Origin of the sequence: Methylobacterium sp. 092160098-2, from assembly GCF_028920805.1 — a bacterium.
GTDB lineage: Bacteria > Pseudomonadota > Alphaproteobacteria > Rhizobiales > Beijerinckiaceae > Methylobacterium > Methylobacterium fujisawaense.
Genome location: NZ_JAQPZJ010000001.1, coordinates 2,515,535 through 2,623,454 on the forward strand (window position 1 = coordinate 2,515,535; position 107,920 = coordinate 2,623,454).

General features: G+C 71.4%; 116 protein-coding genes and 2 tRNA genes (2 of these 118 cut by a window edge). 65 read left to right on the plus strand and 53 right to left on the minus strand.

Features of this window, described 5'->3' with window-relative positions; all coding sequences use genetic code 11:
• Positions 1 to 332 carry the end of an asparaginase gene (locus PQI07_RS11785; RefSeq protein WP_274926671.1) on the plus strand. Its footprint begins 685 nt before the window's first position, so 332 of the gene's 1,017 nt are visible here — the last part of the coding sequence; its start codon lies beyond the left edge, outside the window; its stop codon occupies positions 330 to 332.
• Positions 333 to 432: 100 nt separating this feature from the next.
• Here the strand turns inward: PQI07_RS11785 and PQI07_RS11790 are convergent, their stop codons facing one another.
• A complete protein-coding gene (locus PQI07_RS11790) occupies positions 433 to 687 on the minus strand; it encodes a hypothetical protein (protein WP_043386906.1) in 255 nt (84 codons plus the stop codon).
• 305 nt (positions 688 to 992) lie between these two features.
• Here PQI07_RS11790 and PQI07_RS11795 point away from each other — a divergent pair, with 305 nt between their 5' ends.
• The 8 genes from PQI07_RS11795 to PQI07_RS11830 all read left to right on the plus strand — a co-directional run bounded on the left by PQI07_RS11795 (position 993) and on the right by PQI07_RS11830 (position 11,447).
• The gene (locus PQI07_RS11795) at positions 993 to 1,337 is read left to right on the plus strand and encodes a hypothetical protein (RefSeq protein WP_274926672.1); all 345 of its coding nucleotides are present in this window, start codon (positions 993 to 995) and stop codon (positions 1,335 to 1,337) included.
• 195 nt (positions 1,338 to 1,532) lie between these two features.
• Entirely contained in the window at positions 1,533 to 1,823 is a 291-nt protein-coding gene (locus tag PQI07_RS11800; RefSeq protein ID WP_051044756.1) for a hypothetical protein, read from the plus strand.
• 147 nt (positions 1,824 to 1,970) lie between these two features.
• A complete protein-coding gene (locus PQI07_RS11805) occupies positions 1,971 to 2,867 on the plus strand; it encodes a CBS domain-containing protein (protein WP_274926673.1) in 897 nt (298 codons plus the stop codon).
• Positions 2,864 to 4,183 (plus strand): HlyD family secretion protein, encoded by a 1,320-nt coding sequence (locus tag PQI07_RS11810; protein WP_043386900.1) that lies wholly within the window; start codon positions 2,864 to 2,866, stop codon positions 4,181 to 4,183. The genes PQI07_RS11805 and PQI07_RS11810 overlap by 4 nt, the downstream gene beginning before the upstream one ends.
• 8 nt (positions 4,184 to 4,191) lie before the next feature.
• Positions 4,192 to 6,936 carry a ribosome-associated ATPase/putative transporter RbbA gene (gene rbbA / locus PQI07_RS11815; protein WP_274927709.1) on the plus strand — a complete coding sequence of 915 codons (2,745 nt, stop codon included), beginning with the start codon at positions 4,192 to 4,194 and terminating at the stop codon, positions 6,934 to 6,936.
• A gap of 19 nt (positions 6,937 to 6,955) precedes the next feature.
• Entirely contained in the window at positions 6,956 to 8,077 is a 1,122-nt protein-coding gene (locus tag PQI07_RS11820) for an ABC transporter permease (protein WP_274926674.1), read from the plus strand.
• Positions 8,078 to 8,180: 103 nt separating this feature from the next.
• The gene (locus tag PQI07_RS11825) at positions 8,181 to 10,037 is read left to right on the plus strand and encodes a PHA/PHB synthase family protein (RefSeq protein WP_274926675.1); all 1,857 of its coding nucleotides are present in this window, start codon (positions 8,181 to 8,183) and stop codon (positions 10,035 to 10,037) included.
• A gap of 12 nt (positions 10,038 to 10,049) precedes the next feature.
• The gene (locus PQI07_RS11830) at positions 10,050 to 11,447 is read left to right on the plus strand and encodes a bifunctional enoyl-CoA hydratase/phosphate acetyltransferase (protein ID WP_274926676.1); all 1,398 of its coding nucleotides are present in this window, start codon (positions 10,050 to 10,052) and stop codon (positions 11,445 to 11,447) included.
• Positions 11,448 to 11,734: 287 nt separating this feature from the next.
• Here the strand turns inward: PQI07_RS11830 and PQI07_RS11835 are convergent, their stop codons facing one another.
• Positions 11,735 to 12,103 (minus strand): SPW repeat protein, encoded by a 369-nt coding sequence (locus PQI07_RS11835; protein ID WP_274926677.1) that lies wholly within the window; start codon positions 12,101 to 12,103, stop codon positions 11,735 to 11,737.
• A 77-nt stretch (positions 12,104 to 12,180) separates the two neighbouring features.
• On the opposite strand from PQI07_RS11835, the gene PQI07_RS11840 reads away from it, so the two are divergent.
• A complete protein-coding gene (locus tag PQI07_RS11840; RefSeq protein ID WP_446720949.1) occupies positions 12,181 to 13,062 on the plus strand; it encodes an RMD1 family protein in 882 nt (293 codons plus the stop codon).
• Here PQI07_RS11840 and PQI07_RS11845 read toward each other — a convergent pair.
• Complete coding sequence (locus PQI07_RS11845; RefSeq protein ID WP_075380915.1) at positions 13,052 to 13,618, minus strand: flavodoxin family protein; 567 nt, start codon at positions 13,616 to 13,618, stop codon at positions 13,052 to 13,054. The genes PQI07_RS11840 and PQI07_RS11845 overlap by 11 nt on opposite strands.
• A gap of 191 nt (positions 13,619 to 13,809) precedes the next feature.
• Between PQI07_RS11845 and PQI07_RS11850 the strand changes: the two genes are divergently transcribed.
• The 5 genes from PQI07_RS11850 to PQI07_RS11870 all read left to right on the plus strand — a co-directional run bounded on the left by PQI07_RS11850 (position 13,810) and on the right by PQI07_RS11870 (position 18,904).
• A complete protein-coding gene (locus PQI07_RS11850) occupies positions 13,810 to 14,628 on the plus strand; it encodes a universal stress protein (RefSeq protein ID WP_043386946.1) in 819 nt (272 codons plus the stop codon).
• A gap of 206 nt (positions 14,629 to 14,834) precedes the next feature.
• On the plus strand, positions 14,835 to 15,254 hold the full coding sequence (locus PQI07_RS11855; protein ID WP_043352646.1) for a CBS domain-containing protein: 420 nt from the start codon (positions 14,835 to 14,837) through the stop codon (positions 15,252 to 15,254).
• A gap of 264 nt (positions 15,255 to 15,518) precedes the next feature.
• On the plus strand, positions 15,519 to 16,049 hold the full coding sequence (locus tag PQI07_RS11860; RefSeq protein ID WP_274926678.1) for an Hsp20/alpha crystallin family protein: 531 nt from the start codon (positions 15,519 to 15,521) through the stop codon (positions 16,047 to 16,049).
• A 101-nt stretch (positions 16,050 to 16,150) separates the two neighbouring features.
• Entirely contained in the window at positions 16,151 to 18,169 is a 2,019-nt protein-coding gene (locus PQI07_RS11865; protein WP_274926679.1) for an erythromycin esterase family protein, read from the plus strand.
• 39 nt (positions 18,170 to 18,208) lie between these two features.
• Positions 18,209 to 18,904, plus strand: a complete 696-nt coding sequence (locus tag PQI07_RS11870; protein WP_043387178.1) for a dienelactone hydrolase family protein — start codon at positions 18,209 to 18,211, stop codon at positions 18,902 to 18,904.
• 215 nt (positions 18,905 to 19,119) lie between these two features.
• Here the strand turns inward: PQI07_RS11870 and PQI07_RS11875 are convergent, their stop codons facing one another.
• From PQI07_RS11875 to PQI07_RS11885, 3 genes are all read right to left on the minus strand, one after another.
• Complete coding sequence (locus PQI07_RS11875; RefSeq protein ID WP_043352630.1) at positions 19,120 to 19,473, minus strand: c-type cytochrome; 354 nt, start codon at positions 19,471 to 19,473, stop codon at positions 19,120 to 19,122.
• Positions 19,470 to 19,844, minus strand: a complete 375-nt coding sequence (locus tag PQI07_RS11880; protein WP_274926680.1) for an SPW repeat protein — start codon at positions 19,842 to 19,844, stop codon at positions 19,470 to 19,472. The genes PQI07_RS11875 and PQI07_RS11880 overlap by 4 nt, the downstream gene beginning before the upstream one ends.
• Before the next feature lie 71 nt (positions 19,845 to 19,915).
• The gene (locus PQI07_RS11885; RefSeq protein WP_043352632.1) at positions 19,916 to 20,155 is read right to left on the minus strand and encodes a biotin/lipoyl-containing protein; all 240 of its coding nucleotides are present in this window, start codon (positions 20,153 to 20,155) and stop codon (positions 19,916 to 19,918) included.
• 175 nt (positions 20,156 to 20,330) lie between these two features.
• On the opposite strand from PQI07_RS11885, the gene PQI07_RS11890 reads away from it, so the two are divergent.
• The 7 genes from PQI07_RS11890 (at position 20,331) to PQI07_RS11920 (ending at position 24,059) form a co-directional block, all read left to right on the plus strand.
• Entirely contained in the window at positions 20,331 to 20,849 is a 519-nt protein-coding gene (locus PQI07_RS11890; RefSeq protein WP_043387216.1) for a potassium channel family protein, read from the plus strand.
• 84 nt (positions 20,850 to 20,933) lie between these two features.
• Positions 20,934 to 21,149: a hypothetical protein gene (locus PQI07_RS11895; RefSeq protein WP_043387181.1), complete on the plus strand. Its 216-nt coding sequence runs from the start codon at positions 20,934 to 20,936 to the stop codon at positions 21,147 to 21,149.
• A gap of 12 nt (positions 21,150 to 21,161) precedes the next feature.
• Positions 21,162 to 21,419, plus strand: coding sequence for a hypothetical protein (locus tag PQI07_RS11900; RefSeq protein ID WP_043352639.1), 258 nt, complete (start codon positions 21,162 to 21,164; stop codon positions 21,417 to 21,419).
• Between the two features lie 132 nt (positions 21,420 to 21,551).
• Positions 21,552 to 22,004 (plus strand): response regulator, encoded by a 453-nt coding sequence (locus tag PQI07_RS11905; protein ID WP_043352641.1) that lies wholly within the window; start codon positions 21,552 to 21,554, stop codon positions 22,002 to 22,004.
• A 48-nt stretch (positions 22,005 to 22,052) separates the two neighbouring features.
• Entirely contained in the window at positions 22,053 to 22,700 is a 648-nt protein-coding gene (locus PQI07_RS11910; protein ID WP_043387185.1) for a BON domain-containing protein, read from the plus strand.
• Positions 22,701 to 22,788: 88 nt separating this feature from the next.
• The gene (locus tag PQI07_RS11915) at positions 22,789 to 23,595 is read left to right on the plus strand and encodes a universal stress protein (protein ID WP_043352654.1); all 807 of its coding nucleotides are present in this window, start codon (positions 22,789 to 22,791) and stop codon (positions 23,593 to 23,595) included.
• 17 nt (positions 23,596 to 23,612) lie between these two features.
• Complete coding sequence (locus PQI07_RS11920; RefSeq protein ID WP_043352661.1) at positions 23,613 to 24,059, plus strand: host attachment protein; 447 nt, start codon at positions 23,613 to 23,615, stop codon at positions 24,057 to 24,059.
• 350 nt (positions 24,060 to 24,409) lie between these two features.
• Here PQI07_RS11920 and PQI07_RS11925 read toward each other — a convergent pair whose 3' ends face one another.
• The 3 genes from PQI07_RS11925 to PQI07_RS11935 are packed head-to-tail and all read right to left on the minus strand — an operon-like array spanning position 24,410 to position 26,430.
• A complete protein-coding gene (locus PQI07_RS11925; RefSeq protein ID WP_274926681.1) occupies positions 24,410 to 25,270 on the minus strand; it encodes a universal stress protein in 861 nt (286 codons plus the stop codon).
• A gap of 12 nt (positions 25,271 to 25,282) precedes the next feature.
• On the minus strand, positions 25,283 to 25,615 hold the full coding sequence (locus PQI07_RS11930; protein WP_053610283.1) for a c-type cytochrome: 333 nt from the start codon (positions 25,613 to 25,615) through the stop codon (positions 25,283 to 25,285).
• Entirely contained in the window at positions 25,615 to 26,430 is an 816-nt protein-coding gene (locus tag PQI07_RS11935) for a universal stress protein (protein WP_043387218.1), read from the minus strand. Before PQI07_RS11935 ends, PQI07_RS11930 begins: the two co-directional genes overlap by 1 nt.
• Positions 26,431 to 26,642: 212 nt before the next feature.
• Between PQI07_RS11935 and PQI07_RS11940 the strand changes: the two genes are divergently transcribed.
• Entirely contained in the window at positions 26,643 to 27,638 is a 996-nt protein-coding gene (locus PQI07_RS11940) for an ABC transporter ATP-binding protein (RefSeq protein ID WP_043352660.1), read from the plus strand.
• A 92-nt stretch (positions 27,639 to 27,730) separates the two neighbouring features.
• On the opposite strand, the gene PQI07_RS11945 is transcribed toward PQI07_RS11940, so the two are convergent.
• The 3 genes from PQI07_RS11945 to PQI07_RS11955 are packed head-to-tail and all read right to left on the minus strand — an operon-like array spanning position 27,731 to position 29,595.
• The gene (locus PQI07_RS11945; protein WP_043387193.1) at positions 27,731 to 28,714 is read right to left on the minus strand and encodes a zinc-dependent alcohol dehydrogenase family protein; all 984 of its coding nucleotides are present in this window, start codon (positions 28,712 to 28,714) and stop codon (positions 27,731 to 27,733) included.
• Between the two features lie 10 nt (positions 28,715 to 28,724).
• Complete coding sequence (locus PQI07_RS11950; RefSeq protein WP_043352669.1) at positions 28,725 to 29,369, minus strand: BON domain-containing protein; 645 nt, start codon at positions 29,367 to 29,369, stop codon at positions 28,725 to 28,727.
• Between the two features lie 25 nt (positions 29,370 to 29,394).
• Positions 29,395 to 29,595, minus strand: a complete 201-nt coding sequence (locus PQI07_RS11955) for a hypothetical protein (RefSeq protein WP_043759288.1) — start codon at positions 29,593 to 29,595, stop codon at positions 29,395 to 29,397.
• Positions 29,596 to 29,727: 132 nt separating this feature from the next.
• Between PQI07_RS11955 and PQI07_RS11960 the strand changes: the two genes are divergently transcribed.
• Positions 29,728 to 32,274 (plus strand): phosphoketolase family protein, encoded by a 2,547-nt coding sequence (locus PQI07_RS11960; RefSeq protein WP_274926682.1) that lies wholly within the window; start codon positions 29,728 to 29,730, stop codon positions 32,272 to 32,274.
• A gap of 438 nt (positions 32,275 to 32,712) precedes the next feature.
• Here PQI07_RS11960 and PQI07_RS11965 read toward each other — a convergent pair whose 3' ends face one another.
• The 9 genes from PQI07_RS11965 to PQI07_RS12005 form a co-directional block, all read right to left on the minus strand.
• Complete coding sequence (locus tag PQI07_RS11965) at positions 32,713 to 33,426, minus strand: Crp/Fnr family transcriptional regulator (RefSeq protein ID WP_274926683.1); 714 nt, start codon at positions 33,424 to 33,426, stop codon at positions 32,713 to 32,715.
• A gap of 405 nt (positions 33,427 to 33,831) precedes the next feature.
• Positions 33,832 to 34,086, minus strand: coding sequence for a hypothetical protein (locus PQI07_RS11970; RefSeq protein WP_274926684.1), 255 nt, complete (start codon positions 34,084 to 34,086; stop codon positions 33,832 to 33,834).
• On the minus strand, positions 34,083 to 34,559 hold the full coding sequence (locus tag PQI07_RS11975; RefSeq protein ID WP_081948758.1) for a hypothetical protein: 477 nt from the start codon (positions 34,557 to 34,559) through the stop codon (positions 34,083 to 34,085). The genes PQI07_RS11970 and PQI07_RS11975 overlap by 4 nt, the downstream gene beginning before the upstream one ends.
• 11 nt (positions 34,560 to 34,570) lie before the next feature.
• Positions 34,571 to 35,221: a BON domain-containing protein gene (locus PQI07_RS11980; protein WP_043352676.1), complete on the minus strand. Its 651-nt coding sequence runs from the start codon at positions 35,219 to 35,221 to the stop codon at positions 34,571 to 34,573.
• 80 nt (positions 35,222 to 35,301) lie between these two features.
• Positions 35,302 to 35,649, minus strand: coding sequence for a DUF1476 domain-containing protein (locus tag PQI07_RS11985; protein ID WP_043352687.1), 348 nt, complete (start codon positions 35,647 to 35,649; stop codon positions 35,302 to 35,304).
• A gap of 90 nt (positions 35,650 to 35,739) precedes the next feature.
• Positions 35,740 to 38,343, minus strand: a complete 2,604-nt coding sequence (gene mgtA, locus PQI07_RS11990; protein ID WP_274926685.1) for a magnesium-translocating P-type ATPase — start codon at positions 38,341 to 38,343, stop codon at positions 35,740 to 35,742.
• Between the two features lie 39 nt (positions 38,344 to 38,382).
• Positions 38,383 to 39,744, minus strand: a complete 1,362-nt coding sequence (locus tag PQI07_RS11995; RefSeq protein WP_274926686.1) for a S41 family peptidase — start codon at positions 39,742 to 39,744, stop codon at positions 38,383 to 38,385.
• Positions 39,745 to 39,817: 73 nt separating this feature from the next.
• The gene (locus PQI07_RS12000) at positions 39,818 to 41,476 is read right to left on the minus strand and encodes a bifunctional aminoglycoside phosphotransferase/ATP-binding protein (protein WP_274926687.1); all 1,659 of its coding nucleotides are present in this window, start codon (positions 41,474 to 41,476) and stop codon (positions 39,818 to 39,820) included.
• Positions 41,437 to 41,922, minus strand: a complete 486-nt coding sequence (locus PQI07_RS12005) for an SPW repeat domain-containing protein (RefSeq protein WP_274926688.1) — start codon at positions 41,920 to 41,922, stop codon at positions 41,437 to 41,439. The genes PQI07_RS12000 and PQI07_RS12005 overlap by 40 nt, the downstream gene beginning before the upstream one ends.
• 138 nt (positions 41,923 to 42,060) lie before the next feature.
• Here PQI07_RS12005 and PQI07_RS12010 point away from each other — a divergent pair, with 138 nt between their 5' ends.
• The 4 genes from PQI07_RS12010 to PQI07_RS12025 all read left to right on the plus strand — a co-directional run bounded on the left by PQI07_RS12010 (position 42,061) and on the right by PQI07_RS12025 (position 46,489).
• On the plus strand, positions 42,061 to 42,462 hold the full coding sequence (locus PQI07_RS12010) for a DUF6455 family protein (protein ID WP_043387209.1): 402 nt from the start codon (positions 42,061 to 42,063) through the stop codon (positions 42,460 to 42,462).
• Positions 42,455 to 45,151: a cation-translocating P-type ATPase gene (locus PQI07_RS12015; protein ID WP_274926689.1), complete on the plus strand. Its 2,697-nt coding sequence runs from the start codon at positions 42,455 to 42,457 to the stop codon at positions 45,149 to 45,151. The genes PQI07_RS12010 and PQI07_RS12015 overlap by 8 nt, the downstream gene beginning before the upstream one ends.
• 55 nt (positions 45,152 to 45,206) lie before the next feature.
• On the plus strand, positions 45,207 to 45,521 hold the full coding sequence (locus PQI07_RS12020) for a hypothetical protein (RefSeq protein WP_179697327.1): 315 nt from the start codon (positions 45,207 to 45,209) through the stop codon (positions 45,519 to 45,521).
• A gap of 107 nt (positions 45,522 to 45,628) precedes the next feature.
• Positions 45,629 to 46,489, plus strand: a complete 861-nt coding sequence (locus PQI07_RS12025) for a universal stress protein (RefSeq protein ID WP_043354331.1) — start codon at positions 45,629 to 45,631, stop codon at positions 46,487 to 46,489.
• Between the two features lie 47 nt (positions 46,490 to 46,536).
• On the opposite strand, the gene PQI07_RS12030 is transcribed toward PQI07_RS12025, so the two are convergent.
• From PQI07_RS12030 to PQI07_RS12055, 6 genes are all read right to left on the minus strand, one after another.
• Positions 46,537 to 47,229: a helix-turn-helix domain-containing protein gene (locus PQI07_RS12030; protein ID WP_179697326.1), complete on the minus strand. Its 693-nt coding sequence runs from the start codon at positions 47,227 to 47,229 to the stop codon at positions 46,537 to 46,539.
• A 120-nt stretch (positions 47,230 to 47,349) separates the two neighbouring features.
• Positions 47,350 to 47,574 (minus strand): hypothetical protein, encoded by a 225-nt coding sequence (locus tag PQI07_RS12035; RefSeq protein WP_274926690.1) that lies wholly within the window; start codon positions 47,572 to 47,574, stop codon positions 47,350 to 47,352.
• An 84-nt stretch (positions 47,575 to 47,658) separates the two neighbouring features.
• Positions 47,659 to 48,027, minus strand: a complete 369-nt coding sequence (locus PQI07_RS12040; RefSeq protein ID WP_043387222.1) for an SPW repeat protein — start codon at positions 48,025 to 48,027, stop codon at positions 47,659 to 47,661.
• A 372-nt stretch (positions 48,028 to 48,399) separates the two neighbouring features.
• Positions 48,400 to 48,825, minus strand: a complete 426-nt coding sequence (locus PQI07_RS12045) for a response regulator transcription factor (protein ID WP_274926691.1) — start codon at positions 48,823 to 48,825, stop codon at positions 48,400 to 48,402.
• Positions 48,826 to 48,939: 114 nt separating this feature from the next.
• Positions 48,940 to 49,548 (minus strand): response regulator FixJ, encoded by a 609-nt coding sequence (gene fixJ / locus PQI07_RS12050; RefSeq protein WP_043354340.1) that lies wholly within the window; start codon positions 49,546 to 49,548, stop codon positions 48,940 to 48,942.
• Positions 49,538 to 51,088, minus strand: a complete 1,551-nt coding sequence (locus tag PQI07_RS12055) for a PAS domain-containing sensor histidine kinase (RefSeq protein WP_081948865.1) — start codon at positions 51,086 to 51,088, stop codon at positions 49,538 to 49,540. The genes fixJ and PQI07_RS12055 overlap by 11 nt, the downstream gene beginning before the upstream one ends.
• 268 nt (positions 51,089 to 51,356) lie before the next feature.
• Between PQI07_RS12055 and PQI07_RS12060 the strand changes: the two genes are divergently transcribed.
• Together PQI07_RS12060 and PQI07_RS12065 are read left to right on the plus strand one after the other, a co-directional pair.
• Positions 51,357 to 52,217: a universal stress protein gene (locus PQI07_RS12060; RefSeq protein WP_043388201.1), complete on the plus strand. Its 861-nt coding sequence runs from the start codon at positions 51,357 to 51,359 to the stop codon at positions 52,215 to 52,217.
• A 16-nt stretch (positions 52,218 to 52,233) separates the two neighbouring features.
• A complete protein-coding gene (locus PQI07_RS12065; RefSeq protein WP_274926692.1) occupies positions 52,234 to 52,437 on the plus strand; it encodes a hypothetical protein in 204 nt (67 codons plus the stop codon).
• 43 nt (positions 52,438 to 52,480) lie between these two features.
• On the opposite strand, the gene PQI07_RS12070 is transcribed toward PQI07_RS12065, so the two are convergent.
• The 3 genes from PQI07_RS12070 to PQI07_RS12080 form a co-directional block, all read right to left on the minus strand.
• Entirely contained in the window at positions 52,481 to 52,885 is a 405-nt protein-coding gene (locus PQI07_RS12070) for a BLUF domain-containing protein (RefSeq protein ID WP_075380907.1), read from the minus strand.
• A 175-nt stretch (positions 52,886 to 53,060) separates the two neighbouring features.
• Entirely contained in the window at positions 53,061 to 53,873 is an 813-nt protein-coding gene (locus PQI07_RS12075; RefSeq protein WP_274926693.1) for a universal stress protein, read from the minus strand.
• 100 nt (positions 53,874 to 53,973) lie between these two features.
• Positions 53,974 to 55,893, minus strand: coding sequence for a heavy metal translocating P-type ATPase (locus PQI07_RS12080; RefSeq protein WP_274926694.1), 1,920 nt, complete (start codon positions 55,891 to 55,893; stop codon positions 53,974 to 53,976).
• A gap of 500 nt (positions 55,894 to 56,393) precedes the next feature.
• Between PQI07_RS12080 and PQI07_RS12085 the strand changes: the two genes are divergently transcribed.
• Positions 56,394 to 56,735 (plus strand): phasin family protein, encoded by a 342-nt coding sequence (locus PQI07_RS12085; protein WP_274926695.1) that lies wholly within the window; start codon positions 56,394 to 56,396, stop codon positions 56,733 to 56,735.
• A gap of 204 nt (positions 56,736 to 56,939) precedes the next feature.
• Here PQI07_RS12085 and PQI07_RS12090 read toward each other — a convergent pair whose 3' ends face one another.
• Positions 56,940 to 57,365, minus strand: coding sequence for a response regulator transcription factor (locus PQI07_RS12090; protein ID WP_274926696.1), 426 nt, complete (start codon positions 57,363 to 57,365; stop codon positions 56,940 to 56,942).
• A gap of 316 nt (positions 57,366 to 57,681) precedes the next feature.
• Between PQI07_RS12090 and PQI07_RS12095 the strand changes: the two genes are divergently transcribed.
• The 8 genes from PQI07_RS12095 to PQI07_RS12130 all read left to right on the plus strand — a co-directional run bounded on the left by PQI07_RS12095 (position 57,682) and on the right by PQI07_RS12130 (position 61,716).
• Positions 57,682 to 58,068 carry a hypothetical protein gene (locus tag PQI07_RS12095; RefSeq protein ID WP_274926697.1) on the plus strand — a complete coding sequence of 129 codons (387 nt, stop codon included), beginning with the start codon at positions 57,682 to 57,684 and terminating at the stop codon, positions 58,066 to 58,068.
• A 152-nt stretch (positions 58,069 to 58,220) separates the two neighbouring features.
• Positions 58,221 to 58,787: a hypoxanthine phosphoribosyltransferase gene (gene hpt / locus PQI07_RS12100; protein ID WP_043354359.1), complete on the plus strand. Its 567-nt coding sequence runs from the start codon at positions 58,221 to 58,223 to the stop codon at positions 58,785 to 58,787.
• 165 nt (positions 58,788 to 58,952) lie between these two features.
• Positions 58,953 to 59,318, plus strand: a complete 366-nt coding sequence (locus tag PQI07_RS12105) for a response regulator (protein ID WP_043354361.1) — start codon at positions 58,953 to 58,955, stop codon at positions 59,316 to 59,318.
• A 121-nt stretch (positions 59,319 to 59,439) separates the two neighbouring features.
• Positions 59,440 to 59,772, plus strand: a complete 333-nt coding sequence (locus PQI07_RS12110) for a hypothetical protein (protein WP_043354363.1) — start codon at positions 59,440 to 59,442, stop codon at positions 59,770 to 59,772.
• A gap of 52 nt (positions 59,773 to 59,824) precedes the next feature.
• Positions 59,825 to 60,202: a hypothetical protein gene (locus PQI07_RS12115; protein WP_043354364.1), complete on the plus strand. Its 378-nt coding sequence runs from the start codon at positions 59,825 to 59,827 to the stop codon at positions 60,200 to 60,202.
• Between the two features lie 73 nt (positions 60,203 to 60,275).
• Positions 60,276 to 60,350: transfer RNA gene (locus PQI07_RS12120), tRNA-Thr, on the plus strand.
• A 512-nt stretch (positions 60,351 to 60,862) separates the two neighbouring features.
• Positions 60,863 to 61,123: a NepR family anti-sigma factor gene (locus tag PQI07_RS12125; RefSeq protein ID WP_075380900.1), complete on the plus strand. Its 261-nt coding sequence runs from the start codon at positions 60,863 to 60,865 to the stop codon at positions 61,121 to 61,123.
• Entirely contained in the window at positions 61,120 to 61,716 is a 597-nt protein-coding gene (locus PQI07_RS12130) for a sigma-70 family RNA polymerase sigma factor (protein ID WP_051044938.1), read from the plus strand. Before PQI07_RS12125 ends, PQI07_RS12130 begins: the two co-directional genes overlap by 4 nt.
• A gap of 55 nt (positions 61,717 to 61,771) precedes the next feature.
• Here the strand turns inward: PQI07_RS12130 and PQI07_RS12135 are convergent, their stop codons facing one another.
• A complete protein-coding gene (locus PQI07_RS12135) occupies positions 61,772 to 62,305 on the minus strand; it encodes an isochorismatase family protein (protein WP_274926698.1) in 534 nt (177 codons plus the stop codon).
• 566 nt (positions 62,306 to 62,871) lie between these two features.
• Positions 62,872 to 62,948, minus strand: a tRNA-His gene (locus tag PQI07_RS12140).
• A 221-nt stretch (positions 62,949 to 63,169) separates the two neighbouring features.
• Between PQI07_RS12140 and PQI07_RS12145 the strand changes: the two genes are divergently transcribed.
• Entirely contained in the window at positions 63,170 to 65,098 is a 1,929-nt protein-coding gene (locus tag PQI07_RS12145) for a chloride channel protein (RefSeq protein ID WP_274926699.1), read from the plus strand.
• Positions 65,099 to 65,202: 104 nt separating this feature from the next.
• Positions 65,203 to 66,339 (plus strand): tartrate dehydrogenase, encoded by a 1,137-nt coding sequence (locus PQI07_RS12150; RefSeq protein ID WP_274926700.1) that lies wholly within the window; start codon positions 65,203 to 65,205, stop codon positions 66,337 to 66,339.
• 168 nt (positions 66,340 to 66,507) lie between these two features.
• Here PQI07_RS12150 and dxs read toward each other — a convergent pair whose 3' ends face one another.
• From dxs to PQI07_RS12215, 13 genes are all read right to left on the minus strand, one after another.
• Positions 66,508 to 68,502 (minus strand): 1-deoxy-D-xylulose-5-phosphate synthase, encoded by a 1,995-nt coding sequence (gene dxs, locus PQI07_RS12155; protein ID WP_274926701.1) that lies wholly within the window; start codon positions 68,500 to 68,502, stop codon positions 66,508 to 66,510.
• A gap of 43 nt (positions 68,503 to 68,545) precedes the next feature.
• Positions 68,546 to 68,806 (minus strand): exodeoxyribonuclease VII small subunit, encoded by a 261-nt coding sequence (locus tag PQI07_RS12160; RefSeq protein WP_043348369.1) that lies wholly within the window; start codon positions 68,804 to 68,806, stop codon positions 68,546 to 68,548.
• Between the two features lie 127 nt (positions 68,807 to 68,933).
• The gene (locus tag PQI07_RS12165; protein ID WP_043348372.1) at positions 68,934 to 69,446 is read right to left on the minus strand and encodes a tyrosine phosphatase family protein; all 513 of its coding nucleotides are present in this window, start codon (positions 69,444 to 69,446) and stop codon (positions 68,934 to 68,936) included.
• A 50-nt stretch (positions 69,447 to 69,496) separates the two neighbouring features.
• Entirely contained in the window at positions 69,497 to 70,087 is a 591-nt protein-coding gene (locus PQI07_RS12170; RefSeq protein WP_274926702.1) for an HD domain-containing protein, read from the minus strand.
• Positions 70,084 to 70,698: a DNA-3-methyladenine glycosylase I gene (locus PQI07_RS12175; protein ID WP_075380896.1), complete on the minus strand. Its 615-nt coding sequence runs from the start codon at positions 70,696 to 70,698 to the stop codon at positions 70,084 to 70,086. The genes PQI07_RS12170 and PQI07_RS12175 overlap by 4 nt, the downstream gene beginning before the upstream one ends.
• A 445-nt stretch (positions 70,699 to 71,143) precedes the next feature.
• Complete coding sequence (locus PQI07_RS12180; protein ID WP_274926703.1) at positions 71,144 to 71,557, minus strand: SRPBCC family protein; 414 nt, start codon at positions 71,555 to 71,557, stop codon at positions 71,144 to 71,146.
• A 290-nt stretch (positions 71,558 to 71,847) separates the two neighbouring features.
• Positions 71,848 to 72,258, minus strand: a complete 411-nt coding sequence (locus PQI07_RS12185; RefSeq protein WP_274926704.1) for a DUF6841 family protein — start codon at positions 72,256 to 72,258, stop codon at positions 71,848 to 71,850.
• A 312-nt stretch (positions 72,259 to 72,570) separates the two neighbouring features.
• On the minus strand, positions 72,571 to 73,422 hold the full coding sequence (gene ygfZ / locus PQI07_RS12190) for a CAF17-like 4Fe-4S cluster assembly/insertion protein YgfZ (protein WP_274926705.1): 852 nt from the start codon (positions 73,420 to 73,422) through the stop codon (positions 72,571 to 72,573).
• A gap of 101 nt (positions 73,423 to 73,523) precedes the next feature.
• Entirely contained in the window at positions 73,524 to 73,778 is a 255-nt protein-coding gene (locus tag PQI07_RS12195) for a hypothetical protein (RefSeq protein ID WP_012320917.1), read from the minus strand.
• A gap of 159 nt (positions 73,779 to 73,937) precedes the next feature.
• Positions 73,938 to 74,408 (minus strand): TIGR02301 family protein, encoded by a 471-nt coding sequence (locus tag PQI07_RS12200; protein ID WP_043348384.1) that lies wholly within the window; start codon positions 74,406 to 74,408, stop codon positions 73,938 to 73,940.
• Entirely contained in the window at positions 74,405 to 74,908 is a 504-nt protein-coding gene (locus PQI07_RS12205) for an NUDIX hydrolase (RefSeq protein ID WP_274926706.1), read from the minus strand. Before PQI07_RS12205 ends, PQI07_RS12200 begins: the two co-directional genes overlap by 4 nt.
• Entirely contained in the window at positions 74,905 to 75,093 is a 189-nt protein-coding gene (locus PQI07_RS12210) for a hypothetical protein (protein WP_274926707.1), read from the minus strand. The genes PQI07_RS12205 and PQI07_RS12210 overlap by 4 nt, the downstream gene beginning before the upstream one ends.
• A 993-nt stretch (positions 75,094 to 76,086) precedes the next feature.
• Positions 76,087 to 76,809 (minus strand): SDR family NAD(P)-dependent oxidoreductase, encoded by a 723-nt coding sequence (locus PQI07_RS12215; RefSeq protein WP_043348395.1) that lies wholly within the window; start codon positions 76,807 to 76,809, stop codon positions 76,087 to 76,089.
• Between the two features lie 174 nt (positions 76,810 to 76,983).
• Here PQI07_RS12215 and PQI07_RS12220 point away from each other — a divergent pair, with 174 nt between their 5' ends.
• The 4 genes from PQI07_RS12220 (at position 76,984) to thiL (ending at position 79,843) form a co-directional block, all read left to right on the plus strand.
• Positions 76,984 to 77,646 carry a carboxymuconolactone decarboxylase family protein gene (locus PQI07_RS12220; RefSeq protein WP_274926708.1) on the plus strand — a complete coding sequence of 221 codons (663 nt, stop codon included), beginning with the start codon at positions 76,984 to 76,986 and terminating at the stop codon, positions 77,644 to 77,646.
• A 68-nt stretch (positions 77,647 to 77,714) separates the two neighbouring features.
• A complete protein-coding gene (gene ribH / locus PQI07_RS12225) occupies positions 77,715 to 78,209 on the plus strand; it encodes a 6,7-dimethyl-8-ribityllumazine synthase (RefSeq protein ID WP_043348390.1) in 495 nt (164 codons plus the stop codon).
• A gap of 11 nt (positions 78,210 to 78,220) precedes the next feature.
• Positions 78,221 to 78,844, plus strand: a complete 624-nt coding sequence (gene nusB, locus PQI07_RS12230) for a transcription antitermination factor NusB (RefSeq protein WP_051976213.1) — start codon at positions 78,221 to 78,223, stop codon at positions 78,842 to 78,844.
• A gap of 3 nt (positions 78,845 to 78,847) precedes the next feature.
• Entirely contained in the window at positions 78,848 to 79,843 is a 996-nt protein-coding gene (gene thiL, locus PQI07_RS12235) for a thiamine-phosphate kinase (protein WP_274926709.1), read from the plus strand.
• Here thiL and PQI07_RS12240 read toward each other — a convergent pair.
• Positions 79,763 to 80,239, minus strand: a complete 477-nt coding sequence (locus PQI07_RS12240) for a hypothetical protein (RefSeq protein WP_274926710.1) — start codon at positions 80,237 to 80,239, stop codon at positions 79,763 to 79,765. The two genes, thiL and PQI07_RS12240, sit on opposite strands and share 81 nt — an antisense overlap.
• 259 nt (positions 80,240 to 80,498) lie before the next feature.
• Between PQI07_RS12240 and PQI07_RS12245 the strand changes: the two genes are divergently transcribed.
• The 7 genes from PQI07_RS12245 (at position 80,499) to PQI07_RS12275 (ending at position 90,994) form a co-directional block, all read left to right on the plus strand.
• Complete coding sequence (locus tag PQI07_RS12245) at positions 80,499 to 82,643, plus strand: sodium-translocating pyrophosphatase (RefSeq protein WP_274926711.1); 2,145 nt, start codon at positions 80,499 to 80,501, stop codon at positions 82,641 to 82,643.
• 402 nt (positions 82,644 to 83,045) lie between these two features.
• Positions 83,046 to 83,846 (plus strand): Crp/Fnr family transcriptional regulator, encoded by an 801-nt coding sequence (locus tag PQI07_RS12250; RefSeq protein ID WP_043386450.1) that lies wholly within the window; start codon positions 83,046 to 83,048, stop codon positions 83,844 to 83,846.
• Positions 83,843 to 86,353, plus strand: a complete 2,511-nt coding sequence (locus PQI07_RS12255) for a GAF domain-containing protein (protein ID WP_274926712.1) — start codon at positions 83,843 to 83,845, stop codon at positions 86,351 to 86,353. The genes PQI07_RS12250 and PQI07_RS12255 overlap by 4 nt, the downstream gene beginning before the upstream one ends.
• Before the next feature lie 10 nt (positions 86,354 to 86,363).
• Positions 86,364 to 86,738: a response regulator gene (locus tag PQI07_RS12260; RefSeq protein WP_043348410.1), complete on the plus strand. Its 375-nt coding sequence runs from the start codon at positions 86,364 to 86,366 to the stop codon at positions 86,736 to 86,738.
• Between the two features lie 426 nt (positions 86,739 to 87,164).
• Positions 87,165 to 88,256 (plus strand): alkene reductase, encoded by a 1,092-nt coding sequence (locus tag PQI07_RS12265; RefSeq protein WP_043348413.1) that lies wholly within the window; start codon positions 87,165 to 87,167, stop codon positions 88,254 to 88,256.
• 103 nt (positions 88,257 to 88,359) lie between these two features.
• Positions 88,360 to 90,273, plus strand: coding sequence for a PAS domain S-box protein (locus tag PQI07_RS12270; RefSeq protein WP_043759241.1), 1,914 nt, complete (start codon positions 88,360 to 88,362; stop codon positions 90,271 to 90,273).
• Position 90,274: 1 nt separating this feature from the next.
• The gene (locus PQI07_RS12275; protein WP_274926713.1) at positions 90,275 to 90,994 is read left to right on the plus strand and encodes an HAD hydrolase-like protein; all 720 of its coding nucleotides are present in this window, start codon (positions 90,275 to 90,277) and stop codon (positions 90,992 to 90,994) included.
• On the opposite strand, the gene PQI07_RS12280 is transcribed toward PQI07_RS12275, so the two are convergent.
• Positions 90,931 to 91,428 carry an outer membrane protein assembly factor BamE gene (locus PQI07_RS12280; RefSeq protein WP_043348419.1) on the minus strand — a complete coding sequence of 166 codons (498 nt, stop codon included), beginning with the start codon at positions 91,426 to 91,428 and terminating at the stop codon, positions 90,931 to 90,933. The two genes, PQI07_RS12275 and PQI07_RS12280, sit on opposite strands and share 64 nt — an antisense overlap.
• Before the next feature lie 155 nt (positions 91,429 to 91,583).
• Here PQI07_RS12280 and PQI07_RS12285 point away from each other — a divergent pair, with 155 nt between their 5' ends.
• From PQI07_RS12285 to PQI07_RS12340, 12 genes are all read left to right on the plus strand, one after another.
• Positions 91,584 to 92,153: a ubiquinol-cytochrome C chaperone family protein gene (locus PQI07_RS12285; RefSeq protein WP_043348434.1), complete on the plus strand. Its 570-nt coding sequence runs from the start codon at positions 91,584 to 91,586 to the stop codon at positions 92,151 to 92,153.
• Complete coding sequence (locus PQI07_RS12290; RefSeq protein ID WP_043759237.1) at positions 92,150 to 92,665, plus strand: YceD family protein; 516 nt, start codon at positions 92,150 to 92,152, stop codon at positions 92,663 to 92,665. The genes PQI07_RS12285 and PQI07_RS12290 overlap by 4 nt, the downstream gene beginning before the upstream one ends.
• Before the next feature lie 145 nt (positions 92,666 to 92,810).
• A complete protein-coding gene (gene plsX, locus PQI07_RS12295) occupies positions 92,811 to 93,845 on the plus strand; it encodes a phosphate acyltransferase PlsX (protein WP_043348438.1) in 1,035 nt (344 codons plus the stop codon).
• Positions 93,846 to 93,949: 104 nt separating this feature from the next.
• The gene (locus tag PQI07_RS12300; protein ID WP_051976215.1) at positions 93,950 to 94,957 is read left to right on the plus strand and encodes a beta-ketoacyl-ACP synthase III; all 1,008 of its coding nucleotides are present in this window, start codon (positions 93,950 to 93,952) and stop codon (positions 94,955 to 94,957) included.
• Between the two features lie 166 nt (positions 94,958 to 95,123).
• Complete coding sequence (locus PQI07_RS12305; protein WP_043348440.1) at positions 95,124 to 95,444, plus strand: integration host factor subunit alpha; 321 nt, start codon at positions 95,124 to 95,126, stop codon at positions 95,442 to 95,444.
• Between the two features lie 244 nt (positions 95,445 to 95,688).
• Positions 95,689 to 96,180, plus strand: coding sequence for a MerR family transcriptional regulator (locus PQI07_RS12310; RefSeq protein ID WP_043348443.1), 492 nt, complete (start codon positions 95,689 to 95,691; stop codon positions 96,178 to 96,180).
• Positions 96,181 to 96,280: 100 nt separating this feature from the next.
• The gene (locus tag PQI07_RS12315) at positions 96,281 to 96,700 is read left to right on the plus strand and encodes a hypothetical protein (RefSeq protein WP_043759233.1); all 420 of its coding nucleotides are present in this window, start codon (positions 96,281 to 96,283) and stop codon (positions 96,698 to 96,700) included.
• 120 nt (positions 96,701 to 96,820) lie between these two features.
• Positions 96,821 to 97,264 carry an Ig-like domain-containing protein gene (locus tag PQI07_RS12320; protein WP_043348449.1) on the plus strand — a complete coding sequence of 148 codons (444 nt, stop codon included), beginning with the start codon at positions 96,821 to 96,823 and terminating at the stop codon, positions 97,262 to 97,264.
• A gap of 218 nt (positions 97,265 to 97,482) precedes the next feature.
• Complete coding sequence (locus PQI07_RS12325; RefSeq protein WP_043348452.1) at positions 97,483 to 99,435, plus strand: PrkA family serine protein kinase; 1,953 nt, start codon at positions 97,483 to 97,485, stop codon at positions 99,433 to 99,435.
• A gap of 203 nt (positions 99,436 to 99,638) precedes the next feature.
• Positions 99,639 to 100,940, plus strand: coding sequence for a YeaH/YhbH family protein (locus tag PQI07_RS12330; RefSeq protein WP_043386438.1), 1,302 nt, complete (start codon positions 99,639 to 99,641; stop codon positions 100,938 to 100,940).
• Between the two features lie 90 nt (positions 100,941 to 101,030).
• Positions 101,031 to 102,602 carry a SpoVR family protein gene (locus PQI07_RS12335; RefSeq protein WP_043386436.1) on the plus strand — a complete coding sequence of 524 codons (1,572 nt, stop codon included), beginning with the start codon at positions 101,031 to 101,033 and terminating at the stop codon, positions 102,600 to 102,602.
• A gap of 108 nt (positions 102,603 to 102,710) precedes the next feature.
• Positions 102,711 to 103,139, plus strand: a complete 429-nt coding sequence (locus PQI07_RS12340) for a PaaI family thioesterase (RefSeq protein ID WP_043386434.1) — start codon at positions 102,711 to 102,713, stop codon at positions 103,137 to 103,139.
• A 6-nt stretch (positions 103,140 to 103,145) separates the two neighbouring features.
• Here PQI07_RS12340 and PQI07_RS12345 read toward each other — a convergent pair whose 3' ends face one another.
• From PQI07_RS12345 to PQI07_RS12365, 5 genes are all read right to left on the minus strand, one after another.
• A complete protein-coding gene (locus PQI07_RS12345; protein ID WP_043351065.1) occupies positions 103,146 to 103,766 on the minus strand; it encodes a riboflavin synthase in 621 nt (206 codons plus the stop codon).
• A gap of 3 nt (positions 103,767 to 103,769) precedes the next feature.
• Positions 103,770 to 104,879, minus strand: a complete 1,110-nt coding sequence (gene ribD, locus PQI07_RS12350; RefSeq protein WP_274926714.1) for a bifunctional diaminohydroxyphosphoribosylaminopyrimidine deaminase/5-amino-6-(5-phosphoribosylamino)uracil reductase RibD — start codon at positions 104,877 to 104,879, stop codon at positions 103,770 to 103,772.
• Positions 104,876 to 105,409: a transcriptional regulator NrdR gene (nrdR, locus tag PQI07_RS12355; protein WP_043386431.1), complete on the minus strand. Its 534-nt coding sequence runs from the start codon at positions 105,407 to 105,409 to the stop codon at positions 104,876 to 104,878. The genes ribD and nrdR overlap by 4 nt, the downstream gene beginning before the upstream one ends.
• A 102-nt stretch (positions 105,410 to 105,511) precedes the next feature.
• The gene (gene glyA / locus PQI07_RS12360) at positions 105,512 to 106,816 is read right to left on the minus strand and encodes a serine hydroxymethyltransferase (RefSeq protein ID WP_043356556.1); all 1,305 of its coding nucleotides are present in this window, start codon (positions 106,814 to 106,816) and stop codon (positions 105,512 to 105,514) included.
• A 222-nt stretch (positions 106,817 to 107,038) separates the two neighbouring features.
• Positions 107,039 to 107,647, minus strand: a complete 609-nt coding sequence (locus PQI07_RS12365) for a hypothetical protein (protein ID WP_274926715.1) — start codon at positions 107,645 to 107,647, stop codon at positions 107,039 to 107,041.
• A gap of 65 nt (positions 107,648 to 107,712) precedes the next feature.
• On the opposite strand from PQI07_RS12365, the gene PQI07_RS12370 reads away from it, so the two are divergent.
• Positions 107,713 to 107,920, plus strand: the 5' portion of a protein-coding gene (locus PQI07_RS12370; RefSeq protein WP_274926716.1) for a hypothetical protein. It continues 203 nt past the right edge of the window; the window shows 208 of its 411 coding nt (coding positions 1–208); it begins with the start codon at positions 107,713 to 107,715; the stop codon falls past the right edge of the window.

Genomic DNA, 107,920 nt, shown 5'->3' on the forward strand with positions numbered 1-107,920 from the left:
ATATCGTCTATGGCTACGCCGACGCGGACGGCACCGCGGTCCGGGCCTTCCTGTCGGCGGGCGCGCGCGGCCTCGTCGCGGCCGGTCTTGCCCCGGGCATGACCCCGCCGGCCGAGGCCGAGGCCCTGGAGGCGGCGGCTGCCGCCGGGATCGTGGTGGTGATGTCGACCCGGGCCGGCAGCGGCGTCGTCCCGCTCACCACCCGGCTGCGCACCCGCGGCATCCTCAGCGCCGACAACCTCACCCCGCAGAAGGCCAGGATCCTGCTGGCCCTGGCGCTGACCGTCACGACGGAGCCGGAGGCGGTGGCGCGGCTGTTCGCGACGTATTAGGGCACCGGCCGCCCGAAGGGGGACCGGCTCGGCGCGAGAGGGGGGCGGGGCCGCGGTTCGGGCCGATCCGCGCCGGGGTCGTCCGCGCCCGGCCGGAGGATCACCGAGTGCAGCCGACGCAGATGCCGCGGGTGATGGCGTCGTCGCGGATCTGCTCCGGCGTGCGCCGCTGGATCTGGCTGCTCTCGTCGACGTCGATCTTGTCCGGTTTCGGCACGGTCGCACCGCTCTTGGCGATGTAGTCGCTTCGGTTGGCCGCAACATCCATCGAATCCGGCCTGTCGCCGGCCCGGACCAGAGCCGACGAGACCACCGCAAGAGCGATCGAACATCCGAGAACGAGAGGATACCGCATGGCCGCCTCCGCCGTAGAGGTAGAGCGTGTGACGGCATCACAGACCGATCCGGGTTCCCCGCATTGACCTATCGCAAGGCTCGGCCCGCGTGCGGCGCCGGGCTCGTCGTCATCGGCCCGGTCGCCGTTGCGCTAGATCAAGGCTCGCCGGCCGGGGGCGAGCAGAGTTTGCCGCGGGTCCGCGCCCCGCATCCGGGCCGTCGAGGACCGCATCGTCGCTCTCGTCTGGACGGAACGGCCGGGCAGCGGCAGACCGGATCGCCCGTGAACCCGCAGGAACCCGCAGCCAGCCATGGAGACGCGCTATGACGGACAGCCACGCACACGAGGTCGTCGAGCATGAGGGCCGGGGCGGGGAGAGCGCCCATCCGGACGAGCGGCTTGCCGGCCGCATCGGCGAACACGTGAGACGGGCCCTGCAGGACATCCTGAAGAGCCCCGAAGCGCTGCGGCAGGCGATCCATCTGGGACCGCACGAACACGCGCTGAGCCGCCGGGTGGCCAACGGCCACGATCCGGCCGCAGTGGCGGCGCTGCTCGCCGCCGGCGGCGTCGGCTTCGGGCTGGCATGGCTGATCTTCGGCCAGCATTGGCACCGCACGGATTACGTCGCGCGCCGGATGAGCCACAGCAGCGAACGGATGGCCTGACGCCGTTTCGCGGCCCGCCGGGCCGAAGCCTGCGGCACCGGCCTGCGCGCGGGACCCCGGTCCCGCACGGGGGAGGGCGCCGCCTGTCGCCTCACCCCGGCGGTTGCGCCGTCCCGTCGGCCCGCACGTTGCGCTGGATCAACGCCCAGGCTGCGCCGGCAGCGATGAATGGCAGACCTGCGAAGAGGTGAAGCCATGAAACGCGATCTCGCTACGAACCTGAGCGAAGAGACCGAACGGGTCGGCGCCCGCATCGACAAATCCTACGAGAAACTGGCGCTCAAGCTGCGGCGGCGGGCCGACAAGGCGCGCGCGGCCATGGTCAAGTGCAAGAACCGCATCAAGCGGGCCGTCCTCCAGCGGCGGTTCGAGATCTACGCGAATGCCGCGCGCGATATCGACCAGTCCGTGATGGACCGGCAGGCCTCGCCGGGACCGGTGCTGCGGCTGAAACCGGACGAGCGAGGCACGCCCGCTCAGACGTGATTCCGGGCCGCGGCGGGCCCTCCGTCCGACCGGGCTTGATCCAGCGCAAGGCGGGCCGAAGGTTGGGCTGCGCACCCTGCTCCGTGGCCGGCCGCCCTGCCGATGCCGGTTGATCGATGCCCCGATCCCAAGCCGGGGAGGTTGTGAATGCCAGCGCTCACCCCCGTTCCGGATCACGCCCCAGGGCCCGATGCCCCGTCGCCGTCCGCGGGCGACCGGTCGCACCTGAGGCTGCATCCCCTGTGCGCCCGGCAGATCATGTCGGCGCCCGTCGTCAGCGTCTGCCCCGACACGGCCCTGCGGCGCGCGATCGATCTCATGCTCGACGCCGAGATCAGCGGCCTGCCGGTCATCGATGCGCAGGGCGCGCTCGTCGGCATGGTGACGGAGGGCGATCTGCTCCGCCGGGCCGAACTCGGCACCGAACACCGCATGTCGCGCTGGATCGCGTATCTGCGCAGCCCCGGCCGGCTCGCCGAGGATTATGTCCACGCCCACGGCCGGCGGGTCGAGGCGGTGATGTCCAGCCCCGTGACCACCGTGACGGAGGACACGCCCCTGCAGGCGATCGTCGAGACCCTGATACGGGCTCGGATCAAGCGGGTGCCGGTCCTGCGCGGGCACGCCGTCGTCGGGATCGTGAGCCGGGCGGATGTCGTCCGGGCTCTCGGCGCCGCCTTGGACGCGGACGGGACTGCGGGCCACCGCAGTGATGTCGAGATCCGTCAGGACATCCTCGCGGCCTTCGACCAAGCCGTCTGCATCCCGAAGACCACCATCGCGGTCGCCGTCCGGCACGGAACGGTCGAGCTCCACGGCTGGATCGCCGACGAGCGGGAAAGGGGCGCGGTGCGCGCCGCCGTCGACGGCGTTCCGGGCGTCGTCGCCCTGCGCGACCATCTGACGTGGGTCGAGCCGATCACCGGCACGGTCCTGCCGGGTCCAGACGACGCCCGGGCGGAGGATTCCGCCGCCACGCATCCCGCCACGCATCCCGCCACGCCTGCCGACAGCGCCGTACGGATCGAGGGCGCGTCCCCATGAGCGTGGACACCGTCCTGCCCTCCGTCAGCGCCCGCAACCGGACGGCGGAGGTGCTTCGTGACAAGGTCGTCCCCGCGCCCGGGGCCAGCGTCCCGTCTCCCGCGCCATGCCCCCCCGCCGGGCCGGATCGGCGATCACGCGGCCTGTGGCTCACGGCCGCCATCGTGCTGCTGATTCTCGCCGGGGGCGGCTACGGGTGGTGGAAGGCCCACCGCCCGTTGCTGCCGCCGGGCTTCGCCTCCGGGAATGGCCGGCTCGAAGCGAACGTGATCGACATCGAGACCAAGTTCGCCGGCCGTATCGCGCGTCTTCTCGTCGAAGAGGGCGACCTGGTGCGGGCCGGGCAGGTCGTCGCCGTGATGGATACGCGGGATCTGGAGGCGCAGCTGAGCCAGGCGGAGGCGCAGATCCGCCAGGCCCAGAAGGGCGTGGAGGAGGCGGAGCGGACCCTCGTCCAGCAGCAGGCCCAGGTTCTCGCCACCCAGGCGGCGGTCAGCCAGGCCGAGCGCGCCGTCGCGGAGGCCCGCGCCAACATCCAGGAGCGGCAGAGCCACGTGAAGCTCACCCAGCAGGAGCTGAGCCGCTCGACCTATCTCACGGCGCGGGGCTACGCGTCCGCCGAGCAGCTCGACACGCGCCGGCAGGCGGCGGACGAGGCGGCCGCGGCGCTGAGCGCGGCCGAGGCGCGGTTCGGCGGCGGCGAACATGCGCTGGAGGTCGCGCGGAAGAACGCCGACGCGGCGCAGGCCGCCCGGGAGGCGGCGGCCGCGCGGGTCGGCGCGGCCCGGCACGCCCTCGAAGCCCAGACGCAGAGCGCCGCCTTTATCCGGGTCAACATCGCCGACAATTCCCTCGTTGCGCCGCGCGACGGGCCCATCGAGTATCGCGTCGCCAATGTCGGCGAGGTCCTGGGCGCCGGCGGCAAGGTCTTCACGATGCTCGACGCCGCCGACGTCCGCATGGATGTCTACCTGCCGACGCCGGAGGCGGGCCGTGTCCGGATCGGCGCGGAGGCGCGCATCGTGCTCGACGCCTATCCTCGGCACGTCATCCCGGCGCGGGTGGTCTTCGTCTCGAGCCAGGCGCAGTTCACGCCGAAGACCGTGGAGACCCGTGACGAGCGCGACAAGCTGATGTTCCGGATCCGGGTGCGGATCGACCCGGAGCGCCTCCGTGGACGCGAGCGGCTCATCCGCAGCGGGTTGCCCGGGATCGCCTATGTGCGGACCGACGAGACGGCCGCTTGGCCGGCCTCGCTCCTCCCGAGCCCGCCCCCGGCTGCACCGGCTCCCGCGCCGATCCCCACGGCGCCCTGAGACGCGTGATGGGGCCGCCGGATCTCACCGTCGCCCGGGTCGAGCATCTCACGCACCGCTACGGCCGGACCGTCGCACTCGACGACGTCACGCTGGCGATCCCCGGCGGCCGGCTCGTGGGCCTGATCGGGCCGGACGGCGTCGGGAAGTCGTCGCTGCTCGCGATTCTCGCGGGGGCCCGGCGGCTTCAGGCGGGCCGCGCCACGGTGCTCGACGGCGACATCGCGCAGGCTCGGCACCGGGCGGCCGCGTGTCCGCGGATCGCCTACATGCCACAGGGACTCGGGCGCAATCTCTACGCCAGCCTCAGCGTGCGCGAGAACGTCGACGTCTTCGGCCGGCTGTTCGGGCAGGAGCCGGCGGAGCGGGACGCGCGGATCGCCGAACTCCTGGCCGCCACGGGGCTCGCGCCCTTCGCGGACCGCCCGGCCGGGAAGCTGTCCGGCGGCATGCGCCAGAAGCTCGGCCTCTGCTGCGCCCTGATCCACGATCCCGACCTGCTGATCCTCGACGAGCCGACCACCGGGGTCGATCCGCTTTCGCGCCGGCAGTTCTGGGAGCTGATCGGGCGCATCCGGGCGCGGCGCCCGGCCATGTCGGTGCTGGTCGCCACGGCCTACATGCAGGAGGCGGAGGCCTTCGACTGGCTCGTCGCCATGAACGACGGCCGGGTGGTCGCCACGGGCTCCCCGGAGGGGCTGCGGCGGCGGACCGGCGCGGCCGGCGTCGAGGCCGCCTTCACGGCCCTGCTGCCGCAGGCGGACGCGCCCCCGTCCCGGGCGCCGGTGCCGCCCAGGGCCGCCCCCGGGCGCGACCGGCCGATCATCACCGCGCGCGACCTGACACGGCGGTTCGGCGCCTTCACGGCGGTGGACCGCGTCAGCTTCGACATCCTGCCCGGGGAGATCTTCGGGTTCGTCGGCTCGAACGGCTGCGGCAAGACCACGACCATGAAGGTCCTGACCGGCCTCCTGCCGCCGAGCGAGGGCGAGGCGCTCCTGTTCGGGGAGCCGGTCGCCGCGGGCGGCATCGCGGCGCGCCGACGGGTCGGCTACATGTCGCAGGCCTTCTCGCTCTATGCCGAGCTGACCGTCCGGCAGAACCTCGCCCTGCATGCCCGCCTGTTCCGGCTCAGCCCCGAGGCCAGGCGCGCCCGGGTGGCCGAACTCGTCGCGCAGTTCGACCTCGCCCGCCACGTCGATCAGCGTGCCGAGGACCTGCCGCTCGGCATCCGGCAGCGCCTGTCCCTGGCGGTGGCCGTCGTCCACGGGCCCGAACTCCTCATCCTCGACGAGCCGACCTCCGGGGTGGATCCGCCGGCACGCGACCGCTTCTGGGCTCTCCTGCTCGATCTCGCGCGCCGCCAGGGCGTGACGATCTTCGTGTCGACCCACTTCATGGCCGAGGCCGAACGCTGCGACCGCCTCGCGCTGATGGATTCGGGGCGGGTCCTGGCCATCGACACCCCCGCGGGACTGGTGGCGCGCTGCGGGGCCGCCACCCTGGAGGACGCCTTCGTCACCCTCCTCGAACGGGCCGGAGCCGGCGGCACCGGAGCGCCCCCGCAGACGCCCGCGATCACGGAGGCGCGGCTTCCCCCGTCCGGCCCCCGGACGGACGGAATCATCCCGTTCAGCCCGCGCCGGCTCCTCGCCTGCGCGCGTCGCGAGGCGCTTGAACTGGCGCGCGACCGGATCCGCCTCGCCTTCGCGGTCCTGGGCACGACCTTCCTGATGCTGGTCTTCGGCTTCGGCATTTCCACCGACGTGAACAGCGTCGCCTTCGCGGTGCTCGATCACGACCGGAGCCACGCGAGCCGCGCCTATCTCGAGGACCTGCGCGGCTCGCGCTATTTCGTGGAGACCCCGCCCCTGTCGGGGTTCGGCGATCTCGAGCGGCGGCTCGCCCGGGGGGACATCGCGGCCGCGATCGAGATCCCGCCGGGCTTCGGCCGGGACGTGGCCCGCGGGCGGCCGACGCAGGTGGCGGCCTGGATCGACGGAGCCCGGCCGTTCTTCGCGCAGACCATCCGGGGCTACCTGTCGGGGGTGCACCAGCGCTATCTGTCCGATCCGCGGCGATTTCCTGCCAAGGCCGATCCGGCTCCCCAGGCCGAGATCGCGGTCCGCTTCAAGTACAACCAGGATTTCGACAGCATCTTCGCGATGGTGCCGGCGCAGATCGCCCTCCAGCTCGCCCTGATCCCGGCGATCATGATGGCGCTGGCGGTGGTGCGCGAGAAGGAGCTCGGCTCGATCACCAATCTCTACGTGACGCCCCTGACGCGCCTGGAATTCCTGCTGGGCAAGCAGCTCCCCTATATCGGCTTGGCGCTCGTCAATTTCGCGCTGATGGTCCTGCTGGCCCAGTTCGTCTTCGGGGTCCCGCTGAAGGGGAGCGCCTCGGTCCTGATCGTCGGCACGCTGATCTACGTGACGGCGACGACGGCCTACGGGATGCTGGTCTCGACCTTCGCGCGGACCCAGATCGCGGCCCTGTTCGGCACCGCCATCCTGACCGTGCTGCCCGCCACCATGTTCGCCGGGATGCTCGTCCCCGTGGCCTCCCTGTCGGGCCTGGGGCGGATCCTGGGGCGGCTCTTCCCCATGACCTATTACCTGCCGGTGAGCCTCGGGGCCTTCACCAAGGGCCTCGGCTGGGCCGACCTCGCCGGCAGCCTCGCCATCCTGGCTGTATTCGTCCCCGTCCTGACCGCGGCGGCCTGCCTGGCGATGCCCCGGCAGGAATCCTGATCGCGGACGGGACTGCGCCGTGGCCACCCTCGCGAATATCGTCTGGCTCGGGACCAAGGAGCTGCGCAGCTTCGGGCGCGACTACGTCCTGCTGGGCCTCGTCGTCTACAGCTTCTCCCTCGCCATCCTGGCGCAGGCGCAGAGCAGCTCGCAGGAACTGCACAACGCCGCGATCGCCATCGTCGACGAGGACCGCTCGACGCTGTCCCGGCAGATCACGCAGGCCTTCCTGCCCCCCCATTTCAAGCCGCCCGTCGCCATCGCCGAACGGGACATCGTCCCGGCGCTGAACGCGGGCACCTACACGTTCGTGCTCGACATCCCGCCGCGCTTCCAGGCCGACCTGCTCGGTCTGAAGCCGGCCCGGCTCCAGCTCGACATCGACGCCACCGCAATGGTGCAGGCCGGCCTCGGCGCAGCCTACGCGCAGCAGATCGTGGCCGACGAGGTCGCCCGCTTCGTCGGCCGCGCAGGGGCGCCGGCGCCGGCGCCGGTCGCACTCGTCGCGCGCATCGCCTTCAACCCCAATGCCGAGACGGCGTGGTTCACGAGCGTGATGGGGATCCTCAACAGCGTGACGATGCTGGCCATCATCCTGGCCGGTGCGGCGGTGGTGCGGGAGCGCGAGCGGGGGACGTTGGAGCACCTGCTGGTGATGCCGGTCACGCCCTTCGAGATCGCCATGGCGAAGGTCTGGTCCAACGGCCTCGTCATCCTGGTGGCCGTTGGCCTGTCCCTCGTCCTCGTCGTGCGGGGCCTGCTGCACGTGCCGATCATCGGCTCCATCCCGCTGTTTCTGGTCGGGACGGCGGCGTACCTGTTCTTCGCGACGGCGATCGGCCTGTTCCTGGGCACCCTCGCGCGCTCGATGCCGCAGCTCGGCCTGATCTACCTCCTGGTCTACCTGCCGCTCGCCATGCTGTCCGGGAGCAACACGCCGCTGGAGAGCATGCCGCCCTGGCTCGCCACGCTCCTCCAGGCCTCCCCCACGGTCCATTTCGTGGCCTTCGCACAGGCGATCCTCTACCGGGGCGCCGGTCTCGACGCGGTCTGGACCCGCATCGTGGTGGTGAGCGCGATCGGCGCCGTGTTCGTCGTCGCGGCGATCCTGCGGTTCCGCAAGACGGTCGCCCTCTCGTGACATCGGGGGACCGCGGCCGGGGGCCGTCCGCCGCACCTTGATCTGAATCACGGGACGGCGGCTGCGCCTGCCGTACCCTGCGCGGCGTCGCAGGAGACCGTGCATGCTCGACGCTGAGGTGAGAGACCGGGCCGAGACGGCCGCTGAGCCGCCGCGGCCCGGGTTGCGTCTGCGCCCGATCCCGGAGGTCCCCAGCCCGGCATCCCGGCCCGATCCCCCCGAGGACGAGGACGATCTGGCGCCGGTCCGGCGCGCGATCGATCAGAGCGTGCACGCGTCCGTCGCCCGGATGACGGCCGGCCTCTCCCCCGCTGCCCTCGCCGAGGCGTGGTTCGACTGGGCCATCCACGCGGCCTTCTCGCCCGGCAAGCAGGCCACATTGGTGATGAAGCTCCTGCGGAAGCAGGTGCGCCTCGCGCAGTTCGCCGCCCGGAGCGCCGTCCTGCAGGGCCATGCTGCGCCGTGCATCGATCCGCTGCCCCAGGACCACCGCTTCGACGATCCGGCCTGGCAGGTCTGGCCCTTCAGCCTCGCCTGCCAGTCGTTCCTGCTGACCCAGCAATGGTGGCACAACGCCACGACCGGCGTGCCCGGCGTGTGCCGCGCCCACGAGACCATGGTCGCCTTCGCGGCGCGCCAAGTCCTCGATGCCGCCTCGCCCTCGAACCTGCCCTGGACCAATCCGGTCGTGCTAGGCGAGACCGTGCGGACCGGCGGCGCGAACCTCGTCACGGGCCTGCTCAATGCCGCCGAGGACGCCCTGCGCGCGGCCGAAGGTCTGAAGCCGGTCGGCGCCGACGCCTTCCCGGTCGGCGGCGCGGTGGCGGTCTCGCCCGGCAAGGTCGTGTTCCGCAACCGGCTGATCGAGCTGATCCAGTACGCCCCCACCGTGACCGCGGTCCGGCCGGAGCCGGTGCTGATCGTCCCGGCCTGGATCATGAAGTTCTACATCCTCGATCTGTCGCCCGAAAACTCCCTGGTCCGGTACCTCACGGCCCAGGGCCACACCGTCTTCATGATCTCCTGGCGCAATCCCGGTCCGGAGGACCGGGACGTGTCCTTCGACGATTATCGCCGGCTCGGCGTGATGGCGGCCCTTGAGGCCGTCGCGGCCATCGTTCCCGGCCACCCGATCCACGCGGCCGGGTATTGCCTGGGCGGGACGTTGCTCGCCATCGCGGCCGCCGCGATGAGCCGGGACGGCGACGCGCGCCTCGCCTCACTCAGCCTGTTCGCCGCGCAGCTCGACTTCACCGAGGCCGGAGAGCTGACGCTGTTCATCGGCGAGAGCCAGATCAGCTTCCTGGAGAGCCTGATGCGCAGCCAGGGCACGCTCGATGCCCGGCAGATGGCCGGCGCCTTCCAGCTCCTGCGTTCGAACGACCTGATCTGGTCCCGGATCGTCCGCGACTATCTCCTGGGGCGGCGACAGCCGATGACAGACCTGACGGCCTGGAACGCGGACGCGACGCGCCTGCCGGCGCGGATGCACGCCGAATATCTGCGTGGCCTGTTCCTCGACAACGATCTCGCGGAGGGGTGTTTCCTGGCCGGAGACCGGCCGGTCTCCATCAGCGACATCCGCGTCCCGGTCTTCGCGGCGGCCACGGAGCGCGATCACGTCGCGCCCTGGCGTTCGGTGTTCAAGATCCACCCCCTCGCCGATACCGACGTCACCTTCGTCCTCGCCAGCGGCGGCCACAATGCCGGGATCGTCGCGCCGCCGGGGCGGAAGCAGGCCCATCATCGGATCCGCACCACGCGGGCGACCGACCGTTACCGCGATCCCGACACCTGGATCGGGCAGAAGCCGCAGTGCGAAGGGTCCTGGTGGCCCGCCTGGGCCGCCTGGCTCGCCGAGCGGTCGGGGCCGCCCGCCCCGCCGCCCGCGATGGGCGCGCCGGCCTCGGGCTACGCGGTGCTCGGGGACGCGCCCGGCGCCTACGTGCTGGAAGCCTGAGCGGGTGGCCCGATGGAACCGCCCCGCTTCATCGAGAACCGCACCTTCGACGAGATCGCGGTGGGCGACACCGCCAGCCTGACTCGCACCCTGCAGGCGCAGGACATCAGCCTGTTCGCCCTGGCCTCCGGCGACGTGAACCCGGCCCATCTCGATCGGGATTATGCCGCCACGGACCGGTTCCACGGTGTGATCGCGCACGGGCTCTGGGGCGGGTCGCTGATCTCGGCGGTGCTCGGCACCGAGCTGCCCGGGCCCGGCACGGTCTATCTCAGCCAGTCCCTGCGGTTCCTGCATCCGGTCCGGATCGGCGACACGGTGACGGCGCGCGTCACCGTGCGCGCCAAGGAGGCCGCCGATCAGCGGGTCCGCCTCGACTGCGTCTGCCTGAATGCGCAGGGCGAGACGGTCATCACCGGCGAGGCCGAGGTGCTGGCCCCCGCCGACAAGGTGCGCCGGCCGCGCGTCCTGCTGCCGGAGGTCCACCTGCACGAGCGGGGCGTGCATTGGAAACCCATGATTGCGGCGGCGCGCCGCTTCGCCCCGGCGCTGACGGCCGTCGTCCATCCCTGCGATGCGGTCTCGCTCGAGGGCGCGCGCGCCGCGCGCGAGGCCGGGCTGATCGTGCCGGTTCTGGTGGGGCCGCGGCCGAAGATCGAGGCCGCGGCGCGCGCGGCCGGCCTCGTCCTCGACGGCATCGAGATCGTCGACGCGCCCCACAGCCACGCCGCGGCGGAGAAGGCGGTCTCCCTCGCCCGCGCCGGCCGGGTAACGGCGCTGATGAAGGGCGCGCTCCACACCGACGAAATCCTGGCGGCCGCCATCGCCCGGGCGACGGGCCTGCGGACCGAGCGGCGCATGAGCCACGTCTACGCCCTCGACGTGCCGAGCTACCCCAAGCCCCTGTTCCTGACCGATGCCGCCGTCAACATCGCGCCGAGCCTGGAGGAGAAGCGCGACATCGTGCAGAACGCCATCGACCTCGCCCGCGCGCTCGGCATCGCGCAGCCCAAGGTGGCGATCCTCTCGGCCGTCGAGACGGTCTCCACGAAGCTCGGCTCGACCCTCGACGCGGCGGCCCTGTGCAAGATGGCCGGGCGCGGGCAGATCATGGACGGCCTCGTCGACGGGCCGCTGGCCTTCGACACCGCCATCTCCCGCGCCGCCGCCGCCGCGAAGGCCCTCGTGTCGCCGGTCGCGGGCGAGGCCGACATCCTCGTGGTGCCGGACCTCGTGTCGGGCAACATGCTCGCCAAGCAGCTGATCCATCTCGCGGGCGCCGACGCCGCCGGTCTGCTGCTCGGCGCCCGTGTCCCGATCATCCTGACGAGCCGCTCCGACAGTCCGGAGGTGCGGCTGGCCTCCTGCGCCCTGGCGCAGCTCTTCGCCCACCGCTCCGGGACGCCCTGATGGATCCGATGCTCAGCGGGGGGAACGCCGGCGTGCCGCGCCTCGAATGCGCCCCGAAGGGCCACGGCAGCGTTACGAGCGTCACGACCACGATGGCTTCACGGCCCTCGACGGACCGAGTGCGGACCCGCGCTCCCGCGCGGTCGATCCCCGACGGGGGCTCCAGCGCATCGGCGCGGGCGCCACGCCTCCAGGGCCGGATCCGGCGAGGGCCGGAACGGCGGCCCCCAGGTGGACGAGGCAGGCCGCGGCACGGCGGGGGTGCGGGCCAGGGGGGCGGCGCCGGCTCAGACCTCGTAGGCCGACGGGGATTCGCGCAGACGCCAGACTTCGGAACTCGCCGAGATGATCAGCGCGATGCCGAAGCTCACATGCGCCCACGTCGCCACCGTGGCCTCTTGGAAGCCGAGCGCCCAAGGGGCCAGGCAGACCCAGAGTCCTGCTGCCGCGATGGCGTAGACCTCCCAGTCGTAGGTCTGCATCAGCGCCAGCACGGCGAGGATCGCGACCGTGGTGCCGAAGATCCAGGCGTTCCAAGCCGCGGCGGTCTCGGACGCGAATCCGAAATACCAGGGCGCCGCGATCAGGCCGATGCCCAGCAGGAGACTCAATCCGTTCAGGAAGATGTCCTGCGATTGATTGTCGATGGTGCGCATCCTCCGCTCCCTCAACGGGTCCGGCGCGCGTGTCGCCGCCGTGCCCGGGACCGTATTGCGCGGGGCGACGGGACACCTTGCGTTGGATCAAACCGGGCGCCGGGTCCCTCTCGCGGCCGGGCATCGGATCGACGCGGTCGGGGGTTCCGCTGAGCCAGGACACGCTGCCGGTCGAACCGCAACGCCTGATCGCCCGCGCCCGGATCCTCGGCGACCGCATCGATACGGCGGGTCTCGAACGCAACGACACGCTCGCGATCAACCCGCTCGCCTTGCGGGTCGGGTGCGGTTTCGCGGTGGTCTTCCGCTACGGGGTCGTGGTGACGGTCGGGCTGTCCCCGAGCGAGGAGGAGGCGATGGCGGCAGGCCTGCTGTCGCGCGTCCGCGGTCCCGTGACGCTGCCGGAAGAGGAGACCGCCACGATCGAGATCGGGCCGGATCACGACGATCAGGTCGTGCCCGGCGGCCGGATCGCCATCCGCCAGCTGACGCCCGGGCGCCTGATCGTCATCGCCGACATCCTCGCCAAGAGCACGGCGCTGGCGCAGAACGAGATCGAGGTCGCGGCTGTCTTCGACGTGATCGAGCCCTTGGCGCGGCGCCTGGCCGAGACGGGGCGCGCATCGGGCGGCCGTCGGGCCGTCCTGAAGCATGTCGGCAGCACGCTGCTCGTCCAGCACAGGGTGTCGGGGCGCGTGGCGGTCGAAGAGAAGCCCGAGGTGCTGTGGGATCAGCCCGGCCTGGAACGCCTCTACGCGCGCCTCGAGGACGAGTACGAGCTGCGGGAGCGGACGGCCACGCTGAATCGCAAGCTCACCGTGATCGGCGCGACGGCGACCGCGCTCACCGACCTGATGCACACGAACCGCTCGTTGCGCCTGGAGATCGTGGTCGTCCTGCTGATCGCCCTCGAGATCGCGATCACGTTCCTTCCCCTGCTGCCCGCCTTCAGGCGATGAGGCCGCCGCCCGGAAGGCCGTCCGGACCGGACCGATCCGGCGCGTTGCCGTCCGCGCGGGGCCGGGCCGGGGCCGCGTCGCTCAAGCCGCGACGCGCCGTCTGGGCAAACGCGTCCAGGGACGGGCGATACGCGCCGGTCAGGACCTGGCGTTGGGTCAACGAGAGGGTGGGCATGCCGGCGCAGCCGCTGATCTGCTCCAGATCCCGGAAGAAGGCGGCCTGCGCGCCCCCCGAGCCCGAGACGGCGACGCCGAGCAGGTGCGGCGGCGCCCCGGCCTCCTGAAGGTAGGTCCGCACCGGCCCGGGAAGCCGGCCGGCCCAGACGGGTGAGCACAGGACGACCGTCTTGAACGGCGCCGGATCGAAGCGCTTCCGGATCGGCGGCCCGATCCGACGGAGCGCATGCCACAGGCCTCTCACGAATCCCGCCGCCCCCGCATAGGAGACCGCAGGCGTGATCCGATCGAGGTCGGCGCCGAGCGCGGTCGCGAGCGCCCGGGCCACCACGTCGGTCGTGCCCGAGCGCGAATAATAGACGACCAGGACGTCACGCATCGCCCGCCTCCGCGTGCCCGAGTGAGCCGCCAGGATCCGCCTCTGTCCCGGGCGCGGCATTGAGGGACATCAAAGGCCGGCCGTCTGGCCTCTTTGCGATGAATCAAGGCTCGCCGTGCCCATCGGCGCACCCTGGCGGCCTGGACCGGAACGCGGATCGTCCTCCGGTTCGCCCTCACAGGATGCGCGCCATGATCAAGGATCTGCTCATCGTCGCGGACGCGGTCGGAGAGGCCGCCGGGCCCTACGCGCTGTCCCTGGCCCGGGAGGTCGGGGCCGCGGCCGGATGCCTGTACCTCCAGCCGGAGGGCGGCGATGAGGCCCCCCTGGCGGAGCTGCCCTACGGCTTCGCCCTCTCGGCCCGTGAGGCCGCCCTCGCGGTGGTGCGCGATGCCGCCGACGACCTGTCCTACGCCGCCAGAACAGCCGACGTGCCGATGGAGATGGAAACCCTGAGCGGGAGCGCGGGCGACATCCGGAGCCGCCTGCTGGATCGGGCCCGCCTCGCCGATCTCATCGTGGTCGAGCGGGCCGATCCGGGCCGCGACAAGCCGGCGGATGCCTATATCGAAGACCTTCTCCTCGGAGCGGGCCGGCCGATCCTCGTGGTGCCGGCGCGGTGGGGCCGGCCGGCGCGGTTCGGGGCCGTCACGGTGGCCTGGGACGGCAGCGCCGCGGCCGCACGGGCGCTGGCCGATGCGCTGCCGCTCCTGAGCCGCGCCGAGCGCGTGCGCGTCCTCACGGTGCAGACGGAGGCGGTGGCCGGCGTCAGCGAGGGCGGCGCCCGCGTGGTGAAGCATCTGGGTCGCCACGGCATCGCCGCCGATTACCGCGCGATCATCAGCGGCACCACCGTCGGCGAAACCCTGCTGGCGGAGGTCGCCCAGGCCGGCGTCGACCTTCTCGTGATGGGGGCCTACGGCCATTCCCGCCTGCGCGAGGTCTTCCTCGGCGGGGCGAGCCGCGACCTCCTCCGCAGGATAACGGTGCCGACCCTGATGGCGCACTGAGCCGCGGAAGGTTTCGCGCACCGGTCGCCGGGGCCCGCGGAACGCCTGTGCTTCGGGCGCGAGCTTCGGACGAAGTCTTGAGCTGAACGAAACTTCCGTTGACCTGCATCAATGCCGGTCATTCCAGCCGGAAGAGGGTTTCAGACAGAATCCGCGCGGAGGCGATTCCGGGGCGGATCCGAAACCATCAGCACGAGGCCAAGCTCATGAAAGTCCGTGACGTCATGCACAAAGGTGCGACTTTCGTCTCGGCCGAGACGCGCGTCGACGTGATTGCGCGGCAGATGCGGGATGCCGATGTGGGCGCGCTGCCCGTCAAGTCGGACGGCCACTTGGTCGGCATCGTCACCGACCGGGACATCGCGTGCCGCGCCCTGGCGGACGGCAAGGACCCGCAGACGATGACCGCGACCGACGTGATGACCACCCGGGTCGCCTGCTGCGCTCCGGATGACGATCTCGCTCTGGCGATCAAGATCATGGAGAACAAGCGGGTCCGCCGCCTTCCGGTCATCGATGCCGACCAGAAGCTCGTCGGCATGGTGAGCCTCGGGGACATCTCCCATAAGGTCGGCGCCGGGCTGTCGGGCGAGGTTCTGCGCGCCGTCTCCGCGCATCATCGCTGACGAAGGCGCGCGGGCAGGCCGCCCTGGGACTGACGGCTGGATCCCGGCCCCCCCGCGCACGCCTGCGGTGCGGATGGAGATCCTGCGTGGACAGCCTGAGGCTGTCTCGATGTCTTATTGATGTCGTCGTTTTTCCAAATATTCGTACTCTGATTATAGTTTATTTTCGTGTCTTCTGGCGCGGTTGATCTTGAGGTGGATCAATGCCGCATCGGGGTGCGGGCCCTACCGATGCGGACCACTTCTTGAGAGGAGGCATTCCCCATGGCCGAGTCTGGTACAAAAGTGTCGGTCAGCAGCGACGGGTCGGAGCGCGCGTCCGCACCGGCCGAATGGCGTCCGTTCGAGAATGTGCGCCGGGACATCGATCATCTCATCGACGACCTGGCGCGCAGCCTGAAGCGCGTGCCCTTCGATTTCCTCGGGGCGGCCACCATGCCGTTCACCGGCGGCGCGCTGTGGCAACTGTCTCCCGTGGCCGACATACAGAACAAGCCGACCTGCTACGAAGTCACGGCCGAGCTTCCCGGGATCGATGAGAAGCATGTCGAGGTCAAAGTCACCGACGGCATGCTGATGATCAAGGGGGAGAAGCGGCAAGACCAGGAACGCAAGGGCGAGGGCTTCTACCTGTCCGAGCGCCGGTTCGGCGCCATCGAGCGGGCCTTCCGCATGCCGCCGGGCGTCGACGCGAGCAAGATCGAGGCGGTCCTCAAGAACGGCGTGCTGACGGTGACGCTGCCGAAGACCGCGGAGGCGAAGGCCGAGACGACGATCGCCGTTCAGGCCGCGTAGCCGGCTTTCGAACGCGAGCCCGGGGCGGGCCCGACGCGTCGGGTCGCCCGCCCCGGCGAACGACGATCCTGTTCCGGGATCCGCGCAGCGGGAGGGTGGCGATGGCCGAGCGCATCTTTCGCGACCGCGCCGAAGCGGGTCGGGAACTCGTCAAGGGACTCGCCGCCTTCGCCGGGCGCTCCGACGTCGTGATCCTGGCGCTGCCGCGCGGCGGCGTTCCAGTGGCGGCCGCGGTGGCCGACGCGCTGCACGCGCCCCTCGACGTGTTCATCGTGCGCAAGCTCGGCGTGCCGGGCTACGAGGAACTCGCCATGGGTGCCATCGCCAGCGGCGGTGTGCGGGTTCTCAACCAGGACATCGTCGCGTCCCTGAAGGTCCCCCCCTACCTGATAGACGCGGTCACCGCGCAGGAGCAAGAGGAGCTCCTGCGGCGCGAGCGCGTCTATCGCGGCGGGCGCGCGCCCGCCGATGTCCGCGGGCGCACCGTCATCCTGGTGGACGATGGCCTGGCCACCGGCGCCTCGATGCAGGCCGCCATCCGGGCGATCCGGCAGCGCCAGCCGAAGGAGGTGGTCGTGGCCGTGCCCACCGCCTCCCGCGAGACGGTCGAGCGGCTGAAACACGAGGCGGATGCGGTCGTCTGCGCCGACCTGCCCGAACCGTTCTGGGCGGTGGGCGCCGCGTACCGGGATTTCACGCAGACGAGCGACGACGAGGTGCGCCGGCTGCTCGGGCGCGCGCAGGCCGCGGGCGCGGCCGATCCCGACGCGGCGCACGCCGACGACGCGCCGGACCCCACGGTCCTCCGCCGCCTGTGCGCGGCGGCGATCCCCCTGGAAGGCGGCCCCGACGACTACGATCCGCTGCTGGCGCTGATCGGCGACGCGCGCTTCGCGCTCCTCGGCGAGGCCTCCCACGGGACGCACGAATTCTACCGGGAACGGGCGGAGATCACCCGGCGGCTGATCACCGACAAGGGCTTCGGGGCCGTGGCCATCGAGGCCGACTGGCCGGATGCCTGGCGGGTGAACCGCTACGTCCGCGGCGACAGCGACGACCTCGACGCCGTCGAGGCGCTCGCCGGCTTCCGCCGCTTCCCCACCTGGATGTGGCGCAACACCGAGATGGTCGAGTTCGTCGAGTGGCTGCGCATCCACAACCAGGGCCTGCCGGCGCAGGCGCGGGTGGGCGTGTACGGCATCGATCTCTACAGCCTGCGCGCCTCGATGAAGGCGGTGCTCCGCTGCCTGGAAGCCGTCGACCCGGCCGCCGCCGCGGTGGCGCGTACGCGCTACGCCTGCTTCGACCGGTTCGGCGACAGCGGCCAGGCCTACGGCTTCATGACCGGGCTGAAGGGCATCGGATCCTGCCAGGAGCAGGCCGTCGCCCAGCTCCTGGCGCTGCAGCGGCGCACGGCCGATACCCTGTCCTGGAGCGGCAGCGCCGATGGCGAGGAACTCTTCAACGCCGAACAGAACGCACGGGTCGTCAAGAGCGCCGAAGCCTATTACCGCACGATGTTCCTGGCGGAGGTCTCCTCCTGGAACCTGCGGGACCGCCACATGGCCGACAGCCTGGAGCGGCTGGTGGCGCATCTGGAGCGCCGGCCCGGCCCGGTGAAGATCGCCGTCTGGGCGCACAACTCCCATCTCGGCGACGCCCGCGCCACTGCGATGGGCGAGCGGGGCGAACTGAACCTGGGGCAGCTGCTGCGGGAACGCCACGGCCGCGCCGTCGTGAGCGTCGGCTTCACCACCTACGCGGGGACCGTGACGGCCGCCTCCGACTGGGATCAGCCGGCCGAACGCAAGCGCGTGCGTCCCGCGCGACCCGACAGCTACGAGGCCTTGTTCCACGCCCTCGGCATAGGCCGCTTCCTGCTGCCCCTCACCCTCGGCGGGGAGGCGGAGCAAATCCTCCGGACCGACCGGATCGAGCGGGCGATCGGCGTCATCTACCGGCCCGATACGGAGCTGCAGAGCCATTATGCCCGAGCCTGCCTTCCGGAGCAGTTCGACGCGATCCTCCACTTCGACGAGACACGCGCGGTGACGCCCCTGGAGCGGACGGCCGAGTGGGATGCGGGCGAGGTGCCGGAAACCTTCCCGGTCGGCCTCTGAGCCGCCGGCGCGATCCTCTCCCCGGCGGAGGAGCTGGCCATGGACGAAATCCTCGCTCCGCGCGAGCAGCAGATCCGGATTCCGGCCGCCGCGGCGTTCCTGGCGGCCGACCTGCACGTTCCACGCACGCCCCGCGGCGTCATCCTGTTCGCGCACGGGTCCGGAAGCGGCCGCTTCAGCCCGCGCAACCGCAGCGTCGCGCAGGCGCTCAATGCGGTGGGCTTCGCGACGGTGCTGGCGGACCTTCTGACCCCGAGCGAAGAGACGGCCGACCGCCGGACCGGCCAGCTGCGTTTCGACATCCCATTCCTGGCCGGGCGGCTGCGCTCCGTGGCCGCGTGGCTCTCCGGCCAGCGGGATCTGCGGCGGCTCCCGCGGGGCTATTTCGGCGCGAGCACCGGGGCTGCGGCCGCGCTGATTGCGGCCGCCGCCGAGCCGGATCAGGTCGGGGCGATCGTGTCGCGCGGCGGCCGCCCCGACCTGGCGGGCGCGACCCTGGCCCGCGTGCGGGCTCCGACGCTGCTGCTCGTGGGGAGCCGCGACCCCGAGGTCCTCGCCCTGAACGAGGCGGCCCTGGCCCGTCTGACCTGCGTCAAGCGCCTGGTCGTCGTGCCCGGTGCGTCGCACCTTTTCGAGGAGCCGGGGACGCTCGAGACGGTGGCACAGCACGCGGCGCGGTGGTTCCGGGAGCACCTGAAGGCCGATACCTCCGGCGCCTCGGTTCCGGTATCCTGACGGCGCGGAGACGCGACGGCCGCCCCGAAGGCCGCGACCCGGGCAACCGGTGCATCGCCGACGCCCAGCCCATCACTGACGCCGGAGAGCAACGGCCGTCCGGCGCGGGGCCTGCCCGGCTCCGAGGCCGTCGCGTGCGGCCTGACGGGCGGCAGGCATGTCTGCAGGCGTAATCCGCGTCTCGTCCCGGACGGGCTCCGAAAGCGTGCCGCGCCTCATGGCCGGATGGCCTCGGCCTCCTTGAGGCTGAGGATGTAGTCGATGACCGCATCCATCTCGTCGCGGTCGAGCCGCAGGCTCGGCATGCGCTGGTGGTGGCTCTGCAGGAAGACGTTGAGCGCCAGTCCGGTCGTCGAGGGCATGTTGGCGATCCGGACGAAGGACGGTCCCATGGCGTCGCCGGCCTGCGGGACGCGACCGATGACGTGACACGGGCTGCAGAGCTGCGTGGCGATGGTCCATCCCCGGAGGCGGTGACCCTCGTCGGGATCGGCCGCCGCGGCGCCGGTTCCGACCGCCAGAAGGCCGGCGAGGAGCGCCGCGCAGGCGGCGGGCCGCGAGACCGTCATGGCCGCCTCGCGATCCGCAGCAGGGCCGTGGCGGAGGCGACGGCCAGGCTCCCGAGAACGACATGCGCCCAGGTTGCGCCGTCATTCGCCGCGAAGCCGAGGACCCAGGGTGCGACCAGCGTCCAAACCCCGACGAGCAGGACCGTCCGTTCCAGCACGGCCCGGAAGCGGATCTGGTTGGCGCCGTAGAGCATGATGATGAGCAAGCCCGGCAGCAGCGCGGACCCCGCCGCACGGGCATGGTCGGTGAAGGCCAGCACCCACGCCGTCAGCACCAGCGCGATGCCGGCCGTGTACTGCAGGATGCTGACCAGAATCTCGTCCGTCCGCCACGTCGGCGATTGTGTTGGGGCCGGGTCCGCGCGGGACATGATCTGCCTCCGATAGGACCGGCCGGGCACCGCGCCACGGCCGGTGTGGAAACCATCGCCGCGGCGCGGCGTCAGGCGTGGACCTCGGCGATGACGCAGCCGGGGTCGACCACTTGGTTCACGGGGGCGAGGACCGTCAGGCAGCCCTCGGCCGGCGAGGCGATGTCGTGCAGGGCATCGCCGATGCGGACGGCGGCCACGGCCTCGCCGGCGCGCACGCGCGCTCCGTCCGCCACGAACCACCGCTCCAGAATGCCCTCAGGCAGCATGCTGGTGGACCAGAGTTCCTCGGCCACATGCACGTCGGCCATGGTCGTCTCCCCTGTCGGGGCGCCCGTCGCGGGGCGCCGCTTGTAGAGGAGGCCATCCGGGAAGGACGCGCTTTGATCTGGATCACCGCGCGGCTGCGGGGCCGCTTGAGCCAGGTCAATGAGGTCCGCGGTGTCTCAGGCAGGGTCGAGGGGAACAGTCGTCCGGTCCAGCGCCATGCTCCTCGCCATGACGGCCAGCGTCGCCCTCGTCGTGTCCACGATCCTGGTCCTCTACGAGACGCTGCGGCTGACCTCGGAGCACCTGTCCGAGCTGCCGGTCCCGCCGCGGGTCCGCATCCTGGCCGTGGTGCTGATGACCTTCGTCGGACACACCGTCGCCGTCTGGATCTACGCCGGCGCCTACTGGCTGCTCGTGCTCCGGCTCGGCATCGGCACCTTCGCGGGCGCGCCGGTCGAGACCTTCGAGGACTGCCTGTACTTCTCCGTGGTGGCCTACACGTCCCTCGGGTTCGGCGACCATTTTCCGACCTCGCACACGCGGCTGCTCGCCGGGGTCGAGGCCCTCAACGGCCTGCTCCTGATCGGGTGGTCGGCCTCGTTCACCTACCTGGCGATGGAGCGGTACTGGCCGCTGCACGGGAAGACGCAGGCGCACCGGGCCGCCCGGGCGGCGGCCGGCATCGGAACCGAGCCCAGCCGAGACCGTCTCTTCCCGCCGGCCCCGGAAACCTGACCGGGCGCCCATCCTTGCGCTGGATCAAGGCCGCCGGTCCCCGTGAGCCCCAGGCTGAAGGGATTCTCGGACAGGAGGCGCACCATGCGCCAATACCTCGTGACCTTCCACAAGGTCGTGCCGGACGATAGCGGCCACGACCACCGTATCCTGCAGCACCAGGTCATCGTCCCCGCCCGGTCGGAGGTGACGGCGGCCTGCGCGGCCCAGGCGCTGTTCTGCGAAGCGGCCGGCATCGTCGACTGGCGTCTGCGGGCCGACACCTGCCTGGTCGCCCAACTGTCCGAGGCCACGGTATAAGGAGGCATCCCCATGAGCCACGATCTCACCGCCCCCGTGCATTGGCAGGGCCGGCAATGGGCCGTCACCGGCTACGGCATCGAGGCGCTCGACGGCATGTACCATGTGCCGTTTTCCGAGATCCCGGAGGCCGAGGCCGGGCCTCCGGACTGGCTGGAGAATCTCTGGCACCGCTACGGCACCGACCGGGACGACCTCGCGGCGGCCCTCAGGGTGGCCCGCTCGATCCGGTTCGCGGCGAAGCCGGCCGCGTCGCGTTCCGCGGCATGAGCCCGGCATGAGTCCGCCAGGAGCCCGGCATGGTCCTGAGCGGTACGGTCACGCCGCCCTTGACCTGGCGCAACGCGGACCGGACCGACCGGTCCATCCTGGTCGCACCGCAACGGCACCGGGAGACGGGCGATGAGGAGCGGACCAGGGGACAGGCCGGTCGTGCTGGTGGCGGAGCCGCAGGCCCTGCCGGGCATGTGGCTGGAGGACGTCCTCGCCGAGGCCGGCTGCGCGGTGCGCGGACCCTACGGAACCAGCGCGGAGGCGGCCCGCTGCCTGGACGAGACGCCTCCGGACTTCGCGGTGGTCAGCATCGACCTGAATCACGGCTCCGGCTTCCCGCTGGCCTGCGCCCTGCGCCGGAAGGGTATCCCCTTCGCCCTGATCTCGGGCAACGCACGCGTGCCGCGCGCCTTCTCGGACGTGCCGCAGTTCGACCGGCTGTTCGAGGCCCGGGCGATGGTCTCCACCGTGACCGCCGGCTGCGCCGTTGCCGGCGGCCCCCGGGCCTGCCCGATGCCGGATCGGAGGCCGGCGGGCGCCCCCTTTGCGCTGGATCAATGCCCGACCGCCTGCCGGGCCTAGCGTCGGCGTGGACCGGGCACGGCCTGGACGTCATCGGAGGAGACCGACATGGGCGACAAGCTGATCCGCCAGAACGTCATCGACGAGTTGGATTTCGACCCGAGCATCGACGCCGCACATATCGGCGTCGCCGTCGAGAACGGCATCGTCACGCTCACGGGCCACGTCGCCAGCTACACGGAGCGCGTCGCCGCCGAGAAGGCGGCCCAGAAGGTGCGCGGGGTGCGCGGCGTCGTCGAGGAGATCAAGGTCCGCTTCGGCGGCGAGACGCCGCCGCGCGACGAGGACCTCGCCCAGCGCGCCGTGCAGATGCTCGACTGGTCCGCGACCGTGCCGAAGGGTGCGGTGCAGGTGAAAGTTCAGAACGGCTGGGTGACGCTGACCGGCCGGGTCGACTGGCAGTATCAGAAGGAAGAAGCCTACCGGTCGATCAAGCGCCTCGCGGGCGTGGCCGGCATCCTCAACACCATCGAGGTGGCGCCGAAGGCGAGCGTGCCCGATGTGCGTGCGAAGATCCTGGCGGCGCTGAAGCGCAACGCCGAACTCGAGGCGGACGCCATCAAGGTCACCGTCAAGGACGCGAAGGTCGTCCTGGAGGGCAAGGTGAACGCGTGGCACGAGCGCCGGCTCGCCGAGAACGCGGCGTGGTCGGCGCCGGGCGTGCGCGCCGTCGAGGACCACCTGACGCTGGGCTGACCGACGCTGGGCTGAGGCCCGAACCGACGGGAGGCGCCGGCCGGGCCCGCCGTCATCCCGCCGCCGTCCTTCGAGCCGGAGACGTTCCATGACCTATGCGAGCATCATGGTCGCCATGGACCTGACGGATGGCGCGCGAAACCGCGTGCGCCTGGCAGGCCGCCTCGCCGACGACTTCAACGCCCGCCTGATCGGCGTCGCCGCGGAGCAGCCGGCCTATGTCGTCCCGCCGGTGGGCCCGACGCCGGCGAGCGCCTACGCGCTGGCCGATTCCGGCGAGACCGTCCTGAACGACCTCCGGGTCGCCCACGAGGCCTTCGCGGCGGCGGCCGGCGGCCGCAACCGCCTCGAGTGGCGCTCCAACCTCGATGTCCCGGTGGCGTTCCTGGCGGCACAGTCCGCGGCCGCCGACCTCGTGGTGGTCGGCCGCGGAGTCCCCGGGCCCCCCCTGTTCGCGGTGGATCCGGCCGATGCGGTCATGCAGCTCGGCCGTCCGGTGCTGGTGGTGCCGCCGGATCTGGACCATCTCGACGCGAAGCGCGTGGTGATCGGCTGGAAGAACACGCGCGAGGCGCGCCGGGCGGTCTGGGACGCGCTGCCCTTCCTGAAGCGCGCCTCGGAGGTGCTCGTCGTCTCCGTCGACGACGGAGCCAGCTCCGAAGGGCAGGATACCCTCCGCCTCCTTCAGGCCCATGACGTCTCCGCCATCCGCGTCCGGCGCGATGCCCAGGGCGAGTTGGTGTCCCTGGCGCTCGTCGAGGCGGCGGCAGAGCATGGGGCGGACCTGATCGTCACGGGCGCCTACGGGCACGGGCGTCTGCGCGAGTGGGTCGTCGGCGGCGTCACCCGCGAACTGCTGGCCGGCGCCCCGGTCTGCTGCCTGATGAGCCACTGAGAGCAGGGATGGGCGGCATGTCCGATACACGCACCCGCATGATCCCGCACGGCGGCTACGTCGTCGTCTGCGACGGCCGCAAGGCCCTGGTGCTCCGCAACGTGAGCGTCCACCCGAAGCCGGACCTCCAGGTCCAGCTCGCGTTCGAGGCGCCCCCGAACCCGCCGACCCACGCGCAGGGCACCGACAGGCCGCCGCGGGTCAGGCTCGGAGACCAGCGCAGCGCCATCGCGCAGACGGACTGGCATGATCTCGCCGAGCGACGCTTCGCGAAAGCGGTCGCCCACGCGCTGGACGCCTTCGACCCGGTCACGGCCCTGATCGTCGTCGCCCCGCCGAAGACCCTCGCCGAGATGCGGCGCGCGTTGCCCGAGCGCCTGCGGCGGGTCGTCGTGGCGGAGGTCGACAAGGATCTGACCAAGCACCCGGTCGAGGAGATCGAGCGCTGCCTCGCCAATGCCTGACCCCGCGCCAGACGCCGACGCGGCAGGGGCCGACGAGGCAGGAGCCGACGAGGCAGGAGCCGACGCGGCAGGGGCCGACGAGGCCGGGACGCCGCCGGCCCCATGCCCGGGGGACTGGAGCGCGGCGGACGCCGCCGCGGCCCGGGTCCTGATCGACGCCATCCTCTCGCGCCACGGGGCGGCGTTCCGGGACTTGTTCTGGCGCGCCGTCGATACCGGCTACAATTGCGCTCTCCGGCCGGATCCGGACGCAGAGGCGCAACCGGCGCCCCCCGGACCCGGCTGCGGCGGTGGAACCGCATCGCGACCGGGCGCCCGGCCGAAACCGAGGCCCCTGCCCAGGCCCGCACTCAGTGGGCCATGAGCACCGGAATGCCAGCGTGTTCGATGACATGGCGGGTGACGCCGCCGAGCAGGAACTCGCGCACGCGGCTGTGCGTGTAGGCGCCCATGGCCAGCAGGGAGGCGTTGCGCCGTCCCGCCTCCGCCAGGATCGCCGCGCCGACCGGGGTCCCGTCCTCGACCGGCAGACTGACGGCCTCCGCCACGATGCCGTGCCAGCGCAGATAGGCGCACAGATCCGCTGCCCGCACCTCCGCGAAGCGCTCGGTCTGCGCGTGGACGACCGTGACGCGCGCGGCCTCGTGCAGCAGCGTGATGGACTGGCCGATCAGGCGCGTCGCCTCCAGGCTACCGTTCCAGGCGATCACGATATGGTCCAGCAGGTCGTGGGGGATGTGTTCGCCGACGACCAGGGTCGGCCGGCCGACGGCGAACAGGGCGGTGTCGAGGGCGCGGCCCGTGAACGGCTCGTCCGGATCCGGGCGGTCGACGATGACGAGGTCGTTGACCCGCCCGGTCAGCGTCAGGAGCGGCTCGACCTCTCCGGAGAGTTCGGTCCACGTCGCGAAGGTGGCGTCCAGGCGCTCGGCCTTCGCGATTACCGGCACGCCCGCGCGTCCGCACCACGCCTCGAAGGCCGCCTTGCCCTCGGCCGCCGATTCCCGGACGCTCTGCTGGATGGCCTCGATGGTCGTGCCGTCCATCGGCACGAGGCTCGCCATGGCGGCCAGCACGTGCTCCGGGCCGGGCGCCATGAAGGCGACGCCGATATGCGCGTGCAGGCGCCGCCCGAGGCGCAGGGCCGCCTCCAGCCGACGCGTCGCGTCGATCCCCGGGCCGGTCGGGACGAGGAGGCAGCGGAGGTACATCGAGGCTCTCCCTCAGCGTTCCAGCGATTTCAGGTAGGCGATCAGGTCTTGCGCCTGGTCCGGATCGAACCGGAACTCGGGCATGGTCGGGTGGCCCGTGCGGATCCCCTCGGTGAGCGCCTCGCCGAGATCCTCGACGGGGTAGCGCGTGTGGAGATCGCGGAAGGGGGGCGCGGCCCGCAGCGGGCTTTCCCCGGCCCGCCCGATGGCGTGGCACCGGGCGCAGTTGGTCCGCGCGAGGGTCTCGCCTTGCCGGATCTGCAGGTTCCAGGCCGGCGCCGACACGGCGGGCAGAGGGGGGAGGGCAGCCAGGACGCCGGCGAGAAGGAGGCGGGTCGTGCGCATCAGTGGCTCATCAGGCAGCAGACGGTGGTGGTCTCCAGCATCTCGCGGGTCGCGCCCCCGAAGACCCACTCGCGCAGCCGGGAATGGCCGTAGGCGCCCATGACGATCAGATCCGCCTCCTCCCGCCGGGCGAAGCGGAGGATCTCGTCCGCGACGCTGATCTCGGGCTTGTGCAGCAGGTGCGTGGCGACGCGGATGCCGTGCCCCGACAGGTACGCGGCGACGTCCGTGGCGCCTTCGCGGCGCGCCTCCGGACCCGCGACCGCGACATGGACTTGGTCGGCCCGCACCAGGAACGGCAGGGCGTCGTGGACGGCCCTGCGCGCCTCGCGGGTGTCCTTCCAGGCCACGACGATCCGCTTGGCCGAGAGCCGATGGAGGCCGGGCGGCACGATGAGGACGGGACGCCCCGCCTCCATCAGCAGGCCGCCCGCGGCGACACCCATCGGCCCGGGATCGCCGTCGGCCGGCCCCTGACGGCTCACCACCACGAGGCCGGCGGCGCGGGCCTGTTCCACCAGGAAGGCCAGGGGCTCGGCCAGCGCCTCCCGCCACGCGGTCCTGACCCGCTCGCCGGCCTCGCGCTCGAACAGCGCCCGCCCTTCGGCCAGCTCCTCCTTCGCCCGCGTCTCCTCGATCTCGAAGATGCGCTGCGACGCGTCGGCGCTCTCGACCGGGATCATGGTGACGAGCTGCCGCGCGGCGACGCCGATCAGGGTGGTGTCGAAGCGCCAGGCGATGTCGGCGGCGAGCCGGACGCGGTCGACGGCCGTGGCCCCGCGGTCGACCGAGACCAAGATGTTGGAGATCCGCATGATCACCTCCCGGCGCGGGCCCGTCCGCCCGGCCCGGCGACTCTTGCCCGTGCGGGTGGCCGGGGCCTTGATCCAGCTCAACCGCACCGGGGCCAGCGCAAGCCGCGAGGGCGCGTGTCCCGCCGCGCGGTGGGCGCGATGTCCGGGACGATTGACCGATCGCAATGCCCGGTCCCGCCGGATGGGGACATGAGGTTGCGGATGGAGGTCTCATGCCGTCCGCTTCCGCGATCCTGGCTTCAGGCCTGCCCGGTTTCGGGCCCTCCCGCGATGGGCTGGCGACGCCGCGGACCCTCCCGGCCTTCATCGCGAGCGCGAGCGGCGCCCATCAGCTGGCCCTGGTGGCGATGGCGACGGCCCTCTTCGTGGCGGATCTGGCGCCCCTCGAGCTGCAGCGCCGGGTCGTCAACGCGGCCCTTCCCGGCGGGAGCGCCCGAACCATCCTCCTGCTCGCGGCCCTGTACATCGCGGCGGCCACGGCGATGGGGGCCCTCAAGCTCGCGCTCAACATATACCGCAGCTACGTCAGCGAGAGCGCGGTCCGCCGGCTCCGCAGGACGCTGCTGCAAGACCTCGGCACCCTCGCCCCGGGCGACCGTGCGGCGGTCGAGGGCGTGGAGGTCTCCCTCGTCCTGGCGGAGGCGGAGCCGGTCGGCGCCTTCGTCGGCGTGAGCGTCTCGGAACCGGTCCTGGAGGGCGGCATCGTGCTGGGGACGTTCGGGTACATGCTGTACCTCAACCCGCTGATGGCGGCCCTGGCGCTGGCGGTGTTCGTACCGCAGATGGTCTTCGTGCCGCTGATGCAGCAGGCGATCAACCGCCGCGTGGTCGCGCGGACGGGCGCCTTGCGCCGCATCAGCGGCGGTATCATCGGCCGGCACCGACACGAGGCCACGGGACTTCAGGACGCGCGCATCGAGCGGGTGTTCCGGCTCAACATGGGCATCTTCAAGCTGAAGTTCTCGATGAACTTCCTCATGAACCTGATGCACCACGCCGGGGTGGCGCTGACCCTGGGGCTGGGCGGCTACCTCGTGGTGAACGGCGAGACGGATCTCGGGACCGTCGTGGCCTTCGTCGCGGGCCTGAGGCAGCTCAACGATCCGTGGGGCGGCCTGATCGACTGGTTCCGGGAGTGGCGCGTCACGCTGGCAAAGTACGCCCTGCTCCGGCAGGCCCTCGACACGCTCCCGCGGCAGGGCGCCTGAGGCGGCGTTCCGGCCGGACCGCCCCCGCCGATCGCCCGAAACCGCCTCGACCCGGTGCCCCGCCCGGACGGCCTCGCGCCCGGGACGTGGGATCAGGGCACGAGGACCGCCGCGCCCCGGAGGGCGCCGGACCGGTGATCCGCCACGGCCTCGTTGGCGCGGGTCAGCGCGTAGGTGCGGGTGTGCGTGACGAGGCCGGCCTGCGGCACGACGGCGAAGAAGGTGCGGGCGTCCTCGCGCGTGAGGTTCGCCACCGAATGCACGGAGCGCTCGCCCCAGAGCCGGTCGTAGGGGAAGGCCGGGATGTCGCTCATGTGGATGCCGCCGCAGACCACGCGGCCCCCCTTGCGCAGGGCGCCGAGGGCCCGCGGGACGAGGTTCCCGTCCGGGGCGAAGATCAGGGCCGCGTCCATCGGCTCGGGCGGCGCCTCGTCCGACCCGCCGGCCCACGCGGCCCCCAGCGTGCGCGCGAAGTCCTGGGCGTCCCGGTCGCCCGGCCGGGTCAGCGCGAACACGCGCCGCCCCTGCCAGCGGCAGATCTGGGCGACGATGTGGGCAGCCGCCCCGAACCCGTAGAGACCGACCGTTCCGGCATCGCCGGCCATCCGCAGCGTGCGCCAGCCGATCAGCCCGGCGCACAGTAGGGGCGCCGTCGCGACCGGGTCCAGGCGCGCGTCGAGCGGGATGGTGAAGGCGGCCTCGGCCAGGAGATGGCTCGCGAAGCCGCCGTCGCGGGTGCAGCCGGTGAAGCCGGGGGCGTCGCAGAGGTTCTCGCGCCCCGTCTCGCAGTAGGCGCAGTGCCCGCAGGCATGCCCGAGCCAGGGCACGCCGACCCGCATGCCCGGTCGCGGCGCCGTCACGCCCGCGCCGACCGCCTCGACGCGCCCGACGACCTCGTGTCCCGGCACGATGGGGTAGACGGCCTGGGGCAGGTCGCCGTCGATGACGTGGATGTCGGTCCGGCAGACCGCGCAGGCCTCGACCCGGATGCGCACCTCGCCCGGCCCGGGGTCCGGGTCCGGACGCTCCTCCGGGACGAGGGCCGCGCCGATCTCCCGCAGGACCATGGCCAGCATCGGACCGGCCTCACGCGAGGGTCAGGCGATCCTCGACGGCGCGGACGCCGGGCGCCGACCACGCGGCCCGCTCGGCGATCTCGCGCTCGCTCCAGACATCGACGCACCCGTCGAGGGTGACCTTGTCGCCGTCCACGTGCACGCGGATCGTATCCGGATCCCGCGCGCTCCGTCTCAGGGCCGCGAGGATGCGGGACTTCACCTCGGTGGCCTGCGCGAGCGGCTTCACCGCGATGAGATTGACGATGTCGGTGACGCCGGCCAGGCGCCGCAGCGCCTGATCGACGGCCGCCTTCTGGTGATAGAACGGGACACAGCCGTCGAGCGTGACGCAGCCCTTCTCGACCTTGAGCGTGACCGCGTTCTCCGGGATCTGCACGTCCCATGCGAGCACCCGGGCGCAGCGCTCGGCTAGGGCCTCGTCGCCGACGATGGGGCAGTTCGGATAACGGACCTCGATCCGCTCCACCACGCCCCGCACGCCGCGGACCCGCAGCACGACGCGCTCGGCGATGCCCTTCTCGGCGTAGTTGCGGACATGCCCCGTCAGGGTCACGATGCCGTTCTCGACGGTGACGCCGATCTGCGCCGCGTCGATCATCGGAGCGTATTCCAGCTCGTCGAGCACATGCTGGTGCACGGTCTTGTCGTCCATCACCCGTCTCCCCGCGTCGCTCGGTTCAGAGGACCAGCCAGAGCAGCACAGTCGTCACCGCCGAGGCCGCGATGGCCAGGGCCAGGGCCTGCAGACTGCCGATGCGCCCGTAGTGGTAGCCATCCGCCACGACGCGCCGGCCCGCGTCGTTCCGCGGCTCGAGCCTGAGCGGCATCCATACGCGGCGCACCGTCCGGATGTGGGTGGATCGAAGCACCAGGGTCATCGTTCGCTCCCGTCTTGGCTGACGGGGCCATCTTGCCGTCCTGCCCGGGGAGGGCCTTGATCCACCTCAACGCCGCCGGGCCCGGCCCCCGGCAGGGTCCGCCCCGGGTTACGGATCCGCCGGGAGGCCGACATGGACGCGAGGCACGGCTCGAAGGAGCGCCGCGACGGCGAAGGCCGGGACGACGGACACGGCCTGGCCTTCGTGCCCGGGCCGCTCGGACCCGATGGCCTCGGGACGATCGACGCCTACTGGCGCGCCGCCAACTACCTGTCGGTCGGGCAGATCTACCTCATGGCCAACCCGCTCCTGCGCGAGCCGCTCAAGGCGGAGCACGTCAAGCCGCGGCTCCTCGGCCACTGGGGGACGACGCCCGGCCTCAACTTCATCTACGCGCACCTGAACCGGATCATCCGGCAGCGCGACCTCGACATGATCGCCGTTTGGGGACCGGGCCACGGTGCGCCGGGTCTCGTGGCCAACGCCTACCTGGAGGGCACCTACAGCGAAATCTACCCGGACGTGGCCCGGGACGCGGTCGGGATGGGCCGCCTGTTCCGGCAGTTCTCGTTCCCCGGCGGCATCCCGAGCCACGCCTCGCCCGAGCTGCCGGGCTCGATCCACGAGGGCGGCGAACTCGGCTACTCTCTGGCGCATGCGTTCGGGGCAGCCCTCGACAATCCGGGCCTGACCGTCGCCTGCATCGTCGGGGACGGCGAGGCCGAGACCGGGCCGCTCGCCGCCGCCTGGCACGCGAACAAGTTCCTCGATCCGCGCTCCGACGGCACGGTCCTGCCGATCCTGCACCTCAACGGCTACAAGATCGCCAGCCCGACGGTCCTCGCCCGCATGCCCGCGGACGAACTGCGCAGCCTTCTCGTCGGCTACGGCTACGCGCCGGTCTTCGTCGAGGGCGACGACCCGGCCCCGATGCACCAGGCCATGGCCACGGCCCTCGATGCCACCTTCGACACCATCGCGGAGATCCGGGCGCGCGCCGGACGCGGCGCCGTCGAGCGGCCCCGCTGGCCCATGATCGTGCTGCGCAGCCCCAAGGGCTGGACCGGGCCGCATTGCGTGGACGGCAAGCCCGTCGAGGGCACATGGCGTGCGCACCAAGTGCCGGTCGCCGCCGTCCGGGAGAATGCGGAGCACCGGGCGATCCTCGAAGCCTGGATGCGCTCCTATCGTCCGGAGGAGCTGTTCGCGGAGGACGGCGCCCTCGTCCCCGAACTCGCCGCGCTGCCGCCGAAGGGGGCGCGGCGCATCTCGGCCAATCCGCACGCCAACGCGCACAAGAGCGCGCCCCTGCGCCTACCCGACCTGAGCGTGGCGGCCGTCGCGGTGCCGGAGCCCGGCCGCACCAGGGCCGAGGCCACCCGCGCGCTCGGGGCCTACCTTCGGGAGGTGCTGACCCTGAACGCGCCGGCGCGCAACTTCCGCATCATGGGGCCGGACGAGACCGCCTCGAACCGCCTCGACGCGGTCTTCGCGGTGACGAGCCGCGCCTGGCAGGAGGCGATCCTGCCGGGCGACGAGAACCTCGCCCGCGACGGCCGCGTCATGGAGGTGCTGAGCGAGCACCTCTGCGAGGGCTGGCTGGAGGGCTACGTGCTGACCGGGCGGCACGGCCTGTTCGCGACTTACGAGGCCTTCGCGCACGTGGTCGATTCGATGGTGAACCAGCACGCCAAGTGGCTGAAATCCGCGCGCGACCTGCCCTGGCGCCGGCCGGTACCGTCCCTCAACATCCTTCTCTCGTCCCATGTCTGGCGGCAGGACCACAACGGCTTCAGCCACCAGGACCCCGGCTTCATCGACTTCGTGGCCAACAAGCGGGGCGACACGGCCCGCATCTACCTGCCGCCGGACGCGAACACCCTGCTCTGCGTCATGGACCATTGCCTGCGCACCTACGACCGCATCAACGTCGTCGTGGCCGGCAAGCAGCCGGCCCTCCAGTGGTTGAGTCTGGACGAGGCCGTCCGCCATTGCGCAGCCGGCGTCGACATCTGGGACTGGGCCTCCAACGAGGATGCGGGGGAGCCGGATGTGGTGATGGCCTGCGCGGGCGACGTGCCGACCCAGGAGACGCTCGCCGCGGTGGATTGGCTGCGCCGACATGTCCCCGCGCTCAAGGTCCGGGTGGTGAACGTCGTCGACCTGATGACGCTGCCTGCGCCCGAGACGCACCCCCACGGGCTCGACGACGCAACCTTCGACAGCCTGTTCACCTCCGATCGGCCCGTGGTGTTCGCCTATCACGGCTATCCGTGGCTCATCCATCGGCTGACCTACAAGCGGACGAACCATGGCAACTTCCACGTCCACGGCTTCATCGAGGAGGGCACGACCACGACGCCCTTCGACATGTGCGTGCTGAACCGCCTCGACCGCTTCCACCTCGCGCTCGCCGCGCTGCAGACGGTCCCCCATCTCGGGGCATGCGCCGAGCATGCCGAGCAGGCGCTGCGGGATGCCTTGGCGGCCCATCACGCGTATGTCCGTCGCACCGGCGACGACCTGCCGGAGGTGCGGGATTGGGTCTGGCCGGACCGGCATGCGCACCCGCATCCGGACCGTCGGCGGATCGACGGCGACATCATGCAGTGCGGTCCGACCACGGGCGAAGAGCCTCGCCCGGGCGAAACCCTGGACGACTGGACGGTCGTCACCTGAGGCCGGGCGATGATCCGCGTCCTCGACGCCGGCGCCTCCAGCCTGCGCCGCGCCCTGTCCCGGCCGGGTGCCGACGACCCGGCGTGGCGCGCCCGCGGTCGCCGACACCGGTCATGAGCGGCGCTCCCGATCGGAGGCCTCGACGCGCCGGTGCTGGGCGCGCTGGACGAACCCCTACCCCTGGCGTCCCATCCTGCCCGCGATCGAGGCGCGCGCGATCGCGGTATCGGTGCCCGACCTTCGGGGGCGCGCGACGGCCCGAAGCGCGCAGGCCGCAGAGGGCATCCCGATGCACGCGTGCCGCGCGAGGCGTCTTCGGGCCGTCTTCGGGGCCGTGCCATCCCCCGGGCTGGACGCAATCGCGGATGAGTCCCTCCGCGAGGACCGCTCCAAACCCGGATCCGGGGGGAGCCGAACCCGGGCCGTGTCCACCCCGGGTCAGGGGGGCGGGAAATCCAGGTTCAGGTAGGCAGGGTCGAATTCGGCGACCTTCCGGAGACCGTCCCAGTCCTCGATGGTCATCCATCGGCATCGCTTGGACACGAGCCCGGCCTGCTGGAGCCTCTTCATGGTCCGGTTCGCGTGGACCGATGTGAGGCCCAGGGCGCTGCCGAGTTCCGTCTGCGTCAGGGGCATCGGAAATCGGAAGGCCTCGGTCATGCCGGCCACCGCGGCCCGGGTGAAGAGTTCGCAGATCAGGTGCGCCATCCCCGCATAGGCCTGACGGTGCCCCGCATTCAGGAGCCAGCGGCGGGTTATGGCCGCCTCGGTGGCGGTTTCGACCTGAATCAGACGGCCGATGCCGGGATGCCGCTCGACGAGCCCGTGCAGGACGCCGTGCGGAATGATGCCGATGCGGCATGGGGTGAGCGTGGCGATGACATGATCCATCTCGCCCCGCAGAAAGCCCTGCAGGTCCAGGGCGTCGCCGGCGAGTTGCAGGCCGAGGATCTGCGGCCTGCCGTCCTTCAAGGGGACGTACCGGCACGTCCAACCCTCCAGCAGAAGGCGGCATTCGGTCGGCGTGTCGCCCTCGCGCACGATGTCCGTGTCCGCCTCGACGTTCACGACCCGGGAAACGGATGCGGCGAGGGCATCGATCTCCGCGGCCCAGACGCCGCCGGACCGATCCAGCCTGCGCCGGATGGTCAAGGTCCAATCCACGCCCGACGGGCGCGTGGGGTCGCGGGCGAACTTCCGCCGGCCCGTCTGCGCGTCCCGGGCGCGTGCCAGGGGGAGTGTCGGGGGGAGTGTCGGGGGCCGTGTCGGGCCAGGGGGTGATTGCGCCGCCTCGCATCCCTGGGCGGTGATCGCTTCGTGGCTCAGCCTTGAGCGCGTCTTCCCTTCGGCTATCGACATCATGCGCCCCCAGTCTCGCTGGATGGAAACAGGTCGGCGCCGCGCCGCGGTCGTGCCTTGCGGTGGATCAAAGGCGCCCGGTTCGAAGCCTCCACGCCATCCGGCATCGCGGCACGATGCACCGCCTGCCGCCCGGCGGCCCCCGGAGATCATCGCCGCACCCTGAGGGACGGCGGGGGGCTGCACGCTCCATCGCGCTCACGCGCGCACACCCCCCATCCCGACCCCGCCATCGCGGCCGTCGCGCCCCTCCGTCGAACCGATGGAACGGGCTGCGATGTCGGCCGGCTGCACCCATCGGTACAGGAGACGGTCGACCGCGCCGGCCCGGGCGAGCGGCAGATCGCGCCAGAAGGTGCGCCACCGCGTCAGAAGGGTGCTCTCGGCGGGCCCGAACTCCGACGGAGGCGGGCACAGGGGCAAGACGGGACAGTCCGCGCCCCCGCCCGTCATGATCCGTCCCCGCCGTCCGGATGGGTGAGGCGGGCGACCTTGAACGTGCGGTAGACCGCGCCGCCGGCATCCCGGATCGAGACGTACTCGCCTTCGACGAAGACGTGGGTACCCAGATGGTAGCCGGCCTCGTCATCCTCGTTCGTCCAGTCCTCGTAGTCGATCAGCCAAGTCGCGCCGCCCTCGCCACCGGCCCGGTGCACCAGGCGGCCGTGCCGGTCCGGCTCGCCGATCCAGAAGCGGCGGACGCGGCACCGGTCGCGGGTCTCGCGCCAGAGCGCCGGGTCGAGGTGCCCGTCTGGCGTGAGGGGCGCCACGATCTCGTAGCCTCGTCCGGTGCTGCCGTCCGGATGCTCCGGGCAGCGCGCCAGCGTCAGCGTCACGCGAGACAGTCCGGGCCGGGCATCGGGTTTCCCCGGAGGTCGTCCACCCTGGAGCGGGGCGGCGTCGAGCGCGTGCGATTCGCCGGACATGGCGGTCCTCCTCAGCTCAGGGCCACGATGCGGTCCTCGACGGCGCGCACGCCCGGCACCGACCATGCGGCGCGCTCGGCCGCATCGCGCTCGGCCCAGGCCGTCACCGCCCCTTCCAGGGTCACCTTGTCCCCCGTGACGGTGACCTTGATCCCCTCCGCCTCGAACAGGGCGCCCCGCCGGAACGCCTCCAGGATCTTGTCCTTGACCGCCGCCGGCGGCACCTGCCGCCGGATTTCGATGAGGTTGGTCACGCCGTGCACGCCGGTGAGCTTCCGGACGGCCGCCTCGGCGCCCGCCACTTGGTACTGCCAGTCCACCGTGCCGGTCAGCGTGACCCAGCCGCCGGCCACCTTCACCTGGATGGCGTCCTTCGGCAGATGCACCGACCAGTCGATGATCGCGAGCGCCCGGGCGGCGATCTGGTCGTCGGCCACCTTCTTCTCGTCGGCGTAGCGGACCGCGATCTCCTGCGCGATGGCGCGCACGCCCCGGACGCGGCGCACGGCGCGCTCCGCCTCCACCTTCTCGGCGTAGCTGCCGACATGGCCGGTGAGCGTCACCACCCCTTCGGAGACGGCGACGCCGATATCCCCGGCGTCCAGGCTCGGGTCGAAGTCGAGTTCGTCGAGCACCGCCCGGCGCAGGTCCTTGTCGGTCATGGGGTCCTTCCTCATGGCGTGTCTCCCGATCGTTCTGGCTGGCGCGATGGCGCGGGGGCTCCTCGGCGCTGCGGCGCGGCCTAGACGGAGGAGCCTCGATTCAGCGCGACGCCGACGCGTCGCTCGGCCTGGGCGAGCGCGGCGCACCGCTCCAGCTCCGTGCGCAGGCGGGGGATCGTCGCGTCGATGCCGGCCGCCCCGAGATCCGACCGAAGCCTGTCGATCAGCGCTTCGTCCTCGGTCACGACGGCGTACTCCGTGACGGCGGTGACGTAGTCTTCCGCCGCCTGGCCGGTCAGGTTCATCCGCTCGGAGGCCCAGGCGGCCAGGAGCCGGTTGCGCCGGTTGCGGGCGTGGAACCGCGCCTCTTCCTCCTGGACGAAGCGGCGTTCGGCGGCTCGCTCGCGCTCGTCGAACGTCGTGGTCATGGAAGCCTCCATCCCGTGAGCGGTGCCGGACCGCGCCGGCTGCGGTTCGGCCATCCTTCAACCGGCCGGCGCCGCCGGCCTTGAGGCAGATCAAGGTTCGGCGCGCCGATGGCGGGCGCGGTGCGGCGGGCGGGCGGCCCAGGGCTTCACGGTCTCGACCGCCGCGAGGTAGGCGAGGGTGATCAGCGCGATGCCGAGGAGCGTCGGCAGGGGCGGGGCCTGGAAGCCGAACCAAGGCCCTGCCGGCGTGAAGGGAAGGGCCAGCGCGGCCGCCAGCGCGGCGAGCGAGGAGCACGCCAGCGCCGCGCTCGGACGATCCCGCCAGGGGCGCCCGCTCGTCCGGATGACGAAGATCACGAGGATCTGCGTCGCCATGGATTCGAGGAACCAGGCCGTCCGGAATTCCTCCGCCGAGGCACCGAAGAGGAAGAGCAGGGCGCCGAAGGTCAGGAGGTCGAACAGCGACGAGAGCGGGCCCATCACGCCCGCGAACCGGAGGATGGCCGCCATGTCCCAGACCTGTGGCCGGGCGGTCGCGGACGGCGCCACATGGTCGAAGGGGATGCCGACCTCCGAGAGGTCGTAGAGCAGGTTGTTGAGAAGGATCTGCGTCGGCAGCATCGGGAGGAACGGCAGCGTCACCGAGGCGACCGCCATCGAGAGCATGTTGCCGAAGTTCGAGCTCGCGCCCATGCGGATATATTTCAGGATGTTGGTGAAGGTCCGCCGCCCCTCCTCGACGCCGTCGGCGACGACCGCGAGGTCCGAGGCGAGCAGGATCATGTCGGCCGCGGCCTGCGCGACCCCGGTCGCGCCCTCGACGGAGAGGCCGATATCGGCCTGCGCGAGGCCCGGCGCGTCGTTGATGCCGTCACCCAGGAAGCCCACGATCGCGCCCCTGGCCTGAAGCGCCCGCACGATGCGCGCCTTCTGGTCCGGGGTGAGCCGTCCGAAGGCGTCCACCTTGCGGGCCTGCACCGCGAGCGCCGCATCGCTCAGGGCCGCGACCTCGGAGCCGGACAGGACCGTGGTGGTGTGAAGCCCGACGAGGCTGGCAAGGCGGCGCACGACCACCGGGTCGTCGCCGGACAGGATCTTCAGGCGCACGCCGGCGCGCGCGAGCCGCGTGACGGCGGCGGCGGCCGTCGGTTTGGGCGGGTCGGCGAAGGCGCAGAAGCCCTCGAAGACGAGGTCGGCCTCGTCCGCGGTTCCGGGCGGCCGCATGGGCCCCGACCAGGGCCGCGACGCGACCGCGATAGTGCGCAGCCCCTCCTCGGCCAGGCTCCGGACCTGCCCGAGGGCCGCGCCGCGTTCCTCCGGGCCCATCGGCTCCGTCCCCTCGCCGGCGCGGCGCGCGGTGCACAGCGCCAGGACCGCCTCCGGCGCGCCCTTCAGGATCAGCAGCGGCCCCTCCGGTCCCTGCGCGAGGACCGACCCGGTGCGGCGCCCGTAGTCGAACGCCCGCTGGCCGGCCAGGACCCACGCCCGGCCCGCGTTCGGGTGATGGTCGACGAGGGCCGCGTCGAGCGAGCTGCGATCTCCGCCGAGATCGGCCGCGACCGCCGCGAGCCGCGACGGCCGCGCGTCCTCGCGGCCCGCCGGATCGAGGCTGCGGCCCAGGGCGATCTCGGCCGAGGTCAGCGTCCCGGTCTTGTCGGTGCACAGCACCGTCATCGCGCCGAGGTCGTGGATCGCGGCGAGCCGCTTCACGATGACCTTGCGGGCCGCCAAGCGCAGCGCGCCCCGCGAGAGCGTCACCGTCGTGACCATCGGCAGCAGTTCCGGGGTGAGGCCGACGGCGAGCGCGACCGCGAACAGGAGGGAGTCGAGCACGGGGCGGCCGAGCACGACGCGGGCGGCCAGGACGCTGAGCACCAGGGCCAGGGTCAGCCGGGCGACCATGAGCCCGAAGGCGTGGAGGTCGCGCTGGAAGGGCGAGGATGCCCGCGCCTCGGCCAGAACCGAGGCCGCCGCGCCGAACATCGTGGCGGGGCCGGTCGCGACGACGAGGGCGGTTGCCTTGCCCGTCCGCACGACGGCGCCGCGGAACACGGCGTTCGAGGCCTCCGCCGGCTCTGGAGACGTCACCGGCCCGGCCCGCTTCTCCACCGGGTAGGGCTCGCCGGTCAGGGCGGCCTCGGCCACCGTGAAGGCGTCGCCGTCGATCACGAGGGCATCGGCCGGGACGATGTCGCCGGCCCGCATGCGCAGGATGTCGCCGGGAACCACCTGCTCCACCGGGACCGTGACGAAGCTGCCGTCCCGCCTGACCTCAGCCTTCAGCGCCACCGTGTGGCGCAGGGCCTCGGCGGCCCGTGTGGCGTGGCCCTCCTGCACCGTGTCGAGGCCGATGGACAGGCCGAGGATGGCGACGATGATGACGCCTCCCACCACGTCGCCGGTCACGACCGAGACGAGGCCGGCCGCGATCAGGATCAGGGCGAGCGGTTCGAGCAGGCGGCGGAGCACGGCCTGCAGGGCGCCGCCGGCCCGCGTCCCGGCATCGCTGTTCGGCCCGTAGCGTTCGAGCCGTCGCGCGGCGTCGACCGCGCCGAGCCCGTCGAGCCCGCATCGGAGCTCGGCGCAGAGCGCCTCGAGGCCGCGCACCCAGAACGCCCCGCTCGGCCCGGGCGACGACAGCTCCGTCGGAGTGGCGATGTCGCGCGCGCGCGCCGGAACCGCCGTCATCTCCATGGGTCGACCCGTCGCTCTCCCGCTCGCGGCGGCACGACATCACCGGTTGGGACTGGGGTCGTTGCGGTGGATCAAGCCGCCGCCGCTCTGGCTGACGGCCAGCAGATGCTGCACGGCCGCCGTCAACGGCCGGTCCCGCGACGGATCGATGAGGCCGTCCGCGACGAAGCCGTCCTGCAGCGAGCCGCCGCCCGCACCGGGCTCCGGCGATAGGCGGCCCTGCGTCCCGGCCGCCATGCCGTCCGGGGTCACCACGCGGTCGGGTGCGATGCCGTTGCCGTCCACCCGGCGGCCCGCGGGCGTGACGAACCAGGCCGTGGTGAGGCGCAGCGCGCGCCCGTCGCGATGGGCATAGGTGGTCTGGACCGCCCCCTTGCCGTAGGTGCGCGTCCCGATGAGAATCGCGCGCCGGTGATCCTGAAGGGCGCCGGCGACGATCTCGGCCGCGGACGCGGTCCCGCCGTCGACGAGCACGACCAGCGGAAGGCCGTCGATCACGTCGGCACCGGTCCTGTCCAGCGCGAACCGCTCGACGCTGCCGGGGTCCCGGCCGACCAGGCGCACGATCTCGCCCCGTCCGAGGAAGGCCCCGGCCACCGCGACGGCCTGCACGACGAGGCCCCCCGGATTGCCGCGCAGGTCCAGGATGAACCCCTTGAGCCTGTCACGGCCGATGCCGGCCTTCAGGTTCGCCACCGCCCTGAGCAGCCGGCCGGTCGTGAATTCGTCGAAGTGGTCGAGCCCGAGATAGGCGACGGTATCCAGGGCTTTCAGACGCACCGGGTGCAGCGGCAGCCACTCCCGGATCAGGACCATCTCGGCCGGGGCAGGCTCGCCCGGCCGGACGACCCGCACGCGCACCGTCGAGTCCGGCTCTCCGCGCAGGCGGTCGGCGACCTGGTCGGGCGCGATGCGCCCGATGGCGACGCCGTCGATCTCCTGGATGATTGTCCCGGGCGTGAGGCCGGCGCGCGCGGCCGGGGCATCGGGAAGCGTGCGCCGTACCGTCCCGTCCGCGTCGACGACCACGCCGATGCCGGCATAGCTTCCCGTATCCTGCTCATCGAGCCGGCGGAACTCGGCCGCGGTGAGGTAGTGTGAATGCCGGTCCAGCGCGGCGAGCATCCCGACGATGGCCGCGTCGATCAACGGACCGTCGCCGCGCATGTCGGCCGCCCGTGACCGGATGGCGTGGAATGCGGCCCCGAAGAGGCGCAGGTCCCGATAGGGCGATTCCTGGAACCCGTCCGGGCGTAGGCCGACGTCGGGTGCGGCGGGGCTCGTGAGCAGCGCGCCGGCGGCGCCGGCGAGCCAGGCCGCCCCGGCGAGGCAGCACGCAGCGCCGCGACCGGTCGGCCCCCGGTCGCGTGCCGCCTTGCTTGCGATCGGTTTGAACGGCATCGCCCGGTTCGACGTCCACGCGCGCGGTGAGGATGGCTCTCCGCGCCCGGCCTCGCCTTGACGTGCGTCAACGTCACCGCGTGTGCGGAGGCGGGCCCTGCGCGATGGCGATCGTCTTCGGAACGCCCCGTGCCCGCTCCGGCCGATCCGGCGGGGTCGGGGTCGCCGGTGACCCGTCGGGTGGTCGGGCCGCCGGCCAGCCCGTCACGCCGGCGCTCCCCAGGAGCGACAGGACCGTCGCGCGCAACGCGTCCACGGGCTGATCGGCGCGGAGCTCGTGCCACGCGAGGGCGCCGCGACCCCGCGCGACCTGGGCCGCCAGGACCGTCGCGGTGGCATCCGAAGGGTCGCCGGCGCGGCTGTCGATGCGGCGCGCGAGCAATGGGGCCGGGGCCTCCAGCCAGACGCCGCAGAACCGGGCCCCCCGGTCTCGGGCGAGGGCCTCGATCTGTGCCCGCTCCGTCGGTCGGTCGAAGACCGCATCGGCGACGACGCAATGGCCCGCGGCCAGGACCCGCCCGGCGTCCCGCCGCAGGATCGCGTAGACGCGCCGCGACACGGTCTGGGCGTAAGCCGCCGCCGGGAGCCGCGTCAGGGCGTCGACCCCGTGCAGGCGCTTGCGGATCCGATCGCTCGACAGGATCCGGGCGCCCGGGGCCGCGCCGATCCAGGGGGCCGCCGCCGCCGCGACGCTCGACTTGCCGGAACCGCTGAAGCCGCCGACCGCCAGGAGGCCCGCCGGCCTGTCGGTCAGCAGGTCTTCCCCGAGGGCGAGATACGCGCGCGCCTCGGCGGTCCTGGCGGCGGCGGCCGCGCCGGTTCCGTCCGCCGCTTGAGCCGCCGTGACGTGGGCGCGGATCACCGCGCGCAGCGCCATCAGGACCGGCAGCAATCCGAGACCGTCGGTCTCGTCCGCCCCATCGAGGTAGCGATTGAGCAGGAGGTTGGCGAGGTCGAAGCGCGACCGGTGCCAGAGGTCCATGAGGACGAAGGCGAGGTCGTACAGGATATCGGTCGTCGCGATGGTCTCGCTGAACTCGATGCAGTCGAACGGCGTCGGCTTGCCCTCGAACAGGCAGATGTTACGCAAGGTGAGGTCGCCGTGGCAGCGGCGGACCTTGCCGGCGGCGCGGCGGGCGTCGAGCAGGGGGGCATGCCGCGCCAGAACCGCCCGGAACCGCGCCGTCAGCGTCGCCACCGCGCCGGTCGAGGCGAGCCCCGTCGCCCGGAGCGCCGCCGCGTTCAAGTCGACGAGCGCCGTCAGGGCGGCGGCCCCGCCCTTGTCGCGGTGGATCTCCGCGCCGGCATGGAAGGCGGCGATGACCTGGGCAAGGTCCGCGATATGGTCCGGTCCGAGGCGACCCTCGCACGCCAGGGTGTCGAACAGGTCCGCCTCCGGGAACCGCCGCATCTCGACCACGGCGTCGACGAGGTTCCCGGTCCCGTCGAAGGCCAGGCCCCCGTCCGGTCCGCGCGTGATCCGCCGGGCGCCGAGGTAGAGCGCGGGTGCCGTGCGGCGGTTGAGCATGACCTCGGCCTCGCAGGCGGCGAGGCGCCGCTTGGGGGTCGAGAAGTCGAGATAGGGGAAGCGGACGGCGCGCTTGAGCTTGAACACGCGGCTGCCGGCCAGGAAGAGCCGGGAGATGTGGGTGGTTACGGTCTCCACCTGTCCCGTGCCCGACAGGGCGTGCGTCAGGAACGCGGCGACGGCGTCCCGGTCCCCGGTCGACATGCGGATCGATCCTCGCTGACCCTGGGCGTCGCGCGGGCCGCGGGCGGCGCGGTTTGCCAAGCAGATTTCTGGGCAGATTTCTGGGCCGATTTCTGGGAGGCGGGCAGGTCCCGCAGCCGCCACAGCCAGGAGCCGGCCGAGACGAGGAGGGCGACGCCGAGGCCCACGTGAGCCCAGGCCGCGGCGTCCTGGAAGCCCAGCGCCCAGGGGGCCGCGCAGGACCAGAGACCGGCCGCCCCGATGGCGTACACTTCTCCCTCACGGGTGCGCATCAGCGTCAGGGCCGCCAAGGCCAGGATCGCCGCCCCGGTGATCCAGGCGTTCCAGGCCGCGATGTCCTCGGATCGGAAGCCGAAGTACCAGGGCGCCAGGATCAGGCCCGCCCCCAGCATGAGGTTCCAGCCCCCCAGGAAGACGTCTTCCGGCTGGTTGTCGATGGTGCGCATCGCCCCTCGTCCCCGGGGTGTGGCGGGCCCTGGGCCGCCGCCGACCGAGATGTGCGCCGATGTCGCCGGATCGGCCTTGAGATGGATCAAGGGCGCCGCCGCCGCGGTGGGGCACGCAGGGACTTTCAGGAGTCTGTGATGGCCGCACCAGCCGACAAGACCGACCCCTTCGATCCATTCGGCGTCGCCGCCGCGATGACCGGATGGTGCTGCCTCCTGAAGGCGGCGCAGGAAATCCGGGACATCGACCAGGAGATGATGGAGACGATGATGGAGGCCGACGCCGCGGCGCCCGCCGGCCTGTCGCCGGAAGCCGGCGCCAAGCTCCAGGGCGTCGTCAGCCTGATGCGACGCCTGCAGCTCGACCCCGAAGCCGTTCGGCGGAGCGAGCCCGAGACCATGCGGGCGCTCGAGGCCGCTTGCCGGGCCTGCGGCGCGCGGAGCCGCTGCGAACGCGAGCTCCGGGCCGGAACGGCGGCCCGCACCTACCCGGATTTCTGCCCGAACGCCGCGCGCCTCGATCGGCTGCGCCATGCTTGAGCGGGATCCGGCCGAGGATCCCGAATGGCCCAGCCCGCCGGCCGCGACCGGGTGCCCGGCGGCGGGGACGAAACCCGTCCATGCCCTGCCGGTCGCGGAGGTTCCAGGGCGTTTCGAGACCGCCCTGCCCGCGGGCCTGACCGATGCGGAGGCCCGGCGACGGCGCGAGCGGTTCGGCGCGAACGTGATCGCCACGACCGAGAGGGCCGGCAGGCTGTCCCTGCTCCTGCACCAGCTCGCGAGCCCCGTCGTCTACCTGCTCGCCGCGGCCGGCGGGCTCTCGCTCTACTTCGGGGATTGGCAGGAGGCGGCCGCCGTCATCGCGGTGCTGGCCATCAATACCGGCCTCGGCTTCTTCACCGAGCTGCGGGCGGTCCGATCCGTCGAGGGCTTGCGGTCGCTCGGGACGCGCTCGGCCCGCGTCCGCCGCGACGGGCACATCCGGGTCCTGCCCGCCGAGGATCTCGTCCCGGGCGACATCGTGCTGATCGAGGGCGGCGATGCGGTCCCGGCCGACATCCGGCTGGTCGAGGCGTCGAACCTGGGCGCCGACGAGTCGACCCTCACGGGGGAATCCGTGCCGGTGGACAAGTCGGCACAGCCGGTCGCCGCGGAGGCACGCCTCGCGGAGCGCGCGTCGATGCTGTTCCGGGGCACGCTGGTCACCCGCGGGAGCGGTGCGGGTGTCGTGGTCGCGACCGGCGCGGCGACCGAACTCGGGGCGGTGTCGCGCCTCGTCGCGCAGGCCGACCCGGAGGGGTCGCCCCTGGAACGGCGCCTGGGCCGCCTGTCCGGCCAGATGGTCTGGGCGGTCCTGGGGGTGGCCGTTCTCCTGGCCGGCCTCGGCATCGCAACCGGCAAGGATCTCCGCCTCATGACCGAGGCCAGCATCGCGCTGTCGGTCGCGGCCATTCCGGAAGGCCTGCCCATCGTCGCGACCCTGGTGCTCGCGCGCGGTATGTGGCGGATGGCCCGCAGGAACGCGCTGATCGAGCGCCTGTCGGCCGTCGAGACGCTCGGCGCCACGACGGTCATCCTGACCGACAAGACGGGGACGCTCACCGAGAACCGGATGACGGTGCGGCAATTGTCGCTGCCCTCCGGGCAGGGGGACCTGGCCGAGGGAGGGCCCTCGATCGAAGCCGGACGCCTGCTCCGCGTTGCGGTGCTCTGCAACGACGCCGCGCTCGGATCGGGCGCCGGAGACGGCAGCGGCGACCCGATGGAACAGGCGCTCCTGCGGGCGGGGCGGTCCGCCGGCTTCGACCGCGCGGCCCTCGGGCGCGACCGGCCTCTCGTGGGAAAACACGCCTTCGAGGCGGCCGTCCGCATGATGGCCACCGTCCATGCTGCGGGGCCGGGCTTCTGGGTGGCGGTCAAGGGCGCCCCGGAGGCCGTGCTCGCCGCCTCGCGGCGCACCGGTGACGGCGCGCATGATCGTCCCCTCGACGCGGGCGACCGCACTCTGTGGCGACGCCGCGTCGAGGATTTGGGGGCACGGGGCCTGCGGGTCATCGCCTGCGCCGAGAGGACGGTCGCGGATCCGGTAAGCCCGCCCTTCGAGGATCTCACGTTCCTCGGGCTGGTCGGGTTGGAGGACCCGGCCCGGGAGGACGTGCCGGCGGCGATGGCGGCCTGCCGCGCCGCGGGCATCCGCGCGGTGATGGTCACCGGCGATCACGCCGTAACCGCCCGGAGCATCGCCCTCGCGGTCGGTCTCGCCGGTCCGGGGGACCGCATCGCGGAGGGCGTCCCCGATGCCGGTCTGCCGGACGGGCTGGAGGATGTCGCGGTCTTCGCCCGCGTGAGCCCGGCCGAGAAGCTGGCGCTGGTCCGCGCCTACCAGGCGAAGGGCGAGGTCGTCGCCATGACCGGCGACGGCGTCAACGACGCCCCGGCGCTGAGGCAGGCGGATATCGGCGTCGCGATGGGCCGGCGGGGGACGGACGTGGCGCGCGAGGCCGCCGCCATGATCCTCCTCGACGATGCCTTCCCGACCATCGTCGGCGCGATCCGCGAGGGGCGGATCATCTTCGACAACATCCGCCGGTTCGTCACCTATCTGCTGGCCTGCAACCTGAGCGAGGTGATGGTCGTCGGGCTCGCGGTCGTGTCGACGCTGCCGCTACCGATCCTGCCGATGCAGATCCTCTACCTGAACGTCGTGACCGACGTGTTCCCGGCCTTCGCCCTGGCCCTCGGCGAAGGCCGGGACGACATCCTCCGGCGACCGCCGCGGGATCCGAAGGAGCCCATTCTGGGGCGGGCGCAATGGACGCGGATCGGCCTGCACGCCGCCGCGATGACGGCGGCGACCTTCGCGGCCGGCGCCGCCGCCACGTTCTGGCTCGCCTTCGATCCGGCCTCGGTCGTGACCGTCACGTTCCTGACGCTCGCCTTCGCGCAGCTCTGGCAGGTGTTCAACATGCGCGCCTCCAGCGCGCCGCTCCTCCGCAACGAGGTCACCCGGAATCCCTGGGTCTGGGCCGCCCTGCTCCTGTGCACGGCGCTGCTCGTCGGCCCGGCCTATCTCCCGCCGGTCGGCCGCCTGCTGGGCCTCGTCCCGCTCGATCGGAACGGCTGGATGCTCGTCCTCTCGGTGAGCCTCGCACCGCTCCTGGTCGTCCAACTCGCCACCCTGGCGGCGGGAGCCCGCCGGCCGTCCGGGCGCGACGGCCGTCCGACGTGAGGTCCGGTACCCCTCCGCGCCCACGGCCCGCGCGCCTTCGTGTAAGCTGTCGTCCATGAGCAGGATCACGACGGACCCGACCGCAGCGGATTGGGATGCACGGGTGGAGCGGCTGACCGGCCGCCTTCCCGGGCGCCTGCGCGATGCGGTCACGTGGCTGAGGAAACCCTCGCGGCGGCCGGCGCGGTTGGCGGCGGCGCTCGCCCTGATCGGCGGCGGCTTGCTGTCGTTCCTGCCGATCCTCGGCCTCTGGATGCTGCCCCTCGGCTTCGCCCTCCTGAGCGAGGACATCCCGGCGCTGAAGCCGCGGCTCGAAGCGATGGCGCGGGCGGTGGAGCGGTTCGTGTCCCGCCTCCGCAAGAAGCCCTGACCGGATCGGGTGATCCGGCGCGGTCGCCGACGGTCCGGCGTTGAGCTGGATCAAGGTCGAGCGGCCGCACCCGTCGAGACTCGGGCGATCGGCAGCCCGGAGCTCTCATGTCCCTCCCGTCCTCATCGCCCCTCGCCGCCTTGCGCGACATCCTGGTCGCCGTCACCGAGGAGGGCCGCGGCGACGAGCCCGGAACGGCGCTTGGCTATGGCCTCACGCTCGCCGCCGCGGCGGGCGCCCACCTCACCGTGCAGTCCGCGGCCCGCCGTCTCACCATGGTGGGCGGGGCGGGATTGGGGTTCGTCGACGGCCTCGTCGCGGACGAGAACCGGCGCCTGCGCGTCCTCGCCCAGGCCGTCGCCGAACGGGCCGCCGGGGATGCCACCCGTGCGGGGGTGACCTGTACGACCGAGGCGCCCGCGCTGGCCTACCCGGATCTGATCGCCCGGCTCACCGCCCGCGCGCGCCTCGCCGACCTGACCGTCCTGGACGCGGAGGCGCGGGAGGTCGATCTCGACCGCGACCTGATCGACGGACTCCTGTTCGGCAGCGGTCGCCCGCTCATCGTGGTGCCTGCGGGCTGCTCGGCCTGGCCTGCCGGTCGGATCGTCGTCGCCTGGGACGGCAGCGCGCAGGCGGCGCGGGCCGCCAACGATGCCCTGCCGTTCCTGCGCGCCGCCGAGGCGGTCGAGATCGTGTCCGTCGTCGGCGAGAAGGACCTGTCGGCCGCGGTCGCCGGCGCCGAGTTCGCGCCGCACCTCGCGCGCCACGGCGTGACCGTGTCGGTGAACGTCCTGCCGGTCGTCGACGACGTCGCGGAGACGCTCAGGACCCAGGCGGGCCTGTTCCGCGCCGACATGCTGGTGATGGGCGCCTACCGGCACGCCCGCCTGAAGGAATGGTTCTTCGGCGGCGTGACCCAGTCGCTCCTGGCCCGCAGCCCCCTTCCGCTGTTCCTCGCCCATTGACGGCGCGGCAGCACGATCCGTCGCGATCCGCCGGGGCGGCGTCGCGCTCAGTCCTCGATCATGCGGTGGAGCCGGGCGCGTCTCAGGCTGACCTGGCGGCCGCCGACGCGTTGCAGGGCCCCGTCCTCCTCCAGCTGCGAAAGGGTGCGCGACACGGTCTCGATGGTCAGCCCGAGAAAGTCGGCGATGTCGCGCCGGGTCATCGGAAGGGCGAAGGTCCCGGTGCCGCCCAGGCGTGCGTCCACGTCGATGAGGAAGCTTGCCACGCGCTCCGCCGCCGAGCGGCGCCCGAGCAGCAGCATGTGATCCTGGGCGTGCCTCAGATCGTTCGTGGCCATGTCCCAGAGCTGGCAGGCGAACTCGGCCCGGTCGGTCGCGGCGCGCTCGACCTGCCGCCGTTTGAAGATCAGCACCTTGGTGTCGGTGAGCGCCTCGGCGCTGTGGCGGTGGATCTTGCCCTGCTCGAACCCGAACAGGTCGCCGGGCAGGCGGAAGCCGGTGATCTGACGACGGCCGTCGCTCAGCACCTTGTGCGTGCGCACCGCGCCGCTGACGACCTTGTAGACGAACTCGGCCTCCTCGCCCTCGCCGTAGACTTCCTCCTCGCGGGTGTAGGAGAACGGCGTCCCGATCACCTCGGGGCAGCCCGCGAACAGGGCGCTTGCGTCCAGGCTCGGGAAGGGCGCCGAATGGCCTGCCGGGATCTGCGTGGACGTCCGTGCGGTGTAGTCGGTGCTCATCGCTTCGCTCCTCACCTCGTCGTGGGAGCGAGATTGGCCGCCCTCGGGGAGCGATGAAATTCCGGTTCGTGTCTTAAGCGAACTTGCTTACGGACAATTACGTAGTGCCGCGCGTCGGGCTCAGAGGCCCGCGGTCGTCGCGAATGCCCAGGCGGGAACCGGGTCGGGGAGCCCGGGCAGGCCGGAGCGCCCCGCGAGGAGGGCGCCCACCAGGGTGGCGAGCCCGTATGCCAGCACGCCCAGAACCAGCGTGAGGATGTCGGCATGACGGCGCAGGGCGTGGATGCCCGCGCAGCCGACCGTGAAGGACGCGGCGGCCGCGAGCGCGACGGGGTCGAGGGGCATGGCAGCCTCCTGGAAACGATGCCGTGAGGGACGCGGCCGCGCGCGGCGCAGGGCTGCCGCGGCCGTTCCGGCGCCCGGGCCGCCTCAGACCGAGCGCGCCTGGGGCGACACGTAGAGCCGCCGGAGTTCGAACGCGGCCAGGGCGGCCACCGCGAGCCCGACCCCGACATGCACCCCCATGGCGCCCCTGGTCTCCGCGAAGCCCAGTGCCCACGGCGCCATGGCCGCCCATAGGCCGAGGGCGAGGTTGAGGTACTCTTCCCAATCGTAGGTCCGGCCGAGGGCCAGCAACGCGACGACGGTGATGGCGCCGCCGCTGAGAAAGGCGTTGCGTGCGGCGGCGGAATCGTAGCTCAACTCCAGATACCAGGGTGCGAGGACGAGCGTGATCCCGAGGAGGATGTTGAGCGCGTTCGGGATCATGTCCTCGGTTCGGTTCTCGATGGTTCTCATCGGCTTCCCCCTGACGAAGGGGCCCCGGCGGCCGGACCGAGCGGGCGTCCGGAGCGCGAGCGGCAGACGGCCTGCCGCCTTCCCGATTTTCAGGGTCTCCGTATTGGTGCGGCGATACATTGATCCAGCTCAAGATCTTTGTGCGGGTTTCGCCGCAATGTTCATGAATAAGCTTGGCAAATCGTCGTTCCGTGGAGACAAGAGCGACGTGGGCCGGTTCTTTTGCTTGGCCGCACGCTGTGACGGAGCGCACAGGGGCCTTGGGATCGTCCGCCGCCGCATGCGGGCGCCGCGGTCGCCTCGGCCAGGGTAGCTCGGCCTCGGGCACGCCGGCGCGCGCCGGTTTGCCGATCTGGTTTCCGTCGGGTGTGGTCAGGCCGGCTGGGGGAGGGGCGCGGGGCGTGGCGCTGGGGCGGCCTCTCGGGCGGCGTCTCGGGCGGCGTCCGGGGCGAGGAGCCCGAGGAGCGCGTCGAAGGCGAGGGGCTTGTCGACCAGCGGGATCCCGGCGGCGCGAGCCCGGGCGCGGATGGCGGGGTCGGGGTGTCCGGTGATCAGGACCACGGGCACGCGGGCATCGAGGTCGTGGAGCCTGGCGCAGACTTCCAGGCCGTCGAGCCCCGGCAGGACGTGGTCGAGGAGGACGAAGGCCGGGCTCGGCCCCGGGAAGGCGGCCAGCAGTTCCGGTCCGTCCGCGAAGGTCTCGACCCGGAGGCCCTCGCTTTCCAGGAGGAAGCGGGTGGAGTGGAGGACGGCCGCGTCGTCGTCCACCACGTAGATGAGGTCGGTCAGGGCAGGCATGAGGTGTATCGGCGGCTGGATCGGCAGGTTCGTCGGCGGGGTGCCGGTCCGGGTTCGGGACCGCCAGGATGGGGCGCGATCCGGATCCCGGCCTTGACCTGCCTCAAGGCCGGCTCAGGCCAGGCCCGCCAGCACCGCCCAGCGCACCAGCTCCTGCAGGGTGCCGGCCTGCGTCTTGGCCATAAGCTTCGCCCGGTAGATCTCGACGGTGCGCGGACTGATGTCGAGCGTGCGGCCGATCTCCTTGCTGGTGCCGCCGGCGACCAGCTGGTCGAGGACCTGCCGCTCGCGCTCGCTCAGGGTGCCGACCCGCCGGACGAACTCCCGCAGCGTCGGATCCACCGCCTCGGCCGCGCCGTTGCGTTCCAGGGCGGAGCGCAGCGCCTGCAGGAGGGCCTCGTCGTCGAACGGCTTCTCGATGAAGTCGCAGGCGCCGAGCTTCATCGCCTCCACCGCGAGCGGGACGTCCCCGTGCCCGGTCATCATGATAACCGGAAGCTTGTGGCCGGATGCCCGCAGGCGGCGGAGCAACTCCAGGCCGTTGAGACCGGGCATGCGGATATCGGTCAGGACGCAGCCCGCTGCCGGCTCGACGAGCCGTTGGAGAAAGTCGGTCGCAGTCTCGTAGAGCCGCACCTCGAAGCCTTCGGTGCCGAGCAGGAAGCCGACCGAGTCCCGCATGGCCGGGTCGTCGTCGACCACGTGCACAAGGCTAGCTGGCATGACCGAGGTCTCCATCGTGCGCGGCCGGCAGCGTCAGCCGGAAGGTTGCCCCGCCGGCCTCGTTGCGCTCGACCCATAGGCGGCCGCCATGAGCCTCGACGATGGTGCGGCAGATCGAGAGCCCGACGCCCATCCCGCTCGCCTTGGTGGTGACGAAGGGTTGGAACAGCCGGTCCGCCACCGCGTCCGAGATGCCCGGCCCGGTGTCCACGACGGCAATCTCGACGTGGTCCGTTCCCGCGGGGCAGGCCTCGACGCGCAATTCGCGCCGGTGCCCCTGCTGCATGGCCTCGCGGGCGTTGCGCATCAGGTTGATCAGGACCTGCTGAACCTGAACGCGGTCGGCCAGGACGGACGTGACCCTCGGATCCACGTGCACGCGCGCGACAACGCCTTGCTCCCGGGCCCCGACCAGGGCCAGCGTGCTGGCCTCCTCGATCAGGCTCGCGACGGGCTCGACCCGCTTCTCGGTCTCGCCGCGGGTGACGAACTCGCGCAGGCGCCGGATGATCTGTCCCGCCCGCAAGGCCTGCTCGGCGGCCTTGTCGAGCACCTCCACCGTCTTGGCGACGTTCTCGGGACTGGGATGCGCCAGAAGGCGCTTGCAGCCCTTGGTATAGTTGCTGATGGCCCCGAGCGGCTGGTTCAACTCGTGGGCCAGCGTCGAAGCCATCTCGCCCATCTCGCTGAGGCGGGACATGTGGACCAGCTCCGCCTGGAGTTCCTCGAGACGGGCCTGCGTGCGGCGTTGCTCGGTCAGGTCGTTGATGAACCCGGTGAAGAAGACCTGCTCGCCCGCGCGCATCTCGCCGATGGCCAGCTCCATCGGGAAGGTGGAGCCGTCCCGCCTCAGGCCGGTCACGACCCTGTTGGTGCCGATGATGCGGCGCTCGCCGGTCCGCCGGTAGCGGTCGAGGTAGGCGTCGTGCTCGCTCCGCATCGGCTCCGGCATCAGGATGCGGACGTTCCGACCGACCGCCTCGTCGGCCGCGTAGCCGAAGAGACGCTCGGCCGCCGCGCTGAACCAATGGATCCGGCCTGCCTCGTCGATGACGACCATGGCCTCCGGCACGGTGTCGAGGATCGAGCGCAGGTGAGCCTCGCGGGCCCGCAAATCGACCTCGGCCCGCTTCTGCTCGTCGATATTGAGCACGACCCCGCGGAGCCGGAAGGGGCTGCGTTCCGGGTCGAGTTGCACCCGGCCGCGCGAGCGCAGCCAGCAGACATGCCCGTCGGGGCGCAGGACGCGGTAATCGACCTCGTAGCTGCCCCCCTCCCGCACGGCTCTCTCGATGGCCTCCGCGCGGGCTGGACGGTCCTCCGGATGCACGAGGGCCTGTGAGGCGGCGAAGGTGGTCAATCGTTCGGCCGGGACGCCGAACAGGCGGGCACAGGTCGGCGACACCGTGGCGCGACCGGTCACGATGTCCAGCGACCAGATGCAAATGCCCACTTCGTCGAGGGTCAGCCGCAGGTCGTCGCCGGTCTGAGCGGTGGCATCGTCGCGAGGGTGGCCGGGCGCGTCGACGGGGTTCGTCATCGCTTGCACCCGGAGAGGTCCTGCGGGCCGCGACGATGAAAACGCATCCGTCCCGAACTTCCAATCGGTTGCGCCATGACAACCAAAAATTACTGCATTTTGGAATCAGTGAACAGCCTTTCGGCAGTGTTGTTGGTCGAATATAGACGATCCCGTCGGGCGAATGTGCGAAATTGAACACTCCGCATCGTGGGCCGCTTGAGGTGGATCAAGGCTGCCCAGCCGCGACGGGACGAACCATGGGGCCGGCACGAATCGGAGACGCTCCATGTCCAGCCCCTCCCGCTCCCCACTCGCGGGCATTCGCGACGTCCTCGTCGGCACGACCGTGGAGGGCGAGTTCGATCCCCCCATCGCGGCGATCGGCTACGGGCTGACGCTGGCCAAGGCGGCCAATGCGCACCTCACCGTGCAGTCGGCCTCCTGGCGCCTCACGGGCGACGACGCGTGGCTCGGCGAGTTCGACTACGTGGGCGAGGCTCTCGTGGACCGCCGTCTCGACGCGCTGGCGCGCTCCATCGCGGAGCGTGCGGCCGGCGATGCGGCCCAGGTCGGCGTTGTCTGCACGACGGAGGCGCCGGGGCTGACCTACCCGGACGTCGTGACCCGGCTGGCCACGCAGGCGCGCCTGCACGACCTCACGGTCCTGGACGCGGGACCGCGACGGTTCGACCTCGATCGCGAGACCATCGAGCGGGCGCTCTTCGAGAGCGGGCGGCCGGTCATCGCGGTGCCGCCGGGCCGCGACGCCTTCGCCGCACGGCGGATCATCGTCGCCTGGGACGGCAGCGCGCAGGCGGCGCGGGCCGCCAACGATGCCCTGCCGTTCCTGCGCGCCGCCGAAGCGATCGAGGTCGTCTCGGTCTGCGACGACGCGGAGATCCACGAGGCCGTCCCCGGGGCCGAGTTCGCGCCCCACCTCGCGCGGCACGGCGTGAACGTCGTCGTCAACGACCTGCCGAAGGGGGACGGCATCGCCGAGACCCTGCGCAGCCAGGCCGGCCTGTTCCGCGCCGACCTGGTCGTGATGGGAGCCTACCGGCATTCCCCCAAGCGGGAGTTCTTCCTGGGCGGGGTCACCCGCTCGCTCCTGCGGAACAGCCCCGTGCCGCTGTTCCTGTCCCATTGAACCTAGGGGGTCGGCGATGCGCAAGCGACCAACAGCCCGGAGCGGCACGACCACCGGGCCGACGCGCAAGCGTGAGCCGCCGCCCCGTGGCGCCCCGGCGCGCCCCGAAGCCGCGGAGGCGGTGCCGCCGGTGCGGGCGCCGAACGCGCCCGATTGGGCCAACCCGTTGACCGAGGAGGAGCGCCGCGCCCTCGAGGCCGGCTGGGGCTTCGTCGAATGACGGCCCCGCGGGCGCCGTCGGCTCCCCGGCCCGTGCGGCGGTGTCAGAGCCGGGCCCGCGCGAGTTCCTCGATGGCCTGGATCAGGCGGCGCAGGTCGGCCGGGTCCGGCTGCGCCGGGGCACGCGCGGTCAGGGCTGCGATCAGCCTGTCGACGTAAACGGAGGCGCCGGAATAGGCGAGGCTCCAGTCGGCGAAGCGCCGCCGGTCGATGTCGTCGTACAGCAGCACCGCCACCTCCGTATGCCGCGGGTCGCGACGGATGCTGTCCATCAGGGCATCGACCGCGGGGCGCGGCCCCTCCAGGATCTGCGCGAACCGGGTGCGCGACGCCACGAGGGCTCCCGTGACCCGGAGCCGGGCGTTCCGGGACAGAGACGTCTCGACGATGTTCCGGACGTCGGCCTCGGAGGATCTCCGCCGGCTGACGTAGAGAAGCCGACTGTCCATGGCTCTGCCTCCCTGCCGCCGCCCAGCGCGACCCTGACGCGTCCGGGCCGGCGAGCCTGGCCTCGTCGCACGGATCGGACCGGAACGCGGGCACCGCGGGATGGTGCCGTTCGACGCCCGCGATCGGGAAGCGCTCGTCCAGCCTGCGAACGGGCGGCCCCGACGAAGCGCGGGCTCAGTGGCTCATCAGGCAGCAGCGTGGGGAGCGCTCGAGGAGATCGCGCGTGACGCCGCCGAACATCCATTCCCGCAACCGGGAATGGCCGTAGGCGCCCGTGACGATCAGATCCGCATCCTGCCGCAGGGCGAACCGCAGGATCTCCGAGCCGGCATCCTCCTCCGTTTGCAGGTGATGGACGGCGACGTGCGCGCCGTGCCGCGCGAGGTGGCCGGCCACGTCGTCCGCACCGTCGGGCCGGGCATCGGCGCCGACGGTCGCCACGTGGACCCGGTCCGCCGCCCGCAGGAATGGCAAAGCCGCCGACACGGCCCGCCGCGCTGCGGGACCGTCCCGCCACGCGACGACGATGCGCGACCCCGTCAGGCTCGCGAGCCCCGGCGGCACCACCAGGACCGGCCTGCCGGCCTCCATGAGGACGGGCCCGGGCGGCACGCCGAGCGGTCCCGGATCCGCGTCGCCCGGTCCCCGCCGGCTCAGGACCACGAGGTCCGCGGCGCGGGCCGTCTCGATGACGTGCGTGACGGCGTCCGCGAAGCCGGCGCGCCAGTCCGTGCCGATCCCCTCGGTCTCGGCACGCCGGAACAGGGCCTGCGCCTGTTCGAGGATGGTTTGGACCTGTGCCGTGTTGCGTTGCTCCTGCGCGATGGCATCGTAGACATCGCGGACCAGGAGGGGGGCCGGCACCGGATGGGCCGCCGCGCCCGTGAGCGTCGCCGCGAAGCGCCGGGCGAGGCCGGCGGCGAGGCGCATCCGGTCCAGCGCCGCTTCGCCGAGGTCGGCGGAAACGAGGATGTTGGCGTAGTCCATGGCTCAGCTCCGGCCCGCGTCGATGCCGACGCGGGGAACCTCGCTGGAGCCGCGAGGGGCCACCTTGATCCAGCGCAAGCCCGCCGGCTGCCGGCGGGCGTCAGGGATGGCCCACGGCCTCCGCCGTCGGCTCGCGCCCGTCCCGGGGGCCGCCGAGCACGCGCATGGCGTTGAGGATCACCGCGACGTCGATGGCCTCCTGAAGGAGCGCCCCCTGAAGCGGCGAGAGATGGCCCAGCGCCGCCGCGACCATGCCGGCGAGGGACAGGCCGAGGCCGATCCACACGCTCTGGAGGGCGATGGCGCGGGCGCGCTTCGCGATGTGGATCGCCTGCGGCAGCGGCGCCAGGCTGTCCACCAGCAGGACGACGTCGGCCGCCTCGGCCGCCGCCGCCGCGCCCCGGGCGCCGAGGGCCACGCCGAGATCGGCCGCCGCCAGCGCGGGCGCGTCGTTGACCCCGTCGCCCACCATCATCACGGGGCCGTTCCGACGCTCGGCGGCCACGGTGCCGGTCTTGGCTGCCGGATCGAGGTCGGCCACGATGGCGTCCACGGGCAGGCCGGCGACGAGCGCCTCGGCGACGCCGCGCCGGTCGCCGGTCGCGAGCACCACGCGCGTGATCCCGCAGGCGCGAAGGTCCATGAGCGCCCGGCCGCCATCCGTCCGCAGCGGGTCCGCGAAGTCCAGGACCGCGGCCGGCGTGCCGTCGACGGCGACCAGGACCGTCGATGCCGCCGCCGCGGCCTGTCGGGGGCCGGCCGCCGGCGGGAAGACGATGCCGTGCCGGCGCATCAGGCGCGCGCCTCCGACGATGACGAGCCGCCCCTCCACCCGGCCGCTCGCCCCCTCGCCGGGGGATTCCGCGACCATCGAGGGCTGCGGAAGGATCAGGCCGCGCCCCCGGGCCTCCTCGACCAGGGCCCGCGCCACCGGGTGGCCCGAGGCCTGATCGACGGACGCCGCGAGGCGCAGGACCTCGGCCTCCCCGTGCGCGCCGAGGGTTCGCAGGGCGGCGAGTCGGGCGGAGCCGCGGGTCAGGGTGCCGGTCTTGTCGATCACCAGGACCCGCACCTGGGCGAGCATCTCCAGCGCGCCGCCGCCCTTGATCAACACGCCGATGCCGGCTGCGCGCGACAGTCCCGAGACGAGGGCGACGGGCACCGCCAGGATCAGCGGGCACGGCGTGGCGACGACCAGCACCGCCAGGGCCCGGATCGGGTCGCCCGTGGCGGCCCAGGCGCCGCCGGCTAAAGCCAGCGTGAGAGCGAGGAATCCGAGCCCGTAGCGGTCCGCCAACCGCGCCATCGGCGACTTCTGGGCCCGGGCGGCCTCGACCAGGCGGACGATCCCGGCATAGGTGCTCTCGGCCGCGGGTCGCTCCGCCAAGAGGGTGAACGGCGTGCCGGCATTCACCGTGCCGCTGAGCACGGGCTCGTTCGCCTTGAGGGTGACCGGTAGCGCCTCGCCGGTCAGGCTCGACCGGTCGAGCACCGCCCGGCCCGCCGCGACCCACCCGTCCACCGGCACGACGTCACCGACACGGACCAGGATCCGGTCCCCCGGGACCAGCGCCGCGAGGGCGACCTCCTGCAACACACCGCCCTCCTCGCGCAGGGCGGTGCGCGGCTGGCGCGCGATCAGCGCCGTCATCGCCGCCCCGGCCCGGCCCGTGGCATAGGCCTCCAGCGACTGGCCGCCCGCGTACATCAGGGCGATGACGGCACCGGCCAGCGTCTGACCCAGGAGGAGGGCGCCGCCCATCGAGAGAAGGGCAACGAGGTCCAGCCCGACATCGCCGCGCGCCAAGCTCGTCACGACCTGCGTCAGGAGGACGGCCAGGACCGCCAGGGTTGCGAACGCCCAGGCCGCCGTCGCGAAGTCCGGACGCCCGAGCGCCTGCGCCAGGAGGCCCGCGCTGAGGCCCGCCAGCGGCAGGACCGCCAGCCACCTCCGCACCCGCGTCCCCCACTCGGCGGCCGACCATCCTGTTCCGGTTGAGCCTACCGCCGCCGTGGCCATGTCGAGGGTGCCTCCGTCCGCGCCGCCGAGCTAGGGCCCGCCTGGTTCGCGGGCCTTGCGTTGGATCAAACCGTCCCCGTCGAAGCGGGCCGGGCTCAGGCCCGTGGGGCGCGACCACGCCAGGTTCCGGCCCCCGCGATGCCGGCGCACCGACCGGGACGGGGCTGCGGACGACGGTGAATCCGTTGGGCATCGCGGGCTCGGTCCAGCTCTCGACGCGTCGCGTCGGCTTCTCCCTTCGCGACTGGAGCAAGGGGTCGAGGGCCGAGCCCCGGGCGCGGACGGGCCGCGGCCTGCGATGCCCGAGAGATCCGGAGCTGGCGCCGAGCCTTGGATCGGGTCGCGGGGCGTCGCGTCCGCCGGCGTCCGACCTGTCCGGTCGGGTTTTTCTCAATAATATCTGAGCGAATAGTTGTATTGGATTTGAGATATTGATCTGAATCAATGCGGATCGTGCCGGAACTTCATTCGTGGCCCGGATGTCGAGACAGGAGATCCCGATGGCTTCTGAGACCGTGACGCCTCTTCAGGCACCGTCGTCCACCGACCCGATGGAGTCCATCAAGGCCGGCCTGGGTACAGGCTTCGGCGCCTGGCAAGCCTTTGCCGTCGATCTGCCGCTGCGCATCGCCACTGAGACGGTGCGCTTCACGGGCTGCCGTCTCCAGGCCCAGGCGGACCATCTGGCCGCGCTCACCCGATGCGGCTCGCTCAAGGATGCGTTCGAGCTTCAGACGGCGTTCCTGACCAGAAGCATGGCCGACTACCAAGCGGAGGCGCGCACGCTGTCGCACGAGGTCGTCGAGGCGGCCTCCGCCGAGGGGGTGTCCAAGGCGGCCTGAGGGGCCGGACCGCCGCGCCATTCCGAGCGCGCCCGTCTCGATGGCTTCTGCTGCGGTGGGGGCAGGACGGGGGCGGCATGATGGGGGTGGCAGGATGGGTGGCAGGACGGGCCGCAGGTCGGCTCGCCCTCTGCCGGGTGTTCGCACGCTGGCCCGATGCGCGCCGTATTTCGCTCTGGCCGGTCTGGTTTCCGCCGGGTGTGGTCAGGCCGGCTGGGGGATGGGCGCTGGGCGTGGCGCCGGGGCGGCGTCTCGGGCGGTGTCTCGGGCGGCGTCCGGGGCGAGGAGCCCGAGGAGCGCGTCGAAGGCGAGGGGCTTGTCGACCAGCGGGATCCCGGCGGCGCGGGCCCGGGCGCGGATGGCGGGGTCGGGGTGTCCGGTGATCAGGAACACGGGCACGCGGGCATCGAGGTCGTGGAGCCTGGCGCAGACTTCCAGGCCGTCGAGCCCCGGCAGGACGTGGTCGAGGAGGACGAAGGCCGGGCTCGGCCCCGGGAAGGCGGCCAGCAGTTCCGGTCCGTCCGCGAAGGTCTCGACCCGGAGGCCCTCGCTTTCCAGGAGGAAGCGGGTGGAGTGGAGGACGGCCGCGTCGTCGTCCACCACGTAGATGAGGTCGGTCAGGGCAGGCATGAGGTGTATCGGCGGCTAGGTCGGCGGCTGGATCGGCAGGTTCGTCGGCGGGATGCCGGTCCGGGTTCGGGACCGCCAGGATGGGGCGCGATCCGGATCCCGGCCTTGACCTGCCTCAAGGCCGGCTCAGGCCAGGCCCGCCAGCACCGCCCAGCGCACCAGCTCCTGCAGGGGACCGGAAGGCGTGTCGTTTCATTGTCCTCTGGTTTTGTTCGCGGGCATTCCCCGGTTCTGGTGTGGGTTATAGAATTGCCAAATTTGTCCGCCTACGCTCTCGACCGCGTGAATTGAATATCGTCTGAGCGTGAAGACTGCCATGAACAGCACGACACAGCAGGATCAACTCGAGATTGTGAGCGCGCTGGCGGCGTCGCTGGCCGATCGGATGCTGATGGAGCGCCTGACCCAGGGAACGCTGCCGCTGGCGAACGCCAGCCGCCTCTGGACCGCGTCGCTGCTGCTGGAGGAGCACGAGCGCCCCATTCCGCGCATCGTGGCGGACGTCCTGGAACAGGTGCGGCATGTCGAGCCCGCGGAGGCGCCGGAGGGGATGGACCGGGAGTCCGGGCTGGAGTCCGGACCGGAGCCCCGACCGGAGCCCTTGCCGGACGTGACGGCCGAGCGGCATGCCGGCGCGGCCGCGCCGCGCCGGCGCCGGCTCACCCGCCTGCTCCGCCCGTTCCGGCAGGGAACCGAGGCCTGACGCTCCCGGCGTTGGCGGGTCCTGCGGGCGCGACTTGATGTCGGCCCGCCGTCGTTTCGGATCCGGAGTTTCCCGACGGCGCCCGGGACGCTAAGACCCTCTCCAGTGCGGTGGCGGATCCCGTCCCGCGAACGGGCTTCGGGATACGAGTGATGAGCACCCCTGAACGGCGCGTCCGGACCCTGTTCGACGAGGCGGCCATCGCCAGGCGCAACGACGAACTCGCCCAGGAGATTTTGGCTGCCGGGCCCGAGGACCTCCTCGTCGTGGCCGTGCTCAAGGGAAGCTTCATGTTCGCGGCCGACCTGCTCCGGTCGCTCCACCGGGTCGGCCTCGCGCCGCAGGTCGAGTTCGTGCACCTGTCGAGCTACCGTACGGGGACCGTGTCCAGCGGTCAGGTCGAGATCCTGCGCGACGTGCAGAGCGAGGTGCGCGGGCGGGATGTGCTGCTCGTGGACGATATCCTGGAATCGGGCCGCACCGTCGTCTTCGCCAAGGACCTGCTGATGGCCCGCGGCGCCCGGCGCGTCCTCACCGCGGTGCTGCTGGAGAAGCCCGGCAAGCGCGCCGTGACGATCGACGCGGATTTCGTCGGCTTCGTCTGCCCCGATGTCTTCGTCGTCGGCTACGGCATGGATGCCGCGCACGCCTTCCGGCAGTTGCCCTTCGTGGGCGTGGTCGATTACGGGGATGGCGGCCCGGATCTGTTCGATGCCTGACCGAGACGCCGCGGCGCGGCATTTTCGCCGCGCTGCACGGCAGGATTGACGATTCGACGTGCGACGTCTTGACAGGCGGCAAATTCGCCTGTGTCTGTCGACGTTTGGGCGTCCGCATCATCGCGACGGGGCGCTCGCGGGCTTCGGGGACGATCACGGGACCACATGGCGCGCATCCTCCTGGTGGATGACGAAGAGACCGTCCGGGGCTTCCTCAAGCGGGGGCTGGAGATCGACGGCCATGCGGTCGTCACGGCCAGCGATGGCAGTGACGGGCTCGATCGCCTCAACGAGGCCGACGGCGGCTTCGATCTGATGCTCACCGATATCCGCATGCCGCTCATGGACGGCATCGCGCTGGCCCTGGCGGCCAAGCGCGATTTCCCCGACCTGACCATCCTGCTGATGACCGGCTTCGCCGATCAGCGCGAGCGCGCGCGGGGGCTCGATGCCATCGTCACCGATGTCCTGACCAAGCCCTTCTCCCTGGCGGATCTGCGCGCCACGGTGAAGCGGGCGCTGGCGGCCTGAGGCGACCGGCCCGGCGGGACAGTCCACCCGTTCAGACGAACTTAAACATTTCCCTTAGGTTGAGCTTCACGAAGGCGTGCCAATCTGCTCCCGACTGGATCAGACCGAGTGCGCCCTCGCCATGTATCGCCGGGACCGGGACATCGACGCGGCAGCCTATCAAGCGGACCGCTATGCCTGGGAGCCGGACGATGCGACCTGGCGGGCGGATCGGGACGAGCCGCAGCGGGCACGCAAGGGCTTTTTCGGGCGGCTGTCTTCGCTGATCAAGATTTCCGTGCTTGCGGTGCCGGCGGCGCTGTTCCTGTACGGCAGCTTCGCCGATTGCAGCGGCCGTCCGGCGGCGGGCTGGCTCGGCCTCGTCGGGGCCGGTGCCTGCGCCCGCAACGAGATGCTCGGCAACGTCCTCTCGATCCAGGACAACCTCGCCCTCCTGAAGCGGCTCATCAACTGAACCTTCGGCGTGTCGTGCCGCCGCGCTCTGCTCCGCTCCCCGTGAGTCCGCCATGTCCAGCCGCCCGCTTCTTCCCGCCGCGTCCGAAGGTGCGTCCGATGCCCTCGAGGAGGCGAAGTTCCGCGCCCGCATGGCACGGGTCGGCCCCGAAGCGGCGAACCGTCCCCCCCGCGGGAGCCGGGCACCCGAACGGGGGCGCCGCCTCCGGCTCGGCTGGAAGGGCTGGCTCGTCGTCGACAGCCTGGTCGTGCTCCTCGTCGTCGCGGGGGTGGTGGCCTGGCCGCCGATCCAGGCCTGCCGATACCAGGACCAGACGGTCGGCTTCTACGCCGGCGATTCCGTTGGGAAGTGCATCCGCCGCGGCATCGCCGACCGCCTCGATACCGCGGACCAGCGCTTCAAGCGCCTGATCCGCCGCTCGGGCCAATGAGGCGGGCCGCCGCAATTCTTCGCGCCCCTCGGGTTGAGCGGCGGCACGGCGGCTGGTAGCAAGCGTCTCGCGAGCCGGTGTAGCACAGCGGTAGTGCAGCGGTTTTGTAAACCGAAGGTCGGGAGTTCGATCCTCTCCACCGGCACCAGACGTTTTCCGCACGATCAGAGTGGGTTGGGCCTGCTCCCGGAGCGCGGCGACCGCTCTCCTCAGGCAGCGGTCGGGACATCGCCCCTTCGAATCGCCTCCCCCTGGAAGAATCCCGGGACCGGGTCTGCCGTCGACGCACCCGCGCGCGGCGCGCGCCAGGACGGGTCTGGTCGCGGCACGTTCGGCTTCGGGAGGAGCGAGACCGCGCCCGGTCGGACAGGCGGCCCGGAGCGCGGTCAGCGTCCGTTCAGGTGCCTCCGCGCATCCTCGGTACAGCCAAGCTGAAAATAAGTATTTCTGAATTGTAACTGAGTATATATCCTGAAAATTCGGCCCAAGCTGGGCCATTTGATAATTAAAATTAGATGAATGCGCAGTTCAGAGCCGATTAAATCCGTCGCGCCTACCAGCCGTGCCGGACAGCGATGAGATGCGTCTCCGCCGCGCCGAGACCGGTCCGGCGGAGGCCGGGCCTCCGGGGCCGCATCGGGCACGGCAGGGGGCGCGACCATGTCAGGGAACGAGGACGATCGGGCGAGGGCGGGCTCCGCCGGAGCGCCGGATGCGACCGAGGGATGCGCCGCGGTCGGGCCGCGCCCGGCGCGGCGGGCCGGTGCGCCCGGTCGTTCGATCGACGGCGCGGCGCGGGACCGGATCGGGCGCGGCCTGCGCCTGCACTACGCCGGGGTGCTGGCGCTGCCGATTCCGGACCGGCTCCGGATGCTGCTCGACGACCTCGCCGCCTGCTCCGACACGGAGGCCTCGCAATGACCCTGATGCTGCAAGCCGCCCCCGCGGGGAGCGGATCCGGTCCGGCGCCCGTAGGGGCCGATGCCGAGATGCGCGACCTCCTTCTGGGCGCGATCCCGGCCCTGCGGGCCTTCGCGTTCTCGCTGACCTACGACCTCGACCGCTCGGACGATCTCGTGCAGGACACGCTGGTGCGCGCGTGGATCAACGCCGCCAGCTTCCGCCGCGGGACCAACCTGACCGCGTGGCTGTTCACGATCCTGCGGAACCTGTTCTATTCCGAGCAGCGCAAGCGCAAGCGCGAGGTTGAGGATGCCGACGGCGTGCATGCCGGGCGGCTCAGCGCCCTCCCGGAGCAGGAGATCCGGATGGAGATGGCGCAGTTCCAGAGCGCCCTGAACCGTCTGCCGCCGGCTCAGCGCGAGGCGCTGGTCCTGGTCGGCGCCCAGAGCTTCACCTACGAGGAGGCCGCGGCGATCTGCGGCGTCGCCGTCGGCACGATCAAGAGCCGGGTCAGCCGCGCCCGGATGCGCCTGATCGAGGTTCTGGGCATGAACGGCGCCGATGATATCGGTCCCGACGCGCAGACCCGTGCGGCCCTGGACGGTCCCTAGGCCGCTTACCGTCGAAGGGGATGCCGGCTCGGCGGGCCGGGAGCCGCGCCGGCGCCTACTTGATGAGCGTCATGATCTCGCGGAACCGCGGGTGGCGCGCCGTGCCGAGCCACTCGAACACCACCATCTCGGTGGTGACGATCTCGGCCCCGTGGGCGGCCATCCGGGTGAGCGCGACCGCCCGGCTCTCCGTCCGCCGCGAACCCACGGCATCGCACACCACGCAGGCGCGGCGCCCGGCCTCGAGAAGCCCGAGAACGGTCTGCAGCACGCAGATATGCGCCTCGCAGCCGGTGACCACGAGGTCCCGATCCGCGGGCAGCCGCTCGAGGAAGCCCGGCGCCCGGGTGGCACTGAAGCTCATCTTGGGGAAGGCCGTCCCGGGCTCGGGCGCCAGTTCCGGCACGGTGGGGCCGAGGCCACCGGCATTCTGCTCGGTGACCAGGATCGGGACGTCGAGGCGATGCGCGGCGGCGGCGAGGCGGCCCGTATTGGCCAGGATTCCGGCTCCGTCGGCGATCACCGGCATCAGCCGGACCTGAACGTCGATGATCAGGAGAAGCGAGCGAGCGGGATCGATCAGGGGCATCGGTTCGGATCTCGCATGGGGCGCGCACGCTGGAACGGGTTCGGTCGGACGTCCGGTCCGCTCATGTGGTGCTGCGGCTGCCTGCCTGCCGGATTGGGCATGCCGGACCCTCGGCCGTCCGCTCACCGGGGCCGGCGACCGCGCGACCCGGCACCCGTCCGATCCGGCAGGCGTGCCCGCGAGGCCGATCGGACGTGCGATATCCGACGCGGGCTGTGGTCGCCACCGCTGCCGGCCGGAGGGCGGGGCGCGCCCCCACTCTCCCGACGGCCTGGGGCGCCTCAAGGGTGATGCGAGGCCGGGCTGCTGCCGCTGCACCATGGCGTCCATCCCGGGCCGGCTCGCCCCGCATCCGCCGTCGCGCTAGGCCATCCGCGGTGAACGGTGGACGATCTCCCGCACGCCGCGCCCAACCACGCCTGAGACCGTCGGGATCGCCCAAGCTGTGCGGTCGTCCCGAGACGCTCGTCCGGCGAGAACGCCGGATCCGGGAGGCGCCGGACGCATCCCCCCAAGCAAAAGGGGCCGGCGATCCGCCAACCCCTTGCGCTGTCGAGCTGAATGAATGGTACCACCGCCCCGGCTCGAACGGGGGACCCCCAGATCCACAATCTGGTGCTCTAACCAACTGAGCTACGGCGGCACTGGCGCGGGGTGTATCGTGGGCCGCGGCAGTTTTCAAGGCGATGTGTGCACGGGATTTCGACTCCGTGGATAGCGCCGTCCGGCTCCCCCGCGCCGGGCCGGCAGCGCCCCTGCGGCACGCGCCCGTTTGCAACGGGATCGACCCCGGCTGTAACTGCGACGGCGGAGTCGAGGCGTCGACCCCGCCGATCGAACCGACCGGAGGCGAAGAGGCGGACCGTGAGCGCGCGACAGCCAGCGGGCGCCGGCGGGGGCAGGGCGCCCGGCGAGGGATCGGCCGATGTCCCGGCCCGATCGGCCGTCCGGCCGAGCCGGCGGACCCGTCGCCGCTGGGCCGGGATCGGCCTCATCCAGGCCCCCGGACGGCTGCGCAGCCTCGTTCGCCGGAGCGAGGGCGGCCTCGTCGTCCTGGCGACCCTGGTGGGCTGCGTCGCCGGCGTGGCGGTCTCCGCCATGACCTGGATCACCCAGACCCTGCGCGAGGGGCTCTACCAGCTGCCCGCGGGGGCGCGCCTCAGCGCCGTCGATGCCGTGTCGCCGGTGCTCCTCCTCGTGGGGCCCTGCCTGGGCGGCGGCGTGCTCGGCCTGCTCATCGTCGCCGCCAACTACGTCCGCGGCCCGCGCAAGCGCCCCGCCATCGACCCGATCGAGGCGAACGCCCTGCATGGCGGCCGGATGTCCCTGCGCGACAGCCTCTACCTCGCACTCCAGAACGTCATCTCGAACGGGTCCGGCGCCTCGGTGGGGCTCGAAGCCGGCTACACACAGATCGCCTCCGGCCTCGCCTCGCGGCTCGGCATCGCCTTCGAGGTGCGGCGCAGCGACCTGCGCACCCTGGTGGGCTGCGGTGCGGCCGGGGCCATCGCGGCCGGCTTCGGCGCGCCGCTCGCCGGCGCCTTCTACGCCTTCGAGCTGATCATCGGCACCTACTCCATCGCCACCCTGACGCCCGTGATCGTCGCGGCCCTGTGCGGCAACCTGATCTCCCGGTCGCTGATCGAGGCCCAGCCGCTCGTCGATCTCGGAGACATGCAGGCGGTCACGACCTCGCACGTCACCAGCCTGGAGATCCTGCCGAGCCTCGCCCTCGGGCTGGTCTGTGCGGGCCTCGGCATCCTGATCATGCGCGGGGTCACCCTGGTCGAGCGCCTCGTCCAGGCCTCGGGCGTCCCGCGGGTGGCGGCGCCCGCCTTCGGGGGGCTGTGCGTCGGCGCGCTGGCGCTGCTGGCGACGCCGCAGGTGCTCTCGGGCGGTCACGGCGCCCTGCACATGCATTTCGCCGCCGAGGGGCAGGGACACGGCATCGCGGCCCTGGCCGGGCTGTTCGCCGCCAAGGCGGTGGCGTCGGCGATCTCGATCGGCTCGGGGTTCCGGGGCGGTCTGTTCTTCGCGTCCCTGTTCCTGGGCGCCATCGCCGGCAAGCTGTTCGCCGCCCTCGCCCCCGTGCTGGTGCCGCCGCTCGCGGATTTCGGCCTCACGCCCCTGGCCTACGCGGTGATCGGCATGAGCGCCCTGGCCGTGGCGATCATCGGCGGCCCGCTGACCATGACGTTCCTGGCGCTGGAGGTCACCGGCAGCCTGCCGATCACCGGCGTCGTGCTGGCGGCGGTGATCGCGTCCTCGCTCACCGTGCGCAAGACCTTCGGCTATTCCTTCGCCACCTGGCGCTTCCACCTGCGCGGCGAGAGCATCCGCAGCCCCCACGATGTCGGCTGGATCCGCTCGCTCACCGTCGGCCGCCTGATGCGCCGCAATCCCGGGACCGTGGCGGTGGATACGCCGCTGCCCACCTTCCTGCGTGCCCATCCCCTCGGCTCGCCCTCTCGGGTGATCGCCGTGGACGGGGGCGGGCGCTATGCCGGCATCGTGAACGTGCCCGAGGCGCACGCGGCGTCCCGGGATTCCGGCGCCGACGCGCAGCCCGTGCTCGCCGACCTGCTCCTCCATGGGGACGATTTCCTCACGCCGGGCATGAACGCCAAGGACGCCGCCGCAGCCTTCGACCGCACGGAGAGCGAGGCGCTCGCAGTCGTCGAGAGTGCCGAGAGCCGGAAGGTGCTGGGCCTGCTCACCGAGAGCCACACGCTGAAGCGCTACAGCGAGGAACTCGACCGCCAGCGCCGGGCGATGGCGGGCGAAACCGACTGATTGTCAGGCCGGCGTGTTGACCGCACGCTCGGGTGCAACAATCACCCTGACGTCTCCGACCCGGGCTCCGCAAAAGCCCGATCTCCGACATGCGTGGAGGACACATGCCCGGCCAAGAAAAACCCGGCCAAGAAAAACCCGGTCCAGAAAAACCCGGCCACCCGAACAGCCCGTCCCGCCGCTACCGCATCGCCGTCATTCCCGGCGACGGTATCGGCAAGGAGGTGGTGCCGGAGGGCGTGCGCGTGCTGGAGCAGGCGGCCAAGCACCACGGCTTCTCGCTCCAGCTCGACTGGTTCGATTTCGCGAGCTGCGACTACTACGAGCAGCACGGCCGGATGATGCCGGAGGATTGGAAGGCGCAGATCGAGACCCACGACGCGATCTATTTCGGCGCCGTCGGCATGCCCGAGCGGGTGCCCGACCACATCTCGCTCTGGGGCTCCCTGATCCTGTTCCGGCGGGAATTCGACCAGTACGCCAACCTGCGCCCGGTGCGGCTGATGCCGGGGGTGAAGTGCCCGCTCGCCGACCGCAAGCCGGGCGATATCGACTTCTGGGTGGTCCGCGAGAACACCGAGGGCGAGTACTCGAACGCGGGCGGCCGGATGTTCGCCGGCACCGACCGGGAATTCGCCCTGCAGGAGACGATCATGACCCGTCACGGGACCGACCGGATCCTGAAATTCGCCTTCGAGCTGGCCCAGAAGCGCCCGAAGAAGCACCTGACCTCGGCCACGAAGTCGAACGGCATCTCGATCACCATGCCGTACTGGGACGAGCGGGTGAAGGCGGTGGCCGAGTCCTATCCGAACGTCCGGTGGGACCAGTACCACATCGACATCCTGACCGCGCATTTCGTCCTGAACCCGGACCGGTTCGACGTGGTGGTGGCCTCCAACCTGTTCGGAGACATCCTGTCGGATCTGGGGCCCGCCTGCACGGGCACGATCGGCATCGCGCCGTCGGGCAACATCAACCCGGAGCGGGTGCACCCGTCCGTGTTCGAGCCGGTCCACGGCTCGGCGCCGGACATCGCCGGCCAGGGGATCGCCAACCCGATCGGTCAGATCTGGTCGGGGGCGATGATGCTGGAGCATCTCGGCGAGCACGAAGCCGCCCGGGAGATCGTCAGCGGGATCGAGCGGGTGCTGTCCGAGCGGACCCTGCGCACCCGCGACCTCGGCGGCAACGCCGACACGCAGGCCTGCGGCAAGGCGGTGGCGCAGACGCTGGGCTAGGGAGGCGGGTTCGCCCTGCCGCACCCTCATCCCGGGGTGCGGCGGAGCCGCCTCGCAGGCGCCTTCCGGAGATCGCGCGACCTCCGGAAGGCGCCTTCGGGGCCTGCGCTCCGCTCCGGCCCCTCAGGACGAGGTGCGCGGGTCGGAGCGCCGTCGCGAAACGCGCGATCAGCGGGGACGGCGGCGCACGCTCACCACGTTGCTGGCCGGCTCCGCCTTGCCGGACGCCGCCGGCAGGGCATCGAGGACCGCCTTGACGATGGCTTTGGCGTCGAGGCCGGCCTCGGCGTACATCTTCTCGGGGCTGTCGTGGTCTTGGTAGGTGTCCGGCAGCGTCAGCGTCCGCACCCGGACCCCGCCCGCGTCCAGCGCCCCCGTCTCCGACAGCAGGTGCAGCACCATCGCGCCGAACCCGCCCCGCGAGCCCTCCTCGATCGTCAGCAGGACCTCGTGGTCCCGCGCCAGATCCAGGATCAGCGCCTCGTCCAGCGGCTTGGCGAACCGCGCATCCGCCACCGTCACCGCCACGCCCTGCTCGGACAGCGTGTCCGCCGCCTTCGAGGCCTCGGCCAGCCGCGTGCCCAGGCTGAGGATCGCCACCCGCGCCTCCGCGTCCCGGCGCACCACCCGGCCCTTGCCGATCGTCAGGACCGCGCCCCGCTCCGGCAGCTCGACCCCCACGCCCTCGCCGCGCGGGTAGCGCAGGGCGATCGGCCCCGAATCATGCGCGTGGGCGGTGGCCACCATGTGCACCAGCTCGGCCTCGTCGGAGGCCGCCATCACGGTCATGTTCGGCAGGCAGCACAGATACGCCAGGTCGAACGCGCCGGCATGCGTCGCCCCGTCCGCGCCCACCAGACCCGCCCGGTCCAGGCAGAACCGCACCGGCAGGTTCTGCAGCGCCACGTCGTGCACCACCTGGTCGTAGGCCCGCTGCAGGAACGTCGAGTAGATCGCCACGAACGGCCGGTAGCCCTCGGTGGCCAGCCCGCCCGCGAACGTCACCGCGTGCTGCTCGGCGATGCCCACGTCGAAGGTCTTGTCCGGATGCGCCTTGCCGAACAGGTCGATGCCGGTGCCGCCCGGCATCGCCGCGGTGATCGCCACCACCTTGTCGTCGGCATCCGCCGCCTTGATCAGGCTCTCGCCGAACACCCGCGTGTAGGCCGGCGCGTTCGGCTTGGCCTTGGCCTGCACGCCCGAGATCACGTCGAACTTGACCACGCCGTGGTAGCGGTCGGCGCTCGCCTCGGCCGGCGCGTAGCCCTTGCCCTTCTGGGTGACGACGTGCAGCAGGATCGGGCCGTGCTCGGCGTCGCGGACGTTCTTGAGCACCGGCAGCAGGTGGTCGAGATTGTGCCCGTCCACCGGGCCGACATAGTGGAAGCCCATCTCCTCGAACATGGTGCCGCCGCCGACCACCAGCGAGCGGGCGTATTCCTCGGCCGCCGCGGCGCGCTGGTAGAGCGCCTTCGGCAGCAGCTTGCCGAGCTGCTTGGCGGTCTCGCGCAGGGACTGGTAGGCGCCCCCCGAGGCCAGCCGCGCCAGATAGGCCGACATGGCGCCCACCGGCGGGGCGATCGACATGTCGTTGTCGTTGAGGATGACGATCAGGCGCGAGTGCAGGGCGCCGGCATTGTTGAGCGCCTCGTAGGCCATGCCGGCCGACATCGAGCCGTCGCCGATCACCGCGATGGCGTTGCGGCGCTTCTGCGGGCGGCCCTTCACCTTGGCGGTGGCGTTGTCGAGGTCGCGCGCGACCGCCATGCCCAGCGCCGCCGAGATCGAGGTCGAGGAATGGGCGGCGCCGAACGGGTCGTAGACGCTCTCGCTGCGCTTGGTGAAGCCCGACAGCCCCCCGCCCTGGCGCAGGGTCCGGATGCGGTCGCGGCGTTCGGTCAGGATCTTGTGCGGGTAGCACTGGTGGCCGACGTCCCAGACGATGCGGTCGTCGGGGGTGTCGAACACGTGGTGCAGCGCCACCGTCAGCTCGACCACGCCGAGCCCCGAGCCCAGATGGCCGCCGGTGATCGACACCGCGTCGATCATCTCGGCGCGCACCGCCTCCGCAACAGCCGGAAGATCCGATTCCGGAAGACGCCGCAGCGCCGCAGGATTCGGGACACGATCGAGAAGCGCACTCTGCTCGGGGGTAATTGCCACGGCATCAACCTCTAACGGATGGGATCGGTTTGACCGCCGAGCCTCAGGACATGTCGAGTGGGGCAACGCCCTCGGGCCGCCCATCGGAGCCCAGCGTGATCCGCTGAATCCGGGCCTCGGCCCGCTTCAGCAGCGCCTCGCAATGCTTCTTCAGCACCTCGCCGCGCTCATAGATCGCCACCGATTCGTCGAGGGGCACGTCGCCCCGCTCAAGCCGGCGAACGATTTCCTCCAGCTGTTCCAGCGCCTTCTCGAAGGGCAGGTCGCCGGCGGCGGGGGCCCCCTCGGGTCTGCTCGCACTCATCCCAGATACTTCCTTTGGGGGTGGTTGTACGGCGCGAAACCCGGTGCCCACAACCCAGGGGGCCAATCCGCTGGCCGGATCCGCACCGTTTTGGAGCCACGCGGCGGCGTTTGCGCCACACTTCGGCTCACGCCAGCGCCAGGCTGAACGGCGTGCCCTCGAAGGCGTCGGCGCCGCGACCGATGCGCGCGATCGCCGCGACCATGCGGCCGTCGCGGCCGAGCATGCGGTCGGCGATGGCCACGAACAGGGGGTTGGGCGTCGCCGAAGGCGAAGCTGCGCGCAGGGCCTCGGCGATCGCCGCCTCGTCGCGCTCCGGCGCCAGCGCGCAGGCTGCGATATAGGCGGCGGCTGTCGACCGGCTGATCCCGGCATAGCAGTGGATGACGAGCGGCTTCTCCCGCGGCCAGGCCCGAATGAAGTCGAGCACCCGGGCCACATGTTCTTCAGCCGGCAAAACGTGCCCGTCGCGCGACGCGGCGATGTCGCTGACCCCGATGACGACGTGGTTCTCCGCCGCAATCGCGGCCGGCCGCTCCAGCGGCGTGCCGACATTGATCAGCGTGAGCACGTGGCTCGCATCGGTGGCGGCGACCGTCTCGGGCAGACGCGAGAGGGGACAGACGTGGAGGGTCGGCATGGTCTGGCGCCAGTGACCTGCGATCGTGACGGATCGAGGGCGGAGATTCGTCAGGTCGGACACAGAGCGTGGAATCGCGCGAGAAACCGCGCCTCGGCCTCGGCGGTCGGCCACGGCTCGGCCAGGACCAGCACCGGTTCGGGCAGCGCCCTGGCGGGGCCGAAATAGCGTTCGGCCTCGTCCCGGGCGAAACCGGCGAGGCGCACCGCCTCGACATGGGCTGCGATCCGGTCGGCCTGCTTCACCAAACGGGCGAGCGCCGGCACCGGGGCGGTCAGGCCGAAGCGGCGGCGCACCGCGGCGAGCAGACGCAGCTCGATGCCGCGATAGGCGTCGCCGAGGGCGGCCTTCAGGGGCGAGATGATGTCGCCCACGACATATTCCGGTGCGTCGTGCAGCAGGAGTTCCAGCCCGTCCGGATCGGTACAAGCGGCGTCGAGATGGCGGCCCACCGCCTCGACCAGCAGGCTGTGCTGGGCCACCGAGAAGACGTGCGGCCCATGGGTCTGGCCGTTCCAGCGGGCGACCCGGGCGAGGCCGTGGGCGATGTCGGCGATCTCGATGTCCCCGGGCGCCGGATCGAGGAGGTCGAGGCGCCGGCCGGAGAGCATGCGCTGCCAGGCGCGCGCCGGCTCGCTCATCGGGGCCGGCCCAGTTCGGCGCAGGGTCCGTGCCGGTGGCAGCCGACGAGGTGGTCGTTGACCATGCCCACCGCCTGCATGAAGGCGTGCACGATGGTCGGCCCGCAGAAGGAGAAGCCTTCCGCCTTCAGGGCCTTCCCGATCGCCCGGGAGGCCGGCGTCTCGGTGGCGATCCCCGCACGGGTCCGGGCTTTGCCCTGGATCGGCCGGCCGTCGACGAAATCCCAGAGGAAGCGCGAGAAGCCGGGGCCCTGGTCCTCGATCCGCAGCCAAGCCCGGGCGCCCGCGATGGTGCCCTGGATCTTGGCGCGGTTGCGAATGATGCGGGTGTCGGCCATCAGCCGCGCGACATCGTCCTCGGTGAAGCGGGCGATCCGCTCCGGATCGAAACCCGCGAAGGCGTCGCGAAACCCGTCCCGGCGGCGCAGGATGGTGATCCAGGACAGGCCGGCCTGGAAGCCGTCGAGGATCAGCTTCTCGTAGAGGGCCCGGCCGTCATACTCGGGCACGCCCCATTCGGTGTCGTGATAGGCGACATAGAGCGGGTCGAGGCCGGCCCACCAGCAGCGGGGGCAGCCGTCGGAATGGTCGATCAGGCCAGTCTCGGACATCCGGCCACGTTAACGAGAACAGGAGCGGAACGCCATCGTCGGAATGGGGAACGCGCATCGGCTGTCGCGGCGCGCTCCGCTCCGGCTTCACGCATGCGGGAGTGATCCGGTCGCAGGGCCGGCGCGCGCCTTCTACGACGTCAACCCGGTCACGCCCGGTGAGTGCAAGCCTAAGAGATCGAACGCGAACACGTGACCGGGCGGCGAGGACGCGTGCGGGCCTGCACGATGGAGCGCCAGCAATGCGCGTGTCTGCTCGCGAGACAGATCGTCCTCTTCGATTTCGAGCATCCTCTCCTGGTCGTCTGGAGGGTCTCCTCAACGCTTGCAGGCTGTCCGCTCGAGGGATGAGAGGGAAGGCACAGGACTGGCGTTGTCGGGGCGGGAGGGAAACGCCCGCTCCGGCCGGACAGCGGTCTCGGTCGTCGTTCTCGTTGGGCGGGCTTCAACGCCTCCCGACATGCTGGCAGAAGTTTCCAAGAATCGCCGCCCAGCCGTCGCGCTGGTGATCGATGGGGACGTGTTCGTCGGGATCGAACGCAATCTTTACGTGCGTTTGCTCGCCCGATGGTGTGAACTCGACCACCGCATTGCGATCACCAAACGCATATTCGATTCGCGTGTTCGGAATAATCTTTGTGTAAGTGCCCTCGAAATCGAAGCCCATGCTTCCGTCCCTCGCCTCCATGCGGGACGTGAACTTGCCACCTTCCTTCAGATCGACGCTTGCGGCTGGGCAATGCCAGTCGTCGGAGGCAAAGTTCCACTGCATGATCTGGTCGGGCGATGTATAGGCCTTCCAGGCGACATCGGGGGGTGCGGGAGCCGTTGCTTCCACGGTGATCCGATTCTGAGTCATTTGTGGTCGCAATCCCGTCGATGTCGAGCTTTCGAGGGGCGCACCTCATATCAGATCCGTTATGGCGGCAACCTCCGAAATGATGTCGACGACGGCCGCGGGTGCAAAGGCGCGTATGTCGGCGAGGGGTGGATGTGCGAGGCTCCGCTCCAGAGCGGCAAACGCACCGGAATGGACATCGCCGTCGTGCCTGCTCGCGACCCTTCCGAGATTGTCAGCGCTTCCGCTTTCTCGCGAGGCGCCTGAGCAACAGGCGTCCTGTGTGGCGTCGAGCGCCCGACATTCGCAAATCAGAGTTGCGCCCCTCGCGCGGCCCATGCCGCCATTTCACCGTCAGCGATCGTCAGCGATACGCGCCAGCGGTCGGAGCGGCGCAGAATGTAGACGTGGTCCCACTCGGCGACGAGTGCGTCTCCCTCGCCCCGCATCCGATAGGTCATCCGAGCCTGAGCGACGTTCGGGAAGAGTTCCACCGCCGACCGGAGTTCGCCCAGGGGCTGGACGACCCCCTGCTTGCGATAGAAGTCCATGAGCGTCACGCAATGGTCGCGAAATGCCTCTCTCGGCAACGCGAAGTTGCCGGTCGGAGACGGGAACAGTCCGACCGGCTCCCACAGCTCGCTCAACGCATCGGCGTCGCGGCGCGCGAACGCCTCGATGTAGCTGGCGAAGAACGCTGCGATCTCGTCCTGGAAGGTCATGGTCGTCCTCCTCGATGTCCCCGCCTATGCGACCGATCTGGCCGTCGCTGCGGCCCGGAGGCGAGTATCCGCTTCAGGGCAGAAGGTCGGGGACGGCTCCCGATCGACCCCGGGCCGGCCTGGGATGCCGGCCGAAGGATGACGGCTCCTGGGAACCTCTAACGATCGCCAGCATGCCGCCCCGGGGTCGCGAGAAGCCACCCCACGCGCCAGCTGATCGTGCTCCGATGCGAATGCCCGGGATCGGGCTGCGATCGGTAACGCGGGGCCCCTGTCCCGGAGTATGCGGCGCCCGCGGAATGCGATCCGGCCTCAGCCCGCCGCGCTCGTCGCAACATCCGGCATCGCGAAGGTCGCGTAGGCCGGGCGCTCCAGCGTCACGGGGCGTTCGCCCGCCCGCGGGGTCTCGCCGGCCGCCAGCGCGTCGCCCAGGCGGTCGATGCGGACCAGGGCGAGGCCGCGGGTTCCGGCGGCGCTGCCCGTGGTGCCGAGCCCCTTGCCGCCCGCCGTGATCTCGGTGCCGGGCTGGGGCGCGGTGTCGGGATAGGCTGCGGCCAGGATGCGGGTCCGGGCCGTGCCCCGGTGCTGCATCCGCGAGACCACCTCCTGGCCGACATAGCAGCCCTTGCGGAAGTCGACGCCGCCGAGCTGGTCCATCAGCGCCTCGTGCGGGAAGGCGTCGCCGAAGTTGTAGTCGCGTCCGCCTTCGGGCACGCCGAGGGCGATCCGGTGCGCGTGGTAATCGGCCTCCGTCGCGTCCGCCGAGAAGGCGCCCGCGGCGGCGTAGAGGCGGGCGCCGAGATCGGCCGCGCGGGAATCCGCTACCGCCTCGGCCGCGGGCGGGACGGCGCCGGCCCAGACGGCCGCCACCGCGACGGTCGGGTCGGCGGCGATCGTCGCCTGCGCGCGCAGACGGTAGAGCGTCAGACGCTTGGCGAGGTCTGCAGCCTTGTCGGCCTGCACGTCGAGCCGGAAGCCGTCCGGAATCCGCGAGACCAGGAAGTCGAACAGGATCTTGCCCTGCGGCGTCAGCAGGGCGCCGAGGCGCGCCTCACCGGGCTGGAGCGTCTCGACATTGCAGGTCAGGACGCCCTGGAGCAGCGTCGTGGCGTCCGGTCCCACGACGGTGACCAGGACGCGGTCCGGCAACAGGGCAACGGGCATGGGCGGCGGCTCCTCGGGCGGCGGGCGGTCCGACGCGCCGAACCGCAGACCCGGGACGTAGTCGCTGACCGCCCGTGCCTCAACCGTCCGCGCTCACACGCTCAATGCTGCAGGGTGGTTGTGAAGGCGCCCCCGCGGATGCGCTCCGGGAATCCTTCGGCGTACCGGGCGGTGGCTTCCTCGCCGTACGTGGTCACCAGTTCCTGAAACGCCGCGAACAGGGCGGCCTGGGCCATGCAGTCACCGTCGAGACCATCGAGGCAGCCTTCCGCGAACGCTTCCGAGACGTAACTCAGCGCGACGCGTTTCTCCTCGACATCGACCTCGATGGGGGCGGTGTGAGAGCTGTGCTGCATAGCCGGATACTTCCATTGCGCCGGACACGGGGCCCGGCGGACACAATGGATGATAGGCGGGTCCCGGCGGCTCGGCCAGCCGAGAATTTCGGATCGGTTAACACGGGCGCTCAAATCCGATGTTTCGCCGGCATCGCCGGTGCGTGTGTTGCGCCTGCATCACCCTCCGAAACGGCCGGCCAGGGCATGCGACAGCCGGTCGCCCTCGGCGACGTACCGGGCGGCGGCCTCGTGGGCCGCCGGCGTGCAGACCCGGTAGGTGAGCGCATAGCCGCGGTAGCCGCGGTTATAGGCGCCGGCCAGGCGGTCGCGGCGGACCGGGGTCACGCCCTCGGACTCGATCAGGGCTTTCATGCGGGCCGGCCAGTCGGACGCATCCGGCGCTCCGCAGAGGTTGCGCAGGAAGGCCAGGGCCCCGATGATCTCGGACATGCGCAGCAGGTCCCGGTCGTAGGGGGCGGGCACGTCCGCGGGGGCGTTCGCCTCCTTGGGGGCCTCCTTCGCGGCTTCCCGGGCGGTTTCCTTGGCGGGCGCGGCCCCTCGGCCGGAACGCTGCTGGGCCAGCGCCGGCCCGGAGACCAGGCCGGTGAGGAGCGCCAGCAGGCACAGGATCGTCGTCGGCCGCCTCACGCCGTCGCCTCCCCGCCGCCCGTCCGCGCAGGATGTGCATCCACATGTGCATCCACGCGCGCGAAGGCCTCGCGCAGGGTGTCGACCAGTCCCGGGGTGGTCGGAAGGGTCGCGACCTCCGCGAGCGTCGCCCACCGGGTCCCCAGCGCCTCGGGGCCGGCCACGGGTTCGCCGCCGCGCCACAGGGCGGCGTGCGGGTGGACGACGTAGTGATGTCGGGCGCGGCCGGCTTCGTCCCGGAGAATGATCTCGGTGGGCGCGAGCACGCCGACAATCTCCGCGGGCAGGCCGACCTCCTCGGACAATTCGCGCAGGGCCGCCTCGGCCAGGGATTCCCCCGCTTCCACGAGACCGCCCGGCAGGGTCCAGACGCCGCGCATCGGCTCGTTGGCCCGCGCCGCCAGAAGGGCGCGGTCGCCGCGGATCACCGCGATCGACGCGCCCACGAAGGGCCGCGCCGGGAACAGGCGGCTGTCGGAATCCGGTGCGCCCGCACTCACGGCGTGCCTCCATCGGGTGCCACGACGGCCACCCGGCCGTCGGCGAGGCCGACGAGCAGCCGCGCCGCGGCGCCCTCGCCGAGGACGACGATGCCGGTCTCGGCGGGAACCGGCAGGGCCACGCGCGCCCGCTCGCGCAGGCCGCCCTTGGCTGCCACGAAGGCGATCTCCGGGCGGCCCGCCACCGGCAGGACGAGTTCGGGGCCGCCGCCGGCCGGGGTGGTGACGGCGAGATCCGAATCGCCGTCGCCCGCCGCGTAGCCCTCGGCCTCGCCGGCCGCCTCGATCCGGTCGGGACGGAGCGTCCAGAGCTGGAGCCTGCCCTTGGCGCTGACCGTCGCGGCCTGGCTTTCGCCGGACCCGGAGAAATCGGCGATGCCGACGATCTTCAGCGGTGGCCCCGGCTGGGCGGGCGTGCGGGCGGTGACGGCCCAGGCCGCGCCCGGATCGCCGGCGGGCCGGTCGATCAGCGCGAGCCCCCGGCATCCGCGCCCGACAGCGTCGCCGCCAGGAGCGCCGGCCGGCCCCGAGGCGCAGCAGGCGCGGCCGCAGGGGCGCGAACACCGCCTCGCCCCCCGCCGGCACCGTCACGGTGGCCACGGGCACGGGCTTCGGATCGGTGCTGACCGCCATCGGCTGGCGCTCGCGGATCGTCAGGACCGCGGCGGCCGGGCCGCCGTCGGGGGCGCGGGTGCGCCCGGTGAGATAGGCGCTCAGGGGTCCCGAGAGCATCCGGCGCGAGCCCGGCAGGGCCCCGCGCGGCGTCTCGGCGGCGGTCAGCCCCTCGACGGCTTCCTTGCCGATCGGCCGCACGGTGACGCGGCCCTCGGCGAGGGCGAGCACGGCGCCGCCCTCGTCGCCCCAGACCACGGCGATCGGCGCGCTCTCCTCGTCGCCGGCCTGTTGGCCGCCGGTCTGCGGACCGGTCTTGGCGCCGGTGATCGGCAGGAGTCCGGAGGTCGCCACCGAGACCGCCGCCTCGCTGCGCGAGCCGCGCAGCGCCCGCACCTTGAAGGGCAGTTCGAGGATCCGGATCCCGGGCTCGGCCCGCGCCCCCGCGACGGGCGCGACGCCCACGATGAGGCCCAGGACGACGGCGCGCAGCCCGCGGCCCGGCGCCGGGTGCCGGCGCGCGGCCGTCGTGCCCGAGGATGCGCCAGAGGAAGCGCCCGATCTGGTCAAACGTGCTGGCCGCCGTTGATGTGGAGTTCGGCGCCGTTCACGTAGGACGAGGCCTCGGTGCACAGGAAGTAGATCGCCTTGGCGACCTCGTCCGGCGTGCCCAGCCGGCGCTGCGGGATCTGCTCGACGAGCTTCTCGGTGCCGGGCGACAGGATCGACGTGTCGATCTCGCCCGGCGAGATCGCGTTCACCCGCACGCCGAGCGGCCCGAAATCGGCGGCCATCTCGCGGGTCAGGCCGGCGAGCGCCGCCTTGGATGTGCCGTAGGCCGCCCCCGCGAAGGGATGGACGCGCGAGCCTGCGATCGACGTCACGTTGACGACCGAGCCCTTGGCCCGGGCGAGTTCCTCGCGCAGGCCCCGGGCCAGCAGGATCGTGGCGAACAGGTTGACCTGGAACACCCGCTGCCACGTGTCGAACTCGGTGGCCAGGGCGCCGAGGCGCTCGCCCTCCGGCCCCTTCGGCGAGATGCCGGCATTGTTGACCAGCGCGTGCAGAACCCCGCCCTCGGCGGCGAGCCGGCCCCGCACCTCCTCGACGGCGCGGGCCGTGTCCTGCGCGTCGGAAAGGTCGACCTGCAGGTGGTCCTCGGGCCCCATCTCCCAGGGGCAGTTCTCCGGGAAGGCGTGGCGCGAGCAGGTGATCACCCGCCAGCCCGCGGCCGAGAAGCGCTTGACGGTGGCGTGACCGATGCCCCGGCTCGCGCCCGTGAGCAGCATGATGCGCCGGCGTTCGTTGACGGGGAGGGCCAAAGCCGTAAGCCTCGCTGGCGTTCAGGGGTCGCGGCCCGGTCGGGCGCGGTGCGTGCCGGTGAGCCTCAATGGTCTAGGCGCACGGGGGCCGGAAATCCAGAGCGCGCCGCGGGTCGGGGTCGAGGCAGGGGAGAGAAACGCATGGCCAGCGGGCAGACCAGCGCGGAGCGCATGCCGGAGATCCCGGCCGACAGCCTGTCCCCGGTGCAGGCAGCGGCCGCGGCCGCGTTCCAGGCCGAGCGCGGCGTCCCGGTCTTCGGGCCGTTCGTGCCGCTCCTGCGCAGCCCCGAACTGATGCTGTGCGCGAGCCGGATGGGCCAGTACCTGCGCTACGGCAGCGTCCTGCCGCTCCGGGTCAGCGAGTTCGCAATCCTGGTGGTCGCGCGGGAATGGAGCCAGCCGGTGGAGTGGGCCATCCACCACCCCATCGCCCTGAAGGCCGGGGTCGCCCCCGAGACCGCGCAGGCGCTCGCCGAAGGACGCCGCCCCGACACGATGAGCGCCGACGAGGCGCTGGCCTACGCGTTCTCGACCGAGCTGATGCGCAACCGCGCGGTGAGCGACGCGACCTACGCGGCCCTGGTGGCGCGCTTCGGCGAGCAGGGGGCGATCGACCTCACCGGCATCAACGGCTACTACGCGCTCCTCGCCATGACGATGAACGTCGCGCGCACGGCCCTGCCGGCGGGCGGGCCCGCGGCGCCTCCGCTGCCGCCGCTGGTGGGGCCGGCTTCGGCGCCGCCCGCGCGACCAGGCCTGAGCCAAGATCCCGCACCGCTTGTGGCGCCGGCCGCTTCGGTCTAACCGTCCTCCCCGTGCGGGCGCCCGACGTGCCGCCCGCCCATTCCCGAAAACCCGGCCGGACGAGAGCCATGGTCGCCCATACCCGCGCCGACTCGGCGCCCAAGCCCACCGACCCGGCCCTCGCCGGCGCCCGGATCCTCGTTGTCGAGGCGCGCTACTACGACGCGATCGCCGACGAACTCCTCGCCGGGGCCCGCGCGGCCATCGCGGCCGCCTCCGCGCAGGCGATCGTGGTGACCGTTCCGGGCGCCCTGGAGATCCCCGCCGCCGTGGCGATCCTGCTCGACGCCGAGCCCTACGACGCGGTGGTGGCGCTGGGCTGCGTCATCCGCGGCGAGACCGGCCACTACGACATCGTCGCCGGCGAGAGCGCCCGGGCGCTCATGGACCTGTCGGTGCAGCGCCGCGTGCCCCTCGGCAACGGCATCCTCACGGTCGAGACCGAGGCGCAGGCCCTCGCCCGTGCCCGGGTCGCCGAGATGAACAAGGGCGGCGGTGCCGCCGAGGCTGCCCTCGGCGTGCTCGCTTTGAAGCGCGCCGCCGAAGCCGCGCGCACCCGATGACGGATACCCCCATGACCGGGACCACCGACACTCAGCCGGAGACGGGCGCCGAGCCCGCCGGCAAGCCCGCCAAGATCAGCCTGCGCAGCGGCGCCCGCCTCGCCGTGGTGCAGGCGCTCTACGAGATGGACATCTCCGGCAAGGGCGTCCTCGACGCGCTCGCCGAGTTCGAGGCCTTCTGGATCGGCCAGGAGGTCGACGGGATCGTCCATCCCCCGGCCGAGACCGCCTTCTTCCGCGACCTCCTGCGCGGCACGGTCGAGGAGCAGCGGGCCATCGACCCGAAGCTCGATCAGGCCCTCGCCCAGGGCTGGCCGCTGCGGCGCATCGAGATCGTGCTCCGGGCGATCCTGCGGGCGGGCGCCTACGAGCTGATGTTCCGCCGCGACGTGCCGGCGGCCGCGGCGATCTCGGAATATGTCGACGTGGCCCACAGCTTCTACACGGCCGACGAGCCCGGCCTCGTCAATGCCGTGCTCGACCGGCTCGCCCGGGAGGTCCGGCCGGGGGAGGTCGGGGCTCAGAAGGCGTCCGGCAAGCCGGGCTCGTCGAAGCCGCTTCCCGGTAAATCGTCCGTCGGCAAACCGTCCTCCGGAAAGCCATCCGCCGGAAAGCCGCCCGCCGGGAAGGCCTGAGCCTTGGCCGGGTCGGCCCGTGCTTCCGAGGAGGGGCTGATCGCCCGCTACTTCGCCCCCCTCGCGGGGCCGGGCGCCCACGGGCTGCGGGACGACGCCGCCACGCTGACGCCCACGCCGGGCCACGACCTCGTCCTCACCACCGATGCCGTGGTGGCGGGGATCCACTACTTCGCGGAGGATCCGCCGGCTTCGATCGCCCGGAAGGCCCTCGGCGTGAACCTCTCCGACATCGCCGCCAAGGGCGCGGTCCCGCGCGGCTTCCTGCTCACCCTGGCGCTCCCCGATGACTGGACGGAGGCTTGGCTCGACGGCTTCGCGGCGGGGCTCGGCGCGGCGGCGGCGGAGGCCGGCTGTCCGCTCCTCGGCGGCGACACGGTGCGCTCCGGTGGCCCGGCGCTGATCTCGGTGAGCCTGTTCGGCGAGGTGCCGACCGGCACCATCGTCCGCCGCACCACCGCGCGGGTCGGCGACCGGATCTGCGTCACCGGCACGATCGGCGACGCCGCCCTCGGCCTGCGGCTCCGCCTGGAGCCCACGGCGCCCTGGGTCGCCGGGCTGGACCCGGCGCTCCAGGCCGAACTCGCCGACCGCTACCTGCATCCGCGCCCGCGGCTCGCCGCTGCGCCGGCGGTCCGCCGCTACGCCTCGGCGGCCATGGACGTGTCCGACGGCCTCGCGGGCGATCTCGCCAAGATGCTGGGCGCGGGTCGCGGCGCCCGGGTCGCGGCCGCCGCCCTGCCGCTCTCGGATGCCGCCCGGCGCGCCTGCGCGGCCGAGCCCGCGCTGATCGACGCGGTCCTGACCGGTGGCGACGATTACGAGATCCTCTGTACCGTTGCGCCGGAGAATGTCGCGGCCTTCCAGGCCGAGGCGGCGGCCGCCGGTCTCACCGTCTCGGCCATCGGCACCGTCACATCAGGCGACGGCCCGCCGCGCTTCGAAATGCGCGATGGCGCCGAGCGCGTATTCGCGGCTGGGTCCTTCAGCCACTTCTGAGATCTGAGCCGGCCCCGATCGTGCGGCGCCGCGGCTGGCCGCGGCTCCGGCCGGATGCCCGATCTGACGACGGGCCTCGTCGATCATGTCCGCCGCGACGACCGGAATCCAAAGGCTCACCGGATCCCGGCCCATGCCGGGCGTCTGGGAGAGGGCGTCCTGCAGCGCGGAGATCAGGTCATCCTGGATCGCCACCGGTTGCGCCGCGACCCGTTCGGCGATCAGGAAGCCGACTGCACCGCGCAACACCTCAAGCGTGGCCGCCAGCTTGGCGGCGTGGTCACTGCTCATCGCGAGCCCCGTCAGAGTACAACTAAAAATAGAATACCGGAGGGTTAAAAGAACGTTAATCGACCGCCGGCTCAGCCCGCGGCTGCGGCGATGCCCGGTTGCCATCGCCCCCATGCCGCCGGGCAATGCAAAATAATGCGAAATCGTGGGCCTGCGAGGACCGCGCGCGCGGGCGCATGAGATCCGAGGCCTGAGCGTATTCTCCCGCGCGGCGTTTGCGCTCACCGGCGAAGTTTGGCAATCAAGGTATTGTTCTGGGAAGGAAAGCCCCGAATCCGAGCACCGCGTCCCATGGCCGTCGTCCGGCGGTCAAGCTCGACAATCACAAGCCCACGCCAGGCACGATAATGACAAGGACGGTCGCATGATTCCCTTGGTTCTGATCATCGTGGGCGGGCTCTGCGCCGTCGCCTACGGCATCGTCACGATCCTCGACGTGATGCGGCGCGATGCCGGCACGCAGCGCATGCAGGAGATCGCCGCCGCCATCGCCGAGGGCGCGCAGGCCTATCTCCGGCGGCAATACACGACGATCGGCCTCGTCGGCGTCGTCCTGTTCGTCCTCCTCGCCGTCTTCCTCGGGATCAAGGTCGCGGTCGGCTTCCTGATCGGCGCCGTGCTGTCGGGGGCGGCGGGCTTCATCGGCATGAACGTCTCGGTCCGGGCCAATGTCCGCACGGCCCAGGCCGCCTCCACCTCGCTGGGCGGCGGCCTCGACGTCGCCTTCAAGTCGGGGGCGGTGACCGGCATGCTGGTGGCGGGCCTCGCGCTCCTTGGCGTCGCCCTCTACTACCTGTTCCTCACCCGCGGCGCCCATCTCGACCCGTCGAGCCGCGAGGTGATCGACGCGCTCGTCGCCCTGGGCTTCGGCGCCTCGCTGATCTCGATCTTCGCCCGGCTGGGCGGCGGCATCTTCACCAAGGGCGCCGATGTCGGCGGCGACCTCGTCGGCAAGGTCGAGGCCGGCATCCCGGAGGACGATCCGCGCAACCCCGCCACCATCGCCGACAATGTCGGCGACAATGTCGGCGACTGCGCCGGCATGGCGGCCGACCTGTTCGAGACCTACGCGGTGACGGTCGTCGCCACGATGGTGCTGGCCGCGATCTTCTTCTCCGGTCCCACGGGAAGCGGCCGCGACGTCCTCGAGCCGATGATGCTGTACCCGCTGGCCATCGGCTCGGCCTGCATCCTCACCTCCATCGCCGGCACCTACGCGGTGCGGCTCGGGGCCAACCAGTCGATCATGGGTGCCCTTTACAAGGGCCTGATCGCCGCGGGCGTTCTGTCGATCGGGGCGATCGCGGCGGTCAACATGACCCTGCTCGGGGGCTTCTCGACGACCTTCACCACCTCCACGGGCGTCACCTTCACGTCGGGCGGCCTGTTCGGATGCGCGGTGATCGGGCTCGCCATCACGGCGCTGATCGTGGTGATCACCGAGTACTACACGGGCACCAACTTCCGCCCGGTGAAGTCGATCGCCGACGCGTCGGTGACCGGCCACGGCACCAACGTGATCCAGGGGCTGGCGATCTCGCTGGAATCGACCGCGCTGCCGGCCATCGTGATCGTGGCCGGCATCATCAGCACCTACGCGCTCGCCGGCCTGTTCGGCATCGCCATCGCGGTCACCGCCATGCTGGCGCTGGCGGGCTTCATCGTGGCGCTCGACGCCTTCGGGCCGGTCACCGACAATGCCGGCGGCATCGCCGAGATGGCGGGCCTGCCCGCGGAGGTGCGCAAGTCCACGGACGCCCTCGACGCGGTCGGCAACACCACCAAGGCGGTGACCAAGGGCTACGCCATCGGCTCGGCGGGCCTCGGCGCGCTGGTTCTGTTTGCCGCCTACACGTCGGACCTGAACTACTTCATCGCCAATGCGAGCCCGACGCAGTACCGCTTCTTCCAGGGCGTCAGCGTCGATTTCTCCCTGTCCAACCCCTACGTCGTGGTCGGCCTGCTGCTCGGCGGCCTGATCCCGTTCCTGTTCGCCGGCATCGCCATGACGGCGGTCGGGCGCGCCGCGGGCGCGGTGGTGGAGGAGGTCCGGCGCCAGTTCCGGGAGAAGCCCGGGATCATGCAGGGCACCGACCGGCCGGATTACGGACGGGCGGTGGACATGCTGACCCGCGCGGCGATCAAGGAGATGATCGTCCCCTCGCTCCTGCCGGTGCTGTCGCCGGTTGTGCTGTTCTTCGTGATCCAGCTGATCGCCGGAAAGAGCCAGGCCTTCGCCACGGTGGGGGCGAGCCTGCTCGGCGTGATCCTCACCGGACTCTACGTGGCGATCTCGATGACGTCGGGCGGCGGCGCCTGGGACAACGCCAAGAAGTACATCGAGGACGGCCACCACGGCGGCAAGGGCTCCGAGGCCCACAAGGCGGCGGTGACCGGCGACACGGTGGGCGACCCCTACAAGGACACCGCCGGTCCGGCGGTGAACCCGGCGATCAAGATCACCAACATCATCGCCCTGCTGCTGCTCGCGGTGCTGGCACACAGCTGATCGATGGATGGCCGAACCGAAGGTCGGCTTTCCGACCTCTCGGTTCCGCTTGCGGGCCATCTGAGGGATCGCCGGCCGCACCGGATCCGGGCGGCCGATCCGCGGCCGATCCGCTTCCGGCCCGCACGGAGCCGGGCGGATCCTGCGGATGCCTCATTGCTGATCCGACAGGGCGAGGGGCACGGGCACCCGATCGGGCGGTGCCGGGGTTCAACCCTCGGACCGTCGCGGTCGGCGCGGCCACCTGCAGGACGCTGCGCCGACCGTGAACGACCGCGGCAATCCGTCATGTCGAGACCTCGCGTCCGCCGGCCATCATTTTAGCGGGAAGTGTTCACTCTTGAACGGACGCGGCGGCCAAGCTGGGCTATGCCGGCTCGTAGCGCCAGCCTGCCGCGACCGATGCCGCCGAACTCACCGTCCCCGCTGGAGCGGAACCTCCTGCTCCGCTCGCTGCCACCCGTCGAACGGTCGAGGCTTCTCCCCCATGCGGAGGTGGTCACACTGGTGCGCGGCGACGTCCTGTTCGAGCCGGGGGACGAGGTCACCGCGATGATCTTCCCGCTCGACGGGACGGTGGTCTCCCTGATCGTGCCGCTGGAGGAGGGCCGCACCATCGAGACCGCGACCGTCGGTCGGGAGGGGGCGCTCGGCGGCGTTGTGAGCCAGGGCTACCTCCCGGCCTTCAACCGCGCCGTCGTTCAGATGGGCGGGGCAGCGGTGCGGCTGGACGCGGCGCGGATGCAGGCGGCCAAGCGCACCTCGCTGCCGATCCGCAACGCCCTCGTGCGCTACGCCGACTGCCTCCTCGCGCAGGTGGTCCAGTCCGTCGCCTGCAATGCCGCCCATCCCATCGAACAGCGGTGCGCGCGCTGGGTGCTCGCCCTGCACGACCGGCTCGCCACCGATGTCCTGCCGGTCACCCAGGACATGCTGGCGGAGATGCTCGGGGTGCGCCGGACCTATCTCAGCGGCATCCTCAACCGGCTCCAGGCCCAGGGGCTTATCGAGATGGGCCGGGCCAGGATCACGGTCCGCGACCGGCCGGCTCTGCAGGCGGCGTCCTGCGAATGCCATCGCCGGGTGCAGGAGCACTTCGCCCTCGTCCTCGGCGCGACCTTCACGCCGGCCGGAACCCTCGTCGCGCTCGACCCCGACGGCGCGCCCGATCCCCTGGCGACGCACGGGGCCATTTCCGCATGACCGTGATCGACATGGAAGGCGTCGAGCATCTCATCGCCGCCGACCTGCGTCTCGCCGCGCTCAAGGCCTACGGCATCCTCGACACCCCGCCCGAGGCCGCCTTCGACGGCATCGTGCGGCTGGCGACCCGGCTGTGCCTGACCCCGGTCGCCCTCGTCAGCTTCGTGGCCGCCGACCGCCAGTGGTTCAAGGCACGGATCGGTTTTCCTTCGTGCGAGACCGACCTCGAGCGCTCGGTCTGCAAGTACGCGCTGGCCGAGCCGGACCTGCTGATCGTGCCCGACCTCGCGGCCGACCCGCGCACGGCCGACAACCCCCTCGTCACTGGGGAGCCGTTCATCCGGTTCTACGCCGGGGCGCCCCTGCGCGCGCCCGACGGGCAGGTGCTCGGCTCGCTCTGCGTCATCGACACGGTGCCCCGGCCCCAGGGGCTGACCCCGGAGCAGCAGGAGGACCTGCGCATCCTGGCGGCCCAGGTCGTCACCCAGCTGCAGATGCGCCGGGCCGTGGACGAACGCGATCAGGTCCTTGCGTTCCAGGCCGCCGAGCTGCGGCGGGCGCACCGGCTCGACGTCATCGCCACCGCCTCCACGGCCCTGCTCACCGCCGACGACCCCTCCGCGGTCCTCGAACCCATTCTGAGGGACGGGGCCGACGCCCTCGGGTTCGACCGGGCCTGCCTCTACGACGTAACGCCGGACCGGCAGCACCTGCGCCTGACCCACGCGGTCAACATCTCTCCGGACGGGCGCGAGCGCCTGAAGCGCCTGCCGTTCGGGACTCCGCTCTGCGGCATCGTCGCGGAGACCCGCCAGCCCCTGATCCTCAGCGGGTTGCAGGCCAGTCTCGATCCGCGATGGGAGGCGGCCCGCGGCAACGGCCTCGACGCCTATGCCGGGTTCCCCATCGTCAGCCGGGGCGAACTCTGCGCGGTCATCGCCTTCGCCTCGACGCGGGTGGCCGCCTTCGACCGCGAGACCGTGGCGTTCTTCGAGACGCTCGCCCGCCTGATGGCGGCGGTCCACGAGCGCCTCGACGGCGAGGACGCCCTCGCCGAGAGCCGGGCCTACTGGCGCAGCCTGTTCGAGCGGCTGTGCGAGGGCTTCATCGTCGGCGAGGTCATCCGCGAGGCCGGACAGGTGACCGACTGGCGCTACGTCGAGGTCAACCGTGCCTGGGGCGACCTCGTCGGCATCGACGTGAACCAGGTTGCCGGCCGGACCATCCGCGAGGTCTTCCCCGGTATCGAGGACGCCTGGGTCAATGAGTTCGCACAGGTGGTGGAGAGCGCGGAACCGCGCGAGTTCCTGCGGCGGGTCGGGACGCTCGACCGCTGGTACGAGGGCCGCGCCTTCGCCATCGGCGCCGACCGCTTCGCCGTCACCTTCCTCGAAGTCACCGACCGGGTCCAGGCCGAGGCGCGGCGTACGGCCCTGCTGAGCCTCGGCGACCGGTTCCGCGACCTGACGGAGGCCCCGGAGATGATCCAGGCCGCCGCCGAGATCGTCGGCACGACCCTCGGCGTCACGCGGGCCGGCTATGGCCATATCGACGGCGACGTTGAATTCGTCGACATCGAGGAGGGCTGGACCGCACCGGGCGTCGCCAGCATCGCCGGGCGGCACCGCTACGCCGATTTCGGCGACATCCGCGAGCACCTTCGGCGCGGCGAGCCGCTGGTCATCGAGGACGTGCGAACCGATCCGAGAACGTCCTCGGATCCCCGGCTGATGCTCGACGTCGGCATCGGCGCGCTCGTGAACATGCCGGTTCGCGAGCGGGGACGCACGGTGGCGGTGTTCATCGTGCAGGACGACAAGCCCCGCCGATGGTCGCCGGAAACCCTGGCCTTCGTGCGCAACGTCGCCGAGCGTCTGGAGTCGGGCGTTGCCCGGCTCGAGGCCGAGGAGCAGCAGCGCATCCTCAACGAGGAGATCTCGCATCGCCTGAAGAACATGCTCGCGATGGTGCTGTCGATCGCCACGCAGACCCTTCGCGGTGTCCCCGACCGCGCTCCTGTGGAGGCCTTCGAGCGGCGCATCCACGCGCTGTCGACCGCCCACAACGTGCTCCTCCACAAGACATGGACGAGCGCCCCGGTCCGCGAGGTCGTCCATGCGGTCCTCGGCGCCGCGGGGCATGGCGACCGCATCACGGTCACGGGCCCCGATTTCGATCTCGGGCCGCGCGCGACGCTCTCGGTCTCGCTCCTGCTGCACGAACTGGCGACCAATGCCGCCAAATACGGGGCCTTGTCGGTCCCCGACGGGCGGGTCGCCGTGACGTGGCGCCTGGATGACGGCATCGGGGAGCGTGAGGTCGTGCTCGACTGGGTCGAGCGGGGCGGCCCGCCACCTGTGGCCCCCGCGCACTCCAAGCGCGCCGGGTTCGGCTCGCGCCTCATTCGTTTGGGATTGGCCGGATCCGGCGGCGTCGACCTTCGTTACCCTTCCTCTGGCTTCGAAGCGACGCTGCGTGCGCTGCTCGTCCAATTGCAGCATGGATAGGGAGCGAGCCGTGGCTGCAGGGACTGCGAGGCGGAATGCCATCCTCGTCATCGAGGATGAGCCGGTCATGCGCCTCATGGCTGTCGACCTCGTCGAGGAGGCGGGGTTCGAGGCCCTGGAAGCGTTCGACGCCGAGGAAGCGGTGCGCCTTATGGAGGCGCGGCCCGACATCGTCCTCGTCTTCTCCGACATCGACCTCGGCATCGGCATGGCGGGTCTGGACCTCGCCCATGCGATCCGGGACCGTTGGCCGCCGGTCGAGATCATCATGACCTCGGGGAAGATTCAGCCCGAACCCGGGGATCTGCCAGAGCGCGGGCGTTTCTTCGAGAAGCCCTACCGCCGCGACGAGGTCGCCGCGGCGATGCGCGAACTCGCAGCCTGACCGGACGTCGGGGCGATCGTCCGAGCCGGATCCTGCCTCTCCGGCATCGGCCGCGCGGCCCGGCATGGAGACCGACACCCAGGCCGGACCGGACGACCCGAAGCCGCATGGCCGGCGTCGACTCCGGATATCCGGAGACGCGCGGCGACGACACGGGCGCATCGGCGCCGACCCGGCGACCGACGGCGGCATCGGTGAGCGCCTTCTCGTCGACCGGCCCGAACGGTGACCGCGGACCGCACGGTGCGGATCAGTCGACAGGGCCGGGTTCCGAGCGAGCCCGGCTGTTCACCATCCACCGTGTGCGCCCCCGCACGCGCCTGTCAGCCCTGCTGCGCTGCACCTTGGCATCGCGGCGGCGCAGCGCCACCTCGGCGCGGGAATAAAACCGGACGCGGCCTGCGCCGCACCACAACGAGGTACCTCATGCCGTCCCTGCTCGACCCGATCCGTATCGGCGCCATCGAGGCGAAGAACCGGATCTTCATGGCGCCCCTGACGCGCGGCCGCGGCACCCGCGAGCACGTGCCGACCCCGATCATGGCCGAGTATTACGCCCAGCGCGCCGGCGCCGGCCTGATCCTCACCGAGGCCACCGGCATCAGCCAGGAGGGGCTCGGCTGGCCCTACGCGCCGGGTATCTGGTCCGACGCTCAGGTCGACGCGTGGCGGCCGATCGTGAAGGCCGTTCACGACAAGGGCGGCAAGATCGTCTGCCAGATTTGGCATATGGGGCGGCTGGTCCACCCGGACTTCCTGGGCGGCGAGAAGCCGATCTCGGCCTCTGCCACGACGGCGCCCGACCAGGCGCACACGTATTCCGGCAAGAAGCCCTATGCCGAGGCGCGCCCGCTGGAGGTCTCGGAAGTGCCGCGCCTGCTCGCCGATTACGAGCGGGCCACCGCCAATGCCCTGGCGGCCGGCTTCGACGGCGTGCAGATCCACGCCGCGAACGGCTACCTGATCGACGAATTCCTCCGTGACGGCACCAACCACCGCACCGACCAGTACGGCGGCTCCATCGAGAACCGCGTGCGGCTGCTGCGCGAGGTGACCGAGGCTGTGGCGAAGGTGGCCGGGCCGGAGCGCACCGGCGTGCGGCTCTCGCCCAACGGCGCGATCCAGGGCTGCAACGATTCCGATCCGGAGCCGCTGTTCGTGGCCGCCGCCCAGGCGCTCGCCGATGTCGGGATCGCTTTCCTGGAGATGCGCGAGCCGGGGCCGAACGGTACCTTCGGCAAGGCCGACCACCCGCCGATCGCCCCGGCGATGCGGCGCGTGTTCCGCAACCCCATGATCCTGAACGCCGATTACGACGGCATCAGCGGCCAGAAGGTTCTGGATGCCGGCGAGGCCGACGCCATCGCGTTCGGCCGGACCTTCATCGCCAATCCGGACCTCGTCGAGCGGATCGCCCAGAAGGCGCCGCTCAACAAGGACGACGCCGCGACGTGGTACAGCCAGGGGCCCGAGGGCTACATCGACTACCCGACCCTGACGAAGTCCCGGGCCGCCTGACGCGCCCCGGCCAGCATCGTCTGCCGGGCCCCGGCGGGCACGGCAGGAAAGCGCGGCGGTCCCTAGGCAGGGCGCCGCTGCGCGCCTATGTGAGGGCAGGACCATGGATGTGCCTGCACCTCACGCGCTCGCGGAAGCCGGACCGACCGATGGACGCTGGAGCGCCGCGGATCGGATCGCGGAACTTCGTGATCTCGCGATCCTCGATTCGGAGCCGGAGCCGCTCTACGACGATCTCGTGCGGGTCGCAGCCTATGTCTGCCGCGCGCCGGTCGCCCTCGTCAGCCTGGTGGATGCCGAGCGGCAGTGGTTCAAGTCGGAGGTGGGCCTCGGCAAGCGCGAACTGCCGATCAACTGCTCGGTCTGTGCCCATACGATCGAGGCGGGCGATCTTCTCGTCATCCCGGATCTGACCACCGACCCGCGGACCACTGAGAACCCCCTCGTGACCGGGGCGCCGGCCTTCCGCTTCTATGCGGGCGCGGTGATCCGCGGCAATCATGGCATTCCGATCGGGGCCCTGTGCGTGCTGGACCGGGCCCCGCGGCCGGACGGCCTCGATTCCGAGCAGACCGCGACCCTGCTGGCGTTGGCACGTCAGATCTCGAGCCTGCTGGAGCATCGCCGGACGCTGGCGCGGGTGGCCGCCCGCGAGGCGGAGATCGCCGCGAGCGAACGCCGCTTCCGCGTGATGACCTCCGCCATGCCCCAGATGGTCTGGACCACCCGGCCGGACGGGTTCCACGATTATTACAACGACCGCTGGTACGAGTTCACCGGCGTGCCCTACGGCTCCACCGACGGCGAGGGCTGGAACGGGGTGTTCCACCCCGAGGACCAAGAGCGGGCCTGGGCGCGGTGGCGCCACTGCCTCAGGACGGGCGAGCCCTACGAGATCGAGTACCGCCTGCGCCACCACAACGGCGATTACCGCTGGACGCTCGGGCGCGCCATGCCGATCCGGGACGCCGAGGGGCGGATCGAGCGCTGGTTCGGGACCTGTACCGATATCGACGACCTGAAGCGTGCCGAGGCCGAAGCCCGCAAGCTCGCCGTGATCGTCGAGACCTCCAAGGACTTCATCGGGCTCTGCACCCTCGAGGGCGAGATCACCCATCTCAACGAGGCCGCCCTGGCCCTGGTCGGCCTGCCCGACCTCGCCGCCGCCCGGGCGTGCACGGTGTCCGACTTCTTCACCGACGACAGCCGCCGGATCCTGGCCGAGACCGTCATGCCGGCGGTGCGCCGGGACGGATTCTGGGAGGGCGAGCTGGCCTTCCGGCACTTCGTCACCGGCGAGCCGTTGGCGGTGCTCTACAACATCTTCCCGGTGCGCGATCCTATGGGGACCGAGGTGGGATACGCCACCGTCACCCGCGACCTGCGCGAGGCGAAGCGCGCCGAGGAGGCGCGGGACCTTCTGATCCGCGAGCTGTCGCACCGGATCAAGAACATCTTCGCGGTGGTCGGCGGCCTTGCCGCGCTGACCGCCCGGAGCGATCCTGCGGCCAAGCCGTTCGTGGCGGCGTTCCGCGAGCGACTGGGCGCCCTGGCCCGGGCCCACGAATATGTTCGCCCCCATTCCCCCGACAGCGCCCCGCCGGTGGCCGGTCAGACGGTGCTTGGGCTGATGCGCCTGATCATGGCCGCCTACGAGGAGAACGGACGCGCGCGCGTGGTGATCACCGGGGACGATGCCGAGATCGGCGAGCGCACCGCCACCGCCCTCGCCCTGATCATGCACGAGCAGGCGACCAACGCGGTCAAGTACGGAGGGCTCTCGACGCGGGAGGGCGGCGTCTCGCTGAGCGGGGCCCGGGAGGCAGGCCGCTATACGCTGACATGGCGCGAGGAGGGCGGCCCCCAGGTTGCCGGCGCGCCGCTCCGGAAGGGGTTCGGCACCGTTCTGGCCGAGCGCAGCGTCGCCGGCCAGCTCGACGGCGTGCTGGAGCACGACTGGGCGCCGGGCGGTCTCCTGATGCGGCTCTGTGTCCCGCTCGAGAACCTGCGGACCTGACATGACCCGGCCGCCGGCCGCTCCACGGCTGCGTCTCGTCGTCCTCGATTTCGACGGCACCCTGGCCGATAGCTTCCCGTGGTTCTGTTCGGTTCTGAACGGGGTAGCCGACCGCTACCGCTTCCGCCGGGTCGAGGCCCACGAGGTCGAGGGTCTGCGGCTCCTGGGCGCCCGGGCGATCATGGCCCATCTCGGCATCCCGCGCTGGAAGCTGCCGCTCATCGCCCGCCACATGCACAGGCTGGCCGCGCGCGACGCCGGCCAGATCGCCCTGTTTCCCGGCGTTCCGGCGATGCTGGCCGCGGTCGCGGAGGCGGGCGTGCCGCTGGCGATCCTGTCGTCGAACCGCGCAGACACGGTGCGGCGGGTGCTCGGACCGGACAATGCCGACCGCATCGGCACCTATGCCTGCGGGGCCTCGGTCTTCGGGAAGGCGCGTCGGCTGCGGACGCTGCTCACACGGACCGGCGTGGCGCCCGACCGGGCTCTCTGCATCGGCGACGAGATCCGCGACCTTGAGGCGGCGCGCGCCCTGGGCTGTCCCTTCGGCGCCGTGGCCTGGGGCTATACCGATTCCCGGGCTCTCGCGGCCCTCGGCCCCGAGCACCTGTTCTCGGAGCCGCCGGAGATCGCCCGCCTCGTGGCGGGCGAGGCCGATCACATGCCGCGATTGGCGCCCGGCACGACGCTGGTGCCGCTGCCGCTGCCGAACGGCTCGTAGCGGGTCAGGCCGCGGAACAGCTGGCTGAGGAAGGCGCGGTCGGCGCCGCTCGTCGGCGTCGTGCGTTCGATGAAGTCGAAGATCCGACCGTCCTGGAGGCCGTAGAGCGCCACCCGCTCGACCTTGAAGGCGGGCGAGAAATAGACCGCCGTCACCTTCTGGTCCTCGACCTGCTCACCCAGGAACATGATCGTCCGGCGGGTGTTCTGCGAGATGTAGTACCAGGACTTGTTGCCCACGGTGGACACCGTCGACGGCGTGCCGAGGATCTGCAGGACCTGCTCGGGGCTCATGCCGGGCTTGATCGTGGCGAGTGCCGCCTGGTCGACCTGATAGCCGTGACGCAGCTCCTCGCCGATGCAGCCGGACAGGCCGGTTCCCGCAAGGCCGAGCAGGGCGAGGCGCGCGAAGGACTGGACGAGACGGCGCCGCATCGGGCCCCCAGAGAGCGTGTTGACGGACGGGGCGCAACCGTCGTCGCCGACACGGGGCTCCGACGGCGCTTGCGCCCTGGGCGTGGGTTGCCGTACCGCGGGGTTATGGCTTTGACAAGGCAAGCTTGGCCACAGATGGCCGGGGTTCGGCACCGATGATCGCCGGGTTGTTCCGGCGCGCGAGCGCGCGGCGCCGCGCCGTCGAGGGACTGCACGTGGCCTTGAGCATGGCCGCGCGCCGGCCGGGCCTCTACACGCGCCTCGGCGTGCCCGATACCGTGGAGGGCCGGTTCGAGGCCCTCTGCCTGCACGCGATCCTGGTCCTGCGCCGGCTGAACCGGCTGCCGGCGCCGGCGTCCGAGGTGGCCCAGGATCTCGTGAATTCGGTCTTCACCCAGCTCGACGCCTCGCTGCGCGAACTCGGTGTCGGCGACATGGGCGTGTCCAAGCGGATGAAGAAGCTCGGCGCCGCCTTTTACGGCCGGGCCGAGGGCTACGATGCCGCCCTGGAGGCCGGCGACGCGGCGGCGCTGCGCGCCGTTCTCGTCCGCAACGTGCTGGGCGGCGAGGGTGACGGGCGCGGTCTTGCCGCCTACGTGCAGTCCGCCGACGCCGCCCTCGCCGGCGCCGATCTGGACGGGCTGCTCGGGGCCGGGCCGCCCTTCCCGGAGCCGGACGGCTTCGCGCCGGCATCGGTCCACGCTGGAGATGGAGGAAATTCATGACCCGCCACGCCGGCCAGGAGGGCTTTCCCCTCGCGCGCTGGGTCAATGTCGAGCGCCTGCCCCGGGGGCGCGGCGCCGTCACCGTGGAGGCGAGCCCGGCCGAATGCGCGGCGCTCGCCGCCGATTTCGGCATCCCCGGGATCCGCGATCTGGTCGGGCGCTTCGCCATCGAGGGGCCGACCAGCCGTCTCACCGTGACCGGCGCGGTGGAAGCCCTGGTGACGCAGGTCTGCACCGTGAGCCTCGAACCCTTCGAGGCGCCGGTCCATGAACCGGTCGAAGTGGTGTTCACCGATACCGACCGGCTCGCCGGCACCGAGGCCGAGGAGGCCGACATCCCCGACCCGCTGGTCGGCGGCCGCATCGATTTCGGTGCGCTCACCGCCGAGTTCCTGGCGCTCGGCCTCGATCCCTATCCGCGCAAGCCCGGCATCACCTTCGAGCCGGTGGTGGCGGGCGACGATGCGGGGCCCCTCGACGGCCTGCGCAAGCTCCGCGACGGCGGGGCCTGAGGCCGTCGGCGACCGCCCGGAAGCCCGCGCCGCCCGATTTCATTTGCCCGCCGGGCCGGTATCGCTATGGTCCGCCGCGCCCGGCGGGCCCCGTCCCGCCGACGTCTGAACCCTTTCCCGCCGAGACCCGCGACCCGCTACCGACATGTCCCAACGCGTGTGCATCTCGCTCGACGCCATGGGTGGCGACCACGGGCCCACCACGGTCGTGCCCGGCGCGGCCCTGGCCCGGGAGCGTCATCCCGGCACCACCTTCCTGATGTTCGGCGACGAGGCCGTGATCGCGCCGCTGGTCGCCAAGGAGCCCCGGCTCAAGGATTGCGTCGAGATCCGCCACACCAGCGTGGCCGTGGCCATGGACGACAAGCCCAGCCAGGCGGTGCGCCAGGGCCGGGGCAAATCGTCCATGTGGCAGGCGATCCAGGCGGTGCGCGACGGGCAGGCCGATGCCTGCGTGTCGGCCGGCAACACCGGCGCCCTGATGGCGATGTCGAAGATCTGCCTGAAGACCATGTCGGGCATCGAGCGTCCGGCCATCGCCTGCCTGTGGCCGACCGTGCGCGGCGAGAGCGTCGTGCTCGACGTCGGCGCCACCATCGGCACGGATGCCGAGCACCTCGTCGAGATGGCCGTGATGGGCTCCGCCATGGCCCGGATCGTGTTCGACCTCGACCGGCCCACCGTCGGCCTGCTCAATGTCGGCACCGAGGAGATGAAGGGCAACGAGGCGGTCAAGGAGGCCGCCCGGATCCTGCGCGAGATGGAGAGCCCCGGCCTCACCTATCACGGCTTCGTCGAAGGCACCGATCTCGGGCGCGGCACCGTCGACGTGGTGGTGACCGAGGGGTTCACCGGCAACATCGCCCTCAAGACCGCCGAGGGCACCGCCAAGCAGATCGGCACGTATCTCCGCGCCGCCATGACCCGGACGCTGGCCGCCAAGATCGGCGCCCTGTTCGCCCGGCAGGCCTTCAAGGCCCTCAAGGACAAGATGAACCCGAGCCGGGCCAATGGCGGGGTGTTCCTCGGCCTCGAAGGCATCGTCATCAAGAGCCACGGTTCGGAGAATGCGCAGGGCTTCGCCGCGGCGATCGATCTGGCGCACGACATGGCGCGCCATGACATGATCCGCACGATCCGCGAGATGCTCGACCAGACCGCGGCGCTGGCGCCGGCGTGACGCCGGTGCCGGACTGAGCCCCGTCGACGGATGGGATGGAAATCGGACGGCTGCGGCTTCACAACTGGAAATTGTGAATCTGGCGTCGTCCGGGAAGGACAATGATGGCAACCCTCCGCACTGACCCCGAGCCGCACCGGCGCGCGCCCCCTCTGCGCTCGGTGGTGGTGGGGACCGGATCGAGCCTGCCCGCACGGGTGGTGACGAATGCCGATCTGGCCGAGCAGATGGACACCTCCGACGCGTGGATCGTCCAGCGGACCGGGATCCGCCAGCGGCACATCGCGGCCGCCGACGAGACCACCTCGGTCCTCGGCGCGCGCGCGGCCCGGGCCGCCCTGGAGGATGCCGGCCTGACCGCCGACGACATCGACCTCGTGATCTGCGCCACCTCGACGCCGGACCACACCTTTCCGGCGACCGCGACCCAGATCCAGGCGGCGCTGGGCATCCATCAGGGCGCGGCCTTCGACCTGCAGGCGGTCTGCGCCGGCTTCGTCTTCGCGGTCTCGACCGCCGACAAGTTCCTGACCACGGGCGCGGCCCGCCGTGCACTGGTGGTCGGCGCCGAGACCTTCTCGCGGATCGTCGACTGGGAGGACCGCACCACCTGCGTGCTGTTCGGCGACGGGGCCGGCGCCATCGTGCTGGAGGCGCAGGACGAGGCCGGGGACCGCGGCGTGCTCAGCGCGAGCCTGCGGTCGGACGGGCGCCACCGGGAAAAGCTCTATGTCGACGGCGGTCCGGGTTCCACCGGCACGACCGGCCACCTGCGCATGGAGGGCCGCGACGTGTTCCGGTTCGCCGTGGGGCAGGTCACCGACGTGATCGTCGAGGCTTTCGCGCAGGCGGGCGTCACCGCGGAGGAGCTCGACTGGTTCGTGCCGCATCAGGCCAATCGCCGGATCATCGAGGCCTCGGCCGACAAGATCGGAATCGCCCGGGAGAAGATCGTGCTGACGGTGGACCGCCACGGCAACACGTCGGCGGCCTCGATTCCCCTGGCCCTCGACGTGGCGCGGCGGGACGGTCGCATCCAGGCGGGCGACCTCGTGATGATCGAGGCGATCGGCGGCGGGTTCAGCTGGGGTGCGGCGCTGATCCGCTGGTGAGGCTTCGGGCGGGCGCCTGAAACGATTCGCGGCCCCGCTGCGGTTGACCGGGGGCGGAGCGCCGATTAGCGTGCCGGATCATAGGGATACGCCTTCAGCGTTTGGTGTGGCCGCGCGTGCCGCACCATGCGTCATGGGGCGAACGATGCGGGCGAGGGGACACGGCATGGCAGGCAAGACGGTGACGCGCGCCGACTTGAGCGAGGCCGTCTACCATCAGGTGGGCCTGTCGCGGACCGAGTCGGCCGCCCTCGTCGAGACCGTGCTGTCGGAGATCTGCAGCTGCCTGGCGAGCGGCGAGACGGTGAAGCTGTCCTCGTTCGGCTCCTTCGTGGTGCGCAGCAAGGGCAAGCGCGTCGGCCGCAACCCCAAGACCGGGGTCGAGGTCGCGATCGAGCCGCGGCAGGTGATGGTGTTCAAGCCGTCCAACGTGCTCAAGGCCAAGATCAACGGCCTGAACGGCACGGGCGTTCACGACGACGATTGAGCGGGGCCGCGTGCGGGGCCGCCTCCTGCGCGGCCTGCGCCCCGGAACGGGCTGCGTTCATCCTGCCCCGCCCTTGTCCCGGATGCCCGCAAGGTCGCGGACGGTGAACGGGAGCCCGGCACACGACGCACCGCACAAGCGGCACCCGCTCCAAACGCCGCCGGATTCCTCAGCCTCTCAGGCTTGAGTGCGACCCTGCGACCGGTCAAGATCGGGGCGTTCCGAGCCCATTCGCAAGACGCCCATGCCGCCAGCCCTCGCCGCCGCACAGACCGACGAACCGCCGACCGGGATCGGCGAGAAGAGCGCCCATGCGTTCCGGACGATCAGCGAGGTGGCCGAGGAACTCGACGTGCCCCAGCACGTATTGCGGTTTTGGGAGACCCGCTTTGGCCAGATCCGTCCCGTGAAGCGGGCGGGTGGACGGCGCTATTATCGGCCCCAGGATGTCGAGCTGGTGGCGGGCATCCGGCATCTCCTGCACGTGCAGCGCTACACCATCGCGGGGGCGCAGCGGGTCCTCAAGGAGAACGGCGTCCGCTTCGTGCAGGCGGTCGGCCGCGGCGAGGCCGTGGCGGCCGAACCCCTGATTCAGGAGGTCGAGACGGAGGCGGGCGCCCGGTCCGGCACTCTCGGAGCCTCCGACCGGGCGTCCCTGGCCGAAGCCCTGGAGGAATTGCGGGCCTGCCGCGCCCTGCTCGATGGCCTGCGCGAGATGCCCGACCTGGAGGCCTGACCTGGAGGCCTGACCGGCCCAGCCTGACCGTGTCGGCACGACCGCGCGTTCCGACACGCGGCCAGCGAACTTTCCGGCGACAACCTGCGTTGTCGCCCGCATGGCCGCGCCCAAACCCAAGTTGACGCCCAGCCAGGAACTGATGGCCCGCATCATGCGGATCGTCCGCACATGCCCGGAGGCGGCTTCCGAAGTCCTGGAACTGATGTTCCTCGTCAGCCAGATCGAGGCGGCCACCGGCGTCGACCGCGAGTACCGCGACGCCAAGCGCGTGATCAGCCGCCTGCGCAATCCGCTCTGGGAGATGGGTCCCACCGACCGGGAGAAACTCCTCGCGGCCGCCGAGACGATTCGCCGGGTCTGCCGTCTGGCCGAGGATGAGATTCCCCCCGCTCCGCTTGCCGATGCCGGGGAGCGCGCGCGGGTCGAAGGGCGGCTCGCCGCCGCCCTGGCCGGCGAATTCGATGCCGCGCAGATCGCCCGCATCACCGGTATCGTCGCGGCGGCGCTCCAGAATTAAGGGCCCGTCCGGGCCCTCGACGCCCGTGCGCGGCGTCCCCACATGGTCTCCACCGAGGAACGGGGCATCCGGACGCGCGTCCGGAGACAGGTCCCGGCTCGGCACTGGAGAGACGCTTCCATGATTGCCCTTCGTCCGCTCGCCGCGCTGCTCGTCGGGAGCATGGCCCTCGCCGGCCCGGCGCTGGCCCAGGCGCCCGCCAGCCGAACCAAGACCGTGGCGCCCGGCAAGACCGTGCGCATCGAGATCGCGCCGAACCTCAAGAAGGATTGTTCTCCTGGGCCGATGCCCGAGTTCAAGGTCTCCGGGCCGCCCAAGAACGGCTCGGTGATCACCAAGGTCGGCAAGCTGAAGACACCGGCGAGCTATCGCTGTCCCAACAAGGAGGCGGCCGTCCAGGCGCTGTTCTACCAGCCCAACTCCGGTTTCACCGGAACCGACGAAGTGACGTTCGAGGTCAAGAGCTCCGACGGTCAAGTGCAGACGCAGACCGTCAAGATTACGGTCGCGGCGTCCGGTGCCAAATCGGGAGACGATGGCAAGAAAGAGGGCACGGATTTGTGAGCCTGGGCCCGCTTAGGCGGTATCTGCCCAGTTCAGCGGCTCGTGCAGCCGTTCGGGGGCCGCACGGAGTCTCATCTGTGCGGCCTTCAGCGCTCGGGAGTGTTGCAAGCAATCGACATGCCGGGCGCCACGCTCGCCGCACTGCGACAAAAGCGGGCCTGTCGGTTGCATCCAAGCCGAGACAGGATGAAGCTGTCACGGTCTGAGAGGGTTATCGAATGCCCATGCATGCGACGAACGACCTTTTCCAGAGCTTCGCCCGAGGGTACGAGGCCCGCCGCGACACGGAGATGACGCTCTCCGAGTACCTGGAGGCCTGTCGCGACGAGCCCCTGATGTACGCCTCGGCCGCAGAGCGCATCCTCGCGGCGATCGGCGAGCCCGAATTCGTGGACACCGCCAAGGATTCGCGCCTCGGCCGGATCTTCATGAACCGGACGATCCGGACCTACCCGGCCTTCCGGGAGTTCTACGGCATGGAGGAGACGATCGAGCGGATCGTCTCGTTCTTCCGCCACGCCGCGCAGGGGTTGGAGGAACGCAAGCAGATCCTCTACCTGCTGGGCCCGGTGGGCGGCGGTAAGTCGTCGCTGGCCGAGCGGCTGAAGCTCCTGATGGAGGTTCACCCCGTCTACGTCCTCAAGGCCGGGGACGAGGTCTCGCCGGTCTTCGAGAGCCCGCTGGGCCTGTTCGATCCCGAGACGATGGGCGAGGAGATCCAGCGCCGTTACGGCATCCCGCGCCGGCGGCTCACCGGCCTGATGAGCCCCTGGGCGCTCAAGCGCCTCGACGAGTTCAACGGCGACATCTCGCGCTTCAAGGTGATCAAGGTCCGGCCTTCCCGGCTGCGCCAGATCGCCATCGCCAAGACCGAGCCGGGGGACGAGAACAACCAGGACATCTCCTCGCTGGTCGGCAAGGTCGACATCCGGCGCCTGGAGACCCTGTCGCAGGCGGATCCCGACGCCTACTCGTATTCGGGCGGCCTGAACCGCGCGAACCAGGGCATCCTCGAGTTCGTCGAGATGTTCAAGGCGCCGATCAAGATGCTGCACCCGCTGCTCACGGCGACGCAGGAGGGCAACTACGTCGGCACCGAGAATATCGGCGCGATCCCGTTCACCGGCGTGATCCTGGCCCACTCGAACGAGGCCGAGTGGCAGACCTTCAAGACCAACAAGAACAACGAGGCCTTCATCGACCGGATCTACGTGATCAAGGTCCCGTACTGCCTGCGCGTCACCGAGGAGCAGCGGATCTACGAGAAGCTGATCTCCAGCTCGGAACTCTCGGACGCCGCCTGCGCCCCCGGCACGCTGGAGATGCTGGCGCGCTTCTCGGTCCTGTCCCGCTTGCGCGAGCACGCCAATTCCAACGTCTTCTCGAAGATGCGGGTCTACGACGGCGAGTCCCTGCGCGAGGTCGATCCCCGCGCCCGCTCGATGCAGGAATACAAGGATACGGCCGGCGTCGACGAGGGCATGGACGGAATCTCCACCCGCTTCGCCTTCAAGGTCCTGGCCGCGACCTTCAACCACGACACCACCGAGGTCTCGGCCGATCCGGTGCACCTGATGTACGTGCTGGAGCAGTCGCTCAAGCGCGAGCAGCTGCCGCCCGAGACCGAGAAGAAGTACCTGGAATTCATCAAGACCGAGCTGGCCCCGCGCTATGCGGAGTTCATCGGGCACGAGATCCAGAAGGCCTATCTCGAATCGTACCACGATTACGGGCAGAACCTGTTCGACCGGTATATCGACTATGCCGACGCCTGGATCGAGGACCAGGACTTCAAGGATGCCGAGACCGGGCAGCTCATGAACCGGGAGCTGCTGAACCAGGAGCTCACCAAGATCGAGAAGCCCGCCGGGATCGCCAACCCGAAGGACTTCCGCAACGAGGTGGTCAAGTTCGCCCTGCGCTCCCGCGCCCAGCATGGCGGCCGCAACCCGAGCTGGACCTCCTACGAGAAGCTGCGCGAGGTGATCGAGCGGCGGATGTTCTCCCAGGTGGAGGAACTGCTGCCGGTGATCTCCTTCGGTTCCAAGAAGGATGGCGAGACCGAGAAGAAGCACGGCGAGTTCGTCGAGCGCATGGTCGCGCGCGGCTACACCGAGCGGCAGGTTCGCCGTCTGGTGGAATGGTACATGCGGGTGAAGCAGGCCGGCTGAGGCGCGGGGTGTCCGGCCGGGTCCAATCCGGCCGGCACAGGGTTCGACCCTGAGATCCGACCCTTTGCCGCCACAGTTTCGGACGACCGGCCAGTGAAGATCTCGGCCCTGCTGCAAAAGAGGGATCCATCCCTCCGGTAACGGCATGGTACGACAAGGGTCCGGACCCGGCCGGAACACGCGGACGAGGGTTTTCGCAGCGGATGCATATCGTCGACCGACGTTTGAACCCGGGCGGCAAGAGCCTCCCGAACCGCCAGCGCTTCCTGCGGCGCGTGAAGGACGTGGCCCAGCGCGCGGTGCGGGAATCCGCCCGCGAGAAGGACATCAAGGATCTCGGCAAGGACGGCCGCGTCACCGTGCCGGCGGACGGCGTCCGGGAGCCCCGCTTCTCGCGCCAGCCCGGCACGGGCCTGCAGGACCACATCCTGCCCGGCAACAAGACCTACGTCGAGGGCGACACGATCGAGCGGCCCCCGGGCAGCGGCGGCGGCCGTGGTGCCGGTGAAGGCGGGGAGGGCGGCGAGAACAGCGAGGACGCGTTCCGCTTCGTCCTCACCCGCGAGGAGTTTCTGGAGCTCTTCCTCGAGGACCTGGAGCTTCCGGACCTCGCCAAGCGGCGGCTGGCCGTGGTGGAAACCGAGGGGCTGCGCCGGGCCGGCTACACGGTCACCGGCTCGCCGGCGAATCTCGCGCTCACCCGCACCCTGCGCAACTCGATGTCCCGGCGGATCGCCCTCAAGCGGCCGAAGCCCGAGGAAGTCGCGGCCCTGGAGGCGCAGATCCAGGCCCTGGCGGAGGGCGATCCAGAGCGTTCGGAACTGGAGCAGGCCCTGTTCAGGCTGCGCGAGCGGTCGAAGCGGATCCCTTACGTCGATCCGATCGACCTGCGCTTCCGCCGGTTCGAGCCCTATCCGCGGCCGATCGCCCAGGCGGTGATGTTCTGCCTGATGGATGTGTCGGGCTCGATGACCGAGCACATGAAGGACCTCGCCAAGCGGTTCTACATCCTGCTGCACATCTTCCTGACGCGCCGCTACCGGCACGTGGAGATCGTCTTCATCCGCCATACCGACCGGGCGACCGAGGTGGACGAGGAGACCTTCTTCGGCTCCCGGGAGACCGGCGGCACCCTGGTCTCCTCGGCGCTCGTGGAGATGAAGCGCATCATCGCCGAGCGCTACGACCCGAACGACTGGAACATCTACGCGGCCCAGGCCTCGGACGGCGACAACGTCTCCTCCGACGGGCCGACCTCGACGGAACTCCTCCGGTCGCACATCCTGCCGGCCTGCCAGCACTTCGCCTATCTCGAGGTGGGGGACGAGAACGGCCCCCGCGCCGGCTTCGTGGAGCACCGCACCACCCTGTGGCGGACCTACGAGGCGATCGCCAAGGCCGGCGGTCCGATCGCCATGCGCAAGGTCAACCATCGCCGGGAGATCTACCCGGTCTTCCGCGAGCTGTTCGGCCGCAAGGAAGGCCGCGCCGAGGCGGAGGCGTGACACGGAGTGGCGCGACGCGTCCCTCCCGCCTCTGCGGGGGAGGGCGAGACGCGGAGTTGGCCGGATCCAAGCAATCGAACGGGAGGCCGCATGACGCTCGTCAAGGCACGGACGCCCCAGACCATCTCCGGGGGCCAGAAACCCCTGTTCACCGGTAACGACTGGGATTTCGACACGATCCGACGGATCCACGACGCCTGCGAGGCGGTGGCCGGACCGCAGCTGGGCCTGTCCTGGTACCCGAACCAGATCGAGATCATCACGGCCGAGCAGATGCTCGACGCCTACGCGTCGATCGGCATGCCGTTGTTCTACAAGCACTGGTCCTTCGGCAAGCACTTCGCCCAGCACGAGTCCGGGTACCGCCGCGGCCTCATGGGCCTCGCCTACGAGATCGTCATCAACTCCGACCCGTGCATCTCCTACGTCATGGAGGAGAATACGGCGACGATGCAGACGCTCGTCATCGCGCATGCCGCCTTCGGGCATAACCACTTCTTCAAGAACAACTATCTGTTCCGGCAGTGGACCGACGCCGAAGGCATCCTGGACTATCTCGACTTCGCCAAGGGCTTCATCGCCCGCTGCGAGGAGCGCTACGGCCACCAGGCGGTGGAGCAGGTGCTGGACGCCGCCCATGCGCTGATGAGCCAGGGGGTCCACCGCTATCCGCGCAAGAAGCGGCCGGACCTCGCCTCCGAGCAGCGGCGCGAGCGCGAGCGGATCGAGCACGGGGAGCAGATCTACAACGATCTCTGGCGGACCCTGCCGCAGAAGGTCGGCGCCGTCCGCTCCGACATGGCCGCCGAGCGGCGCAAGGCGCTGCTGGAGCTGCCCCAGGAGAACATTCTTTATTTCCTGGAGAAGGTCGCACCCCGCCTGCGCCCCTGGCAGCGCGAGATCCTGCGCATCGTCCGCTTGGTGGCCCAGTACTTCTACCCGCAGCGCCAGACCAAGGTGATGAACGAGGGCTGCGCCACGTACTGCCATTACCGGATCATGAACGCCCTGTCGGAATCCGGGCAGATCACCGAGGCGGCCTACCTCGAATTCCTGCAATCGCACACCAACGTCATCCGACAGCCGAACTACGACGACCGCTCCTACGGCGGCCACAACCCCTACGCGATCGGCTTCGCCATGATGCAGGACATCGCCCGCATCGCCGAGCAGCCGACCGACGAGGACCGGGCGTGGTTCCCCGACATCGCCGGCACCGGCGACGCCATGGCGGTCCTGCGCGACTGCTGGGAGAATTACCGCGACGAGAGCTTCATCCAGCAGTTCCTGTCACCCAAGCTGATGCGCGACCTGCGCCTGTTCCACGTCGTGGACGATCCGGAGGAGCCGGAGCTGCGGGTCGAGGCGATCCACGACGAGCGCGGCTACCGCAAGCTGCGCCGCGCCTTCGCGCGTCAGTATGACGTCGCGTGGCTCGATCCCGACATCGAGGTGGTGGATGTGGATCTCGAGGGCGACCGGCGCCTGATCCTGCACCACAAGGCGATCAACAAGATCACCCTGCAGAAGGACGACGCCAAGCGGGTCCTGCAGCACCTCGCCGACCTCTGGGGCTACGACGTGGTGCTCAAGGAGATCGAGCCGGCCACCGGCACGGTGCTGGGCGAGATCACCGCCAGCGCACGGCCGATCTTCTTCTGATCGGAGCCGCGCGACGGTTGATTCCATCCGGACACCGCAGGATCCGGGGGGATGGACGGGAGGCGGGCTTCGGATTGCCTCCCGGGAGCGCCCGTGCTGCAAGGGCCCATGACCGCCACGATCCTGACCCTCGCCGAGACCCGCGACTTCCTCGACCGCGAGTTCCCGCAGATGCAGGCGGGCGGGCGGGCCTACCACCTCGAGGCCGTGGGACCGCTCTCGGCGCGGATGCGGCTGGAGGCCCACGAGCGCTTCCTGCGCCCGGGCGCGACGGTGTCGGGGCCGGCCATGATGGCGCTCGCCGACTATGCCCTCTACGCGGCAATCCTCGCCAATATCGGGCCGGTGGCGCTCGCGGTGACCACGAGCCTGAATTTCAACTTCCTGCGCAAGCCCGCCACGGGGGATCTCGTGGCCGAATGCCGGCTGCTCAAGCTCGGGCGGCGGCTCGCCGTCGGCGAGGTGGCGATCACCGCTGTCGGCAGCCCGGATCTCGTCTGCCACGCCACCGGCACCTACTCGATCCCGCCGCGCTGAGGACGCTCAGGCCCGCGCCTCCGCGAGCCGGGCGGCGTAGCGAGCGATCAGGTCGACCTCCAGGTTCAGGCGGTCGCCCTGGCGCCGCTCACCCCAGGTGGTGACCTGGAGCGTGTGGGGGATCAGCAGCACCGAGAACAGGTCGCCCTGGACCGAATTCACCGTGAGCGAGGTGCCGTCGAGGCAGACCGACCCCTTCTCGGCGATGAACTTCGCCAGGGCCGCCGGCGCCCGGAGCGTGAACCGCTCGCTCGGCCCCCAGGCGCCCGCCGTGACGCTCTCGCGCTCCACAATCTCGGCGAGACCGTCGACGTGGCCCGTGACCAAGTGGCCGCCGAGTTCATCGCCGATCTTGAGGGAGCGTTCGAGGTTGATCCGCGTGCCCGCCGCCCAGGAACCTACGGTGGTGCGCGCCAGGGTCTCGGCGGCCGCGTCCACCGCGAAGACGCAGCCGCCCTCGGCCGGCTCGACCGATACCGCCGTGAGGCAGGGGCCCGCGCAGGCGATCGAGGCGCCGAGCGCGATCGTCGCCGGGTCGTAGGAGGCGCGGATCGCGATCCGGCGCAGATCACCTTCGCCCGAGACCGAGACGACCGTGCCGACGTCGCTGACCAACCCCGTGAACATCGCTTACGTCCTGTTGCGCTCGTAGGTCACGGCCTCGTCGGGTCCGAACGTGAGCCGCTCGGCCTCGCGGAACCGGTCGCCCGCCAGGGCCTCCGCCAGGGCGGGCCCCAGCGCCGGAAGACCGCCCGCCGGTCCCAGTTCCACCGGACCGGTGACCAGCGTGCAGGTATCGATCAGATCGGCCCGTGCGAGCGCCTCCGCAAGGCGGGGGCCGCCCTCGCTGCACAGGCGGGTCAGGCCGCGCTCGCCCAGCTGCGCCAGGGCCGCCGGGAGATCGATCCCGCCGGCCGCGTCCGCCGGGACGGGCGCGACCTCGACGCCGAGCGCCTCCAGGGCGCGCCGCGCATGGGCCGGGGCCGAGCGGGTGGTGAGCACCAGGGTCGGCGTGTCGCGGGCGGTCCGCGCCAGGACGCTGGCGGGCGAGAGCCGCAGATGCGTGTCGAGCACGACCCGCAGGGGCGAGCGCCCGTCCAGGCCCGGCAGCCGGACGGTCAGCGACGGGTCGTCCGCCCGGGCGGTGCCGATGCCGATCAGGATCGCGTCGGCATGGGCGCGCCAGAGATGGACCGCCCCGTCCGCCACCGGGCCGGTGATGCGCAGGCGCTCCGGACCGGCGGCGGCGCAGAAGCCGTCGCGGGTGCGGGCGAGCTTGAGGTGCAGGGCCGGGCGGCCGCGTGTCACCCGGGTGATGTGGCCGACATGGTCGCGCGCCGCCGCATCCCGCATCAGCCCGGTCTCGACCGCGACGCCGCCCTGTCTCAGGAGATCGTGGCCCCGCCCCGCCACCCGCGGGTCGGGATCCTCCAGGGCACTGACCACCCGGGCGATCCCGGAGGCCAGGATGGCGTCGGTGCAGGGCGGCGTGCGGCCGTGATGTGAGCACGGCTCAAGGGTCACGTAGAGGGTCGCGCCGCGGGCGGCGTCCCCCGCGGCGGCCAGCGCCACAGGCTCCCCGTGCGGGCGTCCCCCCCGCGCCGTCGCCGCCGTCCCGAGGATGCGCCCGGTTCCGGGCTCGACCACCACGGCGCCGACCGACGGGTTCGGCCACGTGGTGCCGAGACCGCGGCGGCCCAGCGCTAAGGCGAGGCGCATGAAGTGGGTATCGTCACTCATGGGCGGCCGGCGCGGCGCCGCCCCGGTGCCTCGGGCTCCAGCTCGGCGTCCGGCCCCGGCACGGCCGCCGGCACCGGGCTACCGTCGCTCAGCGTGCCGAGCAGGTCCTCGAAGTCCTTCGCCTCGCGGAAGTTCTTGTAGACGGAGGCGAAGCGCACGTAGGCGACGTCGTCGAGACCCTTGAGCCCCGCCATCACCAGTTCGCCGATCGCCTCGGAGGTCACCTCGGGCTCCCCGGCGCTCTCGAGCTGCCGGGTGATGCCGCTGACCAGCCGCTCGATCCGCTCCGGATCGACGGCGCGCTTGCGGAGCGCCACGTCGATGGAACGCTGAAGCTTGTCCCGGTCGAAGGGCACGCGCTTGCCCGAGCGCTTGAGCACCACGACCTCGCGCAGCTGCACCCGTTCGAAGGTGGTGAAGCGGCCGGCGCAGTCGGGGCAGACCCGGCGCCGCCGGATCGCGGCCCCGTCCTCGGAGGGCCGCGAGTCCTTCACCTGGGTCTCGGAGCCGCCGCAATAGGGACACCGCATGGATGGGATACTCGGGCATGGAAACGGCCGCGGACCGGTCGGATCCGCGGCCGTTTCCTAATCCACCGAAGGGCGGCCCGAAAGACCGGCCCCGCTCACGCCTCAGCCGTAGATCGGGAACCGGTCCGTGAGGGCATGGACGCGGGTCTTGACATCGGCCTCGACCGCGCTGTCGCCAGCCTCGCCCTTGGCGGCGAGCCCGTCCAGCACCTCGACGATGAAGCCGCCGATCTGCTTGAACTCGGCGACGCCGAAGCCGCGGGACGTGCCGGCGGGGGTGCCGAGCCGGATGCCCGAGGTGATGGTCGGCTTCTGCGTGTCGAAGGGCACGCCGTTCTTGTTGCAGGTGATGTGCGCCCGCGACAGCGCGGCTTCCGCCGCCTTGCCGGTGAGGCCCTTCCGCTGCAGGTCGACCAGCATCAGGTGGTTGTCGGTGCCGCCCGAGGTGATGTCGTAGCCGCCCGAGATCAGCGTGTCGGCGAGCGCCTTGGCGTTCTCCACCACCTGGCGGGCGTAGATCTTGAACTCGGGCTTCAGCGCCTCGCCGAAGGCCACGGCCTTGCCGGCGATGACGTGCATCAGCGGGCCGCCCTGGATGCCCGGGAAGATCGCCGAGTTGAACTTCTTGGCCAGCGCCTCGTCGTTCGTCAGGATCATGCCGCCGCGCGGGCCGCGGAGCGTCTTGTGGGTCGTCGTGGTGGCGACATGGGCGTGCGGGAACGGCGACGGATGGACGCCGGCCGCAACGAGGCCCGCGAAATGGGCCATGTCGACCATGAAGTAGGCGCCCACCGAGTCGGCGATCTCGCGGAACTTGGCGAAGTCCCAGTGGCGCGGGTAGCCCGAGCCGCCGGCGATGATCACCTTCGGCTTATGCTCCTGCGCGAGCTGGGCGACCTGCTCCATGTCGATCCGCTGGTCCTCGCGGCGCACCGTGTAGGAGACCGGCTTGAACCACTTGCCCGAGACGTTCGGCGGGGCGCCGTGCGTCAGGTGGCCGCCCGCGGCGAGGTCGAGGCCCAGGAATGTGTCGCCGGGCTGCATCAGGGCCAGGAACACGCCCTGGTTGGCCTGGGAGCCCGAGTTCGGCTGCACGTTGGCGAAGCCGCAATCGAACAGGCGCTTGGCGCGCTCGATGGCGAGATCCTCGGCGATGTCCACGAACTGGCAGCCGCCGTAGTAGCGCCGGCCCGGATAGCCCTCCGCGTACTTGTTGGTCAGCACCGAGCCCTGCGCCTCCAGCACGGCGCGGGAGACGATGTTCTCCGAGGCGATCAGCTCGATCTCGTGCTGCTGACGGCCGAGCTCCTTGGCCACCGCCTCGGCGATCTCGGGATCGGTCTCCGTGAGGGGGGCGGCGAAGAAGCTGTTGGAGAAGTGCTTGTCGGCGGCGGTACCGGCGCTCATGGTCTGCCTCTGTTCTGGTAGGGGCGATGCCCGGCCTTTCGTCGGCGTGCACGGGCGGGCGTTCAAGGTGGGATTCCTACACGCGCCGACGGCTCAGGCCAAGCGCAGGCATTTTGCTCGCGCGCCAAGAATAATTTGCCGCAGGCCAGGCGCCTGCTCAGCCGGATGGGGCCGAAATGTTTTCCTAATTAAACCTGAAGTCGCTTGATGGAAGGAAAATAATCATGGAATAAAACAGGAACAAGGACGGCGGGTTCTGGCGCGATGCGAGATCATGATCCCGATGTGCTCTGGGCGTATTCCCTCGCGGAGCTTCGCTTGAGCCGAGTCTTCGTTGCCCTTGAACTTCTGGACATCAAAGCTGGATTCAGACCGGATCAGCCACGGGGCCGCGATGGTCGGTGGTGCGGAGAGGGCGGGTCGCCCTCCGTCGTTCGCAAGGATCGAACGGGTGATCCTCGGATCGATGCGAAGACCGATGAGATCCTCGATGTCCTGAAGGACGTCGTCGCGAGCACCGAGCCGGGAGAGGGGTTCCTCTACGGGTTCCACATCCACGCCAGCCTGGCGGCCCGCTTGCGCGCGCTGGATCTCCCCGGGATCGGCAGGCACGGTGTCGAGCAGAGCTTCGTCGCCGGCGACATCGTCCGCCACGGCCTGTCCGGCAGCAGACGCACGCATGTTCTTCTCCGGGATGGCCGGACCAGCGCAGCGCCGGTCCGGGCGATCTGGGACATCAAGACCGGCGAAACGGGTCTGTCGCCGCGCCGCATCCGTGCCCTGCGGGCCGGCGCAGGTGTCGACGACAGCGTCCCGGTCATCGAGATCCATCTGCTCCGCGGCATCTCCGTCAAGAGCCGCATCTCTGTCACCGTCACACGCGGAGTCGTGCTCGCATGAGTATGGAAGCGTACGCCCTGGGTCCGAGACCACTCGCCGGCGTATCGGATTGGCAGGCCGGCCTGGACGCGCTCGGTTTCGATCTGCAGCTTCGTGGAACGACGATTCCGCCGGCCTCGTCGGGGCATCTGCCGGCCGTGCGGCGCGGCCGGGCCTCGGGCTTCGAGTGCTCGATCGTGCCGTTCTCGGAATTGAAGGAAACCT

What these genes read in the sequence shown, in the direction of transcription:
- PQI07_RS12265 (WP_043348413.1), top strand. Translation starts at nt 87,165, where the DNA reads ATGCCGTCCCTGCTCGACCCGATCCGTATCGGCGCCATCGAGGCGAAG.
- PQI07_RS12080 (WP_274926694.1), bottom strand. Translation starts at nt 55,893, where the DNA reads ATGGCCACGGCGGCGGTAGGCTCAACCGGAACAGGATGGTCGGCCGCC.
- PQI07_RS12340 (WP_043386434.1), top strand. Translation starts at nt 102,711, where the DNA reads ATGACCGCCACGATCCTGACCCTCGCCGAGACCCGCGACTTCCTCGAC.
- PQI07_RS12105 (WP_043354361.1), top strand. Translation starts at nt 58,953, where the DNA reads ATGGCGCGCATCCTCCTGGTGGATGACGAAGAGACCGTCCGGGGCTTC.
- PQI07_RS11905 (WP_043352641.1), top strand. Translation starts at nt 21,552, where the DNA reads ATGAGGAGCGGACCAGGGGACAGGCCGGTCGTGCTGGTGGCGGAGCCG.
- PQI07_RS11830 (WP_274926676.1), top strand. Translation starts at nt 10,050, where the DNA reads ATGGAACCGCCCCGCTTCATCGAGAACCGCACCTTCGACGAGATCGCG.
- PQI07_RS11825 (WP_274926675.1), top strand. Translation starts at nt 8,181, where the DNA reads ATGCTCGACGCTGAGGTGAGAGACCGGGCCGAGACGGCCGCTGAGCCG.
- PQI07_RS12345 (WP_043351065.1), bottom strand. Translation starts at nt 103,766, where the DNA reads ATGTTCACGGGGTTGGTCAGCGACGTCGGCACGGTCGTCTCGGTCTCG.
- PQI07_RS11885 (WP_043352632.1), bottom strand. Translation starts at nt 20,155, where the DNA reads ATGGCCGACGTGCATGTGGCCGAGGAACTCTGGTCCACCAGCATGCTG.
- PQI07_RS11950 (WP_043352669.1), bottom strand. Translation starts at nt 29,369, where the DNA reads ATGGACGACAAGACCGTGCACCAGCATGTGCTCGACGAGCTGGAATAC.
- PQI07_RS12175 (WP_075380896.1), bottom strand. Translation starts at nt 70,698, where the DNA reads ATGTCCGAGACTGGCCTGATCGACCATTCCGACGGCTGCCCCCGCTGC.
- PQI07_RS11945 (WP_043387193.1), bottom strand. Translation starts at nt 28,714, where the DNA reads ATGCTGGCCATGGTCCTGCGGGAGATCGGCGCGGCCCTCGTCCCGGAG.
- PQI07_RS12185 (WP_274926704.1), bottom strand. Translation starts at nt 72,258, where the DNA reads ATGACCTTCCAGGACGAGATCGCAGCGTTCTTCGCCAGCTACATCGAG.
- PQI07_RS11895 (WP_043387181.1), top strand. Translation starts at nt 20,934, where the DNA reads ATGCGCCAATACCTCGTGACCTTCCACAAGGTCGTGCCGGACGATAGC.
- PQI07_RS12015 (WP_274926689.1), top strand. Translation starts at nt 42,455, where the DNA reads ATGCTTGAGCGGGATCCGGCCGAGGATCCCGAATGGCCCAGCCCGCCG.
- PQI07_RS12165 (WP_043348372.1), bottom strand. Translation starts at nt 69,446, where the DNA reads ATGCCGACCCTCCACGTCTGTCCCCTCTCGCGTCTGCCCGAGACGGTC.
- nusB (WP_051976213.1), top strand. Translation starts at nt 78,221, where the DNA reads ATGACCGGGACCACCGACACTCAGCCGGAGACGGGCGCCGAGCCCGCC.
- ribD (WP_274926714.1), bottom strand. Translation starts at nt 104,879, where the DNA reads ATGAGTGACGATACCCACTTCATGCGCCTCGCCTTAGCGCTGGGCCGC.
- PQI07_RS11915 (WP_043352654.1), top strand. Translation starts at nt 22,789, where the DNA reads ATGACCTATGCGAGCATCATGGTCGCCATGGACCTGACGGATGGCGCG.
- PQI07_RS12180 (WP_274926703.1), bottom strand. Translation starts at nt 71,557, where the DNA reads ATGACTCAGAATCGGATCACCGTGGAAGCAACGGCTCCCGCACCCCCC.
- PQI07_RS12170 (WP_274926702.1), bottom strand. Translation starts at nt 70,087, where the DNA reads ATGAGCGAGCCGGCGCGCGCCTGGCAGCGCATGCTCTCCGGCCGGCGC.
- PQI07_RS12290 (WP_043759237.1), top strand. Translation starts at nt 92,150, where the DNA reads ATGACCCGCCACGCCGGCCAGGAGGGCTTTCCCCTCGCGCGCTGGGTC.
- PQI07_RS11930 (WP_053610283.1), bottom strand. Translation starts at nt 25,615, where the DNA reads ATGCGCACGACCCGCCTCCTTCTCGCCGGCGTCCTGGCTGCCCTCCCC.
- PQI07_RS12045 (WP_274926691.1), bottom strand. Translation starts at nt 48,825, where the DNA reads ATGCCTGCCCTGACCGACCTCATCTACGTGGTGGACGACGACGCGGCC.
- PQI07_RS11970 (WP_274926684.1), bottom strand. Translation starts at nt 34,086, where the DNA reads ATGACGGGCGGGGGCGCGGACTGTCCCGTCTTGCCCCTGTGCCCGCCT.
- PQI07_RS12275 (WP_274926713.1), top strand. Translation starts at nt 90,275, where the DNA reads ATGACCCGGCCGCCGGCCGCTCCACGGCTGCGTCTCGTCGTCCTCGAT.
- nrdR (WP_043386431.1), bottom strand. Translation starts at nt 105,409, where the DNA reads ATGCGGTGTCCCTATTGCGGCGGCTCCGAGACCCAGGTGAAGGACTCG.
- PQI07_RS12065 (WP_274926692.1), top strand. Translation starts at nt 52,234, where the DNA reads ATGCGCAAGCGACCAACAGCCCGGAGCGGCACGACCACCGGGCCGACG.
- PQI07_RS11855 (WP_043352646.1), top strand. Translation starts at nt 14,835, where the DNA reads ATGAAAGTCCGTGACGTCATGCACAAAGGTGCGACTTTCGTCTCGGCC.
- PQI07_RS11805 (WP_274926673.1), top strand. Translation starts at nt 1,971, where the DNA reads ATGCCAGCGCTCACCCCCGTTCCGGATCACGCCCCAGGGCCCGATGCC.
- PQI07_RS12280 (WP_043348419.1), bottom strand. Translation starts at nt 91,428, where the DNA reads ATGCGGCGCCGTCTCGTCCAGTCCTTCGCGCGCCTCGCCCTGCTCGGC.
- PQI07_RS12270 (WP_043759241.1), top strand. Translation starts at nt 88,360, where the DNA reads ATGGATGTGCCTGCACCTCACGCGCTCGCGGAAGCCGGACCGACCGAT.
- PQI07_RS12160 (WP_043348369.1), bottom strand. Translation starts at nt 68,806, where the DNA reads ATGAGTGCGAGCAGACCCGAGGGGGCCCCCGCCGCCGGCGACCTGCCC.
- rbbA (WP_274927709.1), top strand. Translation starts at nt 4,192, where the DNA reads ATGGGGCCGCCGGATCTCACCGTCGCCCGGGTCGAGCATCTCACGCAC.
- PQI07_RS11880 (WP_274926680.1), bottom strand. Translation starts at nt 19,844, where the DNA reads ATGTCCCGCGCGGACCCGGCCCCAACACAATCGCCGACGTGGCGGACG.
- PQI07_RS12250 (WP_043386450.1), top strand. Translation starts at nt 83,046, where the DNA reads ATGCCGCCGAACTCACCGTCCCCGCTGGAGCGGAACCTCCTGCTCCGC.
- PQI07_RS11985 (WP_043352687.1), bottom strand. Translation starts at nt 35,649, where the DNA reads ATGACCACGACGTTCGACGAGCGCGAGCGAGCCGCCGAACGCCGCTTC.
- PQI07_RS12075 (WP_274926693.1), bottom strand. Translation starts at nt 53,873, where the DNA reads ATGGACTACGCCAACATCCTCGTTTCCGCCGACCTCGGCGAAGCGGCG.
- PQI07_RS12125 (WP_075380900.1), top strand. Translation starts at nt 60,863, where the DNA reads ATGTCAGGGAACGAGGACGATCGGGCGAGGGCGGGCTCCGCCGGAGCG.
- PQI07_RS12220 (WP_274926708.1), top strand. Translation starts at nt 76,984, where the DNA reads ATGGCCAGCGGGCAGACCAGCGCGGAGCGCATGCCGGAGATCCCGGCC.
- mgtA (WP_274926685.1), bottom strand. Translation starts at nt 38,343, where the DNA reads ATGGAGATGACGGCGGTTCCGGCGCGCGCGCGCGACATCGCCACTCCG.
- glyA (WP_043356556.1), bottom strand. Translation starts at nt 106,816, where the DNA reads ATGAGCGCCGGTACCGCCGCCGACAAGCACTTCTCCAACAGCTTCTTC.
- PQI07_RS12130 (WP_051044938.1), top strand. Translation starts at nt 61,120, where the DNA reads ATGACCCTGATGCTGCAAGCCGCCCCCGCGGGGAGCGGATCCGGTCCG.
- PQI07_RS12325 (WP_043348452.1), top strand. Translation starts at nt 97,483, where the DNA reads ATGCCCATGCATGCGACGAACGACCTTTTCCAGAGCTTCGCCCGAGGG.
- PQI07_RS12005 (WP_274926688.1), bottom strand. Translation starts at nt 41,922, where the DNA reads ATGCGCACCATCGACAACCAGCCGGAAGACGTCTTCCTGGGGGGCTGG.
- PQI07_RS12315 (WP_043759233.1), top strand. Translation starts at nt 96,281, where the DNA reads ATGGCCGCGCCCAAACCCAAGTTGACGCCCAGCCAGGAACTGATGGCC.
- PQI07_RS12030 (WP_179697326.1), bottom strand. Translation starts at nt 47,229, where the DNA reads ATGAGCACCGACTACACCGCACGGACGTCCACGCAGATCCCGGCAGGC.
- PQI07_RS11875 (WP_043352630.1), bottom strand. Translation starts at nt 19,473, where the DNA reads ATGACGGTCTCGCGGCCCGCCGCCTGCGCGGCGCTCCTCGCCGGCCTT.
- PQI07_RS12055 (WP_081948865.1), bottom strand. Translation starts at nt 51,088, where the DNA reads ATGACGAACCCCGTCGACGCGCCCGGCCACCCTCGCGACGATGCCACC.
- PQI07_RS12070 (WP_075380907.1), bottom strand. Translation starts at nt 52,885, where the DNA reads ATGGACAGTCGGCTTCTCTACGTCAGCCGGCGGAGATCCTCCGAGGCC.
- PQI07_RS12085 (WP_274926695.1), top strand. Translation starts at nt 56,394, where the DNA reads ATGGCTTCTGAGACCGTGACGCCTCTTCAGGCACCGTCGTCCACCGAC.
- PQI07_RS12090 (WP_274926696.1), bottom strand. Translation starts at nt 57,365, where the DNA reads ATGCCTGCCCTGACCGACCTCATCTACGTGGTGGACGACGACGCGGCC.
- PQI07_RS11920 (WP_043352661.1), top strand. Translation starts at nt 23,613, where the DNA reads ATGTCCGATACACGCACCCGCATGATCCCGCACGGCGGCTACGTCGTC.
- PQI07_RS11935 (WP_043387218.1), bottom strand. Translation starts at nt 26,430, where the DNA reads ATGCGGATCTCCAACATCTTGGTCTCGGTCGACCGCGGGGCCACGGCC.
- PQI07_RS12025 (WP_043354331.1), top strand. Translation starts at nt 45,629, where the DNA reads ATGTCCCTCCCGTCCTCATCGCCCCTCGCCGCCTTGCGCGACATCCTG.
- PQI07_RS11800 (WP_051044756.1), top strand. Translation starts at nt 1,533, where the DNA reads ATGAAACGCGATCTCGCTACGAACCTGAGCGAAGAGACCGAACGGGTC.
- ygfZ (WP_274926705.1), bottom strand. Translation starts at nt 73,422, where the DNA reads ATGCCCGTTGCCCTGTTGCCGGACCGCGTCCTGGTCACCGTCGTGGGA.
- PQI07_RS11910 (WP_043387185.1), top strand. Translation starts at nt 22,053, where the DNA reads ATGGGCGACAAGCTGATCCGCCAGAACGTCATCGACGAGTTGGATTTC.
- ribH (WP_043348390.1), top strand. Translation starts at nt 77,715, where the DNA reads ATGGTCGCCCATACCCGCGCCGACTCGGCGCCCAAGCCCACCGACCCG.
- PQI07_RS12215 (WP_043348395.1), bottom strand. Translation starts at nt 76,809, where the DNA reads ATGCTGCTCACGGGCGCGAGCCGGGGCATCGGTCACGCCACCGTCAAG.
- PQI07_RS12150 (WP_274926700.1), top strand. Translation starts at nt 65,203, where the DNA reads ATGCCCGGCCAAGAAAAACCCGGCCAAGAAAAACCCGGTCCAGAAAAA.
- PQI07_RS11870 (WP_043387178.1), top strand. Translation starts at nt 18,209, where the DNA reads ATGGACGAAATCCTCGCTCCGCGCGAGCAGCAGATCCGGATTCCGGCC.
- PQI07_RS12240 (WP_274926710.1), bottom strand. Translation starts at nt 80,239, where the DNA reads ATGGCAACCGGGCATCGCCGCAGCCGCGGGCTGAGCCGGCGGTCGATT.
- PQI07_RS12310 (WP_043348443.1), top strand. Translation starts at nt 95,689, where the DNA reads ATGCCGCCAGCCCTCGCCGCCGCACAGACCGACGAACCGCCGACCGGG.
- PQI07_RS12195 (WP_012320917.1), bottom strand. Translation starts at nt 73,778, where the DNA reads ATGCAGCACAGCTCTCACACCGCCCCCATCGAGGTCGATGTCGAGGAG.
- PQI07_RS11790 (WP_043386906.1), bottom strand. Translation starts at nt 687, where the DNA reads ATGCGGTATCCTCTCGTTCTCGGATGTTCGATCGCTCTTGCGGTGGTC.
- PQI07_RS12305 (WP_043348440.1), top strand. Translation starts at nt 95,124, where the DNA reads ATGGCAGGCAAGACGGTGACGCGCGCCGACTTGAGCGAGGCCGTCTAC.
- PQI07_RS11960 (WP_274926682.1), top strand. Translation starts at nt 29,728, where the DNA reads ATGGACGCGAGGCACGGCTCGAAGGAGCGCCGCGACGGCGAAGGCCGG.
- PQI07_RS12365 (WP_274926715.1), bottom strand. Translation starts at nt 107,647, where the DNA reads ATGGATCTCGATGACCGGGACGCTGTCGTCGACACCTGCGCCGGCCCG.
- PQI07_RS12335 (WP_043386436.1), top strand. Translation starts at nt 101,031, where the DNA reads ATGACGCTCGTCAAGGCACGGACGCCCCAGACCATCTCCGGGGGCCAG.
- PQI07_RS11860 (WP_274926678.1), top strand. Translation starts at nt 15,519, where the DNA reads ATGGCCGAGTCTGGTACAAAAGTGTCGGTCAGCAGCGACGGGTCGGAG.
- PQI07_RS11995 (WP_274926686.1), bottom strand. Translation starts at nt 39,744, where the DNA reads ATGCCGTTCAAACCGATCGCAAGCAAGGCGGCACGCGACCGGGGGCCG.
- PQI07_RS12300 (WP_051976215.1), top strand. Translation starts at nt 93,950, where the DNA reads ATGGCAACCCTCCGCACTGACCCCGAGCCGCACCGGCGCGCGCCCCCT.
- PQI07_RS12095 (WP_274926697.1), top strand. Translation starts at nt 57,682, where the DNA reads ATGAACAGCACGACACAGCAGGATCAACTCGAGATTGTGAGCGCGCTG.
- PQI07_RS12000 (WP_274926687.1), bottom strand. Translation starts at nt 41,476, where the DNA reads ATGTCGACCGGGGACCGGGACGCCGTCGCCGCGTTCCTGACGCACGCC.
- PQI07_RS12110 (WP_043354363.1), top strand. Translation starts at nt 59,440, where the DNA reads ATGTATCGCCGGGACCGGGACATCGACGCGGCAGCCTATCAAGCGGAC.
- PQI07_RS11955 (WP_043759288.1), bottom strand. Translation starts at nt 29,595, where the DNA reads ATGACCCTGGTGCTTCGATCCACCCACATCCGGACGGTGCGCCGCGTA.
- PQI07_RS12245 (WP_274926711.1), top strand. Translation starts at nt 80,499, where the DNA reads ATGATTCCCTTGGTTCTGATCATCGTGGGCGGGCTCTGCGCCGTCGCC.
- PQI07_RS12035 (WP_274926690.1), bottom strand. Translation starts at nt 47,574, where the DNA reads ATGCCCCTCGACCCCGTCGCGCTCGCGGCCGCCGCGTCCTTCACGGTC.
- PQI07_RS11900 (WP_043352639.1), top strand. Translation starts at nt 21,162, where the DNA reads ATGAGCCACGATCTCACCGCCCCCGTGCATTGGCAGGGCCGGCAATGG.
- PQI07_RS11845 (WP_075380915.1), bottom strand. Translation starts at nt 13,618, where the DNA reads ATGCGTGACGTCCTGGTCGTCTATTATTCGCGCTCGGGCACGACCGAC.
- plsX (WP_043348438.1), top strand. Translation starts at nt 92,811, where the DNA reads ATGTCCCAACGCGTGTGCATCTCGCTCGACGCCATGGGTGGCGACCAC.
- PQI07_RS12135 (WP_274926698.1), bottom strand. Translation starts at nt 62,305, where the DNA reads ATGCCCCTGATCGATCCCGCTCGCTCGCTTCTCCTGATCATCGACGTT.
- PQI07_RS12255 (WP_274926712.1), top strand. Translation starts at nt 83,843, where the DNA reads ATGACCGTGATCGACATGGAAGGCGTCGAGCATCTCATCGCCGCCGAC.
- PQI07_RS12320 (WP_043348449.1), top strand. Translation starts at nt 96,821, where the DNA reads ATGATTGCCCTTCGTCCGCTCGCCGCGCTGCTCGTCGGGAGCATGGCC.
- PQI07_RS11810 (WP_043386900.1), top strand. Translation starts at nt 2,864, where the DNA reads ATGAGCGTGGACACCGTCCTGCCCTCCGTCAGCGCCCGCAACCGGACG.
- PQI07_RS12115 (WP_043354364.1), top strand. Translation starts at nt 59,825, where the DNA reads ATGTCCAGCCGCCCGCTTCTTCCCGCCGCGTCCGAAGGTGCGTCCGAT.
- PQI07_RS11940 (WP_043352660.1), top strand. Translation starts at nt 26,643, where the DNA reads ATGCCGTCCGCTTCCGCGATCCTGGCTTCAGGCCTGCCCGGTTTCGGG.
- fixJ (WP_043354340.1), bottom strand. Translation starts at nt 49,548, where the DNA reads ATGCCAGCTAGCCTTGTGCACGTGGTCGACGACGACCCGGCCATGCGG.
- PQI07_RS11975 (WP_081948758.1), bottom strand. Translation starts at nt 34,559, where the DNA reads ATGTCCGGCGAATCGCACGCGCTCGACGCCGCCCCGCTCCAGGGTGGA.
- PQI07_RS11795 (WP_274926672.1), top strand. Translation starts at nt 993, where the DNA reads ATGACGGACAGCCACGCACACGAGGTCGTCGAGCATGAGGGCCGGGGC.
- PQI07_RS11835 (WP_274926677.1), bottom strand. Translation starts at nt 12,103, where the DNA reads ATGCGCACCATCGACAATCAATCGCAGGACATCTTCCTGAACGGATTG.
- hpt (WP_043354359.1), top strand. Translation starts at nt 58,221, where the DNA reads ATGAGCACCCCTGAACGGCGCGTCCGGACCCTGTTCGACGAGGCGGCC.
- PQI07_RS11980 (WP_043352676.1), bottom strand. Translation starts at nt 35,221, where the DNA reads ATGACCGACAAGGACCTGCGCCGGGCGGTGCTCGACGAACTCGACTTC.
- PQI07_RS12060 (WP_043388201.1), top strand. Translation starts at nt 51,357, where the DNA reads ATGTCCAGCCCCTCCCGCTCCCCACTCGCGGGCATTCGCGACGTCCTC.
- PQI07_RS11890 (WP_043387216.1), top strand. Translation starts at nt 20,331, where the DNA reads ATGCTCCTCGCCATGACGGCCAGCGTCGCCCTCGTCGTGTCCACGATC.
- PQI07_RS12040 (WP_043387222.1), bottom strand. Translation starts at nt 48,027, where the DNA reads ATGAGAACCATCGAGAACCGAACCGAGGACATGATCCCGAACGCGCTC.
- PQI07_RS11925 (WP_274926681.1), bottom strand. Translation starts at nt 25,270, where the DNA reads ATGTACCTCCGCTGCCTCCTCGTCCCGACCGGCCCGGGGATCGACGCG.
- PQI07_RS12330 (WP_043386438.1), top strand. Translation starts at nt 99,639, where the DNA reads ATGCATATCGTCGACCGACGTTTGAACCCGGGCGGCAAGAGCCTCCCG.
- PQI07_RS12020 (WP_179697327.1), top strand. Translation starts at nt 45,207, where the DNA reads ATGAGCAGGATCACGACGGACCCGACCGCAGCGGATTGGGATGCACGG.
- PQI07_RS11850 (WP_043386946.1), top strand. Translation starts at nt 13,810, where the DNA reads ATGATCAAGGATCTGCTCATCGTCGCGGACGCGGTCGGAGAGGCCGCC.
- PQI07_RS12010 (WP_043387209.1), top strand. Translation starts at nt 42,061, where the DNA reads ATGGCCGCACCAGCCGACAAGACCGACCCCTTCGATCCATTCGGCGTC.
- PQI07_RS12285 (WP_043348434.1), top strand. Translation starts at nt 91,584, where the DNA reads ATGATCGCCGGGTTGTTCCGGCGCGCGAGCGCGCGGCGCCGCGCCGTC.
- PQI07_RS11865 (WP_274926679.1), top strand. Translation starts at nt 16,151, where the DNA reads ATGGCCGAGCGCATCTTTCGCGACCGCGCCGAAGCGGGTCGGGAACTC.